The 114,304-nt window shown below is 71.9% G+C and carries 99 protein-coding genes and 1 riboswitch (1 of these 100 only partly in view); of the genes, 73 read left to right on the top strand and 26 right to left on the bottom strand.

Translation table 11 applies throughout. The features are described from left to right. The 9 genes from ACFO6V_RS16680 to ACFO6V_RS16640 all read left to right on the top strand — a co-directional run. On the top strand, positions 1–394 hold the 3' portion of the coding sequence (locus tag ACFO6V_RS16680) for a TIGR03842 family LLM class F420-dependent oxidoreductase (protein ID WP_377137075.1). It extends 635 nt beyond the left edge of the window; the window shows 394 of its 1,029 coding nt (coding positions 636–1,029); its start codon lies off the left edge, out of view; it ends in the stop codon at positions 392–394. Beyond that, positions 391–1,320, top strand: coding sequence for an ABC transporter permease (locus ACFO6V_RS16675; protein WP_377137074.1), 930 nt, complete (start codon positions 391–393; stop codon positions 1,318–1,320). Before ACFO6V_RS16680 ends, ACFO6V_RS16675 begins: the two co-directional genes overlap by 4 nt. Then, entirely contained in the window at positions 1,317–2,126 is an 810-nt protein-coding gene (locus ACFO6V_RS16670) for an ABC transporter ATP-binding protein (protein ID WP_377137073.1), read from the top strand. The genes ACFO6V_RS16675 and ACFO6V_RS16670 overlap by 4 nt, the downstream gene beginning before the upstream one ends. After that, positions 2,123–2,893, top strand: a complete 771-nt coding sequence (locus ACFO6V_RS16665; protein ID WP_377137072.1) for an ABC transporter permease — start codon at positions 2,123–2,125, stop codon at positions 2,891–2,893. The genes ACFO6V_RS16670 and ACFO6V_RS16665 overlap by 4 nt, the downstream gene beginning before the upstream one ends. Further along, complete coding sequence (locus ACFO6V_RS16660; RefSeq protein ID WP_377137071.1) at positions 2,883–4,013, top strand: ABC transporter substrate-binding protein; 1,131 nt, start codon at positions 2,883–2,885, stop codon at positions 4,011–4,013. Before ACFO6V_RS16665 ends, ACFO6V_RS16660 begins: the two co-directional genes overlap by 11 nt. Next, positions 4,013–5,317: an aminotransferase class III-fold pyridoxal phosphate-dependent enzyme gene (locus ACFO6V_RS16655; RefSeq protein WP_377137070.1), complete on the top strand. Its 1,305-nt coding sequence runs from the start codon at positions 4,013–4,015 to the stop codon at positions 5,315–5,317. The genes ACFO6V_RS16660 and ACFO6V_RS16655 overlap by 1 nt, the downstream gene beginning before the upstream one ends. Before the next feature lie 135 nt (positions 5,318–5,452). Beyond that, complete coding sequence (locus ACFO6V_RS16650) at positions 5,453–5,704, top strand: DUF6480 family protein (RefSeq protein WP_377137069.1); 252 nt, start codon at positions 5,453–5,455, stop codon at positions 5,702–5,704. Between the two features lie 35 nt (positions 5,705–5,739). Continuing rightward, positions 5,740–6,555, top strand: coding sequence for an SDR family oxidoreductase (locus ACFO6V_RS16645; RefSeq protein WP_377137068.1), 816 nt, complete (start codon positions 5,740–5,742; stop codon positions 6,553–6,555). 277 nt (positions 6,556–6,832) lie between these two features. Next, a complete protein-coding gene (locus tag ACFO6V_RS16640; RefSeq protein ID WP_377137067.1) occupies positions 6,833–8,404 on the top strand; it encodes a molybdopterin-dependent oxidoreductase in 1,572 nt (523 codons plus the stop codon). A gap of 21 nt (positions 8,405–8,425) precedes the next feature. Here ACFO6V_RS16640 and ACFO6V_RS16635 read toward each other — a convergent pair whose 3' ends face one another. Next, the gene (locus tag ACFO6V_RS16635; RefSeq protein ID WP_377137066.1) at positions 8,426–9,259 is read right to left on the bottom strand and encodes a class I SAM-dependent methyltransferase; all 834 of its coding nucleotides are present in this window, start codon (positions 9,257–9,259) and stop codon (positions 8,426–8,428) included. Positions 9,260–9,436: 177 nt separating this feature from the next. Between ACFO6V_RS16635 and ACFO6V_RS16630 the strand changes: the two genes are divergently transcribed. Together ACFO6V_RS16630 and ACFO6V_RS16625 are read left to right on the top strand one after the other, a co-directional pair. After that, a complete protein-coding gene (locus ACFO6V_RS16630) occupies positions 9,437–10,108 on the top strand; it encodes a winged helix-turn-helix transcriptional regulator (protein WP_377137065.1) in 672 nt (223 codons plus the stop codon). Between the two features lie 125 nt (positions 10,109–10,233). Continuing rightward, positions 10,234–11,643 (top strand): MFS transporter, encoded by a 1,410-nt coding sequence (locus ACFO6V_RS16625; protein ID WP_377137064.1) that lies wholly within the window; start codon positions 10,234–10,236, stop codon positions 11,641–11,643. A 57-nt stretch (positions 11,644–11,700) separates the two neighbouring features. On the opposite strand, the gene ACFO6V_RS16620 is transcribed toward ACFO6V_RS16625, so the two are convergent. The 3 genes from ACFO6V_RS16620 to ACFO6V_RS16610 all read right to left on the bottom strand — a co-directional run bounded on the left by ACFO6V_RS16620 (position 11,701) and on the right by ACFO6V_RS16610 (position 14,241). Continuing rightward, on the bottom strand, positions 11,701–12,735 hold the full coding sequence (locus tag ACFO6V_RS16620; RefSeq protein WP_377137063.1) for a type IV toxin-antitoxin system AbiEi family antitoxin domain-containing protein: 1,035 nt from the start codon (positions 12,733–12,735) through the stop codon (positions 11,701–11,703). A 121-nt stretch (positions 12,736–12,856) separates the two neighbouring features. Further along, positions 12,857–13,654, bottom strand: a complete 798-nt coding sequence (locus ACFO6V_RS16615; protein WP_377137062.1) for a hypothetical protein — start codon at positions 13,652–13,654, stop codon at positions 12,857–12,859. Then, a complete protein-coding gene (locus ACFO6V_RS16610; RefSeq protein WP_377137061.1) occupies positions 13,651–14,241 on the bottom strand; it encodes a SigE family RNA polymerase sigma factor in 591 nt (196 codons plus the stop codon). Before ACFO6V_RS16610 ends, ACFO6V_RS16615 begins: the two co-directional genes overlap by 4 nt. A 413-nt stretch (positions 14,242–14,654) precedes the next feature. Here ACFO6V_RS16610 and ileS point away from each other — a divergent pair, with 413 nt between their 5' ends. Beyond that, positions 14,655–17,945, top strand: coding sequence for an isoleucine--tRNA ligase (gene ileS / locus ACFO6V_RS16605; RefSeq protein WP_377137060.1), 3,291 nt, complete (start codon positions 14,655–14,657; stop codon positions 17,943–17,945). A gap of 88 nt (positions 17,946–18,033) precedes the next feature. Here ileS and ACFO6V_RS16600 read toward each other — a convergent pair whose 3' ends face one another. From ACFO6V_RS16600 to ACFO6V_RS16585, 4 genes are all read right to left on the bottom strand, one after another. Next, positions 18,034–19,296 carry a chymotrypsin family serine protease gene (locus ACFO6V_RS16600; protein WP_377137059.1) on the bottom strand — a complete coding sequence of 421 codons (1,263 nt, stop codon included), beginning with the start codon at positions 19,294–19,296 and terminating at the stop codon, positions 18,034–18,036. Between the two features lie 228 nt (positions 19,297–19,524). After that, a complete protein-coding gene (locus ACFO6V_RS16595) occupies positions 19,525–20,052 on the bottom strand; it encodes a hypothetical protein (RefSeq protein ID WP_377137058.1) in 528 nt (175 codons plus the stop codon). A gap of 269 nt (positions 20,053–20,321) precedes the next feature. Further along, positions 20,322–21,587, bottom strand: coding sequence for a folylpolyglutamate synthase/dihydrofolate synthase family protein (locus ACFO6V_RS16590; RefSeq protein WP_377137057.1), 1,266 nt, complete (start codon positions 21,585–21,587; stop codon positions 20,322–20,324). Next, positions 21,584–23,500, bottom strand: a complete 1,917-nt coding sequence (locus ACFO6V_RS16585; RefSeq protein WP_377137056.1) for a hypothetical protein — start codon at positions 23,498–23,500, stop codon at positions 21,584–21,586. Before ACFO6V_RS16585 ends, ACFO6V_RS16590 begins: the two co-directional genes overlap by 4 nt. A 57-nt stretch (positions 23,501–23,557) precedes the next feature. On the opposite strand from ACFO6V_RS16585, the gene ACFO6V_RS16580 reads away from it, so the two are divergent. From ACFO6V_RS16580 to ACFO6V_RS16535, 10 genes are all read left to right on the top strand, one after another. Then, on the top strand, positions 23,558–24,901 hold the full coding sequence (locus tag ACFO6V_RS16580) for a bifunctional folylpolyglutamate synthase/dihydrofolate synthase (RefSeq protein WP_377137055.1): 1,344 nt from the start codon (positions 23,558–23,560) through the stop codon (positions 24,899–24,901). Positions 24,902–25,036: 135 nt separating this feature from the next. Then, complete coding sequence (gene dhaK, locus ACFO6V_RS16575) at positions 25,037–26,032, top strand: dihydroxyacetone kinase subunit DhaK (RefSeq protein WP_377137054.1); 996 nt, start codon at positions 25,037–25,039, stop codon at positions 26,030–26,032. Between the two features lie 45 nt (positions 26,033–26,077). Further along, the gene (gene dhaL / locus ACFO6V_RS16570) at positions 26,078–26,761 is read left to right on the top strand and encodes a dihydroxyacetone kinase subunit DhaL (protein WP_377137053.1); all 684 of its coding nucleotides are present in this window, start codon (positions 26,078–26,080) and stop codon (positions 26,759–26,761) included. Further along, complete coding sequence (locus ACFO6V_RS16565) at positions 26,758–27,537, top strand: HPr family phosphocarrier protein (protein WP_377137052.1); 780 nt, start codon at positions 26,758–26,760, stop codon at positions 27,535–27,537. Before dhaL ends, ACFO6V_RS16565 begins: the two co-directional genes overlap by 4 nt. A 58-nt stretch (positions 27,538–27,595) precedes the next feature. Further along, the gene (locus ACFO6V_RS16560) at positions 27,596–28,297 is read left to right on the top strand and encodes a TetR/AcrR family transcriptional regulator (protein ID WP_377137051.1); all 702 of its coding nucleotides are present in this window, start codon (positions 27,596–27,598) and stop codon (positions 28,295–28,297) included. Positions 28,298–28,361: 64 nt separating this feature from the next. After that, entirely contained in the window at positions 28,362–30,059 is a 1,698-nt protein-coding gene (locus tag ACFO6V_RS16555) for an MDR family MFS transporter (protein ID WP_377137050.1), read from the top strand. Further along, positions 30,056–30,496, top strand: coding sequence for a DUF4233 domain-containing protein (locus ACFO6V_RS16550; protein ID WP_377137049.1), 441 nt, complete (start codon positions 30,056–30,058; stop codon positions 30,494–30,496). The genes ACFO6V_RS16555 and ACFO6V_RS16550 overlap by 4 nt, the downstream gene beginning before the upstream one ends. Positions 30,497–30,655: 159 nt before the next feature. Next, positions 30,656–31,129, top strand: coding sequence for a nucleoside-diphosphate kinase (ndk, locus tag ACFO6V_RS16545; protein ID WP_377137048.1), 474 nt, complete (start codon positions 30,656–30,658; stop codon positions 31,127–31,129). 161 nt (positions 31,130–31,290) lie between these two features. Continuing rightward, complete coding sequence (gene smc / locus ACFO6V_RS16540) at positions 31,291–35,124, top strand: chromosome segregation protein SMC (RefSeq protein WP_377137047.1); 3,834 nt, start codon at positions 31,291–31,293, stop codon at positions 35,122–35,124. Between the two features lie 167 nt (positions 35,125–35,291). Next, positions 35,292–35,831, top strand: a complete 540-nt coding sequence (locus ACFO6V_RS16535) for a hypothetical protein (RefSeq protein WP_377137046.1) — start codon at positions 35,292–35,294, stop codon at positions 35,829–35,831. A gap of 32 nt (positions 35,832–35,863) precedes the next feature. Here ACFO6V_RS16535 and ACFO6V_RS16530 read toward each other — a convergent pair whose 3' ends face one another. Genes ACFO6V_RS16530 through ACFO6V_RS16515 form a run of 4 tightly spaced genes read right to left on the bottom strand, consistent with a single transcriptional unit; the run spans position 35,864 to position 39,796 of the window. Continuing rightward, complete coding sequence (locus ACFO6V_RS16530) at positions 35,864–36,673, bottom strand: ABC transporter ATP-binding protein (RefSeq protein ID WP_377137045.1); 810 nt, start codon at positions 36,671–36,673, stop codon at positions 35,864–35,866. Beyond that, positions 36,670–37,734 (bottom strand): FecCD family ABC transporter permease, encoded by a 1,065-nt coding sequence (locus ACFO6V_RS16525; RefSeq protein ID WP_377137044.1) that lies wholly within the window; start codon positions 37,732–37,734, stop codon positions 36,670–36,672. Before ACFO6V_RS16525 ends, ACFO6V_RS16530 begins: the two co-directional genes overlap by 4 nt. After that, positions 37,731–38,750 carry a FecCD family ABC transporter permease gene (locus ACFO6V_RS16520; protein ID WP_377137043.1) on the bottom strand — a complete coding sequence of 340 codons (1,020 nt, stop codon included), beginning with the start codon at positions 38,748–38,750 and terminating at the stop codon, positions 37,731–37,733. The genes ACFO6V_RS16525 and ACFO6V_RS16520 overlap by 4 nt, the downstream gene beginning before the upstream one ends. Further along, positions 38,747–39,796 carry an ABC transporter substrate-binding protein gene (locus tag ACFO6V_RS16515; protein WP_377137042.1) on the bottom strand — a complete coding sequence of 350 codons (1,050 nt, stop codon included), beginning with the start codon at positions 39,794–39,796 and terminating at the stop codon, positions 38,747–38,749. The genes ACFO6V_RS16520 and ACFO6V_RS16515 overlap by 4 nt, the downstream gene beginning before the upstream one ends. A gap of 159 nt (positions 39,797–39,955) precedes the next feature. Here ACFO6V_RS16515 and ftsY point away from each other — a divergent pair, with 159 nt between their 5' ends. From ftsY to dprA, 17 genes are all read left to right on the top strand, one after another. Then, a complete protein-coding gene (gene ftsY / locus ACFO6V_RS16510) occupies positions 39,956–41,143 on the top strand; it encodes a signal recognition particle-docking protein FtsY (RefSeq protein ID WP_377137040.1) in 1,188 nt (395 codons plus the stop codon). Positions 41,144–41,428: 285 nt separating this feature from the next. Further along, the gene (locus tag ACFO6V_RS16505; RefSeq protein ID WP_377137038.1) at positions 41,429–42,730 is read left to right on the top strand and encodes an ammonium transporter; all 1,302 of its coding nucleotides are present in this window, start codon (positions 41,429–41,431) and stop codon (positions 42,728–42,730) included. Between the two features lie 43 nt (positions 42,731–42,773). Then, positions 42,774–43,112, top strand: a complete 339-nt coding sequence (locus tag ACFO6V_RS16500; protein ID WP_116674478.1) for a P-II family nitrogen regulator — start codon at positions 42,774–42,776, stop codon at positions 43,110–43,112. 19 nt (positions 43,113–43,131) lie between these two features. Further along, positions 43,132–44,949, top strand: coding sequence for a [protein-PII] uridylyltransferase family protein (locus ACFO6V_RS16495; protein WP_377137036.1), 1,818 nt, complete (start codon positions 43,132–43,134; stop codon positions 44,947–44,949). Positions 44,950–44,983: 34 nt separating this feature from the next. Beyond that, the gene (gene ffh, locus ACFO6V_RS16490) at positions 44,984–46,621 is read left to right on the top strand and encodes a signal recognition particle protein (RefSeq protein ID WP_377137034.1); all 1,638 of its coding nucleotides are present in this window, start codon (positions 44,984–44,986) and stop codon (positions 46,619–46,621) included. A 64-nt stretch (positions 46,622–46,685) separates the two neighbouring features. Next, complete coding sequence (locus ACFO6V_RS16485; RefSeq protein WP_377137032.1) at positions 46,686–47,807, top strand: amidohydrolase family protein; 1,122 nt, start codon at positions 46,686–46,688, stop codon at positions 47,805–47,807. A 222-nt stretch (positions 47,808–48,029) separates the two neighbouring features. Further along, the gene (rpsP, locus tag ACFO6V_RS16480) at positions 48,030–48,455 is read left to right on the top strand and encodes a 30S ribosomal protein S16 (protein ID WP_377137031.1); all 426 of its coding nucleotides are present in this window, start codon (positions 48,030–48,032) and stop codon (positions 48,453–48,455) included. Then, complete coding sequence (locus ACFO6V_RS16475; RefSeq protein WP_116674482.1) at positions 48,455–48,694, top strand: RNA-binding protein; 240 nt, start codon at positions 48,455–48,457, stop codon at positions 48,692–48,694. The genes rpsP and ACFO6V_RS16475 overlap by 1 nt, the downstream gene beginning before the upstream one ends. Before the next feature lie 113 nt (positions 48,695–48,807). Then, entirely contained in the window at positions 48,808–49,383 is a 576-nt protein-coding gene (gene rimM / locus ACFO6V_RS16470; RefSeq protein WP_377137029.1) for a ribosome maturation factor RimM, read from the top strand. 1 nt (position 49,384) lies between these two features. Beyond that, positions 49,385–50,176 (top strand): tRNA (guanosine(37)-N1)-methyltransferase TrmD, encoded by a 792-nt coding sequence (trmD, locus tag ACFO6V_RS16465; protein WP_377137027.1) that lies wholly within the window; start codon positions 49,385–49,387, stop codon positions 50,174–50,176. 240 nt (positions 50,177–50,416) lie between these two features. Next, a complete protein-coding gene (rplS, locus tag ACFO6V_RS16460; RefSeq protein ID WP_116674485.1) occupies positions 50,417–50,764 on the top strand; it encodes a 50S ribosomal protein L19 in 348 nt (115 codons plus the stop codon). Positions 50,765–50,974: 210 nt separating this feature from the next. After that, the gene (gene lepB, locus ACFO6V_RS16455) at positions 50,975–51,745 is read left to right on the top strand and encodes a signal peptidase I (protein WP_377137026.1); all 771 of its coding nucleotides are present in this window, start codon (positions 50,975–50,977) and stop codon (positions 51,743–51,745) included. Beyond that, positions 51,746–52,438: a ribonuclease HII gene (locus ACFO6V_RS16450; protein WP_377137024.1), complete on the top strand. Its 693-nt coding sequence runs from the start codon at positions 51,746–51,748 to the stop codon at positions 52,436–52,438. Between the two features lie 7 nt (positions 52,439–52,445). After that, on the top strand, positions 52,446–52,745 hold the full coding sequence (locus ACFO6V_RS16445; RefSeq protein ID WP_116674488.1) for a DUF2469 domain-containing protein: 300 nt from the start codon (positions 52,446–52,448) through the stop codon (positions 52,743–52,745). A gap of 204 nt (positions 52,746–52,949) precedes the next feature. Beyond that, positions 52,950–53,381, top strand: coding sequence for a YraN family protein (locus ACFO6V_RS16440; protein ID WP_377137022.1), 432 nt, complete (start codon positions 52,950–52,952; stop codon positions 53,379–53,381). Beyond that, positions 53,381–54,928 carry a YifB family Mg chelatase-like AAA ATPase gene (locus ACFO6V_RS16435; RefSeq protein WP_377137020.1) on the top strand — a complete coding sequence of 516 codons (1,548 nt, stop codon included), beginning with the start codon at positions 53,381–53,383 and terminating at the stop codon, positions 54,926–54,928. The genes ACFO6V_RS16440 and ACFO6V_RS16435 overlap by 1 nt, the downstream gene beginning before the upstream one ends. Continuing rightward, positions 54,921–56,273, top strand: a complete 1,353-nt coding sequence (dprA, locus tag ACFO6V_RS16430; protein ID WP_377137018.1) for a DNA-processing protein DprA — start codon at positions 54,921–54,923, stop codon at positions 56,271–56,273. The genes ACFO6V_RS16435 and dprA overlap by 8 nt, the downstream gene beginning before the upstream one ends. Positions 56,274–56,276: 3 nt before the next feature. Here dprA and ACFO6V_RS16425 read toward each other — a convergent pair whose 3' ends face one another. Further along, positions 56,277–57,233 carry a quinone oxidoreductase family protein gene (locus tag ACFO6V_RS16425; protein ID WP_377137016.1) on the bottom strand — a complete coding sequence of 319 codons (957 nt, stop codon included), beginning with the start codon at positions 57,231–57,233 and terminating at the stop codon, positions 56,277–56,279. A gap of 160 nt (positions 57,234–57,393) precedes the next feature. On the opposite strand from ACFO6V_RS16425, the gene ACFO6V_RS16420 reads away from it, so the two are divergent. Further along, a complete protein-coding gene (locus ACFO6V_RS16420) occupies positions 57,394–58,302 on the top strand; it encodes a tyrosine recombinase XerC (protein ID WP_377138154.1) in 909 nt (302 codons plus the stop codon). Between the two features lie 70 nt (positions 58,303–58,372). On the opposite strand, the gene ACFO6V_RS16415 is transcribed toward ACFO6V_RS16420, so the two are convergent. Next, complete coding sequence (locus ACFO6V_RS16415; RefSeq protein WP_377137014.1) at positions 58,373–59,053, bottom strand: murein hydrolase activator EnvC family protein; 681 nt, start codon at positions 59,051–59,053, stop codon at positions 58,373–58,375. A 447-nt stretch (positions 59,054–59,500) separates the two neighbouring features. On the opposite strand from ACFO6V_RS16415, the gene rpsB reads away from it, so the two are divergent. From rpsB to ACFO6V_RS16380, 7 genes are all read left to right on the top strand, one after another. Further along, positions 59,501–60,475, top strand: a complete 975-nt coding sequence (gene rpsB / locus ACFO6V_RS16410) for a 30S ribosomal protein S2 (RefSeq protein ID WP_377137012.1) — start codon at positions 59,501–59,503, stop codon at positions 60,473–60,475. A gap of 105 nt (positions 60,476–60,580) precedes the next feature. Beyond that, positions 60,581–61,420 (top strand): translation elongation factor Ts, encoded by an 840-nt coding sequence (tsf, locus tag ACFO6V_RS16405; RefSeq protein WP_357502099.1) that lies wholly within the window; start codon positions 60,581–60,583, stop codon positions 61,418–61,420. A gap of 186 nt (positions 61,421–61,606) precedes the next feature. Next, the gene (pyrH, locus tag ACFO6V_RS16400; protein ID WP_116677620.1) at positions 61,607–62,326 is read left to right on the top strand and encodes a UMP kinase; all 720 of its coding nucleotides are present in this window, start codon (positions 61,607–61,609) and stop codon (positions 62,324–62,326) included. Between the two features lie 116 nt (positions 62,327–62,442). Continuing rightward, positions 62,443–63,000, top strand: coding sequence for a ribosome recycling factor (frr, locus tag ACFO6V_RS16395; RefSeq protein ID WP_377137010.1), 558 nt, complete (start codon positions 62,443–62,445; stop codon positions 62,998–63,000). Positions 63,001–63,050: 50 nt separating this feature from the next. Next, entirely contained in the window at positions 63,051–63,893 is an 843-nt protein-coding gene (locus tag ACFO6V_RS16390) for a phosphatidate cytidylyltransferase (protein ID WP_377137008.1), read from the top strand. Next, positions 63,893–65,053, top strand: coding sequence for a dual-specificity RNA methyltransferase RlmN (gene rlmN, locus ACFO6V_RS16385; protein WP_465264114.1), 1,161 nt, complete (start codon positions 63,893–63,895; stop codon positions 65,051–65,053). The genes ACFO6V_RS16390 and rlmN overlap by 1 nt, the downstream gene beginning before the upstream one ends. Before the next feature lie 5 nt (positions 65,054–65,058). Then, positions 65,059–65,601, top strand: coding sequence for a DivIVA domain-containing protein (locus tag ACFO6V_RS16380; RefSeq protein WP_116674497.1), 543 nt, complete (start codon positions 65,059–65,061; stop codon positions 65,599–65,601). Between the two features lie 90 nt (positions 65,602–65,691). On the opposite strand, the gene ACFO6V_RS16375 is transcribed toward ACFO6V_RS16380, so the two are convergent. Next, positions 65,692–66,087, bottom strand: coding sequence for a MerR family transcriptional regulator (locus ACFO6V_RS16375; protein ID WP_377137007.1), 396 nt, complete (start codon positions 66,085–66,087; stop codon positions 65,692–65,694). 57 nt (positions 66,088–66,144) lie between these two features. Between ACFO6V_RS16375 and ACFO6V_RS16370 the strand changes: the two genes are divergently transcribed. Continuing rightward, positions 66,145–67,422, top strand: coding sequence for an MFS transporter (locus ACFO6V_RS16370; protein WP_377137006.1), 1,278 nt, complete (start codon positions 66,145–66,147; stop codon positions 67,420–67,422). Positions 67,423–67,489: 67 nt separating this feature from the next. Here ACFO6V_RS16370 and ACFO6V_RS16365 read toward each other — a convergent pair whose 3' ends face one another. Next, the gene (locus ACFO6V_RS16365) at positions 67,490–68,821 is read right to left on the bottom strand and encodes a hypothetical protein (RefSeq protein WP_377137004.1); all 1,332 of its coding nucleotides are present in this window, start codon (positions 68,819–68,821) and stop codon (positions 67,490–67,492) included. Between the two features lie 129 nt (positions 68,822–68,950). Between ACFO6V_RS16365 and ACFO6V_RS16360 the strand changes: the two genes are divergently transcribed. Further along, positions 68,951–69,244, top strand: coding sequence for a hypothetical protein (locus ACFO6V_RS16360; protein WP_377137002.1), 294 nt, complete (start codon positions 68,951–68,953; stop codon positions 69,242–69,244). A gap of 22 nt (positions 69,245–69,266) precedes the next feature. On the opposite strand, the gene ACFO6V_RS16355 is transcribed toward ACFO6V_RS16360, so the two are convergent. Beyond that, the gene (locus tag ACFO6V_RS16355) at positions 69,267–70,565 is read right to left on the bottom strand and encodes a DUF418 domain-containing protein (RefSeq protein WP_377137001.1); all 1,299 of its coding nucleotides are present in this window, start codon (positions 70,563–70,565) and stop codon (positions 69,267–69,269) included. Between the two features lie 57 nt (positions 70,566–70,622). Continuing rightward, entirely contained in the window at positions 70,623–72,773 is a 2,151-nt protein-coding gene (locus ACFO6V_RS16350) for a DEAD/DEAH box helicase (RefSeq protein WP_377136999.1), read from the bottom strand. 128 nt (positions 72,774–72,901) lie between these two features. Here ACFO6V_RS16350 and ACFO6V_RS16345 point away from each other — a divergent pair, with 128 nt between their 5' ends. Beyond that, positions 72,902–73,582: a hypothetical protein gene (locus ACFO6V_RS16345; protein ID WP_377136997.1), complete on the top strand. Its 681-nt coding sequence runs from the start codon at positions 72,902–72,904 to the stop codon at positions 73,580–73,582. Positions 73,583–73,701: 119 nt separating this feature from the next. Here ACFO6V_RS16345 and ACFO6V_RS16340 read toward each other — a convergent pair whose 3' ends face one another. Next, positions 73,702–76,725 carry a TIR domain-containing protein gene (locus ACFO6V_RS16340; protein WP_377136995.1) on the bottom strand — a complete coding sequence of 1,008 codons (3,024 nt, stop codon included), beginning with the start codon at positions 76,723–76,725 and terminating at the stop codon, positions 73,702–73,704. Between the two features lie 152 nt (positions 76,726–76,877). Here ACFO6V_RS16340 and ACFO6V_RS16335 point away from each other — a divergent pair, with 152 nt between their 5' ends. Then, positions 76,878–78,677: a RyR domain-containing protein gene (locus ACFO6V_RS16335; protein ID WP_377136993.1), complete on the top strand. Its 1,800-nt coding sequence runs from the start codon at positions 76,878–76,880 to the stop codon at positions 78,675–78,677. 13 nt (positions 78,678–78,690) lie between these two features. After that, the gene (gene dxr, locus ACFO6V_RS16330) at positions 78,691–79,857 is read left to right on the top strand and encodes a 1-deoxy-D-xylulose-5-phosphate reductoisomerase (RefSeq protein ID WP_377136991.1); all 1,167 of its coding nucleotides are present in this window, start codon (positions 78,691–78,693) and stop codon (positions 79,855–79,857) included. Positions 79,858–79,977: 120 nt separating this feature from the next. On the opposite strand, the gene thiD is transcribed toward dxr, so the two are convergent. Both thiD and ACFO6V_RS16320 read right to left on the bottom strand, forming a co-directional pair. After that, positions 79,978–80,943: a bifunctional hydroxymethylpyrimidine kinase/phosphomethylpyrimidine kinase gene (gene thiD, locus ACFO6V_RS16325; RefSeq protein ID WP_377136990.1), complete on the bottom strand. Its 966-nt coding sequence runs from the start codon at positions 80,941–80,943 to the stop codon at positions 79,978–79,980. Further along, positions 80,933–81,030, bottom strand: a riboswitch (TPP riboswitch). It overlaps the preceding gene by 11 nt. Positions 81,031–81,038: 8 nt before the next feature. Next, positions 81,039–81,626, bottom strand: a complete 588-nt coding sequence (locus tag ACFO6V_RS16320; protein ID WP_377136988.1) for a TetR/AcrR family transcriptional regulator — start codon at positions 81,624–81,626, stop codon at positions 81,039–81,041. Positions 81,627–81,748: 122 nt separating this feature from the next. Here ACFO6V_RS16320 and ACFO6V_RS16315 point away from each other — a divergent pair, with 122 nt between their 5' ends. Further along, entirely contained in the window at positions 81,749–82,777 is a 1,029-nt protein-coding gene (locus tag ACFO6V_RS16315) for an aldo/keto reductase (protein WP_377136987.1), read from the top strand. Between the two features lie 116 nt (positions 82,778–82,893). Here the strand turns inward: ACFO6V_RS16315 and ACFO6V_RS16310 are convergent, their stop codons facing one another. Beyond that, positions 82,894–84,300, bottom strand: coding sequence for an aspartate aminotransferase family protein (locus tag ACFO6V_RS16310; protein ID WP_377136986.1), 1,407 nt, complete (start codon positions 84,298–84,300; stop codon positions 82,894–82,896). A gap of 122 nt (positions 84,301–84,422) precedes the next feature. Continuing rightward, a complete protein-coding gene (locus ACFO6V_RS16305) occupies positions 84,423–86,729 on the bottom strand; it encodes a hypothetical protein (RefSeq protein ID WP_377136984.1) in 2,307 nt (768 codons plus the stop codon). A gap of 137 nt (positions 86,730–86,866) precedes the next feature. Between ACFO6V_RS16305 and ACFO6V_RS16300 the strand changes: the two genes are divergently transcribed. From ACFO6V_RS16300 to ACFO6V_RS16290, 3 genes are all read left to right on the top strand, one after another. Further along, positions 86,867–88,186: a M50 family metallopeptidase gene (locus ACFO6V_RS16300; protein WP_377136982.1), complete on the top strand. Its 1,320-nt coding sequence runs from the start codon at positions 86,867–86,869 to the stop codon at positions 88,184–88,186. A 72-nt stretch (positions 88,187–88,258) separates the two neighbouring features. Next, positions 88,259–89,401: a flavodoxin-dependent (E)-4-hydroxy-3-methylbut-2-enyl-diphosphate synthase gene (ispG, locus tag ACFO6V_RS16295; RefSeq protein WP_377138150.1), complete on the top strand. Its 1,143-nt coding sequence runs from the start codon at positions 88,259–88,261 to the stop codon at positions 89,399–89,401. Positions 89,402–89,439: 38 nt separating this feature from the next. After that, a complete protein-coding gene (locus ACFO6V_RS16290) occupies positions 89,440–90,399 on the top strand; it encodes a GNAT family N-acetyltransferase (protein WP_377136980.1) in 960 nt (319 codons plus the stop codon). Between the two features lie 5 nt (positions 90,400–90,404). On the opposite strand, the gene ACFO6V_RS16285 is transcribed toward ACFO6V_RS16290, so the two are convergent. Beyond that, a complete protein-coding gene (locus tag ACFO6V_RS16285; RefSeq protein WP_377136978.1) occupies positions 90,405–91,358 on the bottom strand; it encodes an Fpg/Nei family DNA glycosylase in 954 nt (317 codons plus the stop codon). A gap of 101 nt (positions 91,359–91,459) precedes the next feature. Here ACFO6V_RS16285 and ACFO6V_RS16280 point away from each other — a divergent pair, with 101 nt between their 5' ends. Next, positions 91,460–93,286, top strand: coding sequence for a proline--tRNA ligase (locus ACFO6V_RS16280; RefSeq protein WP_377136976.1), 1,827 nt, complete (start codon positions 91,460–91,462; stop codon positions 93,284–93,286). A gap of 71 nt (positions 93,287–93,357) precedes the next feature. Here ACFO6V_RS16280 and ACFO6V_RS16275 read toward each other — a convergent pair whose 3' ends face one another. Continuing rightward, a complete protein-coding gene (locus tag ACFO6V_RS16275; protein WP_377136974.1) occupies positions 93,358–94,323 on the bottom strand; it encodes a DUF4439 domain-containing protein in 966 nt (321 codons plus the stop codon). 293 nt (positions 94,324–94,616) lie between these two features. Between ACFO6V_RS16275 and ACFO6V_RS16270 the strand changes: the two genes are divergently transcribed. From ACFO6V_RS16270 to truB, 6 genes are all read left to right on the top strand, one after another. Continuing rightward, positions 94,617–95,207 (top strand): ribosome maturation factor RimP, encoded by a 591-nt coding sequence (locus ACFO6V_RS16270; RefSeq protein ID WP_377136973.1) that lies wholly within the window; start codon positions 94,617–94,619, stop codon positions 95,205–95,207. Between the two features lies 1 nt (position 95,208). Then, on the top strand, positions 95,209–96,258 hold the full coding sequence (gene nusA, locus ACFO6V_RS16265; RefSeq protein ID WP_377136971.1) for a transcription termination factor NusA: 1,050 nt from the start codon (positions 95,209–95,211) through the stop codon (positions 96,256–96,258). 6 nt (positions 96,259–96,264) lie between these two features. Continuing rightward, a complete protein-coding gene (locus ACFO6V_RS16260; RefSeq protein WP_377136969.1) occupies positions 96,265–96,624 on the top strand; it encodes a YlxR family protein in 360 nt (119 codons plus the stop codon). A gap of 177 nt (positions 96,625–96,801) precedes the next feature. Further along, positions 96,802–99,840 (top strand): translation initiation factor IF-2, encoded by a 3,039-nt coding sequence (gene infB / locus ACFO6V_RS16255; RefSeq protein WP_377136967.1) that lies wholly within the window; start codon positions 96,802–96,804, stop codon positions 99,838–99,840. 154 nt (positions 99,841–99,994) lie between these two features. Further along, positions 99,995–100,435: a 30S ribosome-binding factor RbfA gene (gene rbfA, locus ACFO6V_RS16250; protein WP_357502040.1), complete on the top strand. Its 441-nt coding sequence runs from the start codon at positions 99,995–99,997 to the stop codon at positions 100,433–100,435. Positions 100,436–100,571: 136 nt separating this feature from the next. Then, on the top strand, positions 100,572–101,555 hold the full coding sequence (gene truB, locus ACFO6V_RS16245) for a tRNA pseudouridine(55) synthase TruB (RefSeq protein WP_377136965.1): 984 nt from the start codon (positions 100,572–100,574) through the stop codon (positions 101,553–101,555). Between the two features lie 113 nt (positions 101,556–101,668). Here the strand turns inward: truB and ACFO6V_RS16240 are convergent, their stop codons facing one another. Beyond that, positions 101,669–102,847, bottom strand: a complete 1,179-nt coding sequence (locus tag ACFO6V_RS16240) for a hypothetical protein (RefSeq protein ID WP_377136963.1) — start codon at positions 102,845–102,847, stop codon at positions 101,669–101,671. Between the two features lie 119 nt (positions 102,848–102,966). Between ACFO6V_RS16240 and ACFO6V_RS16235 the strand changes: the two genes are divergently transcribed. From ACFO6V_RS16235 to ACFO6V_RS16190, 10 genes are all read left to right on the top strand, one after another. Then, positions 102,967–103,560, top strand: a complete 594-nt coding sequence (locus ACFO6V_RS16235) for a TetR/AcrR family transcriptional regulator (protein ID WP_377136961.1) — start codon at positions 102,967–102,969, stop codon at positions 103,558–103,560. A gap of 140 nt (positions 103,561–103,700) precedes the next feature. Beyond that, a complete protein-coding gene (locus ACFO6V_RS16230; protein ID WP_377136959.1) occupies positions 103,701–104,723 on the top strand; it encodes a bifunctional riboflavin kinase/FAD synthetase in 1,023 nt (340 codons plus the stop codon). A gap of 39 nt (positions 104,724–104,762) precedes the next feature. Next, positions 104,763–105,443, top strand: a complete 681-nt coding sequence (locus ACFO6V_RS16225) for an ABC transporter ATP-binding protein (RefSeq protein WP_377136958.1) — start codon at positions 104,763–104,765, stop codon at positions 105,441–105,443. After that, positions 105,440–106,981: a DUF6297 family protein gene (locus ACFO6V_RS16220; RefSeq protein ID WP_377136956.1), complete on the top strand. Its 1,542-nt coding sequence runs from the start codon at positions 105,440–105,442 to the stop codon at positions 106,979–106,981. Before ACFO6V_RS16225 ends, ACFO6V_RS16220 begins: the two co-directional genes overlap by 4 nt. 144 nt (positions 106,982–107,125) lie before the next feature. Continuing rightward, the gene (locus ACFO6V_RS16215; RefSeq protein WP_377136954.1) at positions 107,126–109,015 is read left to right on the top strand and encodes a peroxidase family protein; all 1,890 of its coding nucleotides are present in this window, start codon (positions 107,126–107,128) and stop codon (positions 109,013–109,015) included. A 137-nt stretch (positions 109,016–109,152) separates the two neighbouring features. Beyond that, the gene (locus tag ACFO6V_RS16210) at positions 109,153–109,764 is read left to right on the top strand and encodes a resistance to Congo red protein (RefSeq protein WP_377136952.1); all 612 of its coding nucleotides are present in this window, start codon (positions 109,153–109,155) and stop codon (positions 109,762–109,764) included. Continuing rightward, positions 109,765–110,001: a helix-turn-helix domain-containing protein gene (locus tag ACFO6V_RS16205; RefSeq protein ID WP_377136950.1), complete on the top strand. Its 237-nt coding sequence runs from the start codon at positions 109,765–109,767 to the stop codon at positions 109,999–110,001. It abuts the gene before it with no gap. A 158-nt stretch (positions 110,002–110,159) separates the two neighbouring features. Continuing rightward, complete coding sequence (gene rpsO, locus ACFO6V_RS16200; RefSeq protein ID WP_116674526.1) at positions 110,160–110,429, top strand: 30S ribosomal protein S15; 270 nt, start codon at positions 110,160–110,162, stop codon at positions 110,427–110,429. Between the two features lie 218 nt (positions 110,430–110,647). Beyond that, complete coding sequence (locus tag ACFO6V_RS16195; RefSeq protein WP_377136948.1) at positions 110,648–112,894, top strand: polyribonucleotide nucleotidyltransferase; 2,247 nt, start codon at positions 110,648–110,650, stop codon at positions 112,892–112,894. 1 nt (position 112,895) lies between these two features. After that, a complete protein-coding gene (locus ACFO6V_RS16190) occupies positions 112,896–114,224 on the top strand; it encodes a M16 family metallopeptidase (RefSeq protein ID WP_377136947.1) in 1,329 nt (442 codons plus the stop codon). Positions 114,225–114,304: the final 80 nt, after the last annotated feature.

The raw sequence follows: 114,304 nt of genomic DNA, 5'->3' as shown, positions 1-114,304 counted from the left end.
CCGGGCGCACATGCGCGACCAGGTGCGCTGGTTCGGCGGCATGGTCGGCAACCATGTCGCGGAGATCGTGGCGCGGTACGGGGCGGGGCCGAGCGGCGGGGCACGGATCCCCGCCGCCCTCACCGACTACATCGAGGGCCGCAAGGGGTACGACTACGCCGAGCACGGCCGGGCGGGCAACAGCCACGCCGAGTTCGTGCCCGACGACGTCGTGGACCGGTTCTGCCTGGTCGGCACCCCGGACGAGCACATCGCCCGGCTCAAGGAGCTCGAGGCCCTCGGCTGCGACCAGTTCGCCGTCTACCTGCAGCACGACTCCCAGGAGGAGACGCTGCGGGCGTACGGCGAGACGATCATCCCGGCGCTCCAGGGCCGCGCCGGAACCGCCGGATGAGCCGCCCCTCCCGCTGGTCGAGCGCGCGTCGTTGGTCGAGCCTGTCCAGACCCCGCAGGTCCGGACTCCTCGCCGGCACCGCAGGCGTCCTCGCCCTCGCCGCCGCCTGGGAGGCGTACAAGGCCCTGCTGCCCGACGACGGCTGGGTGCTCGGCGAGGTCCGCGTGCTGCCCCGCACCACCGACGTCGCGATGCCGCACCTGTGGGACATGTTCGCCCGCGCGGCCGAGCCGCTGACCTCCGCCCCCGATTCGCCGCCGCTGTGGCTCGCGACGCTGCAGGGCGCCGGGTTCACGCTGGGCGTCTCGGCCGTGGGCTGGGCGGCCGGGGTGGTGTTCGGCCTGCTCGTGGCGGTGCTCATGGCGCGGTTCGTACCGGCGCGCGCGGGGCTGCTGCCCTGGGTGGTGCTGAGCCAGACGGTGCCGCTGATCGCCATCGCGCCGCTGGTCAAGCGCTGGGGCGCACAGCTGGAGGTGGGCACCTTCGACTGGCAGGACTGGATGTCGGTGGCCGTGATCGCGTCGTACCTGGCGTTCTTCCCGGTCTCGGTCGGGGCGCTGCGCGGGTTCACCTCCCCGGACGCCGCCGCCGACGGTGTGCGGCTCGACCTGTTCCGCGCCTACGGCGTCGGCTGGTGGACGACGTTCTGGCGGCTGCGGGCGCCGTCGTCCGTCCCGTACCTGCTGCCCGCGCTGCGCCTGGCCGCCGCGAACGCGGTGGTCGGGACGGTCGTGGCGGAGGTGTCCACGGGTCTGCGCGGCGGGCTCGGCCGGATGATCGTCGAGTTCGGCGCCTCCGCGAGCGCGGACCCGGCCAAGCAGTGGTCGCCCATCGGGGGCGCCGTGCTCGTAGGACTCGCGGCGACGGGCCTGGTGGCGCTGGTCGCCCTGGGCCTGCGCCGGTACCGCGTGGAGGAGACGGCATGACGGCAGTGGTGGTGTCCGGCGCGCGCCGGGTGTTCGACGGCGGCACGGTGGCCCTGGCCGACGTCGACCTCACGGTCGGCGAGGGCGAGCTGGTGTCGCTGATCGGGCCGTCCGGCTGCGGCAAGTCCACCCTGCTCCGGCTGATCGCCGACCTGGACGCCCCGACGTCGGGCAGCGTGTCTGTGTTCGGCAAGACGGCGGAGCGGGCGCGCAAGGACCAGGACTACGGGATCGCGTTCCAGCAGGCCGGGCTGCTGCCGTGGCGCTCGGTGCGGGCCAACGTGGAGCTGCCGATGCAGCTGCGCGGTGCCCGCGGGGACCGGGCGGACCGGGCTCAGCGGGTGGCCCGGGCCACGGAGCTGCTCGCGCTCGTCGGGCTCGCGGACTTCGCCGACCACCGGCCGCACCAGCTCTCGGGCGGGATGCAGCAGCGGGTCGCGATCGCGCGGGCGCTGGCCCGCAGCCCGCGGCTGCTGCTGATGGACGAGCCGTTCGGCGCGCTCGACGAGATGACGCGCGAGCGGCTGCAGGACGAGCTGCTGCGGGTCCGGGCCACGACCGGCGCTGCGGTCGTCTTCGTGACGCACTCGATCGCGGAGGCCGTGTACCTGTCGGACCGCGTGGTGGTCATGTCGCCCCGCCCCGGCCGCGTGGTGGCGACCCTCGACGTCCCGCTCGGCGGCCCGGCCGACCGGGCGGCGCGCGGCATCCAGCTGCGCGAGGACCCGGTGTACTTCGAGCGGGTCTCGGCAGTGCGCGAGGCGCTGCACTCCGGCGAGGCCGCCTCCGACCGGGTGCCGTCGTGACCGGGGTTCGGGCCCGGGTCCGGGGCGACTGGCTGGGGCTGGGCGCGCCCGTCGTTGTCGGCGTCGCAGCCGTGGCGCTCTGGCAGGCGGTGGTGACCGGGTTCGGCATCGAGCCGTTCGTGGTCCCCGCGCCGTCGGACATCGCGGCCGAGCTCGGCGCCAACCTCGGCGTCGTCACGGACGCGGCCCTGGCCACGGCGACCAACGCGCTGCTCGGCCTCGTGCTCGGGACGCTCCTCGCCCTGGCCGGCGCGGGGATCTCGGCGGCGTGGCGTCCTGTCGCCGACGCGGCGACCCCGCTGGTCACGGCCACCGCCGTCGTGCCGATCGTGTGCCTGGCGCCCGTCTTCTACACGATGTTCGGCACCGACGCCCAGACCACGCGGGTCGTCGTCGCGGCGATCGCCGTGTTCGTGCCGGTGTACCTCAACACACTGCGCGGGCTGCGCACCGTCGAGCCCGTGCACCGGGACCTGATGCGCTCGTACGCCGCGACGCCCTGGGAGGCCACGCGGCACGTGACCCTGCCGGGCGCGCTGCCCTTCTTCTACACGGGGCTGCGGGTCGCGTCGTCGCTCGCCGTCATCTCCGCCCTGGTCGCCGAGTACTTCGGCGGGCCCGTCGACGGCCTCGGCAAGGCCATCACCTCGGCCGTCTCCTCCAGCCGCTACGCCCTGGCCTGGGCGTACGTGCTGGGCGCCGTCGCCACGGGGCTCGTCTTCTATGCCGTCACCGCTGTGATCGAGAGGAACAACCATGCACGGTAAGAATGTGCTGCGCGCGGCACTGGGCCTGGCCACGGCCGTCGCGCTGGCCGGCTGCGCACCAGCAGCCGGCGAGCCGGAGCCCGGCGCCGCCACGCCCGTCGTCCTGCAGCTCCAGTGGGTCGCGCAGGCGCAGTTCGCCGGGTACTACGCCGCCGTCGACCAGGGGTACTACGCGGACGAGGGCCTGGACGTCACCATCCAGGAGGCCGGCACCGACACCGTGCCGATCGACGTGCTCGCCGCGGGCGACGCCGACTACGCGATCTCCTGGGTGCCGAAGGTGCTCGGTTCCATCGAGCAGGGCACCGCGGTGACGAACGTGGCGCAGGTGTTCGAGCGCTCCGGCACGCTGCAGGTCGCGTTCAAGGACGCCGGGATCACCGAGCCCGCCGACCTCGCGGGCAAGAAGGTCGGCTCCTGGGGGTACGGCAACGAGTGGGAGCTGTTCGCAGGCATGCAGGACGCCGGGATCCAGACCCCCGACGACATCGAGCTGGTGCAGCAGGCGTTCGACATGAACGGGTTCCTCGCCGGCGACATCGACGCGGCCCAGGCCATGACGTACAACGAGTACGCCCAGATCCTGGAGACCGTGAACCCGGAGACGGGCGAGCTGTACCAGCCCGAGGACCTCGAGGTCATCGACTGGAACGACCACGGCACGGCGATGCTCCAGGACGCGATCTGGGCCGACGCCGGCCGCCTCGCCGACGACGAGGTGTACGCGGAGACGACCGTCGGATTCGTGAAGGCGTCGCTGAGGGGCTGGGCGTACGTCCGCGACAACCCCGAGGAGGCCGCCGCGATCGTCACCGCGGCGGGCTCGACGCTCGGCGCCTCGCACCAGCTCTGGCAGACCAACGAGGTCAACAAGCTGATCTGGCCGTCCACCAGCGGCATCGGCACGATCAACGCCGACCAGTGGGACCAGACCGTCGAGATCGCCATGGGCACGCGGAACGAGACCGGCGCGACGGTGATCTCCGCCGAGCCGCCCGAGACCGCCTACACCAACGAGTACGTGGAACAGGCCCTCGCCGAGCTCGCGGAGGAGGGCGTGGATACCCAGGGTGAGGAGTTCGAGGCACTCGACGTGCAGCTCACCGAGGGCGGCAGCTGATGGCCGACGACGACGTCCGCGCGATCGCCGGGGCCCGCGACCTCCTGATGCAGTCCTGGTCGCCCACCTCCGCGACACCCTCGGTGGTGATCGCCGGCGGCTCCGGTTCCCGCGTGTGGAACCACGCGGGCGACGAGTGGCTCGACATGTCGTCGATGCTGGTGAACACCAACATCGGGCACCAGCACCCGCGCGTGGTCGAGGCGATAGCGCGCCAGGCGGGCGAGCTGGTGACGGCGTCGCCGGCGCTCGCGGTGCGGGTGCGCGGCGAGGCGGCAGAGCGGGTGCTCGCCCGCGCGCCGTTCGGTCCGGGCGGCAAGGTGTTCTTCACCAACGGCGGGGCGGACGCCATCGAGAACGCGATCCGCATGGCCCGGGTCCACACGGGCCGGAGCAAGGTGGTGTCGCTCTACCGGTCGTACCACGGCAACACGGGCGCTGCGATCGTCGCGACGGGGGACCGGCGGCGGGTGCCGAACGAGTACGCGACCGGGCACGTGCACGCCTTCGGGCCCTACCTGTACCGGTCGGAGTTCTGGGCGTCGTCCACGGAAGAAGAGGGCGAGCGGGCGCTGCACCACCTGGAGCGGGTGATCCAGGCGGAGGTCCCCGACACCGTCGCGGCGCTCCTGCTGGAGACCGTCCCCGGGACGGCAGGCATCCTCGTGCCGCCGCCCGGCTACCTGGCGGGCGTGCGGCGGATCGCCGACCGGTACGGGATCGTGCTGATCCTGGACGAGGTCATGGCGGGGTTCGGCCGCACGGGCTCATGGCTTGCCCTGGACCAGCACGATGTCCGCCCCGACCTGATCGTCTTCGCCAAGGGCGTGAACTCGGGGTACGTGCCGGCGGGCGGGGTGATCGTGTCGCCCGAGGTCGCGGCGACCTTCCAGGAGCGGGCGTTCCCCGGAGGCCTCACCTACTCGGGGCATCCCCTTGCCATGGCGGCGATCGTCGCCACGCTCGACACCATGGCGGACGAGAGCATCGTCGAGAACGCCGCCCGCATCGGGGCCGACGTGCTGGGCCCGGGCCTCGCCGCGATCGCCGAGGCCAACCCGCTGGTCGGGGAGGTGCGCGGCCTCGGCGTCTTCTGGGCGGTCGAGCTGGTCGCGGACCCCGCGACCAAGGAACCGCTCGGCGCGCCCGCCATGGCGGCGATCAAGAAGAACCTGATCGCCGGCGGCGTCCTGCCCTTCGTCGCCGACAACCGGGTGCACGTGGTCCCGCCCTGCGTCATCACCCCGGACGAGGCGCGCGAGGGCCTCGCCGTGCTCGGCGGCGTGCTCGCGGACGCGAAGTAGAGCGCCTGTCCGGACACACGCTCTACCTCGGCGTTCCCCAGTCGGCGAAGTAGAGCTTGTGTCCGGACAGGCGCTCTACTTCGCGGGAGATGGAAGCGTGACGGTGAAGGGACCCCGACGGTAGGGAGACCCACCATGACGAAGGATGCGGAGAACCCGGCGGCGCACAACCCGGACCCCGAGCCGGACGGCCGCACCATGCCGCTGAGCGGCAACCTCCAGCCGGGCGAGACGCCGCCCGAGTCGAGCCAGGTGAGCGCGCCGCAGGGCCATGAGGAGCACGGTCCGCCGCGCTGGGTGCCGTGGGCGTGGATCGTCGCGATCCTGGTCGTGGCGGGACTCGTCGCCGCGCTCTTCGGCGGCTACGCGGCAGGTCTGATGCGCTGAGGTATGCGCTGAGCAGAAAGCATTACAGTGCGGCCATGAGCGACAGCACCGCCCCCGAGACCCGTCCCGAGACCCGTCCCGAGACCACGCCGAACCGCCGCGCCCTGGTGACCGGGGCGTCGTCCGGCATCGGTGCGGCCACCGTGCGCCGCCTGCGCGCCGACGGCTGGGACGTCGTGGCCGCCGCACGTCGCGCCGACCGGCTGGAGGCGCTCGCCACCGAGACCGGCTGCGAGGTCTACGCCGTCGACCTGACCGACGACGACGCCGTGACCGCCCTCGCGGCCCACCTCACCGCGACCGGCGGGCTCGACGCTGTCGTGAACAACGCGGGCGGCGCGTTCGGCCTGGATCGCGTGGAGAACGCCGACGTCGACGACTGGCGCCGGATGTACGAGATCAACGTGCTCGGCACGCTGCGCGTCACCCAGGCCGTGCTGCCCCTGCTGCGCAAGGCGGGCGCGACCAAGGGCCTCGCCGACGTCGTGAACGTGACCTCGACCGCGGCCCAGGGCGCCTACGAGGGCGGCGCGGGCTACACGGGCGCCAAGCACGCCGAGCACATGCTGTCCCAGACGTTGCGCTGGGAGATCGCCGGCGAGCCCGTGCGCGTCATCGAGATCGCCCCGGGCGCCGTGGCGACCGAGGAGTTCTCGCTGGTCCGGTTCGGCGGCGACGCCGAGAAGGCCGCCGCCGTCTACGACGGCTACACGCCCCTGGTGGCCGACGACATCGCGGACACCATCGCCTGGGCCGTGTCCCGCCCGGACCGCGTCAACATCGACCTGGTGACCATCCGGCCGCGCGCCCAGGCGCACAACTCGAAGATCGTGCGCGGCACCGGGATCTGACCGCCGGGGAGCGCCGCCCCGCTGGCAGAGCTTGTCGAGGCCTCGCCCCGGCCTCGAGCTCGGTCGGTTGCTGACCGGCTCCAGCGACTTCGGTCCCTTGCCTCGAGATCGGTAGTTCAACTGACCGATCTCGAGGCAAGGGACCGAAGTCACGTCCGGGCGTGTGCAACGGGTCGAACTCGGGCGCCAGAGCGCTACGGCCCCCAGGGTCTTACGGAGTCGTGACGATCCGGGCGCCGCCGCCGACGGAGCCCGGTCCGCGTGCCACGCTGAGCGTATGACCCAGGCAACCGAGAGCCCCGCGACCCCGAGGGCCGACCGCTCCCCGCACGACGCAGGCTGGGCCGCCCTCGCCGGCGTCGTCGCCGGTGCCGCGGGGCTGGCCGTCGCGGAGTTCGTCGCCGCCCTCGTCGCCCCCGGCGCAAGCACGCTGTTCGCGGGCGGCGCCGCGGTGATCGACGCCGTGCCCGGCTGGCTCAAGGACTTCGCGGTGCAGGCGTTCGGCACCAACGACAAGGCGGTCCTGCTCGGGACGATGGGCGTGGTGCTCGCTCTCGGGGCAGCACTCGCGGGCCGGCTGGAGCTGCGCCGTCCGCCGACGGGCGCGCTGCTGATCGGTGCGGTCGGAGTGGCCGGGGCGACGGTCGCGGTGCTGCGCCCGGACGCGACGCCGATGTGGGCGCTACCCAGCGTCGTCGGGATCGGCGCCGCGGTGCTCCTGCTGCGGTCGGCGATCGCCCGCCTGCGCCCGGCGGACGACCTGCGGACCGAGGCCGGCACCGCCCTGGACCGGCGCGGCTTCCTCGCCGTCACCGGGATCGCCGCGGGCATGGCGGTGCTGGCGCTGGCGGGCGCCCGCGTCGTGTCGGCGGGCTCGGCGGTGGTGAGCGCCGTCCGCGACAAGATCCGCCTGCCGTCCGCTGCCGAGACGGCACCCCCGGTGCCCGCGGGCGCCGATCTCGAGCTCGACGGCCTGGCACCGTACGTCACGCCGAACACCGACTTCTACCGCATCGACACCGCGCTGCGGGTGCCGCAGCTCGACCCGGCCGAGTGGTCGCTCAGGGTGGAGGGCATGGTCGACGAGCCCTTCACCATCACCTGGGACGAGCTCCTCGCCCTGCCGCTCGAGGAGCACCACGCGACGCTCGCCTGCGTGAGCAACCCCGTGGGCGGCGACCTGATCGGCAACGCCCTGTGGCTCGGCTACCCGATCCGCGCCCTGCTGGAGCGTGCCAAGCCGCAGGCCGGTGCCGACATGGTGCTCTCGCGCAGCGACGACGGGTTCACCGCGGGTACGCCGCTGGAGGTGCTCCAGGACCCGGACCGCGCCAGCTTGCTCGCGGTCGGCATGAACGGCGAGCCGCTGCCCGTCGACCACGGCTTCCCCGCGCGGCTCGTGGTGCCGGGCCTGTACGGCTACGTGTCCGCCACCAAGTGGGTGACGTCGCTCAAGGTCACGACGTTCGCCGCCGACCAGGGCTACTGGACCCCGCGCGGCTGGTCGGCGCTGGGACCCATCAAGGTGCAGTCGCGCATCGACGTGCCCCGCGGGTCGGTGGCGGCCGGTGCGGTGACGGTCGCCGGCGTCGCCTGGGCCCAGCACACGGGCATCGGCAAGGTCGAGGTCCGGGCCGACGACGGCGACTGGGTCACCGCAGAGCTCGCCGAGACCGTCGGCACGGACACGTGGCGGCAGTGGCGGGCGTCCATCGACCTCGACGCCGGCGACCACACGCTCGCGGTGCGGGCCACGGACAGCGACGGACTGGTCCAGACCGACGCCGAGGCCCCGCCCGCCCCCGACGGAGCCACCGGCTGGCACACGGTAGACGTGTCGGTGGGCTGACCTCAGGCTCTGGGCTGACCCTCAGGCTCGCGTCGCCGTCAGGAGCAGGTAGTCCCAGCCCATGGCGCCGTCCGCGTCCTGGAACCGGGCGGCCAGGTCCAGGAGCTCCTGGTCGAGGGCGGCGGTGCGCTCGGCGGAGTCGGCAACGGCGCGGTAGACCGCGATGGTGGGTCCGTACACGGCCTTGAAGAAGTCGCGGAACTCCGCGCCGGACGAGAACCGGGCGACGGGCAGCGTGCGCACCTCGGCGTGCAGGTCCGTGACGCCGTCGCCGAACAGGGCGCGCACGTGCGCCTCGTCGCCCCAGAGCGGCGGCGGCTCGGCGCCGGGCGGCGGGGGCGGCGCGTACGGCTTCATCGTCGCGAACATCTGGCCGATGAACCCGGCGGGCGTCCACGCGATGAGACCGATCGTCCCGCCGGGGCGGGTGACCCGGAGCAGCTCGTCGGCCGCCGTCCCGTGGAACGGGGCGAACATGACCCCGACGCAGGACAGCACGCGGTCGAACGCCGCGTCGTCGAACGGGAGGGAGTGGGCGTCGGCCTCCGCCCACGTGAGCTCGGCGCCGCTCGTAGCGGCGGCGGCCCGGCCGGCGTCGAACAGCTCGGGCGTGAGGTCCGACGCGATGACGTGCGCGCCGGCGAGTGCGGCGGGGATGGCGGCATTGCCGGATCCCGCCGCGACGTCGAGCACGTGGTCGCCCGGCCCCACGCCGGCGGCCTCGACCAGGACGGGCCCGAGGGCGGGGATCACCTCCGCGGCGAGCACGGGGTAGTTGCCGGCCGCCCACAGGGCGCGATGCTTGGTGCGGACGGCGGTGAGGACGTCTGGCGGGACGACGACGGTGTCGGTCATGGGACTGCTCCTTGTCGTGAGGTTCTGGGCCCGGAGGATCTGGGAGTCCCACTGTCCGCCCGGGAGACACCGACCATCCAGTGCTGTGTCTGTACCGGGTGAGGTTCTCGTTCTGTACTGGTGCGCCGTCCAGGCCGGGCGTTGACTGGACGGGCGGGGACTCGGCGAGGAGGCTGCATGACGACGTACGGCCAGTTCTGCCCTGTGGCCAAGGCCATGGAGGTGCTCGACGAGCGGTGGACGCTCCTGGTGGTCCGCGAGCTGCTCGCGGGCAGCACCCGGTTCAACGAGCTGCGGCGCGGCGTCCCGAAGATGTCCCCCGCGCTGCTCGCCAAGCGTCTGCGCTCGCTGGAGCGGGCCGGCGTGGTGCGGCGCTACGAGGCCGAGGGCCATCCCGGCTACCGGCTCACGCCCGCGGGCGAGGAGCTCCGGCCGCTCGTGGAGGGCCTGGGCATCTGGGGCGCGCGCTGGGTCGGCGGGCTCGGTGAGGCCGACCTGGACCCCCACCTCCTCATGTGGGACATGCGGCGCACGGTGCCCGTCGACGCCTGGCCGCGCGAGCGCACAGTGGTCGCGTTCCGGCTCGACGGCGTCCCCGCGCCCGTCGCGCACTGGTGGCTCGTGGTCCGCGACGGCGAGGTCGACGTCTGCGACTACGACCCCGGGTTCGAGGCGACGGTGACCGTGTCGGCCGCGCTGCGCACGCTGGTCCGGGTCTGGCGGGGCGACCTGTCGTGGCAGGTGGCGCTGCGCGGCGAGGTGGTGAGCCTGGACGGGACCGCCGAGGCGCGCCGGGAGCTGCCGGCGTGGCTGGGGCAGTCGGCGCTCGCGGCGGTACCGCGGCCGTAGCGACCGGCCGTAGTGGACGGTGCCGCCGTCGATGAGTTTTGGTCGTGTCCGTCGTCGACATGATGAACGCTGAGGTGCGGGCCAAGGCTTGACCTCAACCATTGTTCAGGTACTGGAGTACTCCCATGAGCACCGATCCGCCCGTCGCCGACGCCCCGCGTCTCCACCTGTCCGACCCGACCGTCCGGACGTTCGCCCAGCTGCTGGTGAACGTGCTGCTCGCGGGCGTCATCAACTTCACGGTGTGGTTCGCCATCACCTTCTTCGTGTTCCTGCAGACCCGCTCGGTCTTCGCCACCGGCGTGATCGCCGGCCTGTTCCTCGTCGCGATGGTCAGCACGGGGGTGTGGTTCGGCAGCCTCGTGGACCACCACCGCAAGAAGACAGTGATGCAGGCGTCCGCCCTGGTCTCCATCACCTTCTACGTGACGTGCCTGGTCATCTACCTCGTCACCCCGGCCGAGGAGTGGACGGACCCGGGCAGCGTGCGGCTGTGGGTGCTCATCGTGCTGCTCATGTGCGGCGTGATCGCCGGCAACCTCCGCTCGATCGCGCTCCCGACGGTCGTCACCACCCTCTTCGACGAGACCCTCCGCGACCGTGCCAACGGCCTGGTGGGGACGGTCACTGGCGTCTCGTTCCTGGTGACGTCGGTGATCAGCGGACTCCTCGTCGCGTTCGACGGCATGCGGACCTGCCTGATCCTGGCGATCGGGGTCCTTGCCGTGGCGCTGGTGCACCTGCACTTCGTCAAGGTCCCGGAGGTGCTGTCGCACGCGGCGGCGGAGGGGGAGCCGCGGAAGGTCGACCTCAGGGGCACCATGAAGGTCGTCGGACGCATCCCCGGCATGTGGGCGCTCATCGCCTTCACCGCGCTGAACAACGTGCTGGGCGGCGGGTTCATGGCGCTCATGGACGCGTACGGCCTGTCGATGATGTCGGTGCAGGCGTGGGGCTTCGTCTGGGGCGGGCTCAGCGCGCTGATGATCGTGTCGGGTCTGCTCATCGCCCGCACCGGCCTCGGGTCCAACCCGGTACGCACCATCCTGCTCGTCAACCTGGGGCTGTGGGCCGTCACGGTGGTCTTCCCGATGCAGGCCTCGGTGGTCTGGCTCGTCGCGGGGCTGGCCGCGTACATGATCGCGATGCCGTACGTCGAGGCCTCCGAGCAGACGGTTCTGCAGAAGGTGGTCCCGTACGAGCGCCAGGGCCGGGTGTTCGGTTTCGCGCAGTCGCTGGAGCAGGCGGCCTCGCCGCTGACGGCGTTCCTGATCAGCCCCCTCACCCAGTTCTTCTTCATCCCGTTCATGCGCGAGGGCGGCACGGGCGCCCGCTGGATCGGCGACTGGTTCGGCACGGGCGACGCGCGCGGGATCGCGCTGGTGTTCGTCCTGATCGCCGTGCTCGGCCTGGTGCTGACGGGCTACGCCCTGTCGAGCAAGTACTACCGGCTGCTGAGCCGCCGCTACCAGGAGGCCCCGGGCGACCCGACGTCGGACGCCGAGTCGGCTGCGTCCCCGGCCACCGCCGTCTAGTCGTTGACCACAGCAGTTGCTGCCAAGATTCGCCGGGCCTGGCAGCAACTGCTCTGGTCAATTCTCCCGGGTCGGATGGCGCAGAGGCAGCTTCCGACCCGGATTCCAGGCTTCCCGCTCAAGGACCTTGGCGACATCTTCGGCGAAGTGGTCGTCCAGGTCCGTTGGGAAGTACCGCAGGATGATGTTCTGTCCCTCGGCGAGCAGCCGGTTCTGCCGGGTCGCGTCATGCCGCACCTGTCGCTCGTAGCCGTGGAACTCGTGCGAGTCGATCTCGACGATCAGCCATCGATCGCCGCCGAGATACCAGACCATGTCGGCCCGGCCGAGAAAGCGTCCCGTGGCGTCGAAGAACTCCCGCTGCAGATCGTCGGGGGCGATGTCGGCGTCGCGCAGCCGCAGACGGGCGTGGCTCTCCGGTGGCGACTCCGCCCGCCCGTCCACGAGTGGAATGTAGGTGATCACCTTCGCCGATCCCCGCCGCCGCCGCAGCCGCCGGGTGATCGTCGCGAGCTGCTCCGTCCGGATCAGCCCTTTGTTCAGGGCGCTGTCGAGGCATGCGACCGCCTCGTCCCGCGTCAGCATGGGCAACGCCTGGACCAGTGCCTGCTCCACCTCGACCACCTCGCGGCCCTGGATCTCGACAGTCTCGGGCGTGGGCCCGTACTGCCGCACCACGAAGCCGTCCGGACATCTACCTGCCGCGCCGCGCGGTAGGGCGGCTTCCGGGACGAGCTTGCGCGGCAGCCCTTCGACCCCATGCAGCACCAAGGCGCACGCACCGACGGCGATGGCGCGCCGGTTGACCAGGAGGGCGGACCAGGCGGACCGTAGGCGGTCAACGTCGTAAGGGTGGAATCTGGCGGGTACGTCACCCGTGTCGAAGACGCCACGAGCCACTCGCCGCCACGGTCCGCGGGCGACCAGGTTGCGCCGCTGCGACGGTCTGACACCGACCGCCTCGCACTGCGCGGCAGAGACCAGCCCGCCCTGCCTGCGCGCGAGACTCAGCAGCTGCTGCGGAACCGGCTTCTGTCGAGGCATGGCCTCAATTACACCTGATGCAACCATTTCATAGTGGTTGATATCCACAGGCGCTCTGGTCTGCCATCGAACGCCCGAGTCGACCACAGCAGTTGCTGCCAGAACGTGGCCCGGTCTGGCAGCAACTGCTGTGGTCAAACGTTCGCGTGGCGACCGCCGGGCGGCCGGATCAGCTCAGGGTGAGCGTGGCCAGGAATTCATCGACGAACGCAGGGTCCGCCTTCGGCAGGTTCATCGTGATGGTGTACCGGTCGGGCCCGTCCTCGCGGTGGACGAGGATCTTGACCAGGCCGCGGTCGGGGTCTGCCTCCGGGAATCCCGCGCTCTCGCTCAGCGCCGCGCTGTCATCGACGGTCGCGACACTCGCGCCGGGCAGGTCGAACGACGTGGCATCGGGTCCGGGCGTCTGGGTCAGGCCGGCGGCCTTCGTGTCGTAGAACTCGTAGTCGGGAGTGACATGGGCGATCCGGAGGAACGGCGGGGCGTCCGGGTCCTCGCTGCTGTGCCACATGTCGGAGGTCTCGCCGGGCTCGTCCTGGACCGGGCCGCTGGTGACGATCTCGGGAGGCAGGGCGTAGGTGAGGCCCTCCAGCTCGTGCTCGTGCCATCCATCGGGCACGTTCCTCGCCTGCTCCAGTGCTTCCCGGGCTGCCAGCTCCACCTCCCTCGCCCGCTGCTCCTCCGCCGACATCGACGTCTGCGCCGACGACGCCGGCGAACCTCCCGGCAGGAGCACGCCCGGCGCCGTCGGACCGCCGAGGGCGAAGGCCGCACCCGCGACGGCCGCGACCGTCAGCATGCCGCCGCCTGTCGCGAAGACCGCGCGGCGGGTCCGGGTGCGGCGGATCGCGACGCGCGACATGGCGTGCGGATCGGCCGACGTCGGCGGCGCGACGCCGGTGCTGAGGTCGCGCAGGTGCGCCACCCAGTTCTCGTCGACCGGCTTGGTGGTGGATTGGTCGTTCATGCGTCCTGTCCTTCCGAGAGCAGCTCACGCAGGCGGGCGAGGCCGCGTGCGCCTTGGGACTTCACGTTTCCGATGCTGACGCCGAGCTCCTCGGCGACGTCCGCCTCGGACCGGTCGAGCAGATGGCGCAGCACGACCACCCGGCGCTGGCCGGGGCCGAGCCTGCGCAGCGCACGCACCAGACGCTCCCGCTCGGCGACCTGGTTCCCGCTGTCGAGTGCGGGGGAGCGGCTCGCCTCGTGCGCGACGACGACGTCCTCGGGCGACTGCAGGACCTCGCGGCGCGTGCGCCGCCAGCCGTCGATCCGTGCGGTGGCCAGCACCCGCCGGGCGTAGGCGAACGGGTTGCCGTCCTTGATCCGGGACCAGTGCCGGTAGGTCCGCTCGAGCGCGATCTGGGTGAGGTCGTGGGCGCGGTGGTCGTCGCCGCACAGGAGGTAGGCGATGCGGTGCAGCGCGGCCGTGCTCTCGACGGCGAAGAGTCGGAACTGCTCCTCCGCCGACACCCCGGTGCGGACTACCGAGAACTCGGGCGCCGCTGCGGGGACACCGTCGGGATCCGGCCCGGGCTCAGCCTGCCAGGACATGCCGGCCGCCGTTCCGGCAGGGGGGCCGATCGCTTGGCTGATTGCGTTCATGTCCCTAGGACGTAGGCGGGGTGCGGCGAGGTTGCACGCGGAGGAGTGCGAGTTGCACACGGAACAGTGCGTCCTGCACTTTTCCGGTTGCCGCAGCCCGGTACGATTGCCTCATAGGCATCGACCCGGCTATCACCGGTGAGCCTCCGGAAGAACAGGTCACCCCACCGCCGTCGGGCAGCGGGAACCCCAGTAGAACCGGACGGGTAGGCCCGTCACAGCCGTCAATGAGCGGCCGCGCGCGGGAGCGAGCGGCAAGCGGGGTGGTACCGCGGCGCACCCAGGTGCGGCGTCCTCGCAGCAGAAGCACCAAGAAGTCCACCTGCTGCCGAACCGCTGAACCGCCAGGAGCCAGAAGAATCATGGCCTATCCGCTGCACCGTCCGAGCGACGCCACCACCCCCGTGCCCGCCTCGCCCAGCCTGCCCGACCTCGAGCGCGACGTCCTCGAGTACTGGGAGAAGGACGACACCTTCCGCGCGTCCGTCGAGGCCCGACCGGCCGGCGAGAACGGCAGCAACGAGTTCGTCTTCTACGACGGCCCGCCGTTCGCGAACGGTCTGCCGCACTACGGCCACCTGCTGACCGGGTACGCCAAGGACGTCGTACCGCGCTACCGGACCATGAAGGGGCAGCGGGTCGAGCGCCGCTTCGGCTGGGACACGCACGGCCTGCCCGCGGAGCTGGAGGCGATGAGCCAGCTCGGGATCAAGACCAAGGACGAGATCGTCGAGCTCGGCATCGACAAGTTCAACGAGGCCTGCCGCTCCAGCGTGCTCAAGTACACCGACGAGTGGCGCACGTACGTGACGCGCCAGGCCCGTTGGGTGGACTTCGACAACGACTACAAGACGCTCAACCCGACGTTCATGGAGTCGGTGCTCTGGGCCTTCAAGTCGCTGTTCGACAAGGGCCTCATCTACGAGGGCTTCCGCGTGCTGCCCTACTGCTGGAACGACCAGACGCCGCTGAGCAACCACGAGCTGCGCATGGACGACGACGTCTACCAGCAGCGGCAGGACCCGGCGGTGACCGTCGGGTTCGCGGTGACGGAGGTCCCGGAGAACGCGGACGTGCTCCGTACCGGCGACCACCTGCTCATCTGGACCACCACGCCGTGGACCCTGCCGTCCAACCTGCTCGTCATGGTCGGCCCGGACGTCGACTACGCGATCGTCGAGTCGTCCTTCACCGGCACCCCGCAGCGGTACGTCCTCGCGGAGGCCCGAGTGGACGCCTACGCACGTGAGCTGACGGACGAGGGTGCCGAGGCCCCGAACGTCGTCGGACGCCTCAAGGGCAGCGACCTCCTGGGCGCCGCCTACGCGCCGCCGTTCGCCTACTACGAGGGCCACACGGGCGCGCACCGCGTGGTCGAGGCCGACTTCGTCACGACCACCGACGGTACGGGCCTCGTCCACAACGCCGGCGCGTTCGGTGAGGAGGACAAGCAGGTCAGCGACCGCGAGGGCGTGGAGCCGGTCATCCCCGTCGGGGCCGACGGGCGCTTCACCTTCCCCGTCGAGGAGTACGCCGGGCTGCAGGTCTTCGACGCGAACGCGGCGATCATGGACCACCTCAAGGCTCGCACGCGGGGTGCGGCCGACGACGAGGCCGGGCGGACGACGTCGGGCACCGTGCTGCTGCGCCGCGAGCAGTACGCGCACTCGTACCCGCACTGCTGGCGCTGCCGCCAGCCGCTGATCTACATGGGTGTGTCCTCGTGGTTCGTCGAGGTGTCGAAGTTCAAGGACCGCATGGTCGAGCTGAACGAGCAGATCACCTGGGTGCCGGACCACATCAAGCAGGGCCAGTTCGGCAAGTGGCTCGAGAACGCGCGCGACTGGTCGATCACGCGCAACCGCTTCTGGGGCTCGCCGGTGCCCGTCTGGAAGTCGGACAACCCGGCCTACCCCCGCATCGACGTGTACGGGTCGTTCGCGGAGATCGAGCGTGACTTCGGCCGGGTGCCGCAGGACAAGGACGGTAACCGGGACCTGCACCGTCCCTTCGTCGACGACCTGACGCGGCCCAACCCGGACGACCCGACTGGGCAGTCCACGATGCGCCGCGTCGAGGACGTGCTGGACGTCTGGTTCGACTCGGGCTCGATGCCGTACGCGCAGGTGCACTACCCGTTCGAGAACGCCGACTGGTTCGAGCACCACTACCCGGGCGACTTCATCGTCGAGTACATCGGGCAGACGCGTGGCTGGTTCTACACGCTGCACGTGCTGGCCACCGCTCTGTTCGACCGGCCGTCCTTCCAGACGGCGCTCTCGCACGGCATCGTGCTGGGCTCCGACGGCCGCAAGATGTCGAAGTCGCTGAAGAACTACCCGGACGTCAACGAGGTCTTCGACCGTGACGGGTCCGACGCGATGCGCTGGTTCCTCATGTCGTCGCCGATCCTGCGCGGCGGCAACCTCGTGGTCACCGAGGAGGGCATCCGCGACGCCGTCCGCCAGGTGCTGCTGCCGCTGTGGAGCACGTACTACTTCTTCACGCTGTACGCCAATGCCGCCGGGGACGGCGCGGGCTACGCGGCGCGGCCGCTGACGCCCGAGCGCGTGGCCGGGCTGCCGGTCATGGACCGCTACCTGCTGGCGCGCACGCGCGGGCTGGTCGCCGACGTGACCGAACAGCTCGACGGCTACGACATCGCCGGCGCCTGCGACTCTGTGCGCCAGTACCTCGACGCCCTGACCAACTGGTACGTGCGCACCCAGCGCGACCGGTTCTGGGCCGAGGACGCCGACGCCTTCGACACCCTGTCGACGGCGCTCGAGGTGCTGTGCCGCGTGATGGCGCCGCTGGCGCCGCTGCTCACGGAGGAGGTCTGGCGCGGCCTGACCGGCGGGCGCTCGGTGCACCTGGCGGACTTCCCGGTCGTCGAGACCCTGATGGCCGACGACGCCCTCGTCGCCGCCGTCGAGTCCGCGCGGGCTGTGGTGTCGCAGACGCTGGCGCTGCGCAAGGCGAACAAGCTGCGCGTGCGGCAGCCGCTGCGGTCGCTCGTCGTGGCCGTGGCGGACCCGGACGGCGTCGCGCCGTTCACCGCTCTGATGGCGACGGAGCTGAACGTCAAGGAGGTGCGGCTGGTCGCCTTCTCGCCGGAGGTCGCCACCGAGTACGGCATCTCCGAGCGCCTGGCGGTCAACGCGCGGGCCGCCGGCCCGCGGCTCGGTCGCGGTGTCCAGGCGGTGATCAAGGCCGCCAAGTCGGGCGCCTGGTCCAAGACCGACGCCGGCGCCGTCGTTGTCGCGACGGAGGGCGGCGACGTCGAGCTGCTCGAGACCGAGTACGAGCTGACGACGGTGGTCGCGCCCCGGGACGCGGCCGACGCGGGCGCCGAGGCTGTGGAGACCGCTGCGGCGGTCCTGGCCGGGGGCGGCTTCGTCGTCCTCGACCTCGCGCTCGACGACGCGCTGCGCGCCGAGGGTTACGCCCGCGACGTCGTCCGCGACGTGCAGGACGCACGCAAGGCCGCCGGTCTGCAGGTCGCCGACCGCATCGCGCTCGACCTGACGGTGCCGGCCGAGTGGGTCGCCGCCGTCGAGGAGCACCGCGAGCTGGTGACCCGGGAGACGCTCGCGACGTCGCTGGCCGTGACGGCCGGCCCCGAGCGGACGGTAACGGTAACGAAGGCCTGAGCCGTCTCCGCGAGGTAGAGCGCCTGTCCGAGTCTCCCTGAGTGTGTCAGGGAGACTCGGACAGGCGCTCTACCTCGCGGAGACGCGGTCAGCTGTCGAGGCGCGCGTCCCAGGCGTTCAGGATGTCCACCATCGGGATGCCGTACACGTACGAGAAGCAGCGGGTGGACACCGACGTCTTCCCGCAGCTGCGCTGGTTCGAGCCGCCGTCGATCATGCCGCGGGCGTAGGCCCGCCCGTTGATGACGGCGTAGATCGGGCCGCCGCTGTCGCCGCCGCCGACCACCACACCGCCGTCGTCCCGGCTCGCCCGGAACCCGTGGCAGGTGCGCTCGCCGCAGCTCCACGCGACGTTGGTGGCGCGGACCCGGGCACCGCAGTGCTCGCCGGTCACCGCACCGGAGGCGCAGATGACCTGCCCGACGGCGGGCCGCTGCACCCCCGCGATCGGGAACCGGTAGCGAGAGCTGCCCGGCGTCGCGTTCCACGGACCGCCGAACACCGCCGTGCGTGATGTCCGCTGGGACTCGAACGGCGCGATGGCCTGGGCGTCGATGGCCGGAGAATGGTGCGTGACCTTGCCCAGCGGCTGGCCGGCGCCGTCGCGGACGACCGACCCGACGCCCTTGTTGCAGTGCGCGGCGCTGATGATCCGGTGCCGTCCCGCGGAGTCGATGATCGGGAATCCGGTCGTGCAGTAGTCGGTCCCGTCCCGCGACGCCATGGCTCCGCCGGCGTGCCACGGCGCGTCGTCGTTGCGCCGCGTCGTGGAGGTGGGATGGACCTCGGTGTTGACGACCTCCACCCGGACCGGCACCCCTGCGGCCCGCTGCAGCTTGCCCGCGAGCCAGCTCGTCCGGGCGGGGCTCGAGCCGTGCCCGACCTCGGCGACGAGGCCGGCGTAGTTCGGGGCAGGGAGGGCGGCGATCACGACGTCGGGACCCTGCAGCGCCCGCTGGCTGTCCATCAGCCGGGTGCTCGCCACCCGCAGGTCGGCCTCGCTGAGGGCCGCCTGCTCGACGTCCACCGTCACGCCGTCGGCCGCTCGTGCCGCCAGCTCGCTGATCGACGGCGGGACCGCACCCTTCCAGGAGACGGTCACCTTCGCGGAGCTGTAGTCGACGGCGACCCCGGCGAAGCCCGGAACCGACGCGAGCTCCGTGGCGGCGTCGGCCGCATCATCGACGGCGGACTGGAGGGCTGCTTGTTTCTCCGGGGAGAGTTGCTCGGCTTTGCTCGTATCGGCTTGGCTGACGGCGGTGGTGGCAGCCGTCGACGGCACGGTGAGCGCGGTGGCCAAGGCCATCGTTCCGATGATGATCGCGCGCTGTACCGTGCTGCTTCTCGTCATGCTGCCGATTCCCCCTGATGGACCGAGCACCGCCGGCCGACGGTGCCGTGACATCGTTCTTCACCGGGTGAAAGGCCGCAACACGTCCCGTGATGTGCGCGGGGCCGAAGAAGACGTCTGCTCCGATCAGGAGCTGCTTGCGGAATGCTTGCGGAACTGGGGGGTGTCAGTAGTATAGGAAGCGCGATGGGCAATAGCCCTGAGAAGTGAGCCCGGGAGCCTGCCCGATTAGGCGGGAGGCCCGGGCTTCGCGCTGTCCGCGGCCGCATCGATGCTGTGAACGATCAGCGGCATCACGCGATCCTTCCATTTGCCGCCGTGCTGCCAGCACCAGGCGATCGCATCCGCCGCCCAGAGCAAGGCATCCTCATGGCGGTCTCGGTGCTCGTAGAGCACGGTGCTCTTGGCCAGCTCTTCGAAGAGCCAACGACGATCACTGCGCTCGATCGTCTGGTCCCGCTCCAAGACGATGGCCTGAGCCTCCAGGTGAATCGCCTGCCGCGCCAGAGCACGGATGCATGCTTCGCGTGGCGGAACTCGCGGATGGGGCCGATTCGTGATGGTCATCGCGATCACGCCATGCTCCAGTAGCGCATCGATGACCGCAGCGCGTTGCGTGTTGTTCGCCTTGTGGAAATGGACGCTCCTGCTGCCAGGAACGCGGAGGCCACGAAGCGTGGAACGGATGGTGTGCACATCGCGGGGCGCGATGAAGACCACAGCGAGGACGTACTTTCGCGCCTTTGTCTCGTCCACGTAGATATTGCAGCCTCGTGGGATGCGATTGGATGGGTCGGTGGCCATAGTGCCGTTCGTCTGCCGTGGTAGTAAGACAAGAAGGCGAGCCCCGCAGTAGGGGTCTCGCCTTCTCTCAGGTTTCCCAACAGCGTACCGACGACCAGAGGAGTTGTCGCGACGAACTAGATCGCGCTACATAAACACGGTTTTCATAGGTGTAGTTATCATAACTGTACTTATGAAAGTCGGGCGCTGCGTCAGCCCTGGGCGTGCGGTGCGCGGCGAGCTCAGGCCGACGGCGGAACGAACGCCGTCTCAGTCGCCACGTCGAGCACGTCCAGCGCGATGGCTACGTAGGACTGGGTGCCGATCATCAGGCACCCGCCGCCCTGTGTGCGCGCGGTCTTCACACCCCGAGCGAGCGCGGTCCGCGCGTCCAGCACCTCGTCGTACAGAGCCTCGGCCTTCGTGAACGTCAGGTAGTCGTCCGCTCGTGAGGGGATCACCCGCTCGAAGCCGCGCAGCTCGGCGAAGCACGCCGCGACGTCCTTGGTGTCCGGGAAGCTGGCGACCACCGTGTCCAGGCGGCCGTGCCACCGGAGGTAGTCAGCCACGGTCGCGGCGATACCCTCGGGCGAGATCGCGCCGTCGACCATTACGGGCACTCCATCCAGCATGTGCCGGCTCAGCCGACCTGGGACACGAACGCTAGCCAGCGCGGCCGCGACGCGGGCTTCATCGACTCTCCAACCCAGAGCGGAGGCCAGCGCCCGGGCTGCAGTCTCCCCGGCGGCGGCATTCAGCCGGGTGATCGGTGCTAGACCTGCCGGCACCGACATCGGCGAGTCCGTGGTCGCGGTCACCAGTTCGGCGCCGAACTTCGCGGCCGTCTCCTCGACGATTGCCGTCACCTCGGCGTCCTGCGGCACCGTGACGATCGTTCGTGTCCCGGGGCCCACGATGCCGAGCAGGTCGCGCGCCACGTGGTCGAGCGTCGGGCCGAGCTGTTCGCCATGCTCGTAGAACACCTTCGTCACCGCGACGACGAGGGGGTCGAACAGGCTCACCTCGTCGGATAGCCCGCCGAGCCCTTCTTCGAGCACGAGCACGTCGGCGCCCAGGCCCGCGGCCCAGGCGGCACCCGTGATGGTGAACGAACCGGTCGGTGACAGATACCCGTCGCCGGTGGGCGGGACCGCAGTCCGCGCACGGACCAGTGACCTGGCGAGCTGCTCGTACTCGTCGGGCGAGATCGCCAGACCGTCGAACCGCATCCGCTCGCGGTTCGTCCGCAGGCCCGGTGAGGAGACCAGGCCGGTGTGGGCAGGCCGGCCGACGTCGACGAGCGCGGCGGACAGCGTCGCTGCGGCGTGCACCGCTGCGGTTCCCTTGCCCTTGGAGCCGACGACGACGAGTACTGGCAGCGTGCGGTCCCATGTCCCGAGCGCCTGACCCACGGCACGCGCGCGTTCCAGGGACCGGCGGGTGCCTTGCAGCTTGGTCCTCCACTCCTCGAAGAAGGGAGCGTCTCCGGGAAGGTGCTGGGCGGTCACCCGCCTACCTTCTCACCGCCTCGCTCCGGCTCGGACCCGGAGTGGCCGACCGGCTCCGCCATCCTCTCCACCCAGTCCTCGTCGACCCGCGCGCGGCTTCGGGGCTGCGGGATCCGCAAGCGGGCCAACGCGAACACCGACATCAGTGCGGTGCCCAGCCCCAGGGTGGGCCAGTGCGGGTCGGGCAGCGCCGCACCTGCGAGGACCAGGCTCGCCAGGGGGACGACCAGTGAGTTGAGGTTCCTCACCAGCACCGGCCGCATCCGCCGGCGCACGCTGATCACCGTGGCCACCGGTGCACCCAGCTGGTCACGCAGACGCGTCGACATGCGCACCGTGACGTGCGCCGAGATCCCCTCGGGCAGATCCGGCCACAGGCGGTTGACGCGCTGCACCTTCTTCATCGACTCGGTCGGCGAGACGGAGGTCGGTGGGTCGTGGTCCGCGACGGCGAGAGCGACGACTTCTCGTCCTCCCCATCGGACGAGCACCTGCTGCCCCGACTCGATACCGATGCGGTCGAAGACCGCCGGGTGCAGGGTGACGATCGGCGCAGCATCGTCGCCGGCATGGGCCTGGACGACGCGCGCGGAGAATTCGGGTGCACGGAAGAGCGCACGCCACAGGCGTTCCATGGTGCGGTCGAGAGCTTCGCTCGACCGCTGTAGGCGGCCGATCGACACGCCGTGCCTGACCACGTCGGGAGCTGCGGCCACGAGAACGACGCGTGTGTTGTCCGCGTCGCCGTCCGATGCGATGAGAAGGCGGAGCTGGTAGGCGAGCCTCACGGTGCCCGGCCGCACATGATCGCGTGGGACCGCCGAAACCCACGCTGTCACCCCGCCCTGCACCAGGAGGTACGTGCCCGGATTCATGTCCGTGGGGCAGACCTGCACCTCGTTCGCGCCTGGCATGTCATCGACCAGCGCGGCGAACGTATGCAGCCGCCTGAACTGCGGCACGCGCACCGAGACATGCGGTGCCTCCCCCAGGGAAACGCGCAGCCGACGGCTGACCCCGACCTGGCCGGGGGAGAGGTGGCGAGCCCGCTCCGGGATCCCGGCGGCGGCCGCGCTCCACGCCCAAGCGACCGTGGTGCGCTCGCCCGAGACCACGGTGACCGGCACCGGGCCGTCGGTCCCGGGGAGCATGGATGGGTGCACGACGGCGGTCGGCAGGCCTGATGCGATCTTCACCGAGACAGGTTCAAGACCGGAAGCCGGCGCCAGATCCACCTGTTCGATGGCTGCGACGACGGCATCGATCAGGCGACCGAGCGCCGGGGCCTCTCCCGATGGCGGCCGCAGGTGCGCCCCGATCTCCACCTGTACCGCGCGGATGCCTTGCGACTGCGCGAATGACGTGACGGTCGTCGGGCGCATGGCGTCGAAGACCTCGTTCGTGGTGACGCGCAGGTCGCTGCCGTCCAAGGCGTCGATGACGGTAGCTGGGACCAGTCCGCCGCCGGTGCCCAGGTCGACGTCGGACTCGGTACGGCTCCGCATACCGTGCAGGTCGATGACCACGGTCGGCCGCAGGTCCGCCAGACGTTCCTTCAGCGGGTGCACCTCGTCGTAGTTCGCGTCGCCGGCCGTGCTCAGAGCGACGAGCGCGGTGCAGCCGGTGAGCTGGGCGAGCAGGATCGCGAGCCCGCCCGTCCCTCGGTCTGCGACCTTCGTGGACCCGGCACGCTCATGGTTGGTGGCGTGCGCGGCGGTCACCACCACATGAGGGTGCGTGGACCCGGTGATCTCGAGCAGTCCAGGTGTCGGCTCCGACACACTCCCGGCGATCGGCGAGGGCAGGGCCAGGTGCCCGCCCTCGTACCCGTTCTGGCTGAAGATCTGCTCCAGAGCCAGCCATCGGGCCACGAGGCCAGCTGTCGCGTCCGCCGTCTCTTGCTCGTCCGACACCTGCTGAGCCCCCGCACGAGATCGGCAACGTTGATTCCGGAACCCTATCCTCGTCACGTGGACGAAGCCTTTGAAGCAGTACGCCGCGAGATCGCGGCACGAGCCCCTGAATTCGACATCGACCCCACCATGGCCCGCGTAGAGCGTGTCCTGGAGCTGCTCGGCGACCCGCACCGCGCCTACCGCACCGTCCACGTCACCGGGACCAACGGCAAGTCCTCCACCGCCCGGATGGTCGAGCGCCTCGTCCGGGAACACGGCCTGCGCACCGGCCGGTTCACGTCCCCGCACCTCACCAGCGTCACCGAGCGCATCGCCGTCGACGGCGAGCCGCTCACCCAGGAGCGCTTCGTCGAGGTGTTCGAGGACGTCGCGCCCTACATCGGCGTCGCCGACCGTGAGTCCGAGGAGCAGGGCGGCCCGCGCCTCAGCTTCTTCGAGGTGCTCACCGTCATGGCGTTCGCAGCGTTCGCGGACGCACCGGTCGACGTCGCGATCATCGAGGTCGGCATGGGCGGCACCTGGGACTCCACCAACGTGGTCGACGGCGAGGTCGCCATCATCACGCCCATCGCCATGGACCACGAACGCTGGCTCGGCTCCACCCTCGGGGAGATCGCCACCGAGAAGGCCGGGATCATCAAGGACGGCGCCGTCGCGGTGATCGCGGACCAGCGCGACGACGCCTTCGAGCCCATCCTCGCCCGGGCGCAGGCCGTGGGCGCCCACCTCATCCGCGAGGGCGTGGACCTCGAGATGGTGGACCGTCGGGTCGCCGTCGGCGGGCAGCTCATCGACCTGCGCACGCCCGCCGGCGTCTACACCGAGATCTTCCTGCCGCTGCACGGCGCCCACCAGGCCCACAACGCGCTGCTGGCGCTCGCGGCCACCGAGGCGCTGATGAGCGGCGGGGGCGCGCTCGGCGCGGAGATCGTCGAGGCGGCGTTCGGCGACGTCGACGCGCCGGGCAGGCTCGAGGTCGTCCGGACGAGCCCCACGGTCGTGGTCGACGTCGCGCACAACCCGGCCGGCGCGGAGGCCCTGGTGGACGCGCTCGAGGAGTCGTTCAACCTCGAGCACATAGTGGCCGTGGTGGCGGTCATGGCGGACAAGGACGCCGAGGGGCTCCTGTCCGTGCTGGAGCCGACGGTCGCGGAGATCGTGGTGACCCGGAACTCCTCGGACCGGTCGGCGAGCCCGGAGGACCTCGCAGTGGTCGCTCGCGAGGTGTTCGGCGAGGAGCGGGTGCACCTGGCCAACCGGCTCGACGAGGCGCTGCAGCTCGCGGCCGACCTGGTCGAGGCCAATGACAAGCACGGCGGCGGCGTCGGCACGGGCGTGCTCGTCACCGGATCCGTGGTCACGGTCGCGGACACCCGCATCCTGGTCGGTCGCGGCTGACAGTCTCGTCGCGCCCACAACGAATGGGGCCGGCGCTGTACTCGTGACGACGTTCTGGTGTTACATGAACTACAGGGGACTCGTGTGCGGGCCCGGCGTCAGCGCCAGGTCGGACAGCCCCGCGAGGAGGTCGCCGTGAAGAAGCTGCTGAACGATCCCGCCGATGCCGTAGCCCACTCCCTGGCCGGTTTCGCGCTCGCCCACGCCGACCTGGTCCGGCTCAGTACGTCGCCGGTGTTCGTCGTCCGTGCGGGCGGCGCGGTGACCGGCAAGGTGGGCCTGGTCAGCGGGGGCGGTTCGGGGCACGAACCGCTGCACGCGGGCTTCGTCGGCGACGGCATGCTCGACGCCGCCGTGCCCGGCGCCGTGTTCACCTCCCCGACCCCTGACCAGATCCTGCCCGCGATCCAGGCGGCCGACGGCGGCGCCGGCGTGCTGACGATCGTCAAGAACTACACGGGCGACGTGCTCAACTTCGAGACGGCGGTGGAGCTCGCGGAAGCAGAGGGCGTCACGGTCGCCTCGGTGCTCGTGAACGACGACGTCGCCGTCGAGGACTCCCTCTACACCGCCGGCCGGCGCGGGGTGGCCGGGACGGTCGCCGTCGAGAAGATCGCCGGGGCCGCGGCCGACCGGGGCGCGGACCTCGCCGGGGTGGCCGCCGTCGCCGAGCGTGTCATCGCGAACGTGCGGTCCATGGGGGTGGCCCTGGCCGCGCCGATCGTGCCGCACGTCGGCCGTCCGAGCTTCGACCTGGGCGACGACGAGATAGAGGTGGGGATCGGGATCCACGGCGAGCCGGGTCGCCGTCGGGTGCCCGCCGCCGACGCCGACACGGTCACGGAGCTGCTGCTCACGCCCGTCGCGGACGACCTCGGCCTGGCCCGCGGCGAGCGAGTGTTGCTGTTCGTCAACGGTATGGGCGGGACTCCGCTGTCCGAGCTCTACGTGGTCTATGGTCGAGCGCGGCGCCTTCTCGAGGAGCGCGGCGTGACGGTCTCCCGTTCGCTGGTGGGCAACTACGTGACGTCCCTCGAGATGCAGGGGGCATCGGTGACCGTCCTCCGGCTGGACGACGAGCTGGAAGCCCTCTGGGACGCGCCGGTGACCACTGCGGCACTCCGGTGGTAGCTCCCTGGCAATGAGACTGGCGATGTGACACGAAGGGTTCCGGACATGGCGTTGGACGCGGACTGGGCTGAGCGATGGGTTCGCCGGACGGCGGACGCGATCGCGGACGCGAAGGACGAGCTCACCGAGCTCGACCGGCAGATCGGCGACGGCGACCACGGCGAGAACCTGGACCGGGGCTTCAAGGCGGTCGTCGCACGGCTCGACGACGCCGCGGCGGAGCCCGCACCGGCCGACGAGCGGACGGTCGGCGACGTCCTGAAGCTCGTCGCGACCACGCTGATGTCCACGGTGGGCGGCGCGGCCGGGCCCCTGTACGGCACGGCGTACCTGCGGGCGGCCAAGGTGTCGGGCCGGGTGCAGATCGACCCGCCCGCGATAGTGGCGGTGCTGGAGGCCGCGCTCGAGGGTGTTTCCTCGCGCGGCAAGGCGACGGTGGGGGAGAAGACGATGGTCGACGCCTGGCATGCGGCGGTGGACGCGGCGGAGGCCGCGGCGAACGACGGCGGTTCCGAGCTGGACGTCCTGCGGGCCGCGGCAGAGACCGCGGACAAGGCGGCGACCGCCACGATCCCGATGGTCGCGACCAAGGGCAGGGCCTCCTACCTCGGTGAGCGCAGCGCCGGGCACGAGGATCCGGGCGCGCGGTCCACCGCGCTCGTGCTGGGCGCGGCGCTGGCCGCGGCCCTTGCGGGACCGACGTCGGCCGACCCCCGCAGCGCGGCATGACGGCGCGGGTGGCCCTGGTCCTCGTCTCCCACTCCGCAGAGCTGGCCCGCGGCACGGCCGAGCTCGCCGAGCAGATGGCGCCCGACGTCCTGATCCGCGGTGTGGGTGGCGGGCCCGGCGGCGGGCTCGGCACCTCGCTCGACGCGGTCCAGAAGGCGCTCGGGGACGTCCTGACGACGCTCGCGGACAGCGCTGCCCGCGACGACATCGGCACGGGTGGCGGTCCGGACGGGGGCGGCGTCGTGGTGCTCGGCGACCTCGGATCGTCCGTGCTCACGGTCGAGGCGGCGCTGGAGCTCGACGAGTCGCTGACCGAGCACGTGGTGCTGGCGCGCGCGCCGTTCGTCGAGGGCGCCGTCGCCGCGGCGGTGACCGCCCACGGCGGTGCGGACCTGGCCACGGTCCTGGAGTCGGCGAACGCCTCGGTCCGGATGTTCGCCGCGGTAGAGGCGGCGCGGTCGCCCGAGGCGGGCGGTCCGCGATCGGAGGGCGAGTCCGACGGCGGCGCGGGCGGCGAGACGGAGAGCTCGCGCACCGTCACCGTGCGCAACCCGCTCGGCCTGCACGCACGGCCGGCGGCACTGGTCTCGCGCAAGGTGGCCGAGCTCGGCGCCACGGTGACCATCGACGGAGTGGACGCCTCCAGCGTGCTGCAGCTCATGGCGCTGGGCGCCACGCAGGGTCGTGAGCTGCGCGTGGAGGCCACGGGGGAGCGGGCCGCCGAGGCGGTGGCCACGGTCGTGGAGATGATCCACGCCGGCTTCGGCGAGGTGTGACTGCCGTCTCACATTTTTGCAGTTGATGAATTTTTGCGTGGGGTGCAAGAATTGAGGCATGGCCCCCACGACCCCTTCGCGTGCCGAGACCGCGACCGCTGACGCCGAACCGCGCCCGGATCTGCGCGAGCTCGCCGCCGCTCTCGAGGGGACGCCCGTCGAGCAGGGCCTGCGCGAGCGGAAGAAGCGCGCCCGGCGTGCGGCCCTGATCGACGCGGCGCAGCTGCTCGTCGCGGAGCACGGCCTGGACGCCGTGACCGTCGAGATGATCAGCGCCGAGGCGGGCGTGTCGGCGCGCACCTTCTTCAACTACTTCGAGTCCAAGGACGACGCCGTGCTCGGCGCGGAGGACACGGGCCTGTCCGAGGACGTCGTCCGGACGTTCGTCGAGGGTGGCCCCACCGGCCGGCTGCTGTCCGACCTGGAGGTCCTGGTGGCCTCCGTGCTCGGGTCGGCTGGCGAGGCCCACGACCGGATGAAGCGAGCCATGGACCTCATGCAGCAGGAACCCCGCCTGCTCCAGCGCCACGTGATCTGGATGGACCGGCACAAGAGCCGGCTCGTCGAACTCTTCGAGGCCCGCCGCGCCACCACGCCGTTCAGCGCCGACAACGAGCTGCTGACGATGCTCGTCCTGCTCCTGATCCGGACCGCGCTCGTCGCCTGGGAGCACGCCGAGTACGGCGGCAACCCCGCCGACCACCTGCCTTCCGCCGTCGCGCAGCTGATCGACGTCGTCGCGCGCGACCTCGACTCCTGATCTCCGCCCCGCACTCGGCGGCTCCAGCCCCCAGCCCCACCTGATCCCCAGAAAGGCACCCTTCATGAGCCATGCCGTCACCACGGCGCCGGACAAGCCGCTGGTAGTCCTCAACCAGCGCACGATCTGGCTGATCTTCGGGGCCCTGATGGCCTCGATGTTCCTGTCCTCCCTGGACCAGACGATCGTCGGTACCGCGATGCCCACCATCGTGGGCGAGCTCAACGGCGTGGAGCACCAGGGCTGGGTGATCACCGCCTACATCCTCGCCATCGCGATCGCGATGCCGCTCTACGGCAAGTTCGGTGACCTCTACGGGCGGCGCTGGCCGTTCCTCGTCGCGGTCGCGCTGTTCGTCGTCGCCTCCGTCGGCGGCGGCATGGCGCAGACGTTCGAGTCGCTGGTCGCCTGGCGGGCCGTGCAGGGCCTCGGCGGCGGTGGCCTGATGATCCTGTCCCAGGCGATCATCGCGGACATCATCCCGGCGTCAGACCGCGGCAAGTACATGGGCCCCATGGGCGCCCTGTTCGGCCTCTCCGCCGTCGCCGGGCCGCTGCTCGGCGGCTGGCTCACCGACGGTCCCGGCTGGCGCTGGACCTTCTGGATCAACGTGCCCATCGGCATCGCCGCGTGGGTCATCGCGTACTTCGCGCTGAAGCTGCCCTCGCACCGCTCGGACCGGCCGACCGACTGGGGCGGCATCCTCACGATGGCGCTGGGCACCACCGGCATCGTGCTGCTCACGAGCTGGGAGTCGCTCGGCAACGACGGCTACGACTGGTCCGACCCGATGCTGCTCGGCCTGCTGATCGGTACGGCGGTCGTCGTCGGCCTGTTCGTGTTCATCGAGAACCGCGTGTCCGAGCCGCTCATCCCGCTGCGGCTGTTCAAGAACCGGACGTTCACCATCACCACGCTCATCGGCCTGGTGCTCGGCATGGGCATGTTCTCCGCGATGTCGATGCTGCCGACGTTCCTGCAGATGTCGAGCGGCGCGGGCGTCACCGAGTCGGGCCTGCTGATGCTGCCGATGATGGCCGGCGTGATGCTCACCTCGATCGTCTCCGGCATCGCGATCTCGAAGACCGGCCGCTACAAGATGTTCCCGGTGGCGGGTCTCGCGATCACCATCCTCGGCATGATCTGGCTGACGACCATCGAGGGCGAGATGTCCCTCTGGCTGTTCGGGGCGATGATCTTCGTGCTCGGCGCCGGTATGGGCCTCATCATGCAGACGATCGTGCTCGCCGTGCAGAACTCGGTGGACCCGCACGAGCTGGGCACCGCGACGTCGTCGAACAACTTCTTCCGCGAGATCGGCGCGGCTGTCGGTACCGCCGCGTTCACCACTGTCTTCACGTCGCGCCTGTCGGAGAACCTGGAGGGTGTCTTCGCGGGCGTCCCGGAGGGTGCGGCGCCCGCAGGCGGCGGTTCCGGCCTGACGCCGCAGATCGTGGACCAGCTGCCCGAACCGCTCCGCAGCGGCGTGGTCGACGCGTTCGCGAGCTCGCTGGCCCCGGCGTTCTGGTACCTCGTGCCGCTGGTCGCCGTCGGCCTCGTGCTCGCGCTCTTCCTCAAGGAGGTCAAGCTGTCCAACGAGGCGGGCATGATCGCGCGCGGTGAGGCGGTCATGGAGGACAGCACTGCGGACAGTGCTGCGGGCAGCCCTGTCCGCAGCGCCGAGGGCGCCGCAGGGGAGGACGCCGGGCGTGCCGCCGGGGATGCCGCCGAGGGCAGGGAGACGGATACCCTGGTCCGGTGAGCAAGGATCAACCCGCCCCCGGTGACCGCATCAAGCCCAAGAAGTCCGCGCTGGTGCAGTTCACGTCGACCACGCTCCTGCTCGAGGTCTTCCTCGTGATCTTCGCGACGCTGGCGGTGTGGGGTCTGCGCAACTCGGAGTTCGGCCGCGGGCCGCTCCAGATCGAGTCGAGCGGGGCGATCTGGGCGCTGGGCGGCGTCCTGGCCGTGGTGCTCATGATCCTGTCCCGTGCCCAGGGCTCGGCGGCGGGCCGGGCGGCGGGCACCGTCGCGCAGGTCCCGGTGCTCGCGATGGGGCTGCTGGTGCCGATGATGTTCCTGGTCGGCGGGGTCTTCGTGGTGCTGTGGATCTACGCCCTGCGCCTCGGGACCCGCGTGGACCGGGAGCGTGCGGAGTACGACGCGGCCCACCCGGAGACGGCCCCGAACGCGGGCTGACCCTCGTCCTGTGGGTCGGGTATGTCGAAGTAGAGCGTGTGTCCCAGTGCGCACGGGGTAACCCCGTGCACACTGGGACACACGCTCTACTTCGACATACCCGACCACCCGGTAGGCGCGCGGTCATCGGGCGGCTTCCGCCCGGATAGGGTTTGTCCCATGACCGACGTCGCAGAGAAGACCCTGCCCACGGAGGCCTCGACGCAGCCCGTGGCCGAGCGCACCCTCGTCCTCGTCAAGCCGGACGGCGTCCGCCGCGGCCTGTCGGGCGAGATCCTGCGCCGCATCGAGGCCAAGGGCTACACGCTGCGGGCCGTGCAGCTGAAGGACGCCACCACCGAGCTGCTCGCCGCGCACTACGCCGAGCACGAGGGCAAGCCGTTCTATGCCCCGCTGGTCGAGTTCATGATGTCCGGCCCCGTGCTGGCCGTGGTGGCCGAGGGCCAGGGCGTCGTCCCCGGCTTCCGCTCGCTGGCCGGCGCCACGAACCCGACCGACGCCGCCCCCGGCACCATCCGTGGTGACCTGGGCCGCGACTGGGGCACCAAGGTGCAGCAGAACCTCGTGCACGGCTCGGACTCGCCGGAGTCGGCGGCGCGCGAGATCGCCCTCTGGTTCCCGGAACTGGGCTGACCCGCACCTACCCCTGCCGAAGTAGCACTATGGCGAGGGGGTCTCGACAAGCTCGACCACCGCTGGTCGCACTTGTCGAGACCTCCTCGCCACAGTGCTACTTCGGCGTATACCCGCCGTTCGTCCGACGTTCAGCCCGAATGCACAGTTAGGCTCACCCAGTGCACCTCAAGACGCTCACGCTCCGGGGATTCAAGTCCTTCGCGTCGGCGACCACCCTCGAGCTGGAGCCGGGCATCACCTGCGTGGTGGGCCCCAACGGCTCCGGCAAGTCCAACGTGGTCGACGCGCTCTCCTGGGTCATGGGCGAGCAGGGTGCCAAGTCGCTGCGCGGCGGCAAGATGGACGACGTCATCTTCGCCGGCACGACCGGCCGCGCGCCGCTGGGCCGCGCCGAGGTGGCCCTGACGATCGACAACACCGACGGCGCGCTGCCGATCGACTACACCGAGGTCACGATCTCCCGCACGCTGTTCCGCAGCGGCGGTTCCGAGTACGCGATCAACGGCAACAGCTGCCGCCTGCTGGACATCCAGGAGCTCCTGAGCGACTCCGGCATCGGGCGCGAGATGCACGTCGTGGTGGGGCAGGGCCAGCTCGACGCCGTCCTGCGCGCGACGCCGGAGGAGCGGCGCGGCTTCATCGAGGAGGCCGCCGGCGTCCTCAAGCACCGCAAGCGCAAGGAGAAGGCGCTCCGCAAGCTCGACGCGATGCAGGGCAACCTCGCGCGCCTGGGTGACCTGACCGCCGAGCTGCGCCGCCAGCTGGGTCCGCTCGGCAGGCAGGCCGAGGCGGCGCGCAAGGCGCAGACCGTGCAGCGCGAGCTGCGGGACGCGAAGTCCCGCCTGCTCGCCGACGACCTCGCGCAGCTCACCGCGCAGCTGGAGCAGGAGCGCGCGGACGAGCGGTCGCTCAAGGAGCGCCAGGCCGAGACCGAGGCGGCGCTCACCGAGGCCCGCGGCACCCTGGCCCGCCTGGAAGCGGCGATGTCCGCGGAGTCGCAGCAGGTCAACCAGGCCGGCGACACGGTCTTCGCGCTGTCCCAGACACGGGAGCGCCTGCGCAGCCTGCAGTCCCTGGCGGGCGAGCGTGCCCGCCTCCTGGGTACCGCCGAGCCGACCCGTCTGGGCCAGGACCCCGACGACCTCGAGGCGCAGGCGGCACGAGCCCGCGCGAGCGAGGAAGAGCTGGTCACCGAGGTCGAGATGGCCCACGAGGTCGTCGAGACCGCTGTCGACGCGCGCGCCGAGGCGGAGGCGGCGGCACAGGCCGCCGAACGTTCGCACGCCGCGCTGCTGCGCGCCGCCGCGGACCGCCGCGAAGGCCTTGCCCGCCTGGCCGGCCAGGTCGCCGCGCGGCGCAGCCGGGTCGAGGCGGCGCAGTCCGAGCTGGACCGGCTGCGCGAGGCCCTGCTCGAGGCGGAGCAGCGGGCGGAGAGCACGTCGCGCGAGCTCGGCGCGCTCGAGACCGAGGTCGGCGTGGGTGGCGAGGACGGCGCGGAAGGGCTCGACGTCGCGCACGAGGCGGCGGCCGGGGTGCTCGAGCTGGCCAAGGCCGAGGTGCGGCACCTCCAGGAGCAGGTGACCACCGCGCAGCGGGACCGCAGCTCGGCGGCCGCGAAGGTCGAGGCGCTGGAGCTGAGCCTGGACCGCAAGGACGGCGCCGGCACGCTGCTGGCCGCCGACCAGGCGGGAGTCCTCGGCTCGGTCGCCGCGCTGCTGGGCATCGAGGCCGGTTTCGAGGATGCGGTGGCCGCCGCGCTCGGCCCGGTGGCGGACGCCGTCGCGGTCGCCGGCGTCGACGAGGCGGTGGACGCGCTGCGGCTCCTCCGTGACGAGGACGCGGGCCGCGCCAGCCTGGTCGTCGGCTCGGACCGTCCGGCCACCGTCGGCGCCGACCGTCCGGCGGTCGACCTCCCCGCCGGAGCCCGGTGGGCGACGGACGTGGTGCAGGTCGCCGGCCCGGCGTCGGCGGCGCTGCTGACGATCCTGCGGGACGTGGTGGTCGTGGACGACCTCGCCCGGGCCCGGGCCCTGGTGCGCGACCAGCCGGTGGTCGCCGTGACCCGGGCAGGCGACCTGCTGGGTGTCACGCGCGCCTGGGGCGGATCGGCGGCCGCACCGAGCGTGCTGCACCTGCAGTCGGCGCTGGACGAGGCCAAGGCCGCGCGCGACGAGGCCGCGGCCCGGGAGACCGACGGGACCGCGCACCTCGAGCGCGCCCGGACCGAGCGGACGGCGGCGCAGGAGCGGTACGACGAGACGCTCGCCCGCCTCGGGGAGGCGGACGCCGCGCGCGCCGCGGCCGCCGAGCAGCTCGGGTCGCTGGGCGCGGCCGCACGCGCCGCCCAGGCGGAGGCGGACCGGCACCGCGCGGCGCTGGAGCAGGCCCAGTCGCGCCGCGCGGAGGACGAGATCGAGCTCGAGGCGCTCGTCGAGCGCATGACGATCGCCGAGGAGGAGCCCTCCGACGGTGAGGGGTCGATCGACGACCTGCAGGCCCAGCGGGACGAGGCAGCGGCCGCCGCCACCGCGGCCCGGGCGCGCGAGACCGAGGCTCGGCTGGCCCTGCGGACCGCCGAGGAACGGGCGCGTGCCGTCTCGGGTCGTGCGCAGGCGCTGACGGCGGCCGCCGAGCAGGAGCGCGAGGCTCGTGCGCTGGCCGCGGAACGTGAGGAGCTGCGGCGTCGGGACGCCGAGCGCGCGACGCTGGTGCAGCAGGCGGTAGCCGTGGCGCTCGAGGCGATCGCCCGGTCGCTGGACCGTGCGGTGGCCGACAAGGCGGCCGCGGAGGAGGCCCGGGCCGCCGGCTCGGAACAGCTGCTCGCCGTGCGGGGCACCGTCGAGTCGCTGACGGGCCAGCTGCGCGAGCTCACCGACGTCGCGCACCGGGACGAGGTCGCCCGCGCACAGCAGGTGCTGCGCCTGGAGCAGCTCCAGTCGCGTGCCTCCGACGAGCTGGGCATGGACCCCGACGTGCTCATGGAGGAGTTCGGCCCGCACCAGCCGGTCCCGGTGTACGAGGGCGACGCCGCGGTGCGCGGTCGCAAGCGGCGCGCCGTCGTCGAGCGCGACGACGAGGGCAACCCGATCCGCTACGAGGGGGACCCCACGCTGCCGCGCGGCGCGGCAGCGCGCGAGGACGCGCTCATCGCCCGGACGCGTGCGCTGCACGAGGCCGGTCTTCGGCCCGACGACCCCGCGGCGACCGCCGTGATCGTCGCGGCAGCCGGAGCCGAGCCGGAGGAGGCGCCTGCCGAGGGCGAGACCGCCGCCGGCGAGGAGCCCGAGTCCACCGAGCCGAAGCCCGACCGGATGGTCCCGTACGTCCGTGAGGAGCAGGAGGCCCGGCTGGCGAAGGCCGAGAAGGCCCTGTCGCGGATCGGCGCGGTGAACCCGCTCGCGCTGGAGGAGTTCGCGGCCCTGGAGGAGCGGCACCAGTTCCTGGTGGACCAGCTCGCCGACCTGAAGAAGTCCCGCGAGGACCTGCTCCAGATCGTCGACGACATCGACGAGCGGGTGCAGCAGGTGTTCGCCGAGGCGTTCCAGGACACGGCGGCCAAGTTCCTCGAGATCTTCCCCCGGCTGTTCCCCGGTGGCGAGGGCAAGCTGACGCTGACCGACCCCGACAACCTGCTCACCACCGGCATCGAGGTCGAGGCGCGGCCGGCCGGCAAGAAGGTCAAGCGGCTGTCGCTGCTGTCGGGTGGTGAGCGTTCGCTGGCGGCGGTGGCGTTCCTCGTGTCGATCTTCAAGGCGCGGCCCAGCCCGTTCTACATCATGGACGAGGTGGAGGCCGCGCTCGACGACGTGAACCTCGGCCGCCTCATCGAGATCTTCAAGGAGCTGCAGAAGGACAGCCAGCTCATCGTGATCACGCACCAGAAGCGCACCATGGAGGTCGCGGACGCCCTCTACGGCGTGACGATGCGGGGCGACGGCGTCACGACTCTGATCAGTCAGCGCATGGGCGAGCGCGAGACCGTCACCGCCTGAGCCGGGCCCGACCCGCGGCCCAAGCCACACAAAGGGGTGAAATTCGGCACCCCTCGGCTGCGAAACGCCAGGTGTGAGGGATTTCTCCTCCTGAAATCGCGCGTGTCGCACGGCGTGTCGCGGCGCTCTGCGCGGCGGTACCGGACAAGACACGCCACAATGGGCCCATGTGGTGGTCGGTCATTCTGCTCGTGGTGTGCCTGGTCCTGGCGGTGGGCGTCTTCGTCGTAGCCAGCCAGATGGACGCGCCCTCGAACAGGAGTGAGGAGTTCTCGTTCCTCCAGTGGTTCCGGTCCGGCATCGCACACATCCGTGGTGACGCCAAGCGACGCAAGGACGGCCGCCGCCTCGGGGCCTCCGCCGTGGCGACGCACGCGGTGGGCGCGCCCTCCGTGTGGGTGGGCAAGCCCCCGGTGGTCAAGCCGGACACCAAGCCGGTGGACATGGGCATGTCCGAGTTCTTCGCCGCGACCATCGAGTCGAAGCCCGGCTACGTCGACGCCGAGGAGCTGACCGACGTCCTGAACCGGGCACGCGACCAGGCGCAGAAGACCCTGCACGTGCCGCTCGGTCCGGTGCCGATCAAGCCCGCCAACCTGGTCCCCGGCCAGCTCCGGGCAGTTCGGCCGGTGCGGACGGTTCGTCCCGTCCGGCCCGTCACGCAGGAATCGGCTGCGGAGGAAGGCCCGGCCCAGGCCGCGAGCTAGGGCTACGCCATCACCTGGGCCTGCACCATCTGCTAGGCCTGTACCGTCCGGTGCGGCACGATCACGGGCGTGCCGTTCAGCGGGTCGGTGAGGATCGACGCCTCCACGGAGAACACCTCGCGCAGCAGGTCGGCTGTCACCACCTCGGCGGGCGAGCCCTCCGCGACGATCTCGCCGTCGCGCATGGCGACGATGTGGTGCGCGTAGCGGCAGGCGAGGTTGAGGTCGTGCAGCACCATGACGACCGTCCGCGCCCGGTCCCGGTTGAGCGTCGAGACCAGCTCCAGCACGTCGAGCTGATGAGCCATGTCCAGGTAGGTGGTCGGCTCGTCCAGGAGCAGCAGGTCCGTCTGCTGGGCGACCGCCATGGCGATCCAGGCCCGCTGGCGCTGCCCGCCGGACAGCTCGTCCACGTCCCGCGCGGCGAGGCCCTCGGTACCCGTGGCGCGCAGCGCGTCCGTCACGGCCTCCGTGTCCGCCTCGCCCCACTGGTGCCACCAGCTCTGGTGCGGGTGGCGCCCGCGCGAGACGAGGTCCCGGACGCTGATGCCCTCGGGCGAGACAGGAGACTGGGGCAGCATGCCCATGACGCGAGCCACCTCCCGGGTGGGCCGGTCGGCGATCGCCTTGCCGTCCAGCAGCACGGTGCCGCTCGTGGGCGGCATGAGCCGGGCCAACCCGCGCAGGAGCGTGGACTTGCCGCAGGCGTTCGGCCCGACGATGACCGTGACCTGCTGGTCGGGCACGTCGAGCGACAGCGCACGCACGACGGTCCGGTCGCCGTAGCCGAGGGTGACCGCGTCCGCCCGCAGGCGGGCGTCGGACGCGATGGCCGTGTTCATGGGGTACCTCTCGTCGAGCGGCGGCGCTGCAGCAGGTACAGCAGGTAGGGCGCGCCCACCAGGGCGGTCAGCACGCCGACGGGGAGCTGGAACGGCAGCGCCGTGCGTGCGACGGTGTCCGCCACCAGCACGAGCGCGGCGCCGGCGGCGCCCGCCAGGACCGGCGGGATGTCGGGGACGGCGGCCAGCCGGCGGGCCACCTGCCCGGAGACCAGCGCGACGAACGCGACCGGTCCGGCGGCCGACGTCGCCAGGGCGGCGAGGAGCACCGCGATCACCAGCAGGGCCGCCCGGGCGGCGCCCGGCCGGACGCCCCACCCGGCGACGACGTCGTCCTCGAACAGGAGCGCACGGTTGGTGTGGGCGAGCACCAGGGCGGCGGGCAGCAGGAGTGCCACGCCGACGACGACGGGCACGGCCTCGCCCCAGCCGCGCGCGTTCAGGCTGCCGGTGAGCCAGGCCGCCGAGCGCTGCGCGTCGTAGACGTCGATCCGGGTCAGCAGGAACTGGGTCAGCGCCGTGAGCGCCGCGGACAGCGCGATGCCGACCAGGAGGATGCGCCTGCCGCGCAGGGCGCCGTCCCGGGCGAGCAGCGCGATCAGCGCGGCGGCGGCAAGGCCGCCCGCGAGGGCCGCGACCGGGACGGGGACGACGCCGACGGGGCCGCCCAGCGAGCCGATCGCGATGACGGCCACCACGGCCACCGAGGCGCCCGCGCTGATGCCGAGCACGTCGGGGCTGGCCAGCGGGTTGCGCAGCACGCTCTGGCTCAGCCCGCCGGAGACCCCGAACGCGGCGCCGACGACGACGGCCAGGACGACCCGGGGGAGCCTGACCTCGAGCACCGCGTAGACGGTGTTCTCGGGTCCGTGCCCCTGGAGCGCCGCCCACAGGGCGGCGGGCGTCGTCGGTTCGTCGCCCAGGCTCAGGGCGGTCGCGGCCACGAGCGCGAGGAACAGCAGCGTCCCGAGCACGGCGACGACCACTCGTCGGCGCGGCCGGGGCCGGGGCAGCAGGGAGCGCGCCGTCCGGACGGGCCGGCGGGGCGGGGCGGCGATCACCGGGAACGCTCCTTCGCGCGCCGGGTCAGCCAGATGAAGAAGGGCGTGCCGAGCAGCGCCGTGACGACGCCGACCTGTACCTCCGCCGGGCGCGCGACCAGCCGGCCGACGACGTCAGCCGTCACCAGGAGCAGGGGTCCGAGCAGCGCCGAGAGCGCGAGCACCCGCCGCACGTCGGTCCCGACCAGGGCCCGGGCGACGTGCGGGATGACCAGGCCCACGAAGGCGATCGGGCCGGCCAGCGCCACGGCGGTGCCCGAAAGGAGGACGACCGCCGCCCCGGCGAGCAGCCGGGTCCGCATGACGGCGACGCCGAGGGCGGCCGCCGTGTCGTCCCCGAGGGCCAGGGCGTTGAGCGAGCCGGAGACGACCACGGCCAGGACGCCGCCCGCGACCGCCGGCGGGATCGCCGGGAGCAGCACCGCGGGGTCGGGCAGGCTCAGCGCGCCCACCACCCAGAACCGGTACTGGTCCATGGTGGAGGCGTTGAGCAGCACCGTCGCCGAGACGGCCGCGCCGAGGAACGCCGTCATGGCCATCCCGGCGAGCGTCATGTTCACCGGCGTCAGCCCTTCCGGCGACCGGCTCGCGAACAGGTAGACGGCGGCGGTCGCCAGGGCCGCGCCGGCCAGCGCCAGCAGCACGCGGGGTGTCCCCGCCCCGAGGCCGAGGAACGCGCTGCCCGCCACGACCGCCACGGCGCCGCCCGCGGAGATGCCGAGCAGGCCGGGGTCAGCCAGCGGGTTGCGGGTGACCGCCTGTGCGAGCACCCCGGCGACGCCCAGCGCCGAGCCGACGAGCAGGCCGAGCAGGGTCCGGGGCAGCCGCAGCTCCCAGATCACCGTCGCGGCGATGCCGTCGTGCCCCAGCAGCCCGGCGAAGGTCTCGGCGGGGGACAGGACCCGCGTGCCCACCGTGACGCCGGCCAGCGCGGCGGCGACCAGCAGGACGAGCGTGACCAGCAGGACGGCGGCGAGCGCCGTCCTGCTCGCCGCGATGGTCCGGGGTGCGCTCACCGCTGGTCGGCGGCGATGGCTTCCAGGTCGTCGAGGACCAGGTCGGCCCCCGTCACACCCAGACCCAGGTACCAGGTCTCGTCCGCCACCTCGCGCACGACGCCGCCGTTCGCCACCGCGGGGACCTGGTCCCAGAGGGGGCCGTCGACCACTGCCGCCTGCTCGGTGGCGTCGGGCTGGCCGTAGGTGCCCCACAGCAGCCAGTCGCCCTCGGCGAGCGTGATCTCCTCGGCGGAGATCTCCACGGCGAGGTCCGCGATGTCCTCGGTCTCCGGCCGGGGCAGGCCGGCGTCGGCGAGGATGATGCCGATGAACGAGTCGTTGGCGTACAGCCGGATCTGGCCGGCCATGAAGCGCAGCATCGAGATGGTGGGTGCCGTGCCGCCGTTCGCCTCGGCGACCTCGGCCCCGACCTCCGCGGCGCGCGTCTCGTAGGCGGTCAGGAGCTCCTGCGCCTTCTCCTCCTCGCCGACGGCGGCGGCGTTGAGCAGGAAGTTCTCCTTCCAGAGCACGCCGGGACGAGGTGCGAGGACGGTCGGCGCGATGTCCTGCAGCTGACGCTTGAGGTTGTCGTCGTCGATCCGGAGCGACGTGCCGAGGATCAGGTCCGGCTCGAGGTTCTTGATCTGTTCGAGGTCCAGGGCGTCGTACGGGCCCAGGTCCACGGCGTCGCCGACGTCGAGGTAGTCGGGAGCCATCCCGACGTCGGCGGGGTGGGCGATGCCGACAGGTTCGATGCCGAGGGATGCCATGTTGTCGAGCTCGCCCGTGTCGAGCACGACGACGCGCTCCGGCTTGGCGGGGATGACGGTCTCGCCGACCTCCTCGTTGGCCACGAGGTTGCGTACCGTGCGGGGGAACTCGCCGGGTGCTGCGTCGGTGCCGAGCTGCGCGGCCAGCTTCTGGACGTCGGCGAACCCGTCCTGGCCGGCGGCGACGTTGGACTTGTTGTCGCCGTCGCCGCCCTCGTCGGCCGCACCGCAGCCGGTGAGGAGGACGGCTCCGAGGGCCAGGGTGGCGACGGTCGCTGACAGGGCGCGGGGCATGGTGGTGTTCCTCTGTGTCCTGGATGAAAGTGGCACGGCCACGTCACCCTACACTCGTGATTAGGCAAGCCTAAGAACGGGTCGGTTGCCGGAGGCACCTGGCGGCCGGGCGGACGGCGGCTGCCGCGCCGCCGTCCACGGGATGGAAGAATCTGGGGCGTGAACGAGCTTCCCTGGATCGAGATCATCTCCGCCGTCGTCGTCCTCGCGGGTGGCGGCGGTATCGCCGGCCTCCTCGTTGCCCGACGCCGGAGGCGCACCCAGGACCAGGGTGGCGGCCGGACGGCGGTCGAACGCGAGCCGGAGGTAGCGGTCGAGCCGGGGGCCTCGACGAGCCCGACCCGCGAGGAGACGAGCCCCACGCGCGACGCGCCGAGCCCCACCCGCGAGGCGCCCCTCGAGACCCCGGCCCCCACCGCCGGCCGCCTGGTGCGGCTCCGCGACCGCCTCGCGCGCTCCGGCTCGCCCCTGGGTGCGCGGCTGCTGTCCGTGCTGTCCCGCGACTCGCTCACCGAGGACGACTGGGACGAGATCGAGGAGGAGCTGCTCCTCGCGGACGTCGGGGCGGGCCCCACGACAGAGCTGCTGGAGGCGTTGCGTACCAAGGTCCGGGTGCTGGGCGTACGGGAGCCCGCCGCGGTGCGCGACCTGCTCCGCTCCGAGCTGGTGGCGCTCCTGGACCCGACCCTCGACCGCACGCTGCGGACCGAGCCGACCACCGCTGACGACGGCACGCACCTGCCCGCCGTGACCCTCGTGGTGGGCGTGAACGGCACGGGCAAGACGACGACGGTCGGCAAGCTCGCCCGGGTGCTGGTGGCCGACGGCCGCAGCGTCGTGCTCGGCGCCGCCGACACCTTCCGGGCGGCGGCGGCGGACCAGCTCACCACCTGGGGCGACCGGGTGGGCGTACCCACCGTGCGTTCCGACCGCGAGGGCGCCGACCCGGCGTCGGTCGCGTTCGAGGCGGTCGCGCGCGGACGCGACGAGAAGATCGACGTCGTGCTGGTGGACACCGCCGGGCGCCTGCAGAACAAGGCGGGCCTCATGGACGAGCTCGGCAAGATCGTGCGGGTCTCCAGCAAGGTCGCCGCGCCGAGCGAGGTGCTGCTGGTGCTGGACGCGACCACTGGCCAGAACGGACTCTCCCAGGCGCGCGTCTTCGCGGAGGTCGCCGGCGTCACGGGAATCGTGCTGACGAAGCTCGACGGCACCGCCAAGGGCGGCATAGTCGTCCAGGTGCAGCGGGAGCTCGGCGTCCCGGTCAAGCTCATCGGCCTCGGCGAGGGCCCGGACGACCTGGCGCCGTTCGACGTGGAGGAGTTCGTCGACGGCATTCTGGGCTGATTCCTCATCAGTAATTGCGCGGTGGAGCGCTCTTTAATGGACGACTGTCCAACAGGTGAGAATGCTATGTGAGCGGCACGTTACAAGCGCATAGCCGTCAAATATCGAGCCGATCACAGTTCGGTCCAAAAATTCGCCCAACCCGGACGCGAAATGAGACGTTTACATGCCGCCCGTCTGCGTCACGCATTCGTAACCTCGATGCAGGTCGCGCGTAACCGCTTCCCGCGACGGTAGTCGCGGTGGGCCGAGTCACCAGGACCGGTCCGGGGAGAGAGGCACCTGATGGAATTCGAACTGGACAGTGGAAACACTGCCTGGATGATCACCGCCTCCTCGCTCGTGCTGCTGATGACGCCGGGCCTGGCGTTCTTCTACGGCGGCATGGTGCGCGGGAAGAGCGTCCTCAACATGATGATGATGAGCTTCAGCTCGATCGGCGTCGCCGGTCTGATCTGGGTGCTCTACGGCTACTCGCTGACCTTCGGTTCCGACATCGGCGGCATCATCGGCAACCCTGCCGACTTCTTCGGCCTCGCGATGACCGACGACGAGTCGCTGATGGCCGCCGTCGGCGTCCCGGCAACCGTCGCCGCTGCCTTCCAGGCGACCTTCGCGATCATCACGGTCGCCCTCATCTCCGGCGCGATCGCTGACCGCGTCAAGTTCGGCACCTGGCTCGTCTTCGCCGCCCTCTGGGTGACGCTGGTCTACAGCCCCGTCGCGCACATGGTGTGGGGCGGCGGCCTGCTGGGCGTCGACGGCCCGATCGCGACGGCCCTCTCCGCACCCATCGACTTCGCCGGCGGCACCGTGGTGCACATCAACGCCGGTGTGGCCGGTCTCGTGCTCGCGCTGGTCATCGGCAAGCGCAAGGGCTTCGGCACCGAGGCCATGCGCCCGCACAACCTCCCGTTCGTCATGCTCGGTGCGGCCCTCCTCTGGTTCGGCTGGTTCGGCTTCAACGCCGGTTCGGAGTTCGCCGCCGACGGCACGGCCGGCCGCGCCTGGCTGAACACGCTCGTCGCGACCGGTGTCGCGATGCTGGCCTGGATGGCCACCGAGAAGCTTCGTGACGGCGCACCGACCACCCTCGGTGCCGCGTCGGGTGTGGTCGCCGGTCTGGTCGCCATCACTCCGGCCGCCGCGGCGGTCGACACCTTCGGTTCCATCGCCATCGGCGTCGTGGCGGGCATCCTCTGCGCCCTGGCCGTCGGCCTGAAGTTCAAGTTCGGCTTCGACGACTCGCTCGACGTCGTCGGTGTGCACCTGGTCGGTGGCCTCGTCGGCACCGTGCTCCTGGGCTTCTTCGCCACGGACAACGCGAGCTACGGGGTCTGGTACCCGGAGGGCGCGCTGAACGGCCTGTTCTACGGGGGCGGCTTCACGCAGCTCATCAGCCAGATCGTCGCCGCGCTCGTCGCCGTCATCTTCAGCGCCGTCGTCACCGCGATCATCGCCTACGCCCTGAAGTTCACGCTGGGCTGGCGCATCTCCGAGGAGGCCGAGGTCAGCGGTATCGACCTCGCCGTCCACGGTGAGACCGCATACGAGAACTCCGGCTCTACGATCACCGAGGTGCGCTGACCGTGACCACGGTGCAGCAGCCGACTCTGAAGGAGGTACGCGCATGAAGCTCGTCACGGGTGTCATCCAGCCCCACCGTCTCGACGACGTGAAGACGGCGTTGGAGGGTGCGGGGGTTCGCGGTATGACCGTGAGCGAGGCCAGCGGCTACGGCCGGCAGAAGGGCCACACCGAGGTCTACCGCGGTGCCGAGTACACCGTCGACCTGGTGCCGAAGGTCCGCATCGAGGTCCTCGTCACGGACGCCGACGTCACCGCGGTGACCGACGCGATCGTCGGCGCGGCCCAGACCGGCAAGATCGGTGACGGCAAGGTGTGGGTGGTGACGGTCGACGACGTCGCCCGCGTGCGCACCGGCGAGCACGGCGACTCCGCCCTCTGACGGGAGCGTTCGTCGACGTATGAGCAGTGACCCGGCGCCCGAGGGCGCCAGGGAGCAGCCGGAGGCCCCGCACCCCACCGCTGGGGTGCGGGGCCTCCGCGACGAGCTCCTCACCATCGCCGCGGACCTGACCGGTCCGGGCCGTTCGGGCCTGGCCCGGCGGTCCGCCGTCGGGCAGCGGGTCACCGACCGGCTCGGTTCCTTGTTCGCTGAGGCGACCAGGGACGTGGACCCGTCGGGTATCGCGCTGGCGGCGGTCGGCAGCCTCGGCCGGGGCGAGCTCGGGCCCCTGAGCGACCTCGACCTCGTGCTCGTGCACGACGGGCGGACCCACGGTCCGGAAGAGCTGCAGCAGGTGGCCGAACGCCTCTGGTACCCGCTGTGGGACTCGGGCGTGGACATCGACCACGCGGTGCGCTCCCTGAGCCAGTCCCGGCAGGTCGCGGCGAGCGACCTCCCGGCGGTGATCGGCTGGCTGAGCGTGCGCGCGGTGGCCGGCGACGCCGTCGTCGTGCACCGTGCCGCGACCGCGGTGCTCACCGACTGGCGCGCCGCCGCGCGGCGGCGGCTGCCCGAGCTGATCACGTCCACCCGGGACCGCGCGCAGCGCGCGGGGGAGCTCGCGTACCTCATCGAGCCCGACCTCAAGGAGGCGCGCGGCGGCATGCGGGACGCTGTCCTGCTGTCCGCGCTCGCCGCCACCTGGCTCACCGACCGTCCGCACGGCGCGGTGGACGCGTCCTACACGCACCTGCTCGACGTGCGCGACACCCTGCAGGTGGTCACGCGGCGACGCACCAGCCGCCTGCTGCTGGCCGATCTCGAAGAGGTCGCCGAGCTCACCGGGTACGACGACGGCGACGAGCTGCTGGCGAGCCTCGCCGAGGCGGGCCGGGTCATCTCCTACGCGCTCGACATGACGGTGCGCGGCGCGCGGCAGGCCCTGTCGCGCCCGGTGGGCGTCGGCAAGCCCCTGTGGGTGCGCGGACGGCGCACGCCGCCGCGCCTCCGCTCGGTGGGCGACGGCCTGGTCGAGCACGACGGCGAGCTCGTGCTCGGCGTCGGCACCCGCCCGGCCGAGGACCCGCTGCTGCCGCTGCGGGCCGCCGCGACCGCTGCCAGGACCGGGCTCGTGCTCTCGCCGGTGACCATCCGGAGCCTGGAGCAGTGCCCGCCCCTGCCCGAGCCGTGGCCGCCGGCCGCACGCGAGAGCCTGCTCGCGCTGCTCGCAGCAGGGCAGGCGCAGGTCCCGGTGTGGGAGGCGCTCGACCTCGCCGGGGTGGTCACCTCCTGGATCCCGGAGTGGGCGGACGTGCGCAACCGGCCGCAGCGCGCGGCGATCCACCGGCACACCGTGGACCGGCACCTCGTCGAGACGGCGGCCGTGGCGGCGAAGCTGCGCCGCCACCTGCCGGAGCTGGCGTCCGGCACCGGCGCGCACCCTGGGGCGACATCGGGCGACCTCCTGCTGCTCTCCGCGTTGCTGCACGACATCGGCAAGGTGCGCGGCGCCGCCGACCATTCGGTCGAGGGGGCCCGGCTGGTGCCGGGCATCCTGACGCGCGCCGGCTTCGCACCCCAGGTGGTCGACGACGTCACGCGGCTCGTGCGGCACCACCTCACGCTCGCGGACCTGGCCACCACCGCCGACCCCGCCGACCCGGCGACGCTCGCGACACTCCTGGACGCCGTGGACCACCGGCGCGACCTGCTCGACGTGCTGCGCGCCCTGACGGAGGCGGACACGACGTCCCTGGGCCCGAAGCACTGGACGGGCTGGCGGGCGAGGCTCGTGGACGGGCTCACGGAGCGGGCCCGCGCGCTGCTGCCCGGATGAACGACTCGTGACCCCCGTCGATTAGGCTGTGCCCGTGTTCAATTCCCTGTCCGACCGGCTTACCTCGACGTTCAAGAACCTGCGCGCGCGGGGCCGTCTCTCCGAGGCGGACATCGACGCGACCGTGCGGGAGATCCGCCGCGCCCTCCTCGACGCCGACGTCGCGGTGCCCGTGGTGCGCGAGTTCACCGCCGCGGTGCGCGAGCGCGCGCTCTCGTCCGAGGTCTCCGGTGCGCTGAACCCCGCCCAGCAGGTCGTCAAGATCGTCAACGAGGAGCTCGTCGACATCCTCGGCGGGGCCACGCGCCCGCTCACGCTGGCCAAGACGCCGCCCACCGTGATCATGCTCGCGGGTCTGCAGGGTGCCGGTAAGACGACGCTGGCCGGAAAGCTCGCGCACGCGCTGAAGGGGCAGGGCCACACGCCGGTGCTGGTCGCCGCCGACCTGCAGCGCCCGAACGCCGTGACCCAGCTGTCCGTGGTCGCCGAACGCGCCGGCGTGCCGGTGTTCGCGCCGCACCCGGGCAACACCTCGGTGGCCGACGACCCCGCCGCCGACGCGCCGCTGATCGGCGACCCGGTGGGAGTCGCGCGGGACGGCGTCGCCTACGCCAAGGAACGCCAGCACGACGTCGTCATCGTGGACACCGCCGGCCGCCTCGGCATCGACGAGGTGCTGATGCAGCAGGCCTCGGACATCCGCGCCGCGGTGAACCCGGACGAGGTCCTGTTCGTCATCGACGCGATGATCGGCCAGGACGCGGTGAACACCGCCAAGGCGTTCGCCGACGGCGTCGACTTCACCGGCGTGGTGCTCTCCAAGCTGGACGGTGACGCCCGCGGTGGTGCCGCCCTCTCGGTCGCCAAGGTGACCGGCCGGCCCATCATGTTCGCGTCCACGGGCGAGAAGCTCACGGACTTCGAGGTCTTCCACCCCGACCGCATGGCGAGCCGCATCCTCGACATGGGTGACGTGCTCACCCTGATCGAGCAGGCCGAGAAGGCGTTCGACGCCGGCGAGGCCGAGAAGATGGCGGCCAAGGTCGCCAGCGGCCAGGACTTCACGCTCGCGGACTTCCTGGTGCAGATGCAGCAGCTGAAGAACATGGGCTCGATGAAGAAGATGCTCGGCATGCTGCCGGGCATGGCCCAGATGCGCGACCAGCTCGACCAGTTCGACGAGCGCGAGGTGGGTCGCATCGAGGCGATCATCCACTCGATGACGCCCGCCGAGCGTGAGAACCCGAAGATCATCAACGGCTCGCGCCGAGCCCGGATCGCCAAGGGCTCCGGCACCACGACGACGGCCATCAACCAGCTCCTGGAGCGGTTCGAGAACGCCCAGAAGATGATGCGCCAGATGTCGAAGGGCGGCGGCATGGGCCCCGGCGGTATGCCCGCGATGCCCGGCGGTCCCGGCATGGGCATGGGCAAGAAGTCGCGCGGCAAGACGGCTCCGCCGAAGAAGGGCAAGAAGGGCAAGTCCGGGAACCCGGCCAAGCGCGCCCAGCAGGAGCAGGAAGCGATGCAGCGCGCGCTCGGCGGCGGACCCGCGGCCGCCCCGCCGGCGCCGGCCGGCTCGGCCTTCGGCGTCGCCCCCAAGAAGGACGCTGCGCCCGACCTCAGCAACATCGAGCTCCCGCCCGGCCTGGAGAAGTTCCTGGGTCGGTGACGGTGGCCTGTGGTCCCACGGGCTGAATCTGGGAGTACGAGTTCGGGGAGAACGAGGGAGCCGCATGTCTGCGCTGGAAGGTCCGACCGCGGCGATCCGCGGGCGCATCCTGCTGGGTGACGACCGCGAGGCCGAGGAGATCTGGGTCCGCGGGGGTCGCGTCAGCCTGACGCGCCCGTCGGCGCAGGGCACCAACATGCAGATCCTTCAGGGCTGGGCGCTGCCCGGCCTGGTGGATGTGCACTGCCACATCGGGCTGGCCGCCGACGGCGTCGTGCCGGTGGAGGAGGCCGAGAAGCAGGCGGTGGCCGACCGCGACGCCGGAGTGCTGCTGATCCGCGACGCCGGCTCGCCGCTGGACACCGCGTGGGTGCACGACCGCAGCGACCTGCCGCACCTGCTGCGCTCGGGCACGCACCTGGCGCTGCGCAAGCGGTACCTGCGCAACTACGGGCTCGAGCTGGAGTCGCCCGAGCAGCTCCCCGAGGCGGTGCGCACCCAGGCCCGGCGCGGCGACGGCTGGGTCAAGCTCGTGGGCGACTGGATCGACCGGTCCCTCGGGGCCGACGGCGACCTGCGCCCGCTGTGGCCCGAGGACCTGCTCAAGGAGGCGGTCGCCGTCGCGCACGCCGAGGCCGCCCGGGTCACCGTGCACGCCTTCGCCACCGAGACCATCGACTCTCTGCTGGCCGCCGGGGTGGACTGCATAGAGCACGGGACCGGCATGACCGCCGAGCACATGGCGGCGGCCGCCGAACGCGGGATCGCGGTGACGCCCACCCTGCTGCAGATCGGCCAGTTCGAGAGCATCGCAGCGCAGGCCGACGGCAAGTACCCGGTGTACGCGGCGCGGATGCGCGCCATGTACGCGAACCGCTACCAGCAGGTGCGCGACCTGCACGAGGCAGGCGTGCGGCTCCTGGTGGGCACCGACGCGGGCGGGACCATCTCCCACGGCCGGATCGCCGACGAGTGCGCCGAGCTGGTGGCTGCGGGCATCCCGGCGGCGGAGGTCGTGGCGATGGCGTCCTGGCGAGCCCGCGACTACCTGGGTTTCGGGGCCGTCGTCGAGGGCTCCAGCGCCGATCTCGTGGTGTACCCGGCGGACCCGCGCGAGGACATCGAGGTGCTGCGTCACCCCACGGCGGTCGTCCTGCGCGGCACGGTGTACCCGACGGCGCGCTGACCTGTCAGACGTACAGGTCACCCGGGTGACCTGTACGTCTGACACGTCAGTGCGGTGTGACGCACACGCGGTTGGTGGCGCCCCTCGCCGTCTGGCACAATGTGCAGGTACTCGGCGTGCCCGGGCCCCTCTCACCCGGCAAGGCCGCGTCTCGGTTCAACCCACCGCTTCACCCCACGTCGCGGTGCTCGGACCACCCCATTCAACAGGAGATACCACTTCGTGGCTGTCAAGATTCGTCTCAAGCGCCTCGGCAAGATCCGGGCCCCGTACTACCGTGTCGTCGTCGCCGACTCGCGCACCAAGCGCGACGGTCGCGTGATCGAGGAGATCGGCAAGTACCACCCGACCGAGGAGCCGTCGCTCATCGAGATCAAGTCGGAGCGCGCACAGTACTGGCTCGGCGTCGGCGCACAGCCGACCGAGCAGGTCGCCGTACTGCTCAAGGTGACCGGTGACTGGCAGAAGTTCAAGGGCCTGCCGGGCGCCGAGGGCACCCTGCGCGTCAAGGGCGAGAAGGCCGACTCGGCCGCCGCCATCGAGGCCGTCAACGCCGATGCCGAGAAGGCCAAGGCCAGGGCTGCCGAGAAGGCTGCTGCCGCCGCCGCCGAGGCTCCGGCTGCGCCGGCCGAGGGCGACGAGGCCTGATGCTCTCGGAGGCCCTCGAGCACCTGGTGCGCGGCATCGTGGACAACCCGGAAGACGTTCGCGTCTCCGCGAAGACGCTGCGCCGTGGTGACCTGCTCGAGGTCCGCGTGCACCCCGACGATCTCGGCCGAGTCATCGGCCGAGGTGGTCGCACGGCTCGCGCTCTGCGCACCGTGATCGGTGCGCTTGCCGCAGAGGGTCCGGTGCGGGTCGACGTCGTGGACGTCGACCGGCGCTGAGCGCATCACTGCTCTGCACGACGACGAGGCCCGGTCCGAACGTGGACCGGGCCTCGCTCGTTCCCGTCGAACCGCTGGTCGAGACCCCCAACCTTCACTCTTCGAGGAGACACATGCAGCTGACCGTCGCCCGCGTCAGCAAGGCGCACGGGCTCAAGGGCGAGGTAGCCCTCGAAGTGCGCACGGACGACCCGGAGACCCGGCTCGCGATCGGCGAGCGGCTCGAGACGGTCCCGGCCGACGTCGGGCCGCTGACCGTGACGCACGCGCGCGAGCACCAGGGCCGGTGGCTGGTCACGTTCGCCGAGATCAGCGGCCGGACCGCCGCCGAGAACCTGCGCGGGACCGAGCTCGTCATCGAGGCCGACGCCTCCGACGAGGAGGACGCCTGGTACCCGCACGAGCTCGCGGGCCTGCGCGTCGAGCTCGAGGACGGCACGGTGGTCGGCAAGGTGATCTCGCTGGAGTACATGCCGGCGCACGAGTCGCTCCTGATCGAGGAGACCCTGCCCGGCGGCGGCACCGTCCGCACGCTGGTCCCGTTCGTCCTGGCGATGGTGCCCGTGGTCGACGTCGAGGGTGGTCGCGTCGTGGTGACCCCGCCCGCCGGGCTGCTGGCGCGCGACGCCGACGCCGCGATCGTCGACCGTGCTGATGATGTCGACGCGGTCGACCAGGAAGACGACTGACGTGCGCGTCGACGTCATCTCGATCTTTCCCGACTACCTGGCGGCGCTCGACCTGTCGCTCGTGGGCAAGGCGCGGCAGCGCGGCCTGCTGGACCTGCGGGTGCACGACCTGCGCGGCTGGACGACCGACCGGCACCGCACGGTCGACGACACCCCGTTCGGCGGGGGAGCCGGCATGGTCATGCGTCCCGACGTCTGGGGCCTCGCGATCGACGAGGTGCTGGACACCGGTGCGACGGGCGCGCACCTGATCGTCCCCACGCCGTCGGGCGAGGTGTTCACGCAGCGGCACGCCGAGAGCCTGGCGACGGCGGAGCAGCTCGTGTTCGCGTGCGGACGGTACGAGGGCATCGACGCGCGTGTGGCGCAGCACTACCGGGACGCCGGGATCACCGTGCACGAGCTGTCGATAGGCGACTACGTGCTCAACGGCGGCGAGGTCGCCTCGCTGGTCATGATCGAGGCAGTGGCGCGGCTGATCCCCGGCATGGTCGGCAACCCGGACTCCCTGGTGGAGGAGTCGCACGGCGCCGCGGGGCTGCTGGAGTACCCGGTGTACACGAAGCCGCCGTCGTGGGCGGACCTCGAGATCCCGGAGGTGCTGCTGTCGGGGCACCACGCGAAGATCGAGCGCTGGCGCCGGGACCGCGCGCTGGAGCGGACGGCGCGGCTGCGGCCGGACATGATCGCCGCGCTCTCCGTGACGAACCTGGACAAGCACGACCTGGCGCTGCTCGCGGAGCTCGGCTGGGTGCGCGGCCCGGACGGCACCGACGGGCTGGTCCGGGCCTGAGGTCGCCCCTGCCCGACGTCACACCTGCTCCGGGAGCCGGTTCGCACGTGCGTGTGGCAGAATTACCCCTCGGTGCGTCGCCGGTCAGGTCTCTGCCACAGGGGACGGCCGGGGCGGGCAACCGCCCCTGACCGGGTAAAGCCGCACCAGCATCCACACCCTTCCGGGACCCGACGGCCAGCAGGCCGCGGCGGGGCCCACGATATTCGTGCCTGACCTGTGGCAGGCCCGGAGAGAACAATGCAGAAGCTCGACATGATCGACGCAGCCTCGCTGCGGTCCGACATCCCGGAGTTCCGTGCCGGCGACACCGTCAAGGTGAACGTCAAGGTCGTCGAGGGCAACCGCTCTCGTGTCCAGGCCTTCCAGGGCGTCGTCATCTCCCGCCACGGCGGCGGGATCGGCGAGACGTTCGCTGTCCGCAAGGTCAGCTTCGGTGTCGGCGTGGAGCGCAAGTTCCCGCTGCACGCGCCGTCGATCGAGTCCATCGAGGTCGTCAGCCGCGGCATCGTCCGTCGCGCGAAGCTCTACTACCTGCGCGACCTGCGCGGCAAGAAGGCGAAGATCCGCGAGAAGCGCGACAACTGACGCGCCTGCGTCACAGCATCGGCATCGGCCGTCGTCCTCAGCTTCGAGGGCGGCGGCCTTCGTCGTACGTGACCTGCGTCTGTGTTGATATCAGACAGGGCTCGTGTGCGCTCGCGAGCCATTTCGCCGCAGGCGCTCGGAGGTGACAGAGTTACCCCCGTGACGAGTTTCGACCGGGTGGCGCCGCCCACCCCTATTGATGGGACGCCCTTGAGCTCAGCAGAACCGTGGGAGAGCAGCGGGGCGCATCGAGAGGGCGGAGCCGCGCACGGTCGTGAACCGAGAAAGCAGCAGTCCGGCTTCGTCGCGATGCTCCGGGAGATCGGGATCATCGTCGTCAGCGCGCTGATCCTGTCGTGGCTCATCAAGACGCTGCTGGTGCAGCCGTTCTACATCCCCAGCGCGTCCATGGAGGACACGCTGACGCAGGGCGACCGCGTGATGGCGTCGCGCCTGACACCCGGCCCGTTCGACCTGAAGCACGGGGACATCGTCGTCTTCGTGGACCCGGGCGACTGGCTGCCGCCGTACGTGCCGCCGGAGCGTGGGCCGATCGGCGACGGCATGGTGTCGTTCCTGACCACCGTCGGCCTGCTGCCGCAGGACACCGGCGACCACCTCATCAAGCGCCTGATCGGGCTGCCTGGTGACACCGTCGTGTGCTGCGACGCCGAGGGGCGCGTGTCGGTGAACGGCACGCCCATCGACGAGACGTCGTACATCAAGCCCGGGTCGATCCCGAGCGAGGACCAGTTCGAGGTCACCGTGCCCGACGGCATGCTCTGGGTGATGGGCGACAACCGCCAGAACTCCCAGGACTCCCGCAAGAACCGCGGCAAGCCCGGCGGAGGTTTCGTACCCGTCGACAACGTGGTCGGGACGGCGTTCGCCACGGTGTGGCCGCTGGACCGGCTGAACTGGCACAGCAACCCCAGCGACGTGTTCGCCGGTGTTCCGGACGCGCCTCCAGCGGAGAAGTAGGTGGTCCGCGCGGTCCCGACGCTGCGACACGAAAGGGCGCTGCTCGCCTCCGGCGCCCGCCTCGTCGCGGGCATGGACGAGGTGGGGCGCGGCGCCCTCGCGGGCCCGGTCAGCGTGGGCGTCGTGGTGGTCGACGCCGCCACGCGCACCGGGCCCAAGGGCGTCGCCGACTCCAAGCTCCTGACGCCCGCCGCGCGCGAGGCGATCGCGCCGGCTGTGCGGCGCTGGGCGGTGGCCTGGGGCGTCGGCCACGCGGGTCCCGCGGAGATCGACGAGGTCGGGATCATCGCGGCACTCAGGTTGGCCGGCCGGCGTGCGCTCGCCCAGGTGCGTCTGATGTGCGGCGACGTCGACGTCGTCGTGCTGGACGGAAAGCACGACTGGCTCTCCACGCCCTCGCTCGACCTGTTCGCGGCGGCGGACGCCCCGGACGACTCAGTGCGCGACCCCGCCGTGCGGACGCTGATCAAGGCCGACATGACCTGCACGTCGGTGGCCGCTGCCAGCGTGCTGGCCAAGGTGGAGCGGGACGGGATCCTGGTCGAGCTGGCGCAGCGGCACCCGGAGTACGCCTGGGACCAGAACAAGGGGTACAGCGCCAAGGCCCACATGGACGCGCTGGGGCTGCACGGTCCGACGCCGCAGCACCGTAGATCCTGGAACCTGCCCGGAACCGCGGCGTCGGTGGGATGATGTCGTCGTGAGCGCCGAAGACCTCGAGAACTACGAGACGGAGATGGAGCTCGCGCTCTATCGGGAGTACCGGGACGTGGTGGGCCTGTTCTCCTACGTGGTGGAGACCGAACGCCGGTTCTACCTCGCCAACCAGGTGGACCTGCAGGTGCGGTCCGCGGCGGGCGAGGTGTATTTCGAGCTGCGGCTCGCCGACGCCTGGGTGTGGGACGTCTACCGTTCCGCGCGCTTCGTGAAGTCGGTGCGCGTGGTGACGTTCAAGGACGTGAACGTCGAGGAGCTCGCGAAGGCGGAGCTGTCGCTCTGACGCGGCTCGGCTCGACCTCGTAGCTCTGTCGGAACCAGTGGCTCTGCTGAAACTTGTCGCGGGCCGGCACAGACCCGCCTGACGAGACCGCAACGTTCCGTGCACGACGCCGGGCCTGTGGAACGTCGATCTGTGCACAGGCGACCCGATGCACCCCGCCGGGCGGCGCTGCCGTGACCAAGGTTGGTCACGGAGGTGGACGCGATGGCGAAGAAGGACGGCGTAGGCCGGTACGGCGAACGCGTAGCGCTGCGGCACGTGGTGTCGCGCGGCTGGCAGGTGCTCGACACCAACTGGCGCGGCAAGGACGGGGAGCTCGACATCGTCGCGCTCGACGGTGACGTGCTCGTGGTGATCGAGGTCAAGACCCGGTCGGGCCACGGGTTCGGGCACCCGGCGGAGGCGGTCACGCCGCGGAAGCTGGCGCGGATCAAGCGGCTGACCGGACAGTGGCTCACCGTGTTCCGGGAGCGGCTCGCGGCGGCCCGGATGGCCGAGGAGGCCAATCCGGGCTGTCCGGTGCCGGTGCTGCCGGACGTGCGCACCCGCTTCGGGGCGATCCGGATCGACGTGGTAGCGGTGACGCTGCAGGAGCAGGGGCGGGCCGTCGTCGAGCACCTCGAGTCGGTGGCCTGATGGGGACGGCGACCACGCGAGGGGTCTCCCTCGTCGGGATGCAGGGGCACGTGGTGGAGGTGCAGGCGCACCTCGCGGCGTCCGTCCCCGGGTTCACGCTGGTCGGCCTGCCGGACGCCGCCCTGAGCGAGTCCCGCGACCGGGTCCGGGCAGCCGTGACCAGCACGGGGCTGCAGTGGCCCGTCAAGAAGATCACGGTGAACCTGTCGCCCGCGTCGCTGCGCAAGCAGGGCAGCGCGTACGACCTGGCGATCGCCGTGGCGATCCTGGCGGGAGCCGAGGGGCCCACGTCAGCGGGTCTGCGGCGCGACGGCCTGGACCGGGTGGTGCACCTGGGCGAGCTCGGGCTCGACGGGCGGCTCCAGCCCGTGCGCGGGGTGCTGCCGGCGGTCGCGGCTGCGGTGGGCGCTGGGTATCCGGACGTGGTGGTGGCGGCCGGGGACCTCGACGAGGCGCGGCTGGTGCCAGGCGCCCGCGTGGTGGGTGCGGCGAGCCTGGCCGAGGTGCTGGCGCTGCACGGCGGGCCGCCCGAGCTGGTGCGCGAGGTGGTGACCGTGCGGCCGACTCGGACCGCGCTGGCCGCCCGCGTGCCGGGTGACCTGGCCGACGTGCTGGGACAGGAGCGGCCGCGGGCGGCCCTCGAGGTGGCGGCCGCCGGTGGCCATCACCTGCTGCTGGTCGGGCCGCCGGGGGCCGGCAAGACCATGCTGGCCTCTCGGCTGCCTGGGATCCTCCCCGATCTCACCGACCGCGAGGCGGTCGAGGTCACGGCGGTGCACTCCGTCGCGGGTACGTTCGACCCGGGCGGTGGGCTGATCCGTCGGCCCCCGTTCGAGGACCCGCACCACACGGCCACGCAGGCCGCGGTGGTGGGCGGCGGGTCGGGCATCCCGCGTCCGGGTGCGGTGTCGCGGGCGCACCGCGGGATCCTGTTCTTGGACGAGGCCCCAGAATTTCGCGCGGGGGTCCTGGAGACGCTGCGCCAGCCGCTGGAGCAGGGCGAGCTCGTGATCCACCGGTCGGGCGGCGCGGCGCGCTACCCGGCCCGGTTCCAGCTCGTGCTCGCGGCGAACCCTTGCCCCTGCGGGCTGGCGGTCGGCAAGGGGCTCGAGTGCAGCTGCTCGCCGACGTTACGGCGCCGGTACTTCGCGCGGCTGTCCGGCCCGCTGCTGGACCGGGTGGACGTGCAGGTCGAGGTGCAGCCGGTCGACCGCGTGGAGCGGCTGGAGGGCAGGTCCGAGGCGACGTCGGTGGTGGCAGCCCGCGTGCTCGCCGCGCGGCAGGCCGCACGCGTCCGGCTGGCCGACACGCCGTGGTCCACCAATGCCGAGATGCCCGGGCCCTTCCTGCGCGACCTGCTGCGGCCGCACCCGGGTCTGCTCGGCCCGATCGAGCGGGCGATGACCGACGGCCGGCTCAGCCTGCGCGGCGTCGACCGGGTGCTGCGGATGGCCTGGACCATCGCGGACCTGGCGGGGCGCGCCGCGCCCACGGTGCCCGACGTCGGGAACGCGCTGCTGCTGCGCACCGGGGGCGACCATGGGTGAGCCGCTCTTCGACCTGCCCCGCACGGGTCTCAGGTTCGACGCCGACGATCCGGTACTGGCCCGGGCCGCCTGGAGCCGGATCGCCGAGCCGGGGGATCCGGTGGCCGGCGCACTGGTGGGCAACCTCGGTCCCGTCGCCGCGCTCGACTGGCTGGTGGACGCGGCCCGGTCCCCGGACCGGGCGGGCGCGGCACTCCGCCGGATCGGCGGTGCCGGGGCACTGGACGCCGTACCGGGCCGCGGTCCTGGACCGGGCGGGGGCGGCCGGGCCGACGCACCCGGGCGCCTGCTCGGGCCGCGTGCCGAAGGGCCCGCCGCCGAAGGGCCCGCCGCCGAAAGGCATGGGCCCGGCGGAGCCACTTCGGGCGCTCGGGCCGCGGACCTGGTCGTGGCCGCCGTGCTGCGCTGGGCGCCCCGGCTCGAACGGCTCGATCCCGAGGGCGAGCTCGCAGTGCTCGGCCGGTACGGCGGCACGTTCCTGACCCCGGACGACCCGCGCTGGCCGGCCGGGGTCGCCGACCTGGGCGTGGGCGGTCCACTGGCGCTGTGGGTGCGGGGCGACCCGGACCTGGCCCGGCTGGCGGAACGTTCGGTGTCCCTGGTGGGTTCACGGGCCTGCACGGACTACGGCATCCGCGTGACGAGGACCCTGGCGTGCGGCCTGGCCGACCGCGGGTTCACGGTGGTCTCGGGCGGCGCCAACGGCATCGACGCGGAGGCGCACCGGGGCGCGCTGGTGTCCGGGTCGCCGACCGTGGCCTTTCTCGCGGGAGGCGTCGACCGGCTCTACCCCGCGAGCAACACAGACCTGCTCCGGCGGACCGTCGAGCAGGGTGCGGTGGTGAGCGAGGTGCCGCCGGGTTCGGTACCGGGCAAGCAGCGCTTCCTCAAGCGCAACCGCCTCATCGCGTCGCTGACCTCGGGCACCGTCGTGGTCGAGGCGTCGGTCCGATCGGGTGCGCTGTCCACCGCCAACCATGCGGCGAGGCTGCTTCGGCCGCTGGGGGCGGTGCCCGGGCCGGTCACGTCGATGGCTTCCGCCGGCTGCCACGAGCTCCTGCGACGGGGCGCCGCCGTCTGCGTCACAGATGCGGCGGAGGCGGCAGAGCTGGTCGGGGACGTGGGCGAGAGTGCGCCGGAACGCCGGGGCGAGACCCGGCTCGGCGACGACCTCGACGCGGCGGGCAAGGCGGTGCTGGACGCGCTACCCGTGCGGAAGGCGGCGCACGAGCGGTCGATCGCCCGCGCGGCAGGCCTCGCGCTCGGCGATACGACGGGTGCGCTCGGGCTGCTGGAGCTCATGGGCCTGGCCGAGCAGAAGGACGGAGGCTGGCGCAGGCGTTGAGGCTCACCGGGTCGGGTCGAGCAGCAGCTTGCCGACGGTGCCCCGCGAGCGCAGGGCCTCGTGCGCCGCGCGGGCGTCGGACAGGGCGTACTCGCCGCCCGCCACGGCGCGGACTCCGCCGGCCCGTGCGAGCTCGAAGAGCTCGGTCAGCGCGGTGCCGTAGAGGTCGCCGGGCAGGCGGAACACGTGAGGGAGCCACATGCCCGCCACGGTGGTGCTGTGGCCGAGCAGGTTGCGCAGTTCGACGGGCTTCGGCGGCGTGCGCCCCGCCATGCCGTAGAAGACCAGCCTGCCGAAGGGGGCGAGCGCCGCGACGCTCTGGTCGGTGGTGGTCCCGCCGACCATGTCGAGCACGATGTCCACACGGCGGCCGTTGGCCTCGATGAGGGTCGCGGTCATGTCGTCCGCGCGGGAGTCCACGGCGACGTCGGCGCCGAGCTCGAGGGCCAGGGCGCGCTTCTCGTCGCTGCTCGCCGTCGCGACGACCCGGCCTGCACCCCAGGCCTTGGCCAGCTGTACGGCTATCGTGCCGACACCGCCGGCCGCCGCGTGCACGACCACCGACTCGCCGGGCTCGAGGTGGGCGTTCTTGCGCAGCAGGATCCAGGCGGTGGTGCCCTGCACCAGCATGGAGAGGGCCGTGAGGTCGTCCACGCCGTCCGGCACGGGGAAGGTCATCGCCTCCTCGGCGACCGCACGCTCGGCGTATCCGCCGCCACCCGCCAGGAGTGCGACGACCCGCCTGCCGTCCGGCGTACGCCCGACCACCTCGCCCCCGGGGACGAACGGGAGCCTGGTCAGCGTCTGGTACGAGTTCTCCACCTGGTGCGTGTCGGCGTAGTTCAGGCCGATGCGCGTGACATCGATCAGCACCTGTCCGGGCCCTGCCGTCGGTTCGGGTACGTCGACGGCCTTCAGCACCTCGGGTCCGCCGAACTCGGTCACCTGTACAGCACGCATCTTTGCGTCCTCCTGTGCTCGTCCGACCAGCCATACTCGCAGACCTCGCGGGCACGGGCGAAAATGGCGGCGCGCCTGCTTCCGCGCACGCGACGGGAGCTGCACACTGGCAAACGTGGACCTTACCGACCTGTCCGGCTTGCCTCGGCTACCTGAGCACATGTCCGACGCCGTGTCCCGGTTCGGCAGCTACCTCGACGCGCAGCGCGGACACTCCGCCCATACGCGTCGCGCCTACGTGGCGGACGTGACGGACCTGCTCCGGTATGCGATGCGGCACGGCAGCACACGGCTCGACGCCATCGACCTCGTGCTCCTGCGCGGCTGGCTCGCGTCCCAGTCCGACCGCGGGCTCGCCCGCTCCACGCTTGCGCGCCGGGGCGCTTCCGCCCGCGCTTTCCTGCGCTGGGCGCACCGTTCCGGGCTGATCCCCGTGGACCCGTCGGCGCGCCTCGCGAGCCCCAAGGTGCCGCGCACCCTGCCTACCGTGCTCGACGTGGACGCGGCGGGCCGCCTGCTCGACGGCGCCCGGGCCGCGGCGGACGAGGCCGACGAGGCGAACCGGCCGGCGGCCCTGCGGTCGTGGGTCGCCGCCGAGCTGCTGTACGGCGCGGGCATCCGCGTGGGCGAGCTGGTGTCCGTCGACGTCGTCCACGTCGACTCCCGGGACCGGCTCGTGCGCGTGCTCGGCAAGGGTGGCAAGGAGCGGGTGGTGCCGTTCGGTATCCCGGCGGCCCGCGCGGTGGAGGCCTGGCTGACCGACGGCCGGCCCGAGCTCGTGACGGCCACCACCGGCGACGCCCTGCTCGTGGGGGAGCGTGGCGGACGCTGGGGCCAGCGCCAGGTGCGCGAGGCGGTGCACCGCCTCGCGGCCCAGGCAGGGGTCGACGACGTGGCGCCGCACGCGCTCCGGCACTCGGCCGCCACCCACCTGCTGCAGGGCGGCTCTGACCTCCGCGCGGTGCAGGAGGTGCTGGGCCACGCGAACCTCGCGACCACCCAGCGCTACACCCACGTGGACGCGGAGCGCTTACGCAGCGTCTACGCCCAGGCGTTCCCGCGCGCCTGACCCTTCCCCACCCGTTGAGTGCTGGGTATTTGTCCTCTCGAAACGGTTCGGGAGGACAAATACCCAGCACTCAACGGGTCGGTGGGTCCGGGAGGAGGACTATCGGTTGGGGGGTCAGCAGCGACAGCGGGTCTAGGTAGCGTTCGCCCCGGCGCACGCCCCAGTGGACGCAGGATCTCGGCGCGCAGTGGTTCGGCGTCGTGCCGCCGCCGTCCGCCCGGCTGCTCTCCACCACACCGATCGCCGACCCGGCGACGACGGCGGTCCCGACCGGCACCGAGGCGGCGACCGGCTCCAGGCTGGTCCGCAGCCCGTCCTGATGCGTGACGACGACCACCCCGCGCCGTGCGACCTGTCCCGCGAACGTCACCACACCCGGCCCGGGGGAGCGCACGCCGCTGCCCTCGGGGGCGACCAGGTCCACACCGCGGTGCCCGGCTCCCCACTCGTGCTCGGGTGCGTCGAACGGGCGGACCACCCCGGACGGCGGATCCACCCCGGCGACGGGCGCCACGTATCCGGTGGCGCCGGCCGCAGGTTCGTCGGCGTCTGTCAGGAGCCGGAGATCGGCACCCGCCAGGATCCCGCGACCGGCACCCGCCAGGCCCCCGACGTCGGGGCCCGAGCGGACCGCGGCGGCGGGCACCGCCGCGGTGAGCGCGACGAGCACGGCAGCGAGCAGCACGGTCAGGAGCGTCGTGGCGAGGCGGCCGAGGACGTGGCGGCCGGCGGGAGCTAGAAGTGGTCTCATGCAGAGAGCATCGACCGGCGTCGGCGCCTCCGGGGGCCGCGGGACCGCCGCCTGTGCACAGGTAGGCGCAGGTCCCGCCTGTGGTCGCGCTCGGAGCCCGCTACCGGCGTGGCGAGGGTCTCCGCCGCCGGGTCCTCGTTGCAAGGGCTGGTCGGGTAGACTTCCACCCGCGACCGGTATGCACTCCCGATCCGGCAGACGGACAGCCTGGCTGACTGTCGGCCCGGCACGGGGAGCACTCGATCGACAACGCGCGTCACACCAAAGTCGCGTCCGGCAGCGGTCCGGCCCACAGGGTCGGCGTCGGGCACGGCGTGGCGCCAGGGGCACCGAAGCAATGCGGTGCCGATCCAACCCAAACCGCGGTCAGGGCTATCGGTCCTGCGCCGCCCTGAAATGCGTGCGGAGGACCCGGGTCGATCTCGGGCCGCACCGAAAGGACGTGTCATGGCCGTCGTGTCCATGCGCCAGCTCCTCGAGAGCGGTGTCCACTTCGGACACCAGACCCGCCGTTGGAACCCGAAGATGAAGCGGTTCATCTTCACGGAGCGCAACGGCATCTACATCGTCGACCTGCAGCAGTCGCTGCACTTCATCGACAACGCCTACGACTTCGTCAAGGAGACGGTCGCCCACGGCGGCTCGATCCTCTTCGTCGGCACCAAGAAGCAGGCTCAGGAGCCGGTGGCCGAGCAGGCCGCCCGCGTCGGGATGCCTTACGTGAACCACCGCTGGCTCGGTGGCATGCTCACGAACTTCACCACCGTGCACAAGCGCCTTCAGCGGATGAAGGAGCTCGAGGAGATCGACTTCGACGACGTGGCGGCCTCGGGCCTCACGAAGAAGGAGCTCCTGGTCCTGCGCCGCGAGAAGGACAAGCTCGCGCGCACGCTCGGCGGTATCCGTGACATGGCCAAGGTTCCCTCGGCCGTCTGGATCGTCGACACGAACAAGGAGCACCTCGCGGTGGACGAGGCCCGCAAGCTGGGCATCCCCGTCGTCGCGATCCTCGACACCAACTGCGACCCCGACATGGTCGACTACGCGATCCCGGGCAACGACGACGCGATCCGCTCCGTCACGCTGCTCACCCGCGTGATCGCGGACGCCGCCGCCGAGGGCCTCATGCAGCGTCACTCCGGTGGTAACAAGACCGGTGCCGAGGCCGAGGTCGCCGCCGAGCCCCTCGCCGAGTGGGAGCGCGAGCTCCTCGCCGGTTCCGAGGGCGCCGTCAGCGATGCCGCTGCTGAGGCTGCCGCATCCGCTACCCCGGCAGCACCCGCCGCGGTCGTCGAGGCCGTGGAGGCCGCCGAGGCCGCTCCTGCCGCTGCGCCGGAGGCCGTCGTCGAGGCTGCCCCCGAGGTCGCCGAGCCCGCCGCCGAGGCTGCTCCCGAGGCCGCTGAGGCCGAGACCGAGAAGTGACGTGCTGCGCTGACCGGGTCCGGCTCGTCCGGACCCGGTCAGCGCACCGTTCCTCGGGTCTCACGACCTCCCACGAACAACACGACTGCACGGAGGACCAGAACAATGGCGAACTACACCGCCGCTGACATCAAGGCGCTGCGTGAGCGGACCGGCGCCGGCATGCTCGACGTCAAGAAGGCACTCGACACCGCCGACGGCGACGCCGAGAAGGCCATCGAGATCATCCGCACCAAGGGCCTCGCTCGCGCCGCCAAGCGTGAGGGCAACACCGCCTCCGAGGGCCTCGTGGCCGTCAAGGTCGAGGACACCGCGGCCGGCCAGGTCGCCACGATGATCGAGCTGAACGCCGAGACCGACTTCGTCGTGAAGAACGAGAAGTTCATCGCGCTGGCCGAGGCCGTTCTCGAGGCCACGGCCGCCGCCGGCGCCTCGGACGAGGTCGCGGCCTCCGCCGCCCCGTCCGCCGAGGGCACCGTCGCCGACCTCATCGCCGCTCAGGGCGCCACGCTGGGCGAGAAGATCGTCCTGCGCCGCGTCGCGCGCGTCGAGGGCCCGAAGGTCACGACGTACCTGCACAAGACGGCCAAGGACCTGCCGCCGTCGATCGGTGTCCTCGTCGTCACCGACGAGGCAGGCGCCTCGGTCGCCAAGGACGTCGCGCAGCACATCGCGGCCCTGGCCCCGAAGTACCTCACGCGTGAGGACGTCCCGGCGGACGTCGTCGAGAAGGAGCGTGCGATCGCTCTGGAGACCTCGAAGAACGAGGGCAAGCCGGAGGCCGCGCTGCCCAAGATCGTCGAGGGTCGCCTGAACGGCTTCTTCAAGGAGGTCGTGCTCGTCGACCAGCCGCTGGCCAAGGACTCGAAGACCACCGTCGGCAAGCACGTCGCCGCCGCGAACGGCTCCGTGTCCGCGTTCGTGCGTTTCCGCGTCGGTTCCTGACGCAGCTTGGTCGGCCCGGTCCGCGCTTCGGCGCGGGCCGGGCCGACGCATAGGCGGGTCGGTACCCCTGAAGGGACCGGCGCGCACACCGGGCTCCGTCAGGGGCACGAGCCAGCTTCCCGGTAGTGATGACCGAAGGGTGACGGACCAGTGAGCGACGAGGCGACTCAAGACTTCGCGGTGGACATGGAGGGCAAGCCCGCCCGGCGTGTGCTCCTGAAGCTGTCGGGCGAGGCGTTCGGCGGCGGCAGCGTAGGGCTCGACGCCGTCGTCGTCCGGCGCATGGCCAAGGAGATCGGCGTGGCGGTGCGCGACGGCATCCAGGTCGCCATCGTCGTCGGCGGCGGCAACTTCTTCCGCGGCGCCGAGCTGAGCGTCGCGGGCATGGACCGCGCCCGCGCCGACTACATGGGCATGCTCGGCACGGTCATGAACTGCCTGGCCCTCCAGGACTTCCTGGAGCAGGCCGGCGTCAAGACCCGCGTGCAGACCGCCATCACCATGGGTCAGGTCGCGGAGCCGTACATCCCGCTGCGCGCGATCCGGCACCTGGAGAAGGGGCGCGTCGTCATCTTCGGCGCGGGTGCGGGCATGCCGTACTTCTCCACCGACACCGTGGCGGTGCAGCGCGCCCTGGAGACGGGCTGCGAGCAGGTCGTCATGGGCAAGAACGGCGTCGACGGCGTCTACGACTCCGACCCGCGCCGCAACCCCGACGCCAAGAAGCTCGACCACCTCACGTACACGGACGCGCTCGTGAACCGCCTCGGCGTCATGGATGACACGGCGCTGGCCATGTGCCGCGACAACAATGTGCAGATGCGCGTGTTCGGCATGGAGGGCGAGGGCAACGTGACCCGCGCGCTGGCGGGCGAGCCCATCGGCACGCTGATCACCTCGCGCTGATCATCTCGCTGGACCCGGCGCGACCCGGCTCCGGAAACGCGCGATCCTTTCGGTAGCCGGGCAAAGTGTCCGTAGAGTGGCCCCGGCACCACCCGTAGACGAATGAAGGAGCAGTGGTGATCGACGAGACCCTCCTCGAGGCCGAGGAAAAGATGGAGAAGGCGATCGAGGTCGCCAAGGAAGACTTCGCCGGTATCCGTACCGGTCGCGCCAACGCGGGGATGTTCAGCAAGATCACCGTCGACTACTACGGTGCGCCGACGCCGCTGCAGCAGCTGGCGTCGTTCAACATCCCGGACGCCCGCACCGTGATGGTCGCCCCGTTCGACAAGAGCTCGATTCCCGCCGTCGAGAAGGCGCTGCGCGACTCCGACCTGGGTGTGAACCCGGCAACCGACGGCAACGCGATCCGCATAGTGCTGCCCTCCCTGACGGAGGAGCGTCGCCGCGACTACGTGAAGCTCGCCAAGTCGAAGGCCGAGGACTCGCGCGTCTCGGTGCGCAACATCCGCCGCAAGGCCAAGGAGACGCTGGACCGCATCGTCAAGGACGGCGAAGCCGGCGAGGACGAGGTCACTCGCGCGGAGAAGGAGCTGGACAAGATCACCAGGAGCCACGTCGAGATCATCGACCAGCTGCTCTCCAGCAAGGAGAGCGAGCTGCTCGAGGTCTGATGTCCGCACCACCTCGAGACAGATCAGAGCGCGACAATGCGCACACCGCCGTGAACCCAGAGTCCGAGCCCGAACCCGCCCCGAAGAAGTCGCGCGCAGGCCGTAACCTGCCCGCCGCGATACTGGTCGGCCTCGGCCTGCTCGGGATCGTCGGCGCGTCGTTGTACTGGCGACCGGAGCCGTTCGTCCTCTTCGTGGTCCTCCTGATGTGGGCCGGGCTGTGGGAGCTGCGCCAGGCGTTCGCGCGCCGTAACCTACGTCTGCCGATGGTGCCCCTGTTCGTGGGCGCCGCCGGCATGATCGTCTCCGCGTACCGCGGCGGCGGGGAGGCGTTGTTCGTCGCCTTCGTGCTGACGGTCGCGGCGGCCGTCGTCTGGCGTGCGCTCGACGGGTCCGGCCTCGGCGCCGTCCGGGACTCCGCCGCGTCGGTCTTCGCCGTCGCCTACGTCCCGTTCCTGGCGGGCTTCGTGGTCCTCATGCTGGCGCAGCCCGACGGCGAGATCCGGGTGGTGCTGTTCATCCTCCTGGCGGTCGCCAACGACACGGGCGGCTACATCGCCGGGGCCACGATGGGCAGGCATCCGCTCGCGCCGACGGTGAGCCCCAAGAAGTCGTGGGAGGGCCTGGCCGGCTCGATTGTGCTGGCCACCGCGGTGGGCGTGCTCGGGGCGGTCTACGGGCTGGGCGAGAGCCCGGTCCTCGGGATCGCGCTCGGCGTCATGACCGCAATCACTGCGACTGTGGGCGATCTCGCTGAATCTCTGCTCAAGCGTGACCTAGAATTGAAGGACATGGGCTCATTGCTCCCGGGGCACGGGGGCGTGCTGGATCGCCTCGATTCGATGATCATCACAGCGCCCTTCGTCTATCTCGTGCTCTCGGTGGTTGCCTGATGAAAACTCCCCTTGCCCAGCCCGTCGTGCGTCCTTCGGACGAGACGCCGGCGATCCCGCTGCAGATGGCGCCGAAGCGCCGCGGCAAGCCCCCGAGGCACTTCGCCGACCTCACGCCCGAGGAGCGGGTCGCCTCGGTAGTGGAGGCGGGCGAGCCGGCGTTCCGCGCCACGCAGCTCGCCACGCACTACTTCACGCACTACACGAGCGACCCGGCGAAGATGACCGACCTCCCGGCGAAGTCCCGGGACGCGCTCGCGACCACCATGTTCCCCGAGCTCATGCGGCCCACCCGCAAGCTCGAGGCCGACGGCGGCACCACGGTCAAGACGCTGTGGCACCTGTTCGACGAGGCCAAGGTCGAGTCGGTCCTGATGCGCTACCCGCAGCGCACCACGCTGTGCGTCTCCAGCCAGGCGGGCTGCGGCATGGCGTGCCCGTTCTGCGCGACGGGTCAGCTCGGCCTGACCCGGAACCTCTCGACCGCGGAGATCCTCGAGCAGGTCCGCGCGGCGTTCCGCTCGCTGGCCGAGGGCGAGATCCCCGGCGGCGTCACCCGGCTGAACAACCTGGTGTTCATGGGTATGGGCGAGCCGCTGGCCAACTACAAGGCAGTGATCGAGACGGTGCGGACACTGGTCGCGCCGCAGCCGGAGGGCTTCGGCATGTCGGCCCGCAACATCACCGTCTCCACGGTGGGCCTGGTCCCGGCGATGCAGAAGCTCACCAAGGAGGGCATCCCGGTGACGCTCGCCCTCTCGCTGCACGCGCCCGACGACGACCTGCGCTCCGAGCTGGTGCCGATCAACACACGCTGGAGCGTCGACGAGACCCTCGACACCGCGCGGAACTACTTCGAGGTGACCGGCCGTCGGGTTTCCATCGAGTACGCGCTGATCAAGGACATGAACGACCACGCCTGGCGTGCGGACCTGCTGGGCGAGAAGCTCAACGCCCGCGGCCGCGGCTGGGTGCACGTGAACCCGATCCCGCTCAACCCGACGCCGGGTTCGATCTGGACCGCGAGCGACCGGGATGTCGAGGACGAGTTTGTGGCACGATTGCGCGGTCACGGGATCCCGACCACGATCCGTGATACCCGCGGGAGCGATATCGACGGGGCCTGCGGGCAGCTTGCGGCTGAGGAGGACGACGAGTGAGTGGGATGTTCAACAGCGTTCCCGCGATGCGCACCGGGTACGACAAGGACGAGGTCGACGAGTTCTTCGAGCACGCGCGGCAGGCGTACGAGGGACGTACCGCGGACCGGCTGACCAGCGCCGACATCCAGGCGTCCACGTTCGACCTGACCCGTGGTGGGTACAACACCCATGAGGTCGACGCGGCGCTCGACCGGCTCGAGGCGGCGTTCATCGCCCGGCAGCGCGCGGAGTACGCGGCGGCGCACGGCCAGCAGGCCTGGATGAACGCGCTCGCCGAGCGCGCGCGTTCGCTCTACGGGCGGCTGGGCCGGCCCGACGGCGAGAAGTTCGCGCCCGCCGACCGCGGCTCGCAGGGTTACGACAAGGACGACGTCGACGACCTGTGCGACCGGCTCATCGGGTACTTCGACCGGCAGGAGCCGCTGACGGCGGGCGACATCCGGTCGGCGACGTTCGGGCGTGCGCGCGGTGCGGACGCCTACGACGAGGCCTCGGTGGACGCGTTCCTGAGCCGTGCGGTGGAGGTCCTGCTCGGCGTCGAGTGACGTGGTTTCCGCGAAGTAGAGCGCCTGTCCTGTTCTCCCCGGCGATAACCGGGGAGAACAGGACAGGCGCTCTACTTCGCGGAAGCTGGGTCAGGACGTCAGGGCCGGTTCTGCCGCATCGCGGAGGAGGACCTCGTTCTGGGTCGCCTTCAGGAACGCGCGGATCGAGTCCCGGCTCCGCGTGAGGCAGTCGATGCGCTCCTGGACGCCGACCAGCTCCGTGGCCAGCTGCTCGGCCACCTCGCGCGGGCACGTCGGCTCGTCGCGGGCCGCTGCGAGCTCGGCGTCGAGCAGCACCTTGACCAGCCGCGTCGGGATGCCGGCCTGGACCAGGCCCGCCACGCGGGACACCCGCTCCACGTGGGCCTCGGTATAGGTGCGGTAGCCGTTCGGCGCGCGGTCCGCCTCGAGCAGGTTTTGCTGTTCGTAGTACCTGATCAGGCGGGTGGTCACGCCCGTCCGGGCGGCGAGCTCACCGATCTTCATGTTGCCTCCGGGTTGGGCTTGACATTGACACCAGTGTCAAACTTTAGCGTTGCCGACATGGAGACAACAGGCACGACAACAGGCACTGCACCAACCGTCCCGCCGGTCGTCGGCGACCCGCCGGACGCAGACGTCCCGAACCGCCCCGCCGACGTCCTGCCCTGGCCGTCCCTGCTCGTGCTGGGCGCCGGGACGCTCCTCATGGTCACCGCGGAGATGCTGCCGACCGCCGTGCTGGAGCAGATGAGCACGGGGCTCGGTGTCGCCGAGTCGAGCACCGGCATGCTGGTCTCGGTGTGGGCGGCAGTCGTGGTCGTGCTCAGCTTCCCGCTGGTGCGGCTGACGCGCGGCAGGGACCGCCGCGCCGTGATCGCCGGCGGGCTGGCCGTGCTCGCGCTCTCGTCGGCCCTGACCGCCCTCGCACCGACGTTCCAGCTGGCGGTCGGCGCGCGGATCCTGGGTGCGGCAGCGGTCGGGCTGCTGTGGTCCACCACCAACGCGCACGTCGCCGACCTGGTCTCCGACCGCCTGCTCGGGCGCGCCGTCGCCGTGGTGCTCGGCGGGGCCACCCTGGGGATGGTCGTGGGCACGCCGCTCGCCAGGCTCGTCGCCGACGCCGCCGGCTGGCGGGCCGCCTTCGGGGCTCTCGCGGTCCTGGGCGTCCTGGGGGCTGTCGCGGTCCGGCTGGTCGTCGCGCGTGCGGCGGTCCCGGCGGCCCCGGAGGTCCTGACGGGCGCGGCGGACGCGGCGGAGCCCGGCCCGGGCGTCCGGACGCCTCGACGCGGCATGGGCCCCCTGCTGACAGTGACGGGGCTCGTGGCGCTGGTGCTGGTGGGCCACTACGGCGCGTACACCTACATCACGCGCCTGACGGAGGCGCCGGCCGAGGTGCTGCCCGGCGGGATGAGCGCGCTGCTGCTGGTGTTCGGGCTCGCCTCGGCGGTGGGAGTCGCACTGGCCGGCCGGTTCGGCAACCGGACGGCGCCCGCACTGGTCGTGAGCGTGGCCGCGACCGCGCTGACCGTGGCGGCGCTGGGCATCGCCGACGTGCACCCGGCGGTGGGGATCGCCGTCGTCGTGGCGTGGGGAGTCGTGTCCGGCGGCATGCCGCCCTTCGCCCAGACGCTGATCCTGCGACTGGCCGGACCCGAGCGGCGCTCGTTCGCCGGCGCGCTCATCCCCGTGCTGTTCAACGGCGGGATCGCGGTCGGTGCCGCGCTCGCGTCGCTCGTGGTCGCCGGCTCGGGCGTGTCGGCGCTGCCCCTCCTGGCGGCCCTCGTGGTCGCGGCGGCAGCGCTCGGCCTGGCCCTCTCTCTGCGTCGCGCCGCCGTATGACGAGAAGGGGATCGTGTTCGCGGGGAGTACCCCGGCGAACACGATCCCGTTCTCGTCGCCCCGGCCGTCAGCAGGAAGGGGCTCGGTTCGAGGAGCTTGTGGAGACGTAGGCGCCCGAGACCCAGTTGCCCGGTCCGATGCGGTTCCACAGGTCGGTGGTGCCGTAGGTCCCCGTGATCCTGGCGCCGCGCGCGGTGCACTCGATCACCACGTTCGCGTGGTTGCCGGCCTGTCCGACGGCGGGATAGTCCGTGCTCGGACCCGAGCGCACGTTGAGCGGACCGTTCTTGGTCCTGACGACCCCCTGGGGCCCGTCCCCGGTCCAGAGGTAGGTGACGGTGGTCCAGGCGTTGTTGGTGAGCCCGACGGCGTCCCAGAACGTACCGTCCCCGAGGTCGATACCCGCGGGGTTCGCGACCTGGCGGCCGAACCCGTCGCGCCCGCGGTTGTGGTCGTCCTGGTAGGCGGCCTGCGCCTGCGGCAGGCCCCGGGGCAGGTCGGACCAGGACTGGCGCGTCTCGCCCCCGTTCCAGTAGTCGTCGGTGGTGTTCCACGGTCCGACGTCCCAGACCGGGGCGTACGCGCAGCGCCCGGTGCTCTCGGCGCAGACCCGCACCGAGTAGCTGCCCGAGTCCTTCGACGACAGCCCGCGCCGGGACGGCAGCGCGACGAAGTGGTCCCTCGAGGTGATGACGTGGCCGTTCGCGGTGGTCCCGCCCACCAGGCCCTCGCGGGTGGCGAAGACCTTGTACGAGTCCGCGACGCCCGTCGGCGCGGCCTCTCCCTCCGCGTCCTGCAGCGACTGCGACCGGCGGGCCTCGGGCGTGAGCCTCACCTTCCGCACGGCCGGGCTGGTGCCGTCCTCGCCGATGAGCGTGACGCGCGCCTGGACCGTCTCGGCGGGTGCGGGGAGCGGGGAGCCCGCGGGCACCCACTCGGTCCAGGAGTCGGGGCCCTGGTCGGTGCGCCGGCCGCGGACGTCGACCAGCACGGAGGTCCCTGTCGGGGCCGTGGCGTCGACGTCGGCGGTGATGACGCCCGCGGGGGAGTCGAGGACCTTCGGCTCCGCGACCAGCTGGCCGGACGTCTCCCGGTGCACGCTGCCGCCGTCGGCCCTGCTGCCCGCGGACGCGGTGGAGCTGCCGGACGTGCCGGCGGCGTCCAGGCGGAGCGCGCCGCCGGAGTGGCGTACCCCGGCGTCGTCGTCGGTGCGGGTGGCGAGGTCGACGGACCAGGCCCGGCCGACGGCGTCCGGACCGGTGCCAGGGGTGACCGTCGCGACGGCGGCTCCCGAGGTGACCAGGCCCGAGGCGATCAGGCCGGAGGCGATCAAGACGGCGCAGGCCTTGGCGGTCAGCGCCGCGGCTCGGCGTCGGGTCCTGCGTACCTGGGTGAGCATGTGCTGAATCTAAGCGGCTTGTTATTTCACCCGCGCGGTGAAACGGGAGAAATCTCGGGACGCCGTTTCGTCGGCCGGTGCCGGAGCAACCCGCCGGGTGGTGCATGATCGGGGAAGTACCCCAGAATGATGACGAGCAAGGAGAACGACGTGTCCGAGTTCCTGGCCGACAAGCCCGGCAAGTTCGACCTCGACGGCGACGGCATAGCCGATGTCGAGGTGGCCGACACCGACGGCGACGGCGTCGTCGACGCCCAGTTCGAGGACTACGACGCCGACGGCGTCCCCGACGTCGAGCTGCACGACACCGATGGTGACGGGCGGCCCGACGTCGTGGTGGAGACCGCCGGCGGCACGCAGACGATCTCCGTGGACACCGACGGCGACGGCGAGGACGACGCCGTCGACTCGTTCCCGGCCTGAGGCTCCGGGTTCGGCCCGGGCCTCAGGCCCCTGGCTGAACCGGCGCCGGACGCTGCGCCGGCCGGCCGTAGACCAGCCGGCGCAGCGCCACCTCGGCCGGCCCGCGCCGTCCGGTCCGCTCCTGCCAGACGGCGAACGCCACGGTGAGCGCCCAGACGCCCACGGCGAACAGCAGCATGCTCCACGAGCTGAGGTACTGGCCCAGACCGAAGCCCCAGGCCGCCAGGATCGGCGCGCACAGCACCGACTGCAGCAGGTAGGACGTCAGCGACCGCTTGCCCACCGCCTGGACGGCGCCGGCGAACGGCCCGTCCGTGGTGAACAGGTTGTTCGACGGCGCGCCGCTGCGCCGCAGGGCGACGCGGTGGCCGATGAGGCCGAACAGGGCGACGTAGCCCAGGCCGCCGAAGAAGCCGGTGAGGATCTGCACGGGCAGGAAGACCCAGGCCGCGTGGTCGGGTACGGCGATGGCGCCGACGTGGTCGAGCGCGGACGGCAGCGGGCCGAGCCAGCCGATGGCGATGCCGACCGCTGCCACCCGGCGCAGCAGCGGCAGGTGCTCGCCCGGGTTCTCGAGGATGCGGCGCCGTCCGGCCCAGAAGGCGAGCAGCAGCATCATCGGGACGACGAGGAAGAGGAGCCCCTGGCCGACGGTCCCGAAGACCCAGAAGCCCAGGCGCTCGAAGATCGACGCCAGGTACGAGGTCGACTCCATCGACTCCGTGGACGGGCCGGTGGTGTCCGCGAGGATGGACCGAGCGATCGGGTCGTCCGCCGGGATCTGAGCGGTGAAGTACGAGCCGATCACGGCGAACACCGTGCCGATCGCCAGCAGGCCGCCGAAGACCCAGGTCCACACGAGCAACGTGCGGTCCTTGACCTCGAAGAACAGCCACACCATGAGCAGGCCGGCCAGGCCGTACGCGCCGAGCACGTCGCCCATCCAGAGCAGCGCCGCGTGCACGAACCCGAAAGCGAGCAGGAGCCAGTTGCGCTTCTGCAGGAGCTTGCGAGCCGCTACCTCCGGCGTCCCGGAGGACACCTGGCGGTTGTAGAGCTGCATCATGCCGTAGCCGAAGAGGAACGCGAACATGGGGTAGGTCCGCATGTCCACGAACACGATGATGAGGAAGTCGGCGACCTTGTCGAGGGCCGAGCCGTCGACGGGGTGCGACACCCAGGGGTTCGTCTCGCGGCCCCACAGGTAGTAGGGCGTGTTCGCGATGGCGATCAGCAGGAGCATGAAGCCGCGCGCGAGGTCGGGCGCGGGCGAGCGCTCGGCGGCCTGGACAGGACCCCGGGTCAGGGCTGTGGTGGACATGGGTACATCTCAGCAGGCCGGGGGCCTGACCGCGAGCAAAGGAGCGAGCTTTCGAGGCTACGCCGCCGGCTCAGCCAGCCGGGCGCGCTCCTCCTCGACGATGCGCCGGGCGAGCTCGGCATCGGCGACGTCGGTGGCGCCCGGCGCCACGGCCACCGTCGAGCGGCCGGCGTACTCGGCGAACAGCTCGGCCTTGGTGCCGAGGATCTCCAGGAGCCGCTCGTCCACGCTGTTCTCGATCAGCAACCGGTGCACCTGCACGGTGCGGACCTGGCCCATCCGGTGCGCCCGCGCGATGGCCTGCGCCTCGACCGTCGGCTTGACCTGCGGCTCGCACAGGATCACCACCGAGGCGGCCTGGATGTTGAGCCCGACGCCGCCCGCCTCGATCTGGCTCACCAGCACCTTCGGCTCCGGCGCCTGCGTGAACTCGTCGACCAGCTCCTGCCGCCGTCTGGCGGGGACGGAACCCGTGATGGGGCCGATGGCGAGCGGGCCCAGCTCGGTCAGCACCGTCTCGATCACGTCGCGGAAGAACGAGAAGACGACGACCTTGCGGTTGTTGTCCATCGCCTCGGCGACGATCTCGCGCAGCCGCACGAGCTTCGCCGTCGGCTCGGGGGCCTGGACGAACGCCGCCCGGCGCATGTCCGCGAACGAACGCTTCAGCACGGCCCGCCGGTAGGCGGCGCCGTCGTGCTTGCCGAACCGCTCCCACTCGTCGACCTGGACCAGCTCGGGCAGCTCGGTGAGCACGTCCTCCTGGTTGCGCCGCAGGTACACCGTGGAGACCGACCTGCGGAACGCCGCGGCGCCCGCAAGGCCCGCCGCCGCGTCTATCGAGTCGGCGACGTCGGGCTTGAGGTACCGCACGAGGCTGCGGAACTCGTCCACGGTGTTCTCCATGGGCGTGCCCGACATGAAGAGCACGCGCTCGGCGGCGTCGGCCCAGGCCGCCGTCCGCTCCGAGCGCTGCGCGGCGGGGTTCTTCACGTAGTGCGCCTCGTCCACCACGAGCAGTGCGGGCCGGGGCAGCCCGGCGGCGCGCAGGTGCCCGAGCTGCGGGAAGGTGACGATGCCGACGCCGCCGTCGGCGATCCAGCTGCGGATGCCGGCGTCGCGTTCGTCGCCCTGCAGCACCCGGACCGTGAGGCGGGAGTGGGCGGCGACCTCGCGGGCCCAGTTCGCCGCGACGCTCGCCGGGCAGATCACGAGGAAGTGCCGGCGGCCGCGGGCGGCCAGGTGCGCCATCACGGCGATGGCCTGGACCGTCTTGCCGAGCCCCATCTCGTCACCGAGGATCGTGCGCCGCTGCACCAGCGCGTACCGCGCGCCGAACGCCTGGTACCCGCGCAGGGAGACGGTCAGGAGCGAGGTGTCCAGGTCCTGGGCCGACACCTGGTCGACGACGTCCTCCGGCAGGTAGCCCTCCGCGGCCTCGACGTCGACGCCGAGGTCCACGAGCTCGCCCAGCGCTGTGTAGTAGGCGGCGGCGCGGGCCTCGTAGTCCCGCCACACCTCCGCGTCCGACGTGCCGGTCAGCGTGCGGTCCAGCCGGCGCAGGGCGTCGGTGACGCCCGAGTCGTCGAGCCCGTCCACCGTCTCGCGGAGCGTGGTCAGCGCGGAGTCGGCCGCGGCGTTGCGCTCGCGGCCGGCGAAGAACCGCTTGACGAGGGTGCCGCGCAGGACCCCCGCCTCGGCCAGGCGGGCCAGCCGCGGGACGTCGACGTCGAGCCGCTCGCCCCAGGCGTCGAAGAACCGGGCGACGTGCTCGTGCGTGTGCAGCGCACGCACCAGGTCGGTCGCGAGCGGGTCGGCGGGGTCGGCCTCGATCCGGAAGGTGAGCGCGTCGTCGACGGCGTCGAAGATCTGCTGGGCGGCCTCGCGCAGCAGGCGTGCGGTCTTGGGCCCGACGCCGGCGATCGCGTCGAGCTCCTCGTCGTCGGCGCGCAGCACCTGGGCCACGGTCCGGAACCCGGCCGCCTCGACGAGTCCCACCCGAACGCGCCCGGTGCTCACCTCGCGGATCCGGTCGACGGGTACCTCTGCCAGCTCCGCAAGCACCCGGGCGTCCCGGGCGGCGCGGTACGCGTCGCGCACCCGTTCGGGGGCCGCACCACGCTCGGTCAGCGTGTCCGTGCCCAGGGCGTGCCGGGTGCGGGCCTCCTCGAGCAGCTCGCGGGAATCGGCGCGTGACCAGGTCTCCATGGCGGCTGACGGTACTGGGTGCGTGCCGCTGCGACGTACTCGCACACGCCGTCGTGCCCTGTTGCGGTGCATACCGGGACTGAACGCCCGTTCTGGTAGTTTCGTCGCACCGTGGACAGGAGGAACGAGTGAGCACGGAAGCACTGCCGCAGCAGGCACAGGCGGCGCAGGTCACCGCAGCAGGGGAGACGACGGCCGAGGTGACGCCGCAGGTGGCGCCGGTCGCAGTCGAGAGTGGTATCGAGAGTGGTCAGGCCCCGGCGCACGTCGCGGGATCTGAGCAGGCACCGGAGCAGGTCAAGGCCCCGGAGCAGGACGAGGCACCGGAGCGCGAGGAGAACCTCGAGACGCGCACGGCTGCGAGGCTGCACGACCTGGTGGTCTCGGGCGCGGAGAAGCTGCCTGGCGAGGCCGGCAGCACCGTGTCGAAGATCGCCGTCGCGCTGCTGTCGTTCGGCAGCCAGGCCGCGGCGAAGGAGCAGGACAAGCCGACGACGAAGCTCGTCGGCGAGGCCGTCCAGCTGTACAAGAGCCTGGACGACGACGACCCGACCAAGCAGCGTGCGGTGCTCGAGCACGCGCTGGAGACGTTCACGACGTCGACGATCGGTGGCAAGGAGCGCTCGCAGGTGCTGGAGGTCGCCGAGGAGGCGATGAACCTGTGGGGCAAGCTGCGCGGGACGTCCTCGGACCTCGCGAAGTCCGACGCCGCGGCCTCGATGCGCTCGCTCACCAGCGTGCTGCGCAAGGAAGGCCGCGACGAAGAGGCGGACGAGACGGAGACCGAGGCCAAGCGCCTGGAGTCCTGACCCGGGGCTCGCCCCGGGAGTACGCCGAACCGGAGTACGCCGAAGTAGAGCGCATGTCCGAGTCTCCCTCGGTTACCACGGGGGACTCGGACAGGCGCTCTACTTCGGCATCCTTTCGGTCAGGTGGAGCAGGCCGGGTCATTCGTCAGCGTGACGCCGTCCGGCATGTCTTTCGGCGTCGCCGTCCGCCCCGCCATGGCGCACGCCCGGGTGATCATCTGGTCGTCCGAGAAGGTCCAGCCGGTGGTGACACCGTGGTCCTGGACCACGAGCAGCTGGCCGTCGGCGGCGTGTACGTCGCTCGGTGCCACCTCGTCGCTGGGCGAGTACATCCTGGTGGCGAGCTCGCCAACCTTCTGACCGGTCTCGATGTCGAAGAACGCCAGCGCCGGGCCGTCGTTGCGCGCCACGAGGTTCGGCCCGGGCAGCACGGCCATGACGTCGCCGTAGGTGCCGGTGAGGTCGAGCGACCTGAGACGGCCCGGGGCGGTCGCCGGCCGCAGCCGCACCGTGGAGTCCACGCCGAGCGTGACCAGCTGGTCCGGCACCGCCGGATCCCCCGCGCGGCCGATCATGTGCACCTGCGCCACACTGCTGCCGCGCACCGTCCACACGTCCGTCTCGCCCCGGGCGACGGCGTCGAGATCGGCCACCCGGAGCGAGAAGTCGCGCGGCGCGACGGCGACCGTGCTCCCGTCGTCGGCCACCGCTACCCGGCCGGGTGCCGTCCACTCGGGTTCGAGCCGTGGTGAGGCGCCCAGGGGGCCCGGTACGTGCACGGCAGGCTCCTCGAGCCCGATGTCGACGAGGTGGAGCCCCGAGCACGCGTCGACGAGCAGGATGTGCTGCCCCGCACGCCGGGCGCTCACGACGGTGGCACAGGCGGGGCCGTCGCGCTCCAGGCCCGGCGCGACGAGGGAGCGGAACCCCGGCTCGTGCGCGGCGGTGGTGCCGCGGTCGGTCTGGTAGGCGCTGCCGTCCGGGGCGATGAGCAGGAGCCGGTCCTCGTCGAGCCACACCGGTAGCAGCGGCTGGCCGGCATGCTCTCCGTCGTCGGGCAGCGCGACGGTGCCCCGGCCATGGATGGTCACCGTCCCGTCCGACCAGGACACCGCGGTGCTCGCCGGCGCCGTCGGCTCCGCCCGGTAGGTGGCCAGGACCGCCGTCGGGCCGGCCTGGGCCGGTCCGGTCGCCGGGTCAGGTTCGCGTGCGGCCGCTACCGCGGCGGCGCCCGCCGCGCGCGGCAGCGGGATGTCGCCGCGGGTGCCGGCTGTGGACCACAGCGCGATCCGGCCGTCCGACGCCGCCGCCACACGGTCGGTGCCGACCAGTACCGGTGGGCCGGTCCGCTGGATGCCGGACATGTGCCACGTCCGCCGCAGCCTGGTCTTCCCGGAGATCTCGCACGCGACCAGGCCTCCGTCAGTGGCGACCAGGGCGCGCGTGGTCTCGTTGTCTATCGCGACCACCTCGGGGGCGGACCAGGCACGCGGTACCGGGCAGCTCGCCGAACGCACGGAGTCGTCGGCCCAGTGGTGCACGGTCACGACGGTGCCCTCCGCGTCGGAGCGCAGCGTCGCCCAGTAGCGCAGCGAGGGTGAGGGGACGGCATCCTCAGGCAGCCGGACCGTCCCCGGGCCGGTCGGCTCCAGGGAGTCGAGGCTGCGCACCTCGAGGGTGCCCGCGGCGGCGTCGGCCACCGCGAGGGTGCGGCTCGAGCCGACGGCGAGGGACGTGACCGCGAGATCCGTGCTCACCTTGTTCGCGAAGGCCAGGCGCTGCTCGTGCGGCCGCTGGGACCCGGCGTCGGACTCCAGGACCGCCAGGTCCCGTCCTGCGAGGTTCATGCTGCCGATCCGGTTCCGGTCGGTGACGGCGTCGTGCCACGCGATGAAGAGCGTGTCGCCGTCCGGCGTGAGCGCCACCGCTGCCGCGCCGGGCAGGTCGAGGTGCGTCTGGCGGCTGGTGCTGCCCTCGGGCAGCGGGCCGAACCGGCCGACGGTCACGCCGAGGTCGTCGACCGCCGCGACCACCATGCCGTCCGCGCTCCCGGCGACGAAAGGCCCCGGCCGCCCGGACCCGGTCACCGTGCCGAACGGCGTACGGTCGCCGCGCAGGACGGCGGGTTCGCCGTCGTCGGGGTTCCACCGCACGAGGTCACCCCTGTCGGTACGGCCGACGATGCCCGTGCTGGTCGGCGCGACGTCGGCGAGCTCGGTCTCCTCCGGCACGTCGACGGTCCGCAGCAGGTACGGGTCCGCGGGCTCGTTCGCCGTCACCGCGTTGAACAGCGCGGTGCGGGTCTGCCCGTCCCGGAGGCGTTCGACCGCCTCTACCGCGAGCAGCTGCGCCACAGCGGGATCGTCCTGGTGCACGACGTGCGACGTCGCGCCGAGCAGGTGGGCGGCGTTGGCGTTCACCGCCTCGTTCGCCCGGGACGCCTCCCGCAGGGCGTATCCGGACGCGCCGATGGCCACGGCGAGCATGACGCCGAGGGCGGTGATCGTCAGACGGCTGACGAGGTTGGCCGAGCCCTGGCGAGCGATGTGGGCGCTGAGGATCTCCTCGGTGCTGACGTCCGGGCCGCGCAGCGGGGCGACGAGCTCGGCGAGCGCCGTCGCCCGGTCCGGGTGGCGCCGCCAGAACCTGCGCCGCTGGCGCAACCGGGTCAGGTCGGTCCACTTGGGCTCGCGGTCGATCCGCTCGGCGAGCGGCGCGGGCAGTGCGGTGGTGCTGATCTTGTCTATCTTGTTCGCCGTCCAGACGATCTTGCCGCTGGTCAGCGCCACCAAGAGGGTCTCGGGTTCGCGATGGTCGAGCCACCAGGCCACCTCCTCGGCCACGAAGTGGGAGCTCGCAGCACCCTCGGAGGCGAGCAGGATGAGGTAGTCGGAGCGCTCGAGCTTGTGCTTGATGGAGTCCCAGAGGCTCGGGTTGTTCGCCAGACCGGTCCGGTCCAGGAAGATGCGCAGGTCGCGGACGCCGTCGCGCCTGTCGAAGTCGAGGAGCTGCGCGTGGAACGCGGGCGCGAACTCGCCGTCGGAGTCGCGGCTGTAGGACAGGAAGGCGTCGTACCCGTCGGTGCGCGGTGCGACGGAGGCGCGGGCAGCGGGCAGCAGGCCACGGACTCTCCGGTCGGTCATCCTTGCCCCCCGCTGCTTTCCTCGGCGAATGTCGCGGACCGGAGAGAAATGTATCCCCTGTGTGTAATGTCGCCGCTGGTCATGACGCTAGCGACCTTTAGCCTGAAATGCACCGTTAGGTGTGCTGGCGGGTCGGACGGGAGAGGCACGACATGGCGGCACCGGAGCTCGTGATTCCCCGCGGCGGACCGCGCCGGCTGCACGTGCGCCGGTCGTGGGTGCGCGCGGGCTTCACCGCGCTGTTCGGCGTGGCCTTCGCACTGGGCCTGTGGGGCTTCACCATCTACCGGACCTCCCCGGACTTCGTCTGGGGCACCACCGGGTGGGACGTCGTCTACTACTCCGTCCAGCTCTTCGTGCTCGGTGCGGAGGCCACCAACGACGGCGGCGACCTGCCCTGGCAGCTCCAGGCCGCGCGGTTCCTCGCCCCGGTCGCCACCGGCTACGCCGTCTTCGAGGCGGTGCGCTCCCTGTTCGCCGACCAGATCGCGGCGATGCGCACCCGTCGGATGCGGGGGCACGCGGTGGTCGTCGGGCGCACACCGGCCGCCGACCTCATCGCCGAGGCGCTCGCGGCCCGGGGCGCTCCCGTCGCGCGGACCGCCACGGGGGACGCGGCGTCGCTGCGCAACGCCGGTATCTCCGGCGCCGCGGTGCTCTACGCGTGCGAGGGCGAGGACGACGAGCCCGGCGTCAACGTGCTCACGGTGGCGGTGGCCAACCGCGCGGTGCGGGACCCTGCTCTGCCGGGCCTGCGGCTGAACGCGCACGTCAGCGACCCCGAGCTCGCGCTCGCGCTGCAGGCCCGCCACCTGAGCCATCCGCAGCCGGGCGTGGACTTCTTCACGCTGGGCGAGCTCGTCGCCCGCTCGCTGGCCCGGCGCGACCAGACGGTAGCCCGCGGCACCGCGCCGCATGTCTCGGTGGTCGGGCACGGCACGTTCGGCAGGGCGCTCGTCGTCGCGTTCGCGCGGCTGCGGAGCGTCGAGATCGCGTCCGGCGGCGAGCCGCTCACCGTGACCCTCGTCGGTCCCGGCGCGCGCGTCGCGGCGCAGGCGTTGCGGGCACGCTGGCCCAGCGTGCGGGCGGCCTGCCGGCTCGTCCCGGTCGAGACGTTCGCCGAGGTGCGCGCGATCGGCACGCCCCAGCGCGTCTACGTGTGCCACGACGACGACGGGGACGCGCTCCGGCACGCGCTGCGGGACAGTGACCTCTGGCGCGCCGGCGAGGGCGCCGTCGTGCTGCGCCTCAACCGCCTCGCGGGCCTCGGCGGCCTGTTCGGCACCCACGACGGCTCCATCCTCGACGACCTCGGCGGGCGGCTCGACGTCGTCGAACCGGGCACGCTGCTGCGCAGGGCGACCGCGCCCGGTGCGCTCGTGCACGACGATGTCTACGACCTGATGGCCGTCTCCGCCCACCTGACCTACCTGCGCAACCAGCGTTCGCGCGGCGTGGCCTGGGAGAGCACCCCCGCGATGGTCTCGTGGGCCGACCTGTCCGACGACCTCCGGGCCGCGAACCGTGCCCAGGTGCGCGCCATCCCGGACCGGCTCCGCCAGATGGGCTGCACCGTCGCACCCGCCGGCGACGGCGAGCACGGCCGGATCCCCGAACCCGTGGTCGACGCGCGCGCCGTCGACGAGCACGAGCGGTGGATGGCCGAGAAGGCCGCCGCGGGCTGGACCTACGGTCCGCAGCGGGACGACGCCCGGCGCCTGCACCCGGACCTGCGCCCCTGGGAAGAGCTGTCGGAGGCGGACCGCGAGAAGGACCGCGCGGCGATCCGAGCCATCCCGGTGATCCTCGCGGACTTCGGCCTCCACGTGGTCCCGCTCGCCGACGACGCCGGCTGGGAGGCCGCCGGCGAGCCCGTGCCGGACCCCCGTGGCGTGGTCAAGGGCTGGCGGATGTTCGGCCGCGGCCGTGCGGAGCAGGCCGGCGAGGGCTGAGAGGATGTGCCCCATGCGAAGCGTCACCCTCCTCGGCTCCACCGGCTCCATCGGCACGCAGGCCATCGACGTCATCGGGCGCAACCCGGACCGGTTCCGCGTGGACGCGCTGTCCGCCGGCGGTTCTGACCTGCCGCTCCTCGCCCGCCAGGCCGCGTCGCTCGGCGTACGCGCCGTCGCGGTGGCCGACGACGCCGCACGCCCCGCGCTGCTGGACCTGCTCCGGGAGGCAGGGGCCGACGGCGTCGAGGTGCTCGCCGGACCGGGCGCCGCGACCGAGCTGGCCGGCCGGGGGAGCGACGTCGTGCTCAACGGCATCACCGGATCCGTGGGCCTGCGCCCCACCCTCGCCGCGCTCGCCGCCGGTTCGACGCTGGCGCTCGCGAACAAGGAGTCGCTGGTCGTCGGGGGCGCGCTGGTCAAGGCGGCGGTGCGGCATAAGGGCCAGATCGTGCCGGTGGACTCGGAGCACTCCGCCATCGCGCAGTCGCTGCGCTCGGGGTCCGCCGCCGAGGTGCGCAAGCTCGTCGTGACCGCGAGCGGCGGGCCGTTCCGCGGCCGCACGCGCGCCGAGCTGCGGGACGTGACCCCCGCGCAGGCCCTGCGGCACCCCAACTTCTCGATGGGGCGCGTGGTCACCACCAACTCCGCGACGCTGGTGAACAAGGGCCTCGAGGTGATCGAGGCGCACCTGCTGTTCGATCTGCCGTTCAGCGCGATCGACGTCGTGGTGCACCCGCAGCAGATGATCCACTCGATGGTCGAGTTCGCCGACGGCTCCACCATCGCCCAGGCCGGTCCGCCGCGGATGCTCGTGCCGATCGCGCTGGGCCTGTCCTGGCCCGACCGCCTGCCGGACGTCGACGTGCCCATCGACTGGACCAAGGCGTCCACCTGGGAGTTCGCGCCCCTGGACGACGACGCCTTCCCCGCCGTCCGCCTCGCCCGGCAGGTCGGCGAGGCCGGCGGCACGCACCCCGCCGTCTACAACGCGGCGAACGAGGTGTGCGTGGACGCGTTCCACGACGGCGCCATCGGCTTCCTGGACATCGTCGACACGGTGGCCGCCGTCGTCGAGGCGCACGAGACGACGTCCGCGGGCGACGCGACGTCGGTCGAGGGCGTCCTGGAGGCCGACGCCTGGGCCCGCGCCCGCGCGGCGGAGCTCCTCAAGTCCTGACGGGACGTCCGGGACCGGTGCGATGCGCTGCGGCCCGGCTGGAGCGTCGCGACCGGGGGAGACAGTTGCTCTGCGAGGTGTGTTGCTGTCAGTAGACAACGTCTACTGACAGCAACAGATCTAGCTCGCGGAACCTTTGCGCGGCGCCCGGGCATCCGAGAGCGGCGTCGGCTGTCGTCCGCGCGCGGTGTAGCCATGGTCGACCGGGCCGTGGCCGCGCCAGGGCCCGGGCGTGGTGCCCGTGCCGCCGATGACCAGGTCGTCCGCGGCGCGCAGGGCTTCCGTCAGGTAGTTCTTCGCCTCGCGTACGGCGGGCTCCCACCCGTCGTGCCGGGGCCGCAGGACCACACACGCTGAGCTGAGCGTGCAGCCCGTCCCGTGCGTGTTCCGCGTGGGAATCCGCGGGGCGGCCAGGGTGACGACGCCGTCCGACCCGTCGCCCGAGCCGAGGCCCGGACCTGCGAGGTGGTCGACCGACTCCGCCGAGTCCAGGTGCCCGCCCTTGACCAGGGCGAACCGCGCCCCGAGCTTGAGCAGCGCGCGGGCCTGGTCTGCCGCCTCGCCGTCGTCCCGGGCCTGTTCGACGCCGAGCAGCACCGCGGCCTCCGGCAGGTTCGGCGTGACCAGGTCGGCCAGCGGCAGCAGCTCGTCGCGCAGCACCGCCTCGGCGTCCGGCGCGAGCAGGCGGTGGCCCGACGTCGAGACCATCACCGGGTCGAGCACCACGTAGGGTGCGCGTCCGGCGGCACGGAGCTGCCGCAGCGCCGCCGCGACGGCCCGGGCGACGGCGGCGTCCGTCGTCATGCCGATCTTCACGGCGTCCACCGCGACGTCGGCGAACAGGGTCTCGAGCTGCGCGGTCACCATGTCGGCGGGCACGGGCAGCACCCGCGTCACGTCGGTCGTGGACTGGGCGGTCAGACCGGTGAGCGCCGCGCAGCCGTACCCGCCGAGCGCGGCGAAGGTCTTCAGGTCGGCCTGGATCCCCGCGCCGCCGGACGGATCCGACCCGGCGATCGTCAGCGCCACGGTGGGATGTCCGGGCGGGCGGGTGCGCGCGCCGGTATCGAGCAGGACGGAGCCCATGAGGCGTTCCCTTCGCTAGAATTACCTAGAGCAGGTTCCACGGGTACGTCTCAGCCGGGCTGGCGCCCGGCGCCCCGCGCCATTTCCGCCCCACCCTACCCAGCGGTCTGTCCGGCTCCGTGCTGCAGGCCGTCCACGAGCAGGTCGATCATGCGCCGGCCGTGGTTCGGCTCGTCGTCGTGCATGGGCAGGCACAGCTTGGAGACGGCGTAGAGGAGGTCCTTGGGGCTGGCGACCGCGCGGATCTCGCCGGCGTCGACGGCGGCGTCGACGAGCGAGCCCAGGGCCGGGCCGAGCCGCCCCATGAAGTAGTCCGGCAGGGCGTCGAACGCCGGGTCGCCGGAGTGCAGCGCCGACGCGAGGCCGCTCTTGGTCTCGAGGAACTCGGTGTACCGGTGCAGCCACTTCTCGAGCGCCACGACCGGCTCGTGCTTTCCGGCGAGGGTCGGCGCGGCGTCGGCGCACGCGTCGACCTCGTGCTGGAACACGGCCTTGACCAGGTCCGAGCGCTTGGGGAAGTGCCGGTACAGCGTGCCGACGCCGACGCCGGCCAGGTCGGCGACCTCCTTCGCGGGCGCGTCCACGCCGGACGTGCCAAAGGCTGACTTGGCCGCGTCGAGCAGCGAGTCGATGTTGCGTTGCGCGTCGGCGCGCAGCGGCCGCGGCGCTGTGTTCTGGGTCACTCCACTCCATCCCTTGCTATCCGGAATCCCTTTCCATATAGTTCTGGAAGAGCGTTCCGCTTAGCTCCAGGGTACGACATCGCCGGGGCGCTCACCAGACCTCTCGACCCCAGGAGGGCCCCATGCAGTACCGCAACCTCGGCCGGACCGGCATCAAGGTCAGCCCCTATGCGCTCGGCGCGATGATGTTCGGCGCGGTCGGCAACCCCGACCACGAGGAGTCGATCAAGATCATCCACAAGGCCCTCGACTCCGGCATCAACTTCGTCGACACCGCCGACTTCTACTCGCACGGCGAGTCCGAGGAGATAGTGGGCAAGGCGCTCAAGGGGCGGCGCGACGACGTCGTGCTCGCCACCAAGGTGCACCTGCCCATGAGCGACGACCCCAACCACCGCGGCAACTCCCGCCGCTGGATCATCGCCGAGGTCGAGAACTCGCTGCGCCGCCTGGGCACCGACTACATCGACCTCTACCAGATCCACCGCCCCGACCCCGAGACGGACGTCGAGGACACGCTGGCCGCGCTGACCTACCTGATCAACTCGGGCAAGGTGCGGGCCATCGGCTCGTCGACGATGCCAGCCGCCGAGATCGTCCAGGCCCAGTGGGTGGCAGAACGGCGCGGCCTGGAACGCTTCAGGGCCGAGCAGCCGCCGTACTCCATCCTGAACCGGGGAATCGAGCGGGACGTGCTGCCGGTCGCCCAGCAGTACGGCATGGGCACCCTGGTCTGGAGCCCGCTCGCCGGCGGCCTCCTCACCGGCCGGTACCGCAAGGGTCAGGAGAACGACACCCACCGGGCGCAGTTCGGGATGGAGCACCTGCGCGACGAGCAGCGCCTCGACGTCGTCGAGCAGCTCATCCCCGTCGCGCAGGACGCCGGTGTCCCGCTGAACCACCTGGCGATGGCGTTCACGATCGCCCATCCCGGCGTCACCTCCGCGATCATCGGCCCGCGCACCATGGAGCACCTGGACAGCGCGCTCGCCGGCGCCGAGGTCGTCCTGAGCGACGACATCCTGGACCGGATCGACGCGATAGTGCCGCCCGGGACCGACGTCGGCCGCCTCGACATGGCCTACGACCCGCCCGCCATCCAGCAGCCGCTCCTGCGCCGTCGTCCCGCGGAACAGCGCGCGGCCGCGTGACGGGCGAAGGGCGCGTTCTACCCAGCGACTGGGCCCAGAACTCACGTGAGATCTGGGCCCGATCGCTGGGTAGGCGGGTCATCGGGACGCAGAATCGGCGGGCCGAGCGCCCCCGGTCACAGCGTGGACCAGACCTCGCTCAGCACGCCCCGCAGGATCTCCTCGATCTCGTCGAACTCGGTCTGCCCGACGGTCAGCGGCGGTGCGAGCTGCACCACCAGGTCGCCGCGGTTGTCGGGGCGGCAGTACAGGCCGGCCTCGAACAGCGCCGGGCCGAGGAGCCCGAGCAGACGATCGGTCTCGGCCCCGGAGAAGGTTCCCCGGGTGTCCTGGTCCTTGACGAGCTCGATCGCGTAGAAGTAACCGGCGCCGCGTACGTCGCCCACGATCGGTAGGTCGTGCAGCCGCTCCAGCGTCGCCCGGAACGCCGGCGCGTTCCGCTTGACCTGCCCGGTCAGGTCCTCCACCTCGAAGAGATCGAGGTTGGCCATGGCGACCGCAGCCGAGACCGGATGCCCGCCGAACGTGTATCCGTGGCCGAAGCTCGTGGACCCGGTGGCGAACGGCTCGAACACGCGGTCGGAGACCAGGCACGCGCCGATCGGGGAGTAGCCCGACGACATGCCCTTGGCGCAGGTGATCATGTCCGGCACGTAGCCGAAGTCGTCGCACGCGAAGATCGACCCGATGCGGCCGAACGCGCAGATGACCTCGTCCGAGACCAGCAGGACGTCGTACTTGTCGCAGATCTCGCGCACCCGCTCGAAGTATCCGGGCGGCGGCGGGATGCTGCCGCCCGCGTTCTGCACGGGTTCGAGGAAGACGGCGGCCACCGAGCCCGGCCCCTCCGTCAGGATCAGCGTCTCGATCTGGTCGGCGGCCCAGCGGCCGAACGCCTTCGGATCGTCGCGCAAGCCGTCGTCGGCCCGGTAGATGTTGGTGTTGGGCACCTTGTAGGTACCGGGCACCAGGGGCTCGAACGGCTCCTTGATGCGGGGCACACCGGTCACGGACAGCGCGCCGTGGGTGGTGCCGTGGTAGGCGACGGCCCGGGAGATCACCTTGTACTTGCCGGGCTTGCCCTGCAGCTTCCAGTACTGCTTGGCCAGCTTGAACGCCGTCTCCACCGCCTCCGAGCCGCCCGTCGTGAAGAACACGCGGTTCAGGTCGCCTGGGGCGTGATGGACGAGGCGCTCGGCCAGGTCGATGGCCGGCGGATGCGCGTAGGACCACAGCGGGAAGTAGGCGAGCTCCCCCGCCTGCTTGGCCGCGGCCTCGGCGAGTGTCCGGCGGCCGTGCCCGGCCTGGACCACGAACAGTCCTGATAGCCCGTCGATGTACTTGCGGCCCTGCGCGTCCCACACGTGGTGGCCCTCGCCGCGGACCAGCGTGGGCACACCGGAGTCCCACGCGGACTGCCGCGTGAAGTGTCCCCAGAGGTGACGACGGGCGGCGTCGTCCCGCACCGTTCCGCGCGGTGTGACGTTCGGTGCGCTCGAGGTGGGCGCGGGGACTCCGGTCATCGTTCTCCCCTGTCGTGGAGTGGCGTCGCGGCCGACGACCAGCAGGCCGTGGCGCGTCAGACGGGCAGATTACCCGAGCGCTCCGTCCGCCTGACATGTCCCGTCCGACATGTCGGAGTGCGTCAGCGCCCTCGCGTCCAGTTGAAGACCGCGACCCCCGTCACCAGGGCGCCGATCGTGACCAGGGCGGTGGCCGTGACCGCCTGGAGCGGGCCGATCAGGTCCGCGTCCAGCGCGACCTGGACGGTGCCGATCAGGGCGTAGACGCCGGCGAACACGGTGATGGCGGACAGCGTGCCGTCCATCAGCCGACGGCGCCCGCGCTCGCGCTTGGCCTCGGCGGCCCGCTCCCGGTCGCCGTGCAGGCGTTCGAGGGCCGCGAGGCGCGCGGCGATCGGCTCCTGGAGCAGCTCGCGGAGCCGTTCGGTGACCACCGCCGCCTGCTGCTCGAAGTGCGCCGCCTGCAGCAGCTGGTTCAGCATCCTGGACTCCAGGGCGGAGGCGAGGAACGTGGGCGACGTGATGGTGGTCAGCGTGGCCCGGACCTCCGAGGCGAACTCGTGCAGGCGCAGCTGTTCGCGGGTGAGCCGTTCCTTGCGCTCGGCGAGGTCGGCGCCGTTGTTGACGTCGTGGTCGGCGAGCATCGTCGCGACGATCCGCAGATGGTCGGCAAGAGTGGCGTTCCACGCGCTGAACAGCCCGTTCAGGCTCGCGACGAACTCCGCGAGCGAGCCGTACTGCGAGATCTTGAAGTGTGCGGTGCCGGCCAGGGCGACCGTCGTCGAGTTCGTGGCCACCGCGACGACGTCGCCCAGGTGCCGCACCCCCTCCAGCAGCACCGGGTTGCGCTGGCGCAGGGTCCAGTCGCACAGCGTCGCGGTGCCGTAGGAGACCGGCTGGAGCAGCACCTGCGAGCCGAACGCGGCGAGCAGCTCGTCGCCCATGGCGACCGGCGTGCGTTCCGCGCGGGGCGCGGCGGGTCCCGGCCCGCGGCTCGCCTCGTAGACGGTGGTGACGACGTGCGCCCGCCCCTGGGCGATCTCGGTGCCCTCGCGGACCAGGTCGGTGGTGGCGCGCTGGAGCAGGTCGGCGAGGTCGAACAGGCGCTCGGGGGGTGGGCTGCCCGCGTGATCGACGTCGACGGGTGCGCCGTCCGGCGAGATCCAGCGCACCCGGATGTCGGCGTGCAGGTTGGACAGCCGGAACCGGGCGTCCCGGACCTGCTGCGGCGACTGCTCGCGCGCCGAGTAGCGGAACCGGACGTAGTGGTTGCCGAACTCGGTGAACCGCACGTCGCAGGACAGCTCGGCGATGAACGAGCCGTCGGGCTGTTCCAGGCGCACGTTCGGCATCGACAGCGACACCCCGCCGTACGGGCGGGCGGCCCGGTCGACGCTCGCCCAGACGTCGTCCATCTTGAGCCGGCCCCGCACCGCGAAGGCCTGGACGCCGAGCAGCTCGGGCCGCTCGTCGCGGTCCGCGAGCTCTCGGATCGCTGCCACGGCGGCGGTGGGGCTGACGTCCCGCAGGCCGAACGGGTAGATGTAGACGGTCCGCAGCCGGTCGAGCGTGAGCCAGGTGGAGTCGAGGTTGCGGTGCAGCTCCGTCAGGTGCATCCGGTAGGCGCGCAGCTCGCTGGCCAGGATGTAGTTGAGGTGCCGGTCGGTCTCGGCGGCCCGCAGCCCCTCGAGCGCGGGGGCGAGCCTCGCCGGCTGGCCGGACATCGCGTCGTCGGCCGCTCCGGCCGCCTCCGACAGCGCGCGGAAGTATCTGATGCGGGTCACGGCCTGCGGCACGAGCGCACGCCGGAACGGCGACCTCGGGTCCGGGATGGCACGGGCGGCCCGGAGCAGGTCGCCGCACCGGTCCCCGGCCTGCGCGGCGGCGTCGGCCAGCCGGGCCAGGCTGCCGGCGCTGCGGGCGGCCGAGGTGTGCATCTGGGTGATGAGCGTGCGCAGCAGCACGGCGACGGCGTCGCCCTCCGCCCGGCAGACGTCGTCCGGTGCGCTGTCGCGGCACGTCGCCCAGGTCTCGACGAAGGCGCGCAGCGGGACGATGATCCGTCCGTGCCGGAAGGTGTACTGCAGGGCGTCGCTCGCCTGCGACCACAGGTAGACGCCGAGCAGGGCGGCGGCCCGCGGACGCGCGGCGATCGCGGTCAGCGCGGCGGCGGTCTGCGGGCCGCGCGGGTCGCCGGGCAGCGGGTGACGGCGGTTCGGCGCCTCGCCGTCGTCGCCCATGTTCCAGCGGGAGGCCGCCCAGATCGCACTGACGTCGACGCCGATCTCGCGGAGCTGCCTGGCGACCCGGGAGTCGCCGTCCGCGGCATGCCAGGCCTCCGTCTGGAACATCGACGTGAGGCTCTCCGTGAGGGAACCAGGACCGTGCGTGTGCAGCTCCCGGAACTCAGGGATGGACGAAACCGACATGCCGTCAGGTTAATGATCGGTAACCGATGTATCAACGAATTACCATCAAATCGGATGGACGTGAACGTCAGGTGCTGGTCGCGGGGGAGACGTGCACCGCCTTTCGACGGCGCAAGCAGGTGCCGTAGTCTCGGTCCGTGAGCATCGTTCCGCACGTGATCGGCTGGCTCGTCCTGCTGCTGGGCATCATCGTCTCCGTCGGCCTGCACGAGCTGGGGCACATGATCCCGGCCAAGAAGTTCGGTGTCCGCGTGAGCCAGTACTTCGTGGGCTTCGGGCCTACCGTCTGGTCGCGGACCAAGGGCGAGACCGAGTACGGCATCAAGGCGATCCCGCTCGGCGGGTTCGTGCGGCTCGTCGGCATGATGCCGCCAGCACCGGCCGGCACGCGGCGCGGCTCCGGGTTCTGGAGCGAGCTCGTCTCCGACGCCCGCGACGCGTCCGTCGCGGAGGTGCGTCCCGGCGAGGAGCACCGCGCGTTCTACAACCTCTCGACGCCCAAGAAGCTGATAGTGATGTTCGGCGGGCCGTTCGTGAACCTCGTGATCGCCACGGTCCTGATCGGGATCATCCTGGTCGGCTACGGCACGATGGCCACCTCCACGACCGTCGCCCAGCTCTCTCAGTGCGTGCCGGCGTCGGTCACCTCCGACGCGTCCGGCGACGAGTGCGAGGGGCGGCCCGCCGCACCGGCCGCCGCGGCCGGCCTGGAGCCCGGCGACGAGATCGTCGCGTTCGGCGGCGCCGAGGTGCACAGCTGGCAGCAGCTGGTCGGCCTCATCAACGACTCCGCCGGGCAGCCGTCCCAGGTCGCGGTCCTGCGCGACGGCGAGCGGGTCACGCTCGAGGTGACCCCGGCCAGGACCGACCGCCCGGTGGTGGACGAGCAGGGCACCGCGGTCATCGGGGACGACGGCGAGCCCGTCGTCCAGCCCGGCGGCTTCGTGGGCTTCTCGCCGCTCCAGGTGCGCGAACCCCAGCCACTCTCCAGCGTGCTGCCCGCGGTGGGCGAGCAGACCTGGCAGACGCTGACCATGGTCGCCACCCTCCCGGTCCGCGTGGCCGACACCGCGACCCAGGCCTTCACGGCCGAGGAGCGGGCGCAGGACTCCGTCCAGTCGGTGGTCGGCGTCGCGCGGATCAGCGGCGAGATCTGGGCGCTGGACGAGGCGATCCTCGACCGCGTCATGTTCTTCCTGAGCTTGCTCGCGAGCCTCAACATCGCGCTGTTCGCCTTCAACATGATCCCGCTCCTGCCGCTCGACGGCGGGCACCTGGTCAACGCCCTCTACGAGGGCGGCAAGCGGACCCTCGCCAGGGTGCGCGGTGCGGTCCTGCCCGGCCCGGCGGACGTCGCGCGGATGACGCCGGTGGCATATGTGGTCTTCCTCATCCTGCTCGGCGTGGGCGGCGTCCTGATCGTGGCGGACCTGGTGGATCCGGTGCGGATCACGTGATGCCAGACACGATGTACGTTTCGCACCTTCTGAAGCAGGGATACTGAACTCGTGAGCGCAATCAGCCTCGGCATGCCGGCAGCACCACCGCCGGTACTCGCCCCCCGCCGCAAGACTCGAAAGATCAAGGTCGGCAAGGTGGAGGTGGGTGGTGACGCACCCGTGAGCGTGCAGTCCATGACCACCACGCCCACCACCGACATCAACGCGACCCTCCAGCAGATCGCGGAGCTCACGACGGCAGGCTGCGACATCGTGCGCGTCGCCGTCCCGACCTCCGACGACGCCGACGTGCTGCCGATCATCGCGAAGAAGTCGCAGATCCCGGTGATCGCGGACATCCACTTCCAGCCGAAGTACGTCTTCCAGGCCATCGACGCCGGCTGTGCGGCCGTCCGGGTCAACCCGGGCAACATCCGCAAGTTCGACGACCAGGTCGGTGAGATCGCCCGCGCCGCGAAGGACGCCGGCGTCTCAATCCGCATCGGCGTCAACGCGGGCTCGCTCGACAAGCGCCTGCTGGCCAAGTACGGCAAGGCGACGCCCGAGGCCCTGGTGGAGTCCGCGGTGTGGGAGGCGAGCCTCTTCGAGGAGCACGACTTCCACGACTTCAAGATCTCGGTCAAGCACAACGACCCGGTGATCATGGTCCGCGCGTACGAGCTGCTCTCCGAGCGCGGCGACTGGCCCCTGCACCTCGGCGTCACCGAGGCGGGCCCGGCGTTCCAGGGCACCATCAAGTCGGCCACGGCGTTCGGCGCGCTGCTCAGCAAGGGCATCGGCGACACGATCCGCGTCTCCCTCTCGGCCCCGCCGGTCGAGGAGGTCAAGGTCGGCAACCAGATCCTGCAGTCGCTCAACCTGCGGCCCCGCAAGCTCGAGATCGTGTCGTGCCCGTCCTGTGGTCGCGCCCAGGTGGACGTCTACACGCTCGCCGAGAAGGTCACGGCCGGGCTCGAGGGCATGACCGTCCCGCTGCGCGTCGCCGTCATGGGCTGCGTGGTGAACGGGCCGGGCGAGGCACGCGAGGCAGACCTCGGTGTGGCGTCCGGTAACGGCAAGGGCCAGATCTTCGTCAAGGGCGAGGTCGTCAAGACCGTCCCGGAGTCGATGATCGTCGAGACGCTCATCGAAGAGGCGATGCGGATCGCGGATGCGATGCCTACGCCGGAGAATGATATGCAGGCCGGCCCGCCTGTCGTCTCGGTCGGCTGAGAGTCTGATCCAGGACGGAGCAGAGAACGGAGCAGAGCATGGCTCGCTGGCGCACCCCGGTACCCACCGGACCGCGCCCCGACGGGCCTGCTCAACCGGGCGAACAGGACATTCTGCCGCAGCGCGACCGGCCTGATGTCGCACGCCCGCTGACTCGCGCGGACCTGGCGCAGGCCCTGCGGGTGTGCGCCGTCGACCCGGTCTCGTCCGTTCTCGCCACCGCCCGTCTGGAGATCGCGGCGCGCTCCGGTTTCGGCGCCGCCTCGGGGCAGGCCTGGGGTTTCCCCGCCGTCGGAAAGCTGGAGGCGGTGTGCTGGGCCGGCGCCAACCTGGTGCCGGTGATCCCGCTGACCGACCCGGACCGACGGGCCGAGGCGGTCGCCGCCTTCGCGGAGCTGGCGCGCGTGCACGGGCGCCGCTCGTCGTCGATCGTGGGGGAGCAGTGGGCGGCGCTGGGGCTCTGGGAGCACCTGTCGCCCCACTGGCCCCCGGCCCGCGACGTGCGCGCCGACCAGCCGTCCATGGCCATCGGGACGGCGCCGTCGCTCGCGCCGGAGCCCACCGTCCGCCGGTCGGTTCCCGCCGAGCTCGGACTCGTGCTGCCCGCATGCGTGCGGATGTTCACGGAGGAGGTCGGCTACTCGCCGGTCGCCTCGGGCGGGTCCGCCTACGCCGAGCGGGTGCGGGCCCTCATCACGGAGGGGCGCTCGTTCGTCCGGGTGGTGTCCGACGGCGGCGGGCGGCCCGCGGTCGGCTTCAAGGCGGAGCTCGGTGCGGTCGCCGGGGGAGTCGCCCAGGTCCAGGGCGTCTGGGTGGAGCCGGCGTTCCGCGGCCGGGGCTGGTCCGAGTCGGGGATGGCGGCGGTGGTCGCCGCGACGCGCGCGTCCATCGCGCCGGTGGTGTCGCTCTACGTGAACGCCTACAACGAGCGGGCGGTCGCCGCCTACCGCCGGGTGGGCTTCGAGCAGGTGGGGACGTTCGCGACCGTGCTCTTCTGAGCGGGTCAGCGCAGCAGCTTGGACATCCGGCGGTCCGCGAGCGGCTTGCCGCCCGTCTGGCACGTCGGGCAGTACTGCATGCTCCGGTCGGCGAACGAGACCTCGTGCACCGTGTCGCCGCACGGCGTCCCGTCCCAGCCCGGACAGGGCAGCCCGGTGCGGCCGTGCACCCGCATCCCTGCGCGCTTGGCGTCCTTGAGCTCCTTGGCAGGCTTGCCCGACGCCGCCGCGATCGCCTCGGCGAGCACCTCACCGATCGCGGTGTGCAGCCGGGCGGTCTCCTCCGCCGTGAACGACCGCGTCAGTTTGTAGGGGCTGAACCGGCTCGCGTGCAGGATCTCGTCGCTGTAGGCGTTGCCGATGCCCGCGATGGCGCGCTGGTCCCGGAGCAGCCCCTTGACCTGCTGATTCTTCGCCGAGAGCAGGCCGGCCAGCACCTCGGTGGTGAACTCCGGGGACAGCGGCTCCACACCCAGGGACGCGATCATCTCGATCTCGGCGGGGTCGCGGACCACGTGCACCGCCAGACGTTTACGGGTTCCGGCCTCGGTGAGGTCGAACCCGGAACCGTCGTCGAGCCGCACGCGCAGTGCGAGGACCGCACCACGGCCGGAACCGCCGAGCGACGGCCGGACGGGCTTGGTGGACAGCTCGTCCGACCAGCGCACCCACCCGCCACGCGAGAGGTGGAAGACCAGGTGGAGCGGGGCGCCGTCGGGCCCTGTGCTGCCGGCGGGGCTACCGGCGGCGGGGCTACCGGCGGCGGGCGAGACGACGACGTCCAGCCACTTGCCGTGCCGCGCGACATCGGTCACCTCGCCCCCGGCGAGCGCGTCGACCGGCGGGTCGTACGTCTTGAGCGCGGCGATCGAGCCGACCTCCACGCGGGCGACCGTGCGCCCGGACGCCCGGGCGCGCAGGAAGTCGGCGAGCGCGGCGACCTCGGGCAGCTCCGGCATGGCCTCATCCTCCGACGCATCCCGACCGGCGGCAAGGCCTGTTCGCGGCGCCATCAAATTTCCGGCGAGCCGCAGCGGCCCGCGCGGATAGGCTGTGCCCCATGTCTTCCGCACGCCTCATCCAGGGCGACGTGCTCCGCATGTCGTCCCTCTTCGTCCGTACCCTGCGCGAGGACCCGGCCGAGGCCGAGGTCGCCAGCCACAAGCTCCTCGTGCGGGCCGGGTACATCCGCCGCGCCGCCCCGGGCATCTACTCGTGGCTGCCGCTCGGCCTGCGGGTGCTGGCCAAGATCGAGGCGATAGTCCGCGAGGAGATGGTCGCCATCGGTGGCCAGGAGGTGCACTTCCCGGCGCTGCTGCCGCGGGAGCCCTACGAGGCCACCGGCCGCTGGGAGGAGTACGGCGCCGGCCTGTTCCGCCTCAAGGACCGCAAGGGCGGTGACTACCTGCTCGCGCCCACGCACGAGGAGATGTTCGCGCTCCTGGTCAAGGACCTGTACTCGTCGTACAAGGACCTGCCGGTCACGCTGTTCCAGATCCAGACCAAGTACCGCGACGAGGCGCGCCCCCGCGCCGGCCTGATCCGCGGGCGCGAGTTCATCATGAAGGACTCGTACTCCTTCGACGTCAAGGACGAGGGCCTGGACGTCAGCTACCAGAAGCACCGCGAGGCGTACGAGAAGATCTTCACGCGCCTCGGCCTGGAGTACGTGATCGTCTCCGCGATGTCGGGCGCCATGGGTGGATCCCGCTCCGAGGAGTTCCTCTCGCCCTCGCCTATCGGCGAGGACACGTTCGTGCGCTCGCCCGGCGGCTACGCCGCCAACGTCGAGGCGGTGGTCACGCCCGTCCCCGAGGCGATCCCTTACGACGACGCGCCCGCCGCGCACGTCGAGGACACCCCCGACACGCCCACCATCGCGACCCTCGTCGCGGTGGCGAACGAGAAGTTCCCGCGCCCCGACCGGCCCTGGACCGCCGCCGACACCCTGAAAAACGTGGTGCTCGCCCTCGTCCAGCCCGACGGGACCCGCGAGCTCGTCGTGATCGGTCTGCCCGGTGACCGCGAGGTGGATCTCAAGCGCATCGAGGCCGCGCTGACCCCCGCCGAGCCCGAGGCCGCCACCGAGGAGGACTTCAAGAAGTTCCCCGCGCTGGTCAAGGGCTACATCGGTCCGCAGGCGCTCGGCCCCCAGGGTGAGCAGATCGAGGGTGCCGACGGCGAGAAGGTCCCCGCCATCCGCTACCTCCTCGACCCCCGCGTCGTGCCCGGCACCCGCTGGATCACCGGCGCCAACGAGCCCGGCAAGCACGTGTTCGACCTCGTCGCGGGCCGTGACTTCACCGCGGACGGCACCGTCGAGGCCGCCGAGGTGCGCGCCGGCGACCCGGCGCCCGACGGCTCCGGCCCGCTGGAGCTCGCCCGCGGCATCGAGATGGGCCACATCTTCCAGCTCGGCCGCAAGTACGCGGAGGCGCTGGGTCTGGTCGTGCTCGACGAGAACGGCAAGCAGGCCGTCGTCACGATGGGCTCCTACGGCGTCGGCGTCACGCGTGCGCTCGCCGCGCTCGCCGAGGCCAACCACGACGAGAGGGGCCTCGCCTGGCCCGCGCACGTCGCCCCGGTGCACGTGCACGTGGTCGCCGCGGGCAAGAGCGACGAGATCTTCGAGGCAGCCGAGTCGATCTCGACCGACCTCGCCGCCCGCGGCGTCGAGGTGCTCTACGACGACCGGGCCGGCAAGACGTCGCCGGGCGTGAAGTTCAAGGACGCCGAGCTGCTCGGCGCCCCGCTCGTGGTCGTGGTCGGCAAGGGCCTGGCCGACGGCCTGGTCGAGGTCCGCCCGCGCATCGGCGAGGCGGAGCAGCTTCCGGTGGCCGACGTCGCGGAAGCGGTAGCGGAGAAGGTAGCTGCCCTCCTCGCGTGAGCGGCCTCGCGGGTCGAGCTTGTCGGGAGCGGTCCCGACAAGCTCGACCCCGCGGGAGTCGAACCGAAGGCTCAGGCCTGTTCCGGGAGGCCCGGGAACGGGACCGCCGGGGCGCCCCACTGGGCGGCCGCCAGCGTGGTGTCCGTCATGAGCGCGACCAGGACGGCGCGCGTGCCCGGCTCCGCCACGCCGACGAGCGTCGCGTAGTTCTGCGTGAGGTCTTCCTCGACGTCGCGGGCCAGGTCGGGCGTCGCCGTCTCCGGTCCGGGTACCGCGTAGGCGACCCGGCGCGGGTCCTGGTCGGTCCCGTCCACACCCGCCAGGAGGGCCCAGGCCTGGGCCCGTGCCCGGTGCAGGCGGGCTCGGTCGTGGGCCTGGGTACGGACCTCGCCGTCGGCCTGCGCCGCACGCACCTCGAGGGCGTAGGCGGCGGTGTCCTCGGCCAGGACCAGGGTGGCGAGCTCCTCCGCCGACAGGCCGGTGGGTACGGCAGCGGGACCTTCCGTGGCCGATGCCGGAGCCGCCGACGCCTCCTCGCCCTCGCTCGGCTCGGCGCCGTCCTCGGGAGGCTCGGGGATCTGGGTCGAGGGGAGCTCGGGGTCGCGCTCGCCGGTCAGCCGTGCGAGGTCCCGGGCGTACCGTGCCTGGGCCGCGGAGACGGAGCCGAGCAGACGACCGAGGGGGCCGGACTGAGCCTGGTCGGCGGCGGCCCGGGTGCGGGTCGCGGCATCGACGAGCGAGGTGACGACCGCCCGGGGCGTCTGTTCCGGGGTGGTCGCGGAGGGCGAGGCGCCCGATCGTTCGGTCACGATGTCGCCCAGACCGGAGTCGTACTCGCCACCGAGCTGCTCCGCTTGCAGTGTCGTGGCCTCGGCGATGGCCGTCAGCTCGGCGGCCACGTCGGCCTTGACCCCCTCGGCCACCGCTGCGGCGCCGGCCTGCTCGGCGACGAGCAGGGCGTCGGCCACGGCGGTGCGCCGTACCACCTCCACCGCATCAGGGACCGGCTCGGTGGGTGGCGGCGACTCGAGCCGCACGCCGCAACCTGAGAGAATGATCGCGCAGGTCAGGGCCAGCGCAGTCAGGGCCGACCGGCTTCGGGTGCGGGCCCTCGGGCCGTTGGGGTTCATCGTGGCCGATGATGTCATGTTCCCGGAGCCGATTCGTGCCCGGACCGATTGCGGTCGGGTCACGGACATCACGTTCTACGCGAAGTGCCGAGGCCCGGCGCTTCGTTACGCTTGACGCAGACAACAACAGCACATCGGTCGAACCGTTCCGGCTCGAACCGTGCCCCCGCGCACGTGGGGGAGCCGACGGGAGGCAGTCGATGACACAGCAGGCGGATGCGGTCCGCGAGGTGGTAGGCCCGGTGGTCGAGGCCGCGGGGCTGTACCTCGAGGAGGTGACCGTCACCCGGGCGGGGAACACGTCGGTGGTGCGGATCACCGTCGACCTCCCGGACGACGCCCTGGGCAGCCTCGACTCCGACAGGCTCGGCGACGTCTCGCGAGCCATGTCGGCGGCACTGGACGAGGACGACGTCGTCTCCGGCGCCTATACGCTCGAGATCTCGACGCCGGGCACGTCCCGGCCGCTGACCGAGCTGCGGCACTACAAGCGTGCCCGGACCCGGCTGGTCACGCTGAAGATGATGGACGGCAGCCGCGTCGAGGGCCGCCTCACGGACGTGCTCGACGACGGTGACGGCGACGTCCTGGTGCTCGACGGCGACAGCCGGATCCCGCTGGGCGACGTCCGCCGGGGCAAGGTGGAGGTCGAGCTCAAGAAGCTCGACGCCCAGGATGCCGAGGTATCGGAACTGGGCGAGAGTGCAGGTGAAGACACCGACGACGACTCGGACGGTGCTGGTTCTGACAACGCGACCGAGGGTCACTCCGGCCGCAACGAGGAAGGCTGACATGGACATCGACATGACGACCCTGCGGATGCTGGAGCGCGAGAGGGACCTCAGCCTGGACATCCTCGTCGCGGCCATCGAGCAGGCGCTCCTCTCGGCCTACCACCGGACTCCTGACGCCTACAACCGGGCCCGCGTCGAGGTGGACCGCGCGTCGGGCCACGTGACCGTGTGGGCGCGCGAGGAGCTCCCCGCGCCCGAGGACCCGGAGGACCCCGAGGCTCGCCCCGTCGTCGAGTACGGGCCCGAGTTCGACGACACCCCGCAGGACTTCGGCCGTATCGCCACCGCCACGGCTCGCCAGGTGATCGTGCAGCGGCTGCGGGACGCCGAGGACGACCAGGTCCTTGGCACCTTCCGCGGCAAGGAGGGCGAGGTCCTGGCCGGCGTCATCCAGCAGGGCCGCGACCCGCGCATGGTCCTGGTGGACGTGGGCGGCACCGAGGCGATCCTCCCGCCGCACGAGCAGGTACCCACCGAGGAGTACGTGCACGGCGAGCGGCTGCGCGCCTACGTGGTCGAGGTGAGCCGCGGAATGAAGGGCCCGCAGATCACGTTGAGCCGTACGCACCCGAACCTCGTGCGGAAGCTCTTCGAGCTCGAGGTCCCCGAGATCGCCGACGGTTCGGTGGAGATCACCGCGATCGCCCGCGAGGCGGGGCACCGCACCAAGATGGCGGTCCGCACCCGGGTGGCCGGGCTCAACGCCAAGGGCGCCTGCATCGGCCCGATGGGCGCGCGCGTCCGCGCGGTGATGGCCGAGCTGCACGGTGAGAAGATCGACATCGTCGACCACAGTGACGATCCGGCGCTCTTCGTGAAGAGCGCACTGTCGCCCGCGCGTGTGTCGTCCGTCACAGTGGTGGACGCCGATGCCCGCGCCGCACGCGCCATCGTCCCCGACTACCAGCTGTCCCTCGCCATCGGTAAAGAGGGGCAGAACGCCCGGCTCGCCGCGAAGCTGACGGGCTGGCGCATCGACATCCGTTCCGACGAGGCCGCCGACGCCGACGCAGGTGGCGCGGGTGCCGACACGCAGAGGGGCCGGTAACGCCCGGTGGGTCGGCGCGGTAGACTGTCTGAGTCTGGGCCACGTGCCCGTCATTCGACCTACCACGTATCTGGTTCAGTACTGCCCGTCGAGGGTCCAGTGCGTACCTGTGTCGGATGCCGGGAGCGCGACCAGCGGTCTGCACTCCTGCGTCTGGTGCTGGACACCCCGATGCATGATGACGCCGTGGAAGCCTCACGGCGCATCGTCATCGACGTCCGTGCCTGCCTGCCGGGTCGCGGTGCCTGGGTTCACCCGGAACCGCGGTGCCTGGAGCTCGCTGAGCGTCGCAGGGCCGTACCGCGCGCACTGCGCGTCGACGGGCCCCTCGACCTCGGTGAGGTACGAGCACACCTCGACCAGTGAGTGCATCAACCGCAGGACTGTTCCGACCGGACGCAACCGTGCGTCGGGCCGAATTATGCGATTCGTCGACAAGGAAGCGGGTCAGACGCCGATGGGCACCCGATGAGCCCCCAGCGATGAGTACTCAGTACTAACGGTGGTCCTCCCTGTCTTGGGATGGACCGAGACAGGAGAGTTGTGGCTAAAGTCCGCGTCTACGAGCTCGCAAAAGAGCTCGGAGTGGAAAGCAAGACCCTGCTTGGCGAGCTGAAGTCGGCAGGCGAATACGTTCGCTCGGCGTCCTCGACGCTCGAGCCGCCCGTCGTGCGGCGCATGCGCGACAAGTTCCCCGCCGGTGGCGCAGCGGGCCCGTCCGACAAGGACGCGGCGAAGCCCGCGCCCAGCGCACCCAAGCCGGCCGCGAAGCCCGCGGCCCAGAAGCCTGCCGCGTCGACCCCGACGCCGGCGCCCGCACCGAGCAAGGCAGAGGCCGCGCCCACCCCGGCGCCCGCCCCGGCCCCCAGCCCGGCTCCGGCTCCGAGCAGCCCCGCACCGGCGGCACCCGCCCCGGCCCCGGCTCCGGCAGCTGAGAGCCAGGCGGCGCCCGCGGCGTCCGCCACGTCAGCAGCAGGCCCCAAGCCTGGTGCGCCCAAGCCCGCCGCGGCCCCCAAGCCCGGTGCGCCGAAGCCTGCCGCCGCTGCGCCCTCCGGCGCGCGTCCGGCACGGGACGGCAACCGTGGTGGCCGTCCCGGTGGCGACCGTCCTGGTGGCGGTAACCCGCGCCCGGGCAACAACCCGTTCGCGACCAGCCAGGGCATGCCGCGTCCCGGTGGCGGCCGTGGCCGCCCGGGTGCCGGTAGCAGCGACCGTCCGGGTGGCAGCGACCGTCCCGGTGGTAACGAACGTCCCGCAGCCGGCGGCAACCCGCGTCCGGGCAACAACCCGTTCGCACCCAGCCAGGGCATGCCGCGTCCGGGGCAGCGCCCCGAGCGCACCGAGGCTCCCAGCGGCGAGCGCTCCGGCGGTCCCCGTCCGGGTGGCCCGCGTCCTTCGGCGCCCCGTCCCGGTGGTACCGGTGGCGGCGGCCCGCGCCCGAACCCCGGCATGATGCCGGGCAAGACCAACATGCCGCGTCCGGGCGACCGCCCGGCTCCGGGTGGCGGTCGTGGCCGTCCCGGTGGCGGCGCAGGCCGTCCTGGTGCCGGTGGCGGCGCAGCGGGTGCAGGCGCTCCGGGTCGTCCCGGTGGCGGCGGCGGTGGCGGCTTCGGCGGCCCGCGTCGTGGTGCCGGTGGTCGCGGTGCGACACAGGGTGCCTTCGGGCGCGCCGGTGGCAAGCCTGTCCGCGGACGTAAGTCGCGTCGGGCGAAGCGCCAGGAGTTCGAGGCGATGCAGGCCCCGTCGCTCGGTGGCGTGCAGGTCCCTCGTGGCAACGGCACCACCGTCGTCCGGCTGCGCCACGGCGCCTCGCTGAACGACTTCGCCGACAAGATCGACGCGAACCCCGCGGCGCTCGTGACCGTGCTGTTCCACCTGGGCGAGATGGCCACGGCCACGCAGTCGCTCGACGAGGACACGTTCGGCACGCTGGCCACGGAGCTCGGCTACCAGATCGAGATGGTCTCGGCCGAGGAGGAGGACCGCGAGCTGCTCGGGGCCTTCGACATCGACCTGCAGGCCGAGGAGGACGACGAGTCCGACGAAGACCTGGAGATCCGTCCGCCGGTCGTGACCGTCATGGGTCACGTCGACCACGGTAAGACCAAGCTCCTCGACGCGATCCGTAACGCGGACGTCGTGGCGGGCGAGCACGGCGGGATCACGCAGCACATCGGTGCGTACCAGATCACGCACGAGCACGACGGCACCGAGCGTGCCATCACGTTCATCGACACCCCGGGTCACGAGGCGTTCACCGCCATGCGTGCACGTGGTGCGCAGGTCACCGACATCGCGATCCTCGTGGTCGCGGCCGACGACGGCGTGATGCCGCAGACGGTCGAGGCCCTGAACCACGCGCAGGCAGCAGGCGTGCCGATCGTGGTCGCGGTGAACAAGATCGACGTCGAGGGTGCCAACCCCTCGAAGGTCCGTCAGCAGCTCACCGAGTACAACCTGGTGGCCGAGGAGTACGGCGGCGACACGATGTTCGTCGACGTCGCGGCGAAGCCAGGCATCGGTATCGACAGCCTGATCGACGCCGTCCTGCTCACTGCGGACGCGTCGCTCGACCTGCGGGCGAACCCGACCAAGGACGCACGCGGTGTGGCCATCGAGGCGAACCTCGACAAGGGTCGCGGTCCGGTGGCGACGGTGCTGGTCCAGGCCGGCACGCTGCACGTCGGTGACGCGATCGTCGCGGGCACGGCCTACGGCCGCGTCCGTGCGATGTTCGACGAGCACGGCAACGCGGTCGAGGCGGCCACCCCGGCCCGCCCGGTCCAGGTGCTGGGTCTGACCAGCGTCCCGGGCGCCGGCGACACGTTCCTCGTGGCGCCCGACGACCGGACCGCTCGCCAGATCGCCGAGAAGCGTCAGGCGGCGGAGCGTGCAGCGACGCTGGCCAAGCGCCGCAAGCGGATCAGCCTCGAGGACTTCGACGTCGAGCTCAAGAAGGGCAAGGTCGAGAGCCTCAACCTCATCCTCAAGGGCGATGTGTCCGGTGCCGTCGAGGCACTGGAGGACGCACTGCTCAAGATCGATGTGGGCGAAGAGGTCGAGCTGCGTGTCATCCACCGTGGTGTGGGTGCGATCACGCAGAACGACGTCAACCTCGCGACCGTCGACAGCGCCGTGATCATCGGCTTCAACGTGAAGTACGGCGAGCGCGTCGAGGAGCTGGCGGAGCGCGAAGGCGTCGACGTCAAGTTCTACTCGGTCATCTACCAGGCGATCGAGGACGTCGAGGCGGCCCTCAAGGGCATGCTCAAGCCGGAGTACGAGGAGGTCCAGCTCGGGACCGCGGAGATCCGCCAGGTCTTCCGTTCCTCGAAGTTCGGCAACATCGCCGGTTCGATGGTTCGTTCGGGCAGCATCCGCCGCAACTCGAAGGCGCGTGTGCTCCGCAACGGCACTGTCGTGGGCGACAACCTCACCATCGAGTCGCTGCGTCGCGAGAAGGACGACGTCACCGAGGTCCGCGAGGGCTTCGAGTGCGGTATCGGTCTCGGGTCGTTCAACGACGTCAACGAGGGCGACACCATCGAGACCTTCGAGATGCGCGAGAAGCCGCGCGTCTGACGTTCCCCGCTGAACCGGAGCCCGGTGCACGTGTCAGACCCGGACCCACGTGTCAGACGTACAGATCACTCAGGTGACCTGTACGTCTGACACGTCCGGGAGCTTCTGACAAGTGCACCGGGCTCCGGCTCGGCGACCCCGGAAAGGAAAATGGATGGTCGACTCCCCGAGATCTCGTAAGCTCGCCGACCGCATCAAGGTGATCGTCGCGCAGATGATCGATACGCGGATCAAGGATCCGCGGCTCGGTTTCATGACGGTCACGGACGTCCGGGTGACCGGTGACCTGCAGAACGCCTCGGTGTTCTACACGGTCTACGGCTCGGACGAGGAGCGGGAGGGTACGGCCGCGGCGCTGAAGAGCGCCACCGGTCTGATCCGCTCCGAGGTGGGCAAGCAGACGGGCATCCGCCTGACGCCCACGCTCGAGTTCCACCTGGACTCCGTCCCGGACACCGCCGCCAACCTCGACGCCGCCCTGATCGAGGCTCGCAAGCGCGACGCCGAGCTCGAGGCCCTGCGTGCCGGTGCCCGGTACGCGGGCGACGAGGACCCCTACAAGAAGCCTCGCGAGGCCGACGAAGAGTCCGAGTGACCTCCGTCCCGACCCTCACGGGCTGCGCCGACGCCACCTGACGTCCGGCCGGAACCAGTACGTTCCGGCCGGCGCGGGTGGCTTCGTCGTCTCCCGGCGCCGCGCGGCACCTCCGAGCCACGAGATACTGATACCCATGACTTCCCCCACCCAGCAGGCTCCGGCGCGCCGCCCGACGGCCGCCGACGGCTTCGTCGTCGTCGACAAGCCGCAGGGCTGGACCAGCCACGACGTCGTCGGGCGTATGCGGCGCCTCGCCGGGACGCGCAAGGTCGGCCACGCCGGCACGCTCGACCCCATGGCGACCGGCGTGCTCGTGCTGGGCATCGGCAAGGCGACCCGCCTGCTCACCTACGTGGTGGGCGCGGACAAGGAGTACGACGCGACGATCCGGCTGGGCGTCGCGACCACCACGGACGACGCCGAGGGTCAGGTGCTCTCCGTGGCCGAGCCCGGCGCCGTCGAGCGGGTGGAGCGGGCCGCGCTGGACGCGGCCGTCGCCGACCTCACGGGCGACATCCAGCAGGTGCCGACGTCGGTGTCCGCGATCAAGGTGGACGGCAAGCGCGCGTACGCGCTGGTCCGGGCGGGGGAGACTGTCGAGCTGCAGGCGCGGCCGGTCACCGTGTCGCGCTTCGAGATCCTGGCCGTCCGCCCGCTCACGGCGACGGTGCCGGACGCCGACCCGGACGTGCCCGTCGTCGACATCGACGTCCGCGTCACCGTCTCCTCCGGGACCTACGTGCGCGCCCTGGCTCGCGACCTGGGTGCTGCCCTCGGCACGGGCGGACACCTGACGGCGCTCCGCCGCACCCGCGTGGGCGGCTACGACCTCGCCGGCGCCCGCACGCTGGAACAGCTGGAGACGCAGGCCGACGCCGACGGCACGCTGGCGACCCTGCCGATGGCCGAGGCTGCCCGGGCCACGTTCCCGGTGCGTGAGCTGGACGAGGACGAGGTCCGGGCGCTCGGCTACGGACAGTGGGTGGCGCCGTCGGGCCGCCCGGAGGTGGTTGCGGCACTGTCGCCGTCGGGCGAGCTCGTGGCGTTGCTGGAGGACACGCGGCGACGGGGCGAGAACCTCGCCAAGCCCGTGCTGGTGCTCGCGCCGGCCGGCTGAGGCTCGGGGGAGGGCCTACGCCTGCGGAGTGTGTTGCGCTGCGTAGACAATGTCTACGCAGCGCAACACACTCCGCAGGGGTGGTGTCACCCCCAGGGCGAGCTGAGCCCGGCTCAGGCGGGTCCGGTCAGCACCGCTGCGCGCCTGGCGCTGCCGGTCGCACGGGCGTGACCGGCGACAGACAACAGCACCCCGGCACCGGCCCAGAGGGCGAGCGCCAGCCAGGCCGCCGACGCGTCGGCGTCGGGGAAGTACGAGACGTCGCGCAGCAGGGTCGCGCTCGCGCCCGGCGGCAGCCACTGGCCGATCGCGCCCCAGTGCCACGGCAGGAACTCGGCAGGCATCGCCGCGCCCGAGATCGGGTTGCCGACCAGCATCATGAGGACCGGCCCCAGTGCGATACCGGCGCGGCCGAACACCGCAACGAACCCGGTGATGGGCGCCGCGATCGCGGCGATCGACAGGGCCAGGACGCCGCCGTCGAGCAGCCAGTCGCCCTGGACGGTGCCGAACCAGAAGTGGAGGATCCCCACGAGGATCCCGGCGCCGACCACCGAGTAGACGGTGACGGCGAGCACACGCCGCAGGGCGCCGGTGACGGCGATCGAGATGCCGATGCCGCCGATCATGCCGCCGAGCAGGATCGGGAAGAGCGCTGCGGTGAAGCCGGATCCGCGCGGGTCGTCGGCGGAGAGCGGGACCACGTCGGTGACGGTCACCTTCGGGACCTCCGGCAGCTCGGGCGCCTCGGCCTCGCCCGACGGCGGCGCCGAGGGCTGCTCGCCCTGCGCCGCGGCCTCGAGCGCCTGCCGGACCGCGGTCTCGACGGCCTCGGCGGCCTGTGCCTGCGCCGTCGCCAGCGCTTCGGCGGTCGCGGCGTCGGCCTGTTGCTGGATGCCCTGCTGCATCTGGGTGGCGAGCTGTGTCATGAGCTGGTGCGTGACGCCGCTCGCGGCGGACGCCGTGAGCACCTCCGGCGCCTCGCCCGTCGCCGGGTCGCCGAGCACGACGCCGCCGTAGACCTCGCGGGTCTCGATCGCCTCGATGACGTCCGCCCGGTCGTCGTCCTCGATCAGCTCGACGGCGCCGGGCTGCGCCTCGTCGAGCTGGTCGCGCAGGGCGGCTACGGCGTCGTCGGACCCGACGACGGCGACCGGCAGGTCGCGCGGCTCGGCAGTGACTGAGGGCCACGAGAACGCGAGCACGAACACGGTGAGCACGAGGGTGAGGGCCAGGGCGACACCGATGACACGGCCCGCCGGGGTGTGGGGCGCTGGTGCGTCGTGGGACATGGGAAGCTCCGTCTCAATAAAAAACGAACGTTCGTTCTTTATGGCAACCATCCTCCCGCGACCGTATGCTTGTCAATCGTCCGGGGGCCGGTCCGGGCGGGACGAGGGGGAGGTGGGCGGTGCCGAAGATCAGCGACGCTCGTCGTGATGCCCGCCGCAACGAGATAGTCGCCGCCGCCCAGCGCGCGTTCACGGCCAAGGGCTATCAACACACCTCGATGGCGGACGTCATCGCCGAGGCAGGGCTGTCGACCGGCGCCGTCTACGGGCACTTCGAGGGCAAGCGCGAGCTGTTCGCCGCGGTGGCGCGGTACGTGCTGGGCCGCCGGAACGCGGACCTGGTCGAGGCCGCGGCGGACGGCGACCCGCCGGCCCCGCCCGAGGTGCTGGAGATCGTGATCAAGGGCGTGCTGTCCGAGGACTTCGACCCGCGGCTCCTGGTCCAGCTCTGGGGCGAGGCGACGGTGGACCCGGAGATGCGTGAGGTCTTCAACTCCGGGGTCGGCGTGCTCAGGGCTGCCTTCGCCGCCGCGCTGGGGCGCTGGTTCGAGGCGCACCCCGAGCATGCCCCGGACGGCGTCGACGTGGCCGTGGCGGGTCTGCTGCCCGTGTTCATGGGCATGGGGCAGGGCTTCATCCTGCAGTCGGTCATGTTCGACGACTTCGATGCCGAGGCCTATCTGGACGGGGCGCGCCGGATCCTGCCCCACTGACCGCGTGCCGACGGCACGCCGCCGATGCGCGCCGACCACGGGGCATCCCTCGGCTCCGGCTAGGCTTTCAACGATCGGTGCGGGCAGTCGCGTGTGCGACAGCCGCACCCGCGCCACCCGATTCATGAGGAGCAACCCGCGTGCAGCTGTGGACGGACCTGGAACAGGTTCCCCCGGGATTCGGGCCATCTGTGGTGACGATCGGCAACTTCGACGGCGTCCACCGCGGCCACCAGGCGGTGCTCGACCGCATCCTCCGGCTCGCCCGGAGCGACGGGGCCAGCGCCGTCGCCGTGACGTTCGAGCCGCACCCCTCGGCCGTGCACCGGCCCGAGTCGGCTCCGGAGCTGATCACCGGCCTGCAGGACCGCCTGGCGCTCATGGAGCGCACGGGCCTGGACGCGACGCTGCTCGTGAACTACACGCTCGACTTCGCCGCCCAGACACCCGAGGAGTTCGTCTCCCGGTACCTGGTGGGCGGCCTGGGCGCGCGCACGATTGTGGTGGGCCACGACGTGCGTTTCGGCAAGCAGAACGCCGGCACGCTCGCGACGATGGTCGAGCTCGGCGGGCAGCACGGCTTCGAGGTCGTCGCGATCGACGACGTCGGAGACTTCCTGCCGCCCGAGGGCGACGGGCACCAGCGCTGGTCGTCGACGGCGGTGCGCGCGCTGCTCGCGGAGGGCGATGTCGACCAGGCCGCCGACGTGCTCGGCCGGCCGCACCTCGTGCGCGGCACGGTGGTGCACGGCGACGCGCGCGGCCGCGAGATGGGCTTCCCGACCGCCAACCTCGGCGACATCACCGGGCTGGTCCCCGCCGACGGCGTCTACGCGGGGTGGCTGCGCCGCGGCACGGCCGCGACGTGCGCGAGCCTCGCCGGACCGGAGGGCGACCGGGCCGCCGTGTCCGGCACGGGGATGGGGCAGGAGGAGATCCTCCCGGCAGCGATCTCCGTCGGCACCAACCCCACGTTCGACGGCGTGGAGCGCCGGGTGGAGGCGTACGTGCTCGACCGCACCGACCTCGACCTGTACGACCAGACGGTGGCGCTCGAGTTCGTGGCCCACCTGCGGCCCACGCTGCGCTTCGACGGCATGGAGCCCCTCATCACCCAGATGAACGACGACGTGGCGCGCGCCCGGAAGATCCTGCGCGCGTAGGCCGGGAGATCTTGCGGGCCTTCGTGCGTTGAGGTGGGCATGACGCTCCTCGAACTGTCCGACCTGGTCGTCGGGTACGGCGGCAACGCCGTCTGCCCGCCGGTCTCGCTCACGCTGGCCCCCGGCGACGTCGTCGCCGTGATCGGGACCAACGGAACCGGCAAGTCCACGCTGCTGCGCACGGTGCTCGGACTCCAGGAGCCGCTCGAGGGCACGGTCAGCGCGTTCGGACGGGTGGTGGACGAGCGCGAGCGAGGGTTCCGCACCCGCGTCGCGGGTGTGCTGGACGACGACGCGTTCTTCCCCGGCGTGACCGTCCGCGAGCACCTGGTGCTCACCGCGCGCGGCCACGGCGTGCCCGACGCCGGTGCGGTCACCGACCAGGTGCTCGACCACGTGGGCATCAGCGGGCACGGCGGCGCGATGCCGCACACGCTCTCGTCCGGGCAGCGCCGCCGGTTCCTGCTGGCGAGCGCCCTGGTCCGGCCGCGCGACCTGCTCGTGCTCGACGAACCGGAGCAGCGCCTCGACACCGCCATGCGCGCCCGGCTCGGCGACCTGCTGCGCGCCGAGGCCGACGCCGGCACGGCGGTCCTGTTCGCGACCCACGACGACCGCCTGCTCGCCGCGACCGGCGCGAGCGCCCTGTACCTGTCCGACGACGGCGCCGTGCTGCTGCCGTCCGCCGACGCGCCGGGCGTGCTGGCGGGCTTCCGATGACCCGCGAGCCGGACGCCGCCGTCCCGTCCCCGCTGCCCCGGCCGGCCGGGGACGAGGCGGAGCAGCTCACCGGCGCCGAGCTGCGCCGGCTGACCGCGCGGGTGCGGGCGCACAACCTGCCTGCCGAGGCGGGCCGGGTGGCGATGGACGTCGCCGAGGTGGTGATCTCCCTCGCGATCGTCACGCTGTACGCGTGGGGGTTCGGGGCGCCCGTGCGCGAGCTGCTCGAGTCCGACGCGACCCGGTTCGGGCTCGGACCAGGACTGATCCAGGCGATGGTGCTCGCGCTGGCGGTCGTGGCGGGTGCGGTGGTGGCGCTGCGCGTGGGTCCCGCGGGCCTGCCCGCCGCCGGGGTGCGCTGGTGGGTGCCGACCCCTGCCGACCGCACGGGCCTGGCCTCGCCGTCGGTGGTCCGCACGGTGCTCGCGGGAATCGGCGCCGGGCTGCTCGCGGGCGGCGTACCAGCGGCCTTCGTGGGCGTGGGTCTCACCGGGATCCTCGCCGACGCCGCCTTCGGCGGCGCGCTCGGCCTCGTCGTGGTGGCCGGCACGGGCGTGCTCCAGGTGACCGGGGCGGCGTCGGGCGACCGGGCGGGGAGGGTGCTCGTCCCGCTGCTCGCCGCCGTGCCGGTCGCCGGGCTCGGCCTGGCGCTCTGGGCCCCGGGGTGGGCGGCCTGGTCCGTGCCGTTGCCCGCGCTCGCGGCGGTGGTCGTCGCGGGCGGTGCGGCGCTCGCGGTCTGGGCCTCCCGCCTGGATCTGCTCCGGGCCGGCGAGCTGCGCGCCCGCGCGTCGGCCGCGATGCAGGCCTCGGCGGCCCTGCTCTCGCTCGACAGCGGCGGCATGAGCCGCGCGCTCCTCAGCGGCGGCCCGACGGCGTCGCGCGTGCTGCCCTGGCTGCCCGGCACGGCCCGTAACCCGGCCGGCGCGCTGCTCGCCGCCGACGCCACCCTCCTGGTCCGGTCGCCCGCCGCGCTGGCCGGGCTGGTCGCACTCGCCGCCACCGGAGCCGTCGCCGTCCAGGTGCCCGTGCTGGCGGACGGGATAGGGCTCTGGGCGGTCCTCGCGTGCGTCGGGTACGCGGGGGCGCTCGCGGGCGCCGTCGGGCCGCGGGCGGCGGGAGAGAACCCCCGGCTGGACTCGCTGGTACCGCTGGGTGCCCGCGCGACGCGCGCGGTACGCGCCGTCTGGCCGGTGCTGACGGCGGCGGTGGTGCTGCTGGCGGTCGCCGCGACGGTCGGGGGCGGGCAGTGGCTGGCGATGGCGGTGCCCGTCGCCGTGGTGCTCGGGGCCGCCGCCGTACGGACCGCCTACCGCGGGCCGGTGCCCTGGGACGTGCCGATGATCGCGACGCCCGCCGGCGGCGTGCCGACCGGGCTGGTGCTGCACCAGCTCAAAGGGCTGGACCTGGCGGTGCTGGGCACGCTCCCGCTCGCGTGGGTGGCCGTCTCCGGAGTCGTGGCGCCGTCGTCGGTCGCCGTGCAGGTGCTGTTCGCGGCCGGCGCGGTGCTGTGGGCGGCACACGTCAAGCGCACCCCCTGACGTGTCAGACCGTCAGGTCACCGGGGTGACCTGACGGTCTGACAGGTCACCCCGCCTGATTCGGGTCTGGCCGAATCGGTCACGGGCCGGGGTGCGGTGCTCTCTGAGTTGGTGAAGGCCTTCACCCCCAGAGAAGGAGAGACCATGGTCCAGACCACTGAGGCGCTGCCTCAGGGCGAGCCGAACCACGCCCCCCACGAGGCGGTCGACCTGGCGCAGACGCCGGCCGGCCGCACGGTGCGGCGGATCGGGCACGGTGGCGTGTTCGTGCCCGCCGATCCGGACGACGCGGCCGCGCCGCACGAGAGCACGGCGACCCTCATGCCACGCACCGAGGCGGCCGTGCGGCGTGACCTGCGCGAGAACCGCTTCGACGCGACGACGTCGTTCGACTACCTGCTGAGCGGCCTGGCGGCGAGCTACCCCGAGGGGCACCTGCCCGTGGGTGGCGGTCGCCTGAACGAGACCCGGGACGCGCTGATGCGGCTCGGCGCCGCCATGATCGAGCCCGCCGCCGCGCCCGGGCCGCTCGACGCGACGGTCCCCGCCGTCTACACGTACTGGGGCCAGTTCATCGACCACGACATCACCCTGAACACGAACGGGCCCGACGACGGCTCCGGCCCGGGCGGCGACAAGGCGCTCGGCGACGTCGTCAGCGACCCGTTCCGCGTGTTCCGGCCGAAGACCGTCGTGCGCAGCCTCCACAACGGGCGTGTCCCGCTGCTCGACCTCGACAGCCTGTACGGCTCCGGCCCGCGCTTCGCGGGTGAGAAGGACCGCGGCACCACCCGCAGCGAGGCGGCGTACGTGCCGGACTCGGCCAAGCTGCGGCTCGGCAGGGTCGACACCGAACCGCTCGGCCCGTTCTCGCTCGTGGCGCCCGGTGACGACCCGCAGCGCGACCTGCCGCGCAGCACCGAGCCGGGCAGCGAGCGCATGCCGCTGATCCCGGACAGCCGCAACGACGAGAACCTGATCGTCGCGCAGTTCCACGTCGCGATGATCCGGTTCCACAACGCCACCGTCGACTGGGTGGCGCGGCACGAGCCGTGGTCGGCGACCACGCAGCGCGAGCTGTTCGACCGCGCGCAGCAGCTCGTCCGGTTCCACTACCAGTGGCTGGTCGTGCACGACTACCTGCGCACGCTCACCAAGCCGGGCGTGCTGGACACCGTGCTCGCGACGGGACCGAAGCTGTTCCGGCCGGCGCGTCGCGTGGCGATGCCGCTGGAGTTCGCGGTGGCGGCGTTCCGGTTCGGGCACTCGATGGTGCGCGGCACCTACGACTACAACGTCAACTTCACGCGCAACGGCCCCGGCGGGACGGCGACACTGGACCAGCTCTTCCAGTTCACGGGCAACGGCGGTCTCTCGCCGAGCCCCGCGAACCCGCTGCCCGCGCTCCCGTCGAACTGGCCCATCGAGTGGGCGCGATTCACCGACAAGGGCGACGCGGCCGCCTTCCGCAAGGCCCGCAAGATCGACCCGTTCCTGGCCGACGGCCTGGGTGACCTGCTGAACGAGGGCAACGGTGCCGCCGGCTCGGTGCGGGCGTTGCTGAAGCACCTCGCACAGCGCAACCTGCTGCGCGGGTACATGCTGGCGATCCCGACGGGCGAGGCGGTGGCCAAGGCGCTCGGGGCCCGGCCGCTGACGCCGGCGCAGCTCCGGCAGAACGCGTCGCCCGAGCTGGTGGCCGCGCTCGACGACCTGGACGGCACGCCGCTCTGGTACTACGTCCTCAAGGAGGCCGAGATCCAGGGCAACGGCAACTTCCTGGGTGAGGTCGGCAGCCGCGTCCTCGTGGAGACGTTCCTCTACCTGCTGCGGCTGGACGACGAGTCGTTCATGCGCCGGCCCGCCCGCGACTGGACGCCGGCGAACGGCGTCCGGTTCGACGACCGGCGCCTCATCACGACGCTCCCGGACCTGCTGGCGTTCGCGGGCGTGCTCCCGATCGGGCAGGACCAGGCGGGCCGTCCGGTCTTCCGCAAGGTCAAGGGCAGGTACGCGGGGCACGACGGGGCGTGAGCGCCCGGCGTCGCGGTGCGCGAACGTGCACCGCGACGCCGTCGGCCGGTCACCGTTGACGCCCGGACCATATCGTGATTCGATACTATCGATAAACGATAAGTCGATGACCGAGAGGGAACCTCATGATCGAACGGATGCTAGGCGTCAGCAGAGCTGACGTATGGACGATGGTGGTCGTGGGCGTCGCCGTCGGCGCGCTGGCGGTCACCGGTGTGGTCGCCGGCGTGCTGCGCGCCGTGCGACGCGAGCCGTTGGAGGTGGCGGTCGGGTCGGCCTCCGGCGCCCCGCTGGGCGAGCTCGGCGCCCTCGTCGGGGACGGCGCCCTCGGCGGTGGGGTGATCAACGGAGTCACCGTGCTGGTGGACGACGCCCCTGGTTGGGTGTACGCCGTCGAGGTGGCGTTGGCCGTCCTTGTCGCCCTCATCATGCTGGTGATCGCCGCCTGCCTCGTGCTGCTCACCCGGCGGCTCGCACAGGGGCAGGCGTTCAGCCGTGGCAACACCTGGCTGCTCGGCTCGATCCTGATCGCGGTGATCCTCTGGTGGGGGACGAGTGTGGCAGGGGCGACGGTCAGGTTCGTCGGTACGTTCGAGTCGGCCGCGATCGGTGACTGGCGGGCCGCCGGCCTGTCCCCGGTCATGGACTTCCCGTTCGCGTCGGTCCTGGTCGCGATCGGGCTGCTGCCGCTGGTGGCGGCCTTCCGTCTCGGGGAGCGTCTGCAGGCCGACTCCGACGGTCTCGTCTGAATGCCCCCCGAGGACGAGTCCGCACGGGTGCACTGCCGGCTCGACGACCTGCTCGCCGAACGCGGCATGACCCTGACCAGGCTGGCCGAGCTGGTCGGCGTCACCGTGGTGAACCTGTCGGTGCTGAAGAACGACCGGGCCAAGGCGATCCGGTTCTCCACCCTGACGGCGATCTGCGACGTGCTGGGCTGCGAGGTCGGAGACCTGCTGGTCGTGACTCCCGCCGTCGATCCGTGACGGCTCGCGGAGCCGACGTCACATATCGGAGCACCCTCCGCCGTCGGGCAGGGAGGCGTGGCACTGGTAATGTGGTACTGCCGTCTGAACGGCCGCGGATCGAGAGCGCCCCGGTGAACTAGTCCCGGAGCACCGCGCAACGACACTGAAGGAGAGCCATGCCGCTCGACACTGCCACGAAGCAGCAGATCATTTCCGAGTTCGGAACCAAGCCGGGCGACTCGGGCTCGCCGGAGGTGCAGATCGCGCTCCTCACGCAGCGCATCAAGGACCTCACCGAGCACCTCAAGGAGCACAAGCACGACCACCACAGCCGTCGTGGTCTGCTGCTCCTCGTGGGCCAGCGCCGTCGTCTCCAGGGTTACCTCAAGGGGATCGACATCGAGCGCTACCGCGCCCTGGTCGACAAGCTCGGCCTGCGCCGCTGATATGACGCCTACCAGCCCGGCCCCCGCTGCGGGGGCCGGGCTGGTCTGGTGAGATGCTGTAGTACGACAACAACGCGCCGCCCGTGACCTCGTCCGGTCCTCGGTAGTGGCTTCCCGAACACCTCGCCCATGGCGAGCGGCGGTTCGGTAGGCCTCGATCGATGACCGTCGGGCACGGGGGCGTTCCAAGAGAACACCCCAACAGAAGGAGGGCACCCGTGGAGGGTCCCGAGATCCAGTTCGCCGAGGCAGTCATCGACAACGGTCGCTTCGGCACCCGTACCGTCCGGTTCGAGACCGGACGCCTCGCCAAGCAGGCCGGCGGTGCTGTCGCTGCCTACCTCGACGGCGAGACCATGCTGCTGTCGACCACGACGGCCGGCAAGCACCCCAAGGACCAGTTCGACTTCTTCCCGCTGACGGTGGACGTCGAGGAGCGGATGTACGCCGCAGGGCGCATCCCCGGCTCGTTCTTCCGTCGTGAGGGTCGCCCGTCGACCGACGCGATCCTGACCTGCCGCCTGACCGACCGCCCGCTGCGCCCCCTGTTCGTCAAGGGTCTGCGCAACGAGGTCCAGATCGTCCTCACGGTCATGGCGCTGCACCCCGACGACGCGTACGACACGCTCGCGATCAACGCCGCGTCGGCGTCGACCCAGATCTCCGGCCTGCCGTTCGACGGCCCGGTCGGCGCGGTGCGCATCGCGCTGGTCGACGGCCAGTGGGTCGCGTTCCCCAAGTACTCCGACAAGGAGCGCGCGGTCTTCGACATGGTCGTGGCCGGCCGTGTCGTCGGTGACGACGTCGCGATCGCCATGATCGAGGCCGAGGCCACCGACAACGCGTGGAACCTCATCAAGAACGAGGGCGTCGCGGCGCCGAACGAGACCGTCGTGGCCGAGGGCATCGAGGCGGCCAAGCCGTTCATCAAGGCCCTGTGCGACGCGCAGGTCCAGCTCGCCGCGCAGTCCGCCAAGGAGACGCAGGAGTTCAAGCTCTTCCCGGACTACCAGGACGACGCCTTCGCGGCTGTCGAGGCCGCGGTCTCCGAGACGACGCGCGAGGCGCTGACCATCGCGGACAAGCAGGATCGCGAGAACAAGCTCGACGAGATCAAGGCCGGGCTGCAGGAGCAGCTGGCCGGGCAGTTCGAGGGCCGCGAGAAGGAGCTGTCGGCTGCCTTCCGCTCGCTGCAGAAGAAGCTCGTCCGCCAGCGTGTGCTGACCGAGGGCGTCCGCATCGACGGCCGTGGCCTCGCGGACATCCGCACCCTCTCGGCCGAGGTCGAGGTGCTGCCCCGCGTGCACGGCTCGGCGATCTTCGAGCGCGGCGAGACCCAGATCCTGGGTGTCACCACGCTGAACATGCTCCGCATGGAGCAGCAGATCGACTCGCTCGGTCCGGAGACGCGCAAGCGCTACATGCACAACTACAACTTCCCGCCGTACTCGACCGGTGAGACGGGCCGCGTGGGCAGCCCGAAGCGCCGCGAGATCGGCCACGGTGCGCTCGCCGAGCGTGCCCTGGTGCCGGTCCTGCCGAGCCGCGAGGAGTTCCCGTACGCGATCCGCCAGGTGTCCGAGGCTCTCGGCTCCAACGGTTCGACCTCCATGGGCTCCGTGTGCGCCAGCACGCTGTCGCTGCTCAACGCCGGTGTGCCGCTGCGCGCAGCGGTCGCCGGTATCGCGATGGGCCTCGTGTCCGACACCGTGGACGGCGAGACCCGCTACGCCGCGATGACGGACATCCTGGGCGCCGAGGACGCGTTCGGCGACATGGACTTCAAGGTCGCCGGTACCAAGGAGTTCGTCACGGCCATCCAGCTCGACACGAAGCTCGACGGCATCCCCGCCTCCGTGCTGAGCGCCGCGCTCGGTCAGGCCCGCGACGCGCGCCTGACCATCCTCGAGGTGCTCGACGAGGCGATCGACACGCCCGACGAGATGTCCCCGAACGCCCCGCGCGTCATCTCCGTGAAGGTCCCGGTCGACAAGATCGGCGAGGTCATCGGGCCGAAGGGCAAGATGATCAACCAGATCCAGGAGGAGACGGGCGCGGACATCTCCATCGAGGACGACGGCACCGTGTACATCGGTGCTGTCGACGGCCCTTCGGCCGAGGCCGCCCGCGCGGCGATCAACGCGATCGCCAACCCGCACGTCCCCGAGGTGGGCGAGCGGTTCGTCGGAACCGTCGTCAAGACGACGTCGTTCGGCGCCTTCATCTCGCTCTCCCCGGGCAAGGACGGTCTGCTGCACATCAGCCAGATCCGCAAGCTCGTGGGTGGCAAGCGCGTCGAGAACGTCGACGACGTGCTGTCCATCGGCCAGAAGGTCCAGGTCGAGATCGGTGAGATCGACCCGCGTGGCAAGCTCTCGCTGGTCGCCGTGACCGACGAGGACGAGTCGGCTCCGGCCGACGCCGTCGAGCCGGCCACCGAGGCCACCGCATCCGCGGACGCCTGACATGGCGTGGCACCTGCCGCTCGTCCCCACGGGCGAGCCCGGTGCCGAGCTGACCGCCGGGCAGGACGGGGCGACCATTCGTCGCTCCGTCCTGCCCGGCGGTGTCCGTGTACTCACCGAGCACATGCCGGGCCAGCGCTCGGCGACGGTGGGTGCGTGGATCGGCGTCGGCTCGCGAGACGAGACCGACGGCCACTTCGGCTCGACGCACTTCCTGGAGCACCTGCTCTTCAAGGGGACCGCACGGCGGTCCGCGATGGACATCGCCGAGGCGTTCGACGCCGTCGGCGGTGAGGCGAACGCGGCCACCGGCAAGGAGCACACCTGCTACTACGCGCGGGTGCTCGACTCCGACCTGCCGATGGCGGTCGACGTCATCTCCGACATGGTCACGTCCGCGCGCCTGGATGCCGAAGAGCTCGAGACCGAGCGCGGCGTCATCCTGGAAGAGCTCGCGATGAACGACGACGACCCCACCGACGTCGTGCACGAGCAGTTCTCCGCAGTAGTCCTGGGCGACCACGCGCTGGGCCGCCCCATCGGCGGCACGCCCGAGACGATCAACGCCGTCCCGCGCGCCGCGGTCTGGGACCACTACCGCTGGAACTACCGGCCGGAGACCCTCGTGGTCACGGCAGCGGGCGGCATCGACCACGACAAGCTCGTGCAGCAGGTGACGCAGGCGCTGACCGACGGCGGGTGGGACCTCGACGCCGCCGTCGCGCCGCGCGACCGCCGGGCCACGACCGAGGACCACGCGGGCGTGCCGGAGGCGGGCGCTGAGCTGACCGTGAAGCGCCAGGTCGAGCAGGCGAACATCATCGTGGGCTCCACCGGTATCTCGGCGACGGACGACCGGCGCTTCGCGCTGTCCGTGCTGAACGCCGTGCTGGGCGGCGGCATGTCGTCCAGGCTGTTCCAGGAGATCCGCGAGAAGCGGGGCCTGGCGTACTCGACGTACTCGTTCGCCTCCGCGCACGGCGGGCTCGGCACGTTCGGCCTGTACGCGGGCTGCGCTGCCGCCAAGGCCGACCAGGTCACGGAGCTGCTCGTCGAGGAGCTGGAGAAGCTCGCGAACGACGGGATCACCGAGTCCGAGCTGAAGCGGTCGATCGGGCAGCTGTCCGGCGGTACCGTGCTCGGGCTGGAGGACTCCGGGTCGCGCATGAGCCGTCTCGGCAAGGCCGAGCTCGTGTACGGCGACCTGCTGTCGCTGGAGGAGTCGCTCGAGCGCATCCAGGCGGTCACGGCGACGGAGGTCCAGGCCCTGGCCGAAGACCTGGCCGCCCGCCCGAGATCGATCGTCCGCGTAGGCCCGTTCGACAACTGAACGATGACGTGTGCTGGTCTGCCGAAGTAGAGCGCCTGTCCGAGTCTCCCGGGTGACAGCCGGGAGAACTCGGACAGGCG

The organism is Promicromonospora alba, from assembly GCF_042654905.1.
Lineage (GTDB): Bacteria > Actinomycetota > Actinomycetes > Actinomycetales > Cellulomonadaceae > Promicromonospora > Promicromonospora alba.
This window is presented reverse-complemented; position numbering and strand designations above follow the sequence as displayed.

What these genes read in the sequence shown, in the direction of transcription:
- ACFO6V_RS16675 (WP_377137074.1), top strand. Translation starts at nt 391, where the DNA reads ATGAGCCGCCCCTCCCGCTGGTCGAGCGCGCGTCGTTGGTCGAGCCTG.
- ACFO6V_RS16670 (WP_377137073.1), top strand. Translation starts at nt 1,317, where the DNA reads ATGACGGCAGTGGTGGTGTCCGGCGCGCGCCGGGTGTTCGACGGCGGC.
- ACFO6V_RS16660 (WP_377137071.1), top strand. Translation starts at nt 2,883, where the DNA reads ATGCACGGTAAGAATGTGCTGCGCGCGGCACTGGGCCTGGCCACGGCC.
- ACFO6V_RS16655 (WP_377137070.1), top strand. Translation starts at nt 4,013, where the DNA reads ATGGCCGACGACGACGTCCGCGCGATCGCCGGGGCCCGCGACCTCCTG.
- ACFO6V_RS16650 (WP_377137069.1), top strand. Translation starts at nt 5,453, where the DNA reads ATGACGAAGGATGCGGAGAACCCGGCGGCGCACAACCCGGACCCCGAG.
- ACFO6V_RS16645 (WP_377137068.1), top strand. Translation starts at nt 5,740, where the DNA reads ATGAGCGACAGCACCGCCCCCGAGACCCGTCCCGAGACCCGTCCCGAG.
- ACFO6V_RS16640 (WP_377137067.1), top strand. Translation starts at nt 6,833, where the DNA reads ATGACCCAGGCAACCGAGAGCCCCGCGACCCCGAGGGCCGACCGCTCC.
- ACFO6V_RS16635 (WP_377137066.1), bottom strand. Translation starts at nt 9,259, where the DNA reads ATGACCGACACCGTCGTCGTCCCGCCAGACGTCCTCACCGCCGTCCGC.
- ACFO6V_RS16630 (WP_377137065.1), top strand. Translation starts at nt 9,437, where the DNA reads ATGACGACGTACGGCCAGTTCTGCCCTGTGGCCAAGGCCATGGAGGTG.
- ACFO6V_RS16625 (WP_377137064.1), top strand. Translation starts at nt 10,234, where the DNA reads ATGAGCACCGATCCGCCCGTCGCCGACGCCCCGCGTCTCCACCTGTCC.
- ACFO6V_RS16615 (WP_377137062.1), bottom strand. Translation starts at nt 13,654, where the DNA reads ATGAACGACCAATCCACCACCAAGCCGGTCGACGAGAACTGGGTGGCG.
- ACFO6V_RS16610 (WP_377137061.1), bottom strand. Translation starts at nt 14,241, where the DNA reads ATGTCCTGGCAGGCTGAGCCCGGGCCGGATCCCGACGGTGTCCCCGCA.
- ileS (WP_377137060.1), top strand. Translation starts at nt 14,655, where the DNA reads ATGGCCTATCCGCTGCACCGTCCGAGCGACGCCACCACCCCCGTGCCC.
- ACFO6V_RS16600 (WP_377137059.1), bottom strand. Translation starts at nt 19,296, where the DNA reads ATGACGAGAAGCAGCACGGTACAGCGCGCGATCATCATCGGAACGATG.
- dhaL (WP_377137053.1), top strand. Translation starts at nt 26,078, where the DNA reads ATGGCGTTGGACGCGGACTGGGCTGAGCGATGGGTTCGCCGGACGGCG.
- ACFO6V_RS16565 (WP_377137052.1), top strand. Translation starts at nt 26,758, where the DNA reads ATGACGGCGCGGGTGGCCCTGGTCCTCGTCTCCCACTCCGCAGAGCTG.
- ACFO6V_RS16560 (WP_377137051.1), top strand. Translation starts at nt 27,596, where the DNA reads ATGGCCCCCACGACCCCTTCGCGTGCCGAGACCGCGACCGCTGACGCC.
- ACFO6V_RS16555 (WP_377137050.1), top strand. Translation starts at nt 28,362, where the DNA reads ATGAGCCATGCCGTCACCACGGCGCCGGACAAGCCGCTGGTAGTCCTC.
- ndk (WP_377137048.1), top strand. Translation starts at nt 30,656, where the DNA reads ATGACCGACGTCGCAGAGAAGACCCTGCCCACGGAGGCCTCGACGCAG.
- ACFO6V_RS16535 (WP_377137046.1), top strand. Translation starts at nt 35,292, where the DNA reads ATGTGGTGGTCGGTCATTCTGCTCGTGGTGTGCCTGGTCCTGGCGGTG.
- ACFO6V_RS16530 (WP_377137045.1), bottom strand. Translation starts at nt 36,673, where the DNA reads ATGAACACGGCCATCGCGTCCGACGCCCGCCTGCGGGCGGACGCGGTC.
- ACFO6V_RS16515 (WP_377137042.1), bottom strand. Translation starts at nt 39,796, where the DNA reads ATGCCCCGCGCCCTGTCAGCGACCGTCGCCACCCTGGCCCTCGGAGCC.
- ACFO6V_RS16505 (WP_377137038.1), top strand. Translation starts at nt 41,429, where the DNA reads ATGGAATTCGAACTGGACAGTGGAAACACTGCCTGGATGATCACCGCC.
- ACFO6V_RS16500 (WP_116674478.1), top strand. Translation starts at nt 42,774, where the DNA reads ATGAAGCTCGTCACGGGTGTCATCCAGCCCCACCGTCTCGACGACGTG.
- ACFO6V_RS16495 (WP_377137036.1), top strand. Translation starts at nt 43,132, where the DNA reads ATGAGCAGTGACCCGGCGCCCGAGGGCGCCAGGGAGCAGCCGGAGGCC.
- ACFO6V_RS16485 (WP_377137032.1), top strand. Translation starts at nt 46,686, where the DNA reads ATGTCTGCGCTGGAAGGTCCGACCGCGGCGATCCGCGGGCGCATCCTG.
- ACFO6V_RS16475 (WP_116674482.1), top strand. Translation starts at nt 48,455, where the DNA reads ATGCTCTCGGAGGCCCTCGAGCACCTGGTGCGCGGCATCGTGGACAAC.
- rimM (WP_377137029.1), top strand. Translation starts at nt 48,808, where the DNA reads ATGCAGCTGACCGTCGCCCGCGTCAGCAAGGCGCACGGGCTCAAGGGC.
- rplS (WP_116674485.1), top strand. Translation starts at nt 50,417, where the DNA reads ATGCAGAAGCTCGACATGATCGACGCAGCCTCGCTGCGGTCCGACATC.
- ACFO6V_RS16440 (WP_377137022.1), top strand. Translation starts at nt 52,950, where the DNA reads ATGGCGAAGAAGGACGGCGTAGGCCGGTACGGCGAACGCGTAGCGCTG.
- ACFO6V_RS16435 (WP_377137020.1), top strand. Translation starts at nt 53,381, where the DNA reads ATGGGGACGGCGACCACGCGAGGGGTCTCCCTCGTCGGGATGCAGGGG.
- dprA (WP_377137018.1), top strand. Translation starts at nt 54,921, where the DNA reads ATGGGTGAGCCGCTCTTCGACCTGCCCCGCACGGGTCTCAGGTTCGAC.
- ACFO6V_RS16425 (WP_377137016.1), bottom strand. Translation starts at nt 57,233, where the DNA reads ATGCGTGCTGTACAGGTGACCGAGTTCGGCGGACCCGAGGTGCTGAAG.
- ACFO6V_RS16420 (WP_377138154.1), top strand. Translation starts at nt 57,394, where the DNA reads ATGTCCGACGCCGTGTCCCGGTTCGGCAGCTACCTCGACGCGCAGCGC.
- ACFO6V_RS16415 (WP_377137014.1), bottom strand. Translation starts at nt 59,053, where the DNA reads ATGAGACCACTTCTAGCTCCCGCCGGCCGCCACGTCCTCGGCCGCCTC.
- rpsB (WP_377137012.1), top strand. Translation starts at nt 59,501, where the DNA reads ATGGCCGTCGTGTCCATGCGCCAGCTCCTCGAGAGCGGTGTCCACTTC.
- tsf (WP_357502099.1), top strand. Translation starts at nt 60,581, where the DNA reads ATGGCGAACTACACCGCCGCTGACATCAAGGCGCTGCGTGAGCGGACC.
- pyrH (WP_116677620.1), top strand. Translation starts at nt 61,607, where the DNA reads ATGGAGGGCAAGCCCGCCCGGCGTGTGCTCCTGAAGCTGTCGGGCGAG.
- rlmN (WP_465264114.1), top strand. Translation starts at nt 63,893, where the DNA reads ATGAAAACTCCCCTTGCCCAGCCCGTCGTGCGTCCTTCGGACGAGACG.
- ACFO6V_RS16380 (WP_116674497.1), top strand. Translation starts at nt 65,059, where the DNA reads ATGTTCAACAGCGTTCCCGCGATGCGCACCGGGTACGACAAGGACGAG.
- ACFO6V_RS16375 (WP_377137007.1), bottom strand. Translation starts at nt 66,087, where the DNA reads ATGAAGATCGGTGAGCTCGCCGCCCGGACGGGCGTGACCACCCGCCTG.
- ACFO6V_RS16370 (WP_377137006.1), top strand. Translation starts at nt 66,145, where the DNA reads ATGGAGACAACAGGCACGACAACAGGCACTGCACCAACCGTCCCGCCG.
- ACFO6V_RS16365 (WP_377137004.1), bottom strand. Translation starts at nt 68,821, where the DNA reads ATGCTCACCCAGGTACGCAGGACCCGACGCCGAGCCGCGGCGCTGACC.
- ACFO6V_RS16360 (WP_377137002.1), top strand. Translation starts at nt 68,951, where the DNA reads ATGACGAGCAAGGAGAACGACGTGTCCGAGTTCCTGGCCGACAAGCCC.
- ACFO6V_RS16355 (WP_377137001.1), bottom strand. Translation starts at nt 70,565, where the DNA reads ATGTCCACCACAGCCCTGACCCGGGGTCCTGTCCAGGCCGCCGAGCGC.
- ACFO6V_RS16350 (WP_377136999.1), bottom strand. Translation starts at nt 72,773, where the DNA reads ATGGAGACCTGGTCACGCGCCGATTCCCGCGAGCTGCTCGAGGAGGCC.
- ACFO6V_RS16340 (WP_377136995.1), bottom strand. Translation starts at nt 76,725, where the DNA reads ATGACCGACCGGAGAGTCCGTGGCCTGCTGCCCGCTGCCCGCGCCTCC.
- ACFO6V_RS16335 (WP_377136993.1), top strand. Translation starts at nt 76,878, where the DNA reads ATGGCGGCACCGGAGCTCGTGATTCCCCGCGGCGGACCGCGCCGGCTG.
- dxr (WP_377136991.1), top strand. Translation starts at nt 78,691, where the DNA reads ATGCGAAGCGTCACCCTCCTCGGCTCCACCGGCTCCATCGGCACGCAG.
- thiD (WP_377136990.1), bottom strand. Translation starts at nt 80,943, where the DNA reads ATGGGCTCCGTCCTGCTCGATACCGGCGCGCGCACCCGCCCGCCCGGA.
- ACFO6V_RS16315 (WP_377136987.1), top strand. Translation starts at nt 81,749, where the DNA reads ATGCAGTACCGCAACCTCGGCCGGACCGGCATCAAGGTCAGCCCCTAT.
- ACFO6V_RS16310 (WP_377136986.1), bottom strand. Translation starts at nt 84,300, where the DNA reads ATGACCGGAGTCCCCGCGCCCACCTCGAGCGCACCGAACGTCACACCG.
- ACFO6V_RS16305 (WP_377136984.1), bottom strand. Translation starts at nt 86,729, where the DNA reads ATGTCGGTTTCGTCCATCCCTGAGTTCCGGGAGCTGCACACGCACGGT.
- ispG (WP_377138150.1), top strand. Translation starts at nt 88,259, where the DNA reads ATGCCGGCAGCACCACCGCCGGTACTCGCCCCCCGCCGCAAGACTCGA.
- ACFO6V_RS16290 (WP_377136980.1), top strand. Translation starts at nt 89,440, where the DNA reads ATGGCTCGCTGGCGCACCCCGGTACCCACCGGACCGCGCCCCGACGGG.
- ACFO6V_RS16285 (WP_377136978.1), bottom strand. Translation starts at nt 91,358, where the DNA reads ATGCCGGAGCTGCCCGAGGTCGCCGCGCTCGCCGACTTCCTGCGCGCC.
- ACFO6V_RS16280 (WP_377136976.1), top strand. Translation starts at nt 91,460, where the DNA reads ATGTCTTCCGCACGCCTCATCCAGGGCGACGTGCTCCGCATGTCGTCC.
- ACFO6V_RS16270 (WP_377136973.1), top strand. Translation starts at nt 94,617, where the DNA reads ATGACACAGCAGGCGGATGCGGTCCGCGAGGTGGTAGGCCCGGTGGTC.
- nusA (WP_377136971.1), top strand. Translation starts at nt 95,209, where the DNA reads ATGGACATCGACATGACGACCCTGCGGATGCTGGAGCGCGAGAGGGAC.
- rbfA (WP_357502040.1), top strand. Translation starts at nt 99,995, where the DNA reads ATGGTCGACTCCCCGAGATCTCGTAAGCTCGCCGACCGCATCAAGGTG.
- truB (WP_377136965.1), top strand. Translation starts at nt 100,572, where the DNA reads ATGACTTCCCCCACCCAGCAGGCTCCGGCGCGCCGCCCGACGGCCGCC.
- ACFO6V_RS16240 (WP_377136963.1), bottom strand. Translation starts at nt 102,847, where the DNA reads ATGTCCCACGACGCACCAGCGCCCCACACCCCGGCGGGCCGTGTCATC.
- ACFO6V_RS16225 (WP_377136958.1), top strand. Translation starts at nt 104,763, where the DNA reads ATGACGCTCCTCGAACTGTCCGACCTGGTCGTCGGGTACGGCGGCAAC.
- ACFO6V_RS16220 (WP_377136956.1), top strand. Translation starts at nt 105,440, where the DNA reads ATGACCCGCGAGCCGGACGCCGCCGTCCCGTCCCCGCTGCCCCGGCCG.
- ACFO6V_RS16215 (WP_377136954.1), top strand. Translation starts at nt 107,126, where the DNA reads ATGGTCCAGACCACTGAGGCGCTGCCTCAGGGCGAGCCGAACCACGCC.
- ACFO6V_RS16210 (WP_377136952.1), top strand. Translation starts at nt 109,153, where the DNA reads ATGCTAGGCGTCAGCAGAGCTGACGTATGGACGATGGTGGTCGTGGGC.
- ACFO6V_RS16205 (WP_377136950.1), top strand. Translation starts at nt 109,765, where the DNA reads ATGCCCCCCGAGGACGAGTCCGCACGGGTGCACTGCCGGCTCGACGAC.
- rpsO (WP_116674526.1), top strand. Translation starts at nt 110,160, where the DNA reads ATGCCGCTCGACACTGCCACGAAGCAGCAGATCATTTCCGAGTTCGGA.
- ACFO6V_RS16190 (WP_377136947.1), top strand. Translation starts at nt 112,896, where the DNA reads ATGGCGTGGCACCTGCCGCTCGTCCCCACGGGCGAGCCCGGTGCCGAG.